This is a genomic window from Komagataeibacter saccharivorans (assembly GCF_003207825.1).
GTDB classification, from domain to species: Bacteria; Pseudomonadota; Alphaproteobacteria; order Acetobacterales; family Acetobacteraceae; genus Komagataeibacter; species Komagataeibacter saccharivorans.
The window spans coordinates 1-115,343 of the sequence record NZ_NKTY01000006.1 but is presented as its reverse complement, the minus strand read 5'-3'; the positions used below and the strand labels follow the sequence as shown (position 1 = coordinate 115,343).

Annotated in this window: 96 protein-coding genes and 1 tRNA gene (1 of these 97 running past the window's edge); 34 read left to right on the top strand and 63 right to left on the bottom strand. The window is 60.8% G+C overall.

The features are described 5' to 3' along the window. The 6 genes from CFR79_RS05870 to glmU all read right to left on the bottom strand — a co-directional run. On the bottom strand, positions 1 to 458 hold the 5' portion of the coding sequence (locus CFR79_RS05870; RefSeq protein WP_110547226.1) for a thiamine phosphate synthase. Its footprint begins 163 nt before the window's first position; 458 of the gene's 621 nt are visible here — the first part of the coding sequence; it begins with the start codon at positions 456 to 458; its stop codon lies beyond the left edge, outside the window. Further along, complete coding sequence (locus tag CFR79_RS05865; protein ID WP_110547225.1) at positions 455 to 1,225, bottom strand: thiazole synthase; 771 nt, start codon at positions 1,223 to 1,225, stop codon at positions 455 to 457. The genes CFR79_RS05870 and CFR79_RS05865 overlap by 4 nt, the downstream gene beginning before the upstream one ends. A 5-nt stretch (positions 1,226 to 1,230) precedes the next feature. Beyond that, on the bottom strand, positions 1,231 to 1,431 hold the full coding sequence (thiS, locus tag CFR79_RS05860) for a sulfur carrier protein ThiS (protein ID WP_110547260.1): 201 nt from the start codon (positions 1,429 to 1,431) through the stop codon (positions 1,231 to 1,233). 23 nt (positions 1,432 to 1,454) lie between these two features. Next, the gene (thiO, locus tag CFR79_RS05855) at positions 1,455 to 2,450 is read right to left on the bottom strand and encodes a glycine oxidase ThiO (protein WP_110547224.1); all 996 of its coding nucleotides are present in this window, start codon (positions 2,448 to 2,450) and stop codon (positions 1,455 to 1,457) included. Between the two features lie 65 nt (positions 2,451 to 2,515). Continuing rightward, the gene (glmS, locus tag CFR79_RS05850) at positions 2,516 to 4,339 is read right to left on the bottom strand and encodes a glutamine--fructose-6-phosphate transaminase (isomerizing) (RefSeq protein ID WP_110547223.1); all 1,824 of its coding nucleotides are present in this window, start codon (positions 4,337 to 4,339) and stop codon (positions 2,516 to 2,518) included. Beyond that, positions 4,339 to 5,706, bottom strand: coding sequence for a bifunctional UDP-N-acetylglucosamine diphosphorylase/glucosamine-1-phosphate N-acetyltransferase GlmU (gene glmU, locus CFR79_RS05845; RefSeq protein WP_110547222.1), 1,368 nt, complete (start codon positions 5,704 to 5,706; stop codon positions 4,339 to 4,341). The genes glmS and glmU overlap by 1 nt, the downstream gene beginning before the upstream one ends. Positions 5,707 to 5,823: 117 nt before the next feature. Between glmU and CFR79_RS05840 the strand changes: the two genes are divergently transcribed. Then, on the top strand, positions 5,824 to 6,501 hold the full coding sequence (locus CFR79_RS05840; protein WP_181417366.1) for an HAD hydrolase-like protein: 678 nt from the start codon (positions 5,824 to 5,826) through the stop codon (positions 6,499 to 6,501). A gap of 4 nt (positions 6,502 to 6,505) precedes the next feature. Here the strand turns inward: CFR79_RS05840 and gyrB are convergent, their stop codons facing one another. The 6 genes from gyrB to mutM form a co-directional block, all read right to left on the bottom strand. Continuing rightward, complete coding sequence (gene gyrB / locus CFR79_RS05835) at positions 6,506 to 9,052, bottom strand: DNA topoisomerase (ATP-hydrolyzing) subunit B (protein WP_102324334.1); 2,547 nt, start codon at positions 9,050 to 9,052, stop codon at positions 6,506 to 6,508. 12 nt (positions 9,053 to 9,064) lie between these two features. Further along, the gene (recF, locus tag CFR79_RS05830) at positions 9,065 to 10,189 is read right to left on the bottom strand and encodes a DNA replication/repair protein RecF (protein WP_110547221.1); all 1,125 of its coding nucleotides are present in this window, start codon (positions 10,187 to 10,189) and stop codon (positions 9,065 to 9,067) included. Positions 10,190 to 10,211: 22 nt separating this feature from the next. Next, complete coding sequence (dnaN, locus tag CFR79_RS05825; protein WP_110547220.1) at positions 10,212 to 11,336, bottom strand: DNA polymerase III subunit beta; 1,125 nt, start codon at positions 11,334 to 11,336, stop codon at positions 10,212 to 10,214. 113 nt (positions 11,337 to 11,449) lie between these two features. After that, the gene (dnaA, locus tag CFR79_RS05820; RefSeq protein WP_110547219.1) at positions 11,450 to 12,907 is read right to left on the bottom strand and encodes a chromosomal replication initiator protein DnaA; all 1,458 of its coding nucleotides are present in this window, start codon (positions 12,905 to 12,907) and stop codon (positions 11,450 to 11,452) included. 347 nt (positions 12,908 to 13,254) lie between these two features. After that, on the bottom strand, positions 13,255 to 13,524 hold the full coding sequence (rpsT, locus tag CFR79_RS05815; RefSeq protein WP_102324338.1) for a 30S ribosomal protein S20: 270 nt from the start codon (positions 13,522 to 13,524) through the stop codon (positions 13,255 to 13,257). 104 nt (positions 13,525 to 13,628) lie between these two features. After that, positions 13,629 to 14,510, bottom strand: a complete 882-nt coding sequence (mutM, locus tag CFR79_RS05810) for a bifunctional DNA-formamidopyrimidine glycosylase/DNA-(apurinic or apyrimidinic site) lyase (protein ID WP_110547218.1) — start codon at positions 14,508 to 14,510, stop codon at positions 13,629 to 13,631. Positions 14,511 to 14,539: 29 nt separating this feature from the next. On the opposite strand from mutM, the gene CFR79_RS05805 reads away from it, so the two are divergent. From CFR79_RS05805 to CFR79_RS05785, 5 genes are read left to right on the top strand one after another with little or no spacing between them, the layout of a single operon-like run. Continuing rightward, entirely contained in the window at positions 14,540 to 15,337 is a 798-nt protein-coding gene (locus CFR79_RS05805; RefSeq protein WP_102324340.1) for a class I SAM-dependent methyltransferase, read from the top strand. Further along, entirely contained in the window at positions 15,337 to 16,563 is a 1,227-nt protein-coding gene (gene coaBC / locus CFR79_RS05800; RefSeq protein ID WP_110547217.1) for a bifunctional phosphopantothenoylcysteine decarboxylase/phosphopantothenate--cysteine ligase CoaBC, read from the top strand. The genes CFR79_RS05805 and coaBC overlap by 1 nt, the downstream gene beginning before the upstream one ends. 12 nt (positions 16,564 to 16,575) lie before the next feature. Beyond that, positions 16,576 to 17,037: a dUTP diphosphatase gene (gene dut / locus CFR79_RS05795; RefSeq protein ID WP_102324342.1), complete on the top strand. Its 462-nt coding sequence runs from the start codon at positions 16,576 to 16,578 to the stop codon at positions 17,035 to 17,037. Next, positions 17,034 to 18,752 carry an ABC transporter permease gene (locus CFR79_RS05790; RefSeq protein ID WP_110547216.1) on the top strand — a complete coding sequence of 573 codons (1,719 nt, stop codon included), beginning with the start codon at positions 17,034 to 17,036 and terminating at the stop codon, positions 18,750 to 18,752. Before dut ends, CFR79_RS05790 begins: the two co-directional genes overlap by 4 nt. Positions 18,753 to 18,758: 6 nt before the next feature. Next, positions 18,759 to 20,111, top strand: coding sequence for an ABC transporter ATP-binding protein (locus tag CFR79_RS05785; RefSeq protein WP_102324344.1), 1,353 nt, complete (start codon positions 18,759 to 18,761; stop codon positions 20,109 to 20,111). A gap of 239 nt (positions 20,112 to 20,350) precedes the next feature. Here CFR79_RS05785 and msrA read toward each other — a convergent pair whose 3' ends face one another. The 4 genes from msrA to CFR79_RS05765 all read right to left on the bottom strand — a co-directional run bounded on the left by msrA (position 20,351) and on the right by CFR79_RS05765 (position 26,040). Then, positions 20,351 to 20,905, bottom strand: coding sequence for a peptide-methionine (S)-S-oxide reductase MsrA (msrA, locus tag CFR79_RS05780; protein ID WP_102324345.1), 555 nt, complete (start codon positions 20,903 to 20,905; stop codon positions 20,351 to 20,353). Between the two features lie 36 nt (positions 20,906 to 20,941). Continuing rightward, positions 20,942 to 23,635 carry a valine--tRNA ligase gene (locus CFR79_RS05775; protein ID WP_110547215.1) on the bottom strand — a complete coding sequence of 898 codons (2,694 nt, stop codon included), beginning with the start codon at positions 23,633 to 23,635 and terminating at the stop codon, positions 20,942 to 20,944. A 189-nt stretch (positions 23,636 to 23,824) separates the two neighbouring features. After that, positions 23,825 to 25,258, bottom strand: coding sequence for a TolC family outer membrane protein (locus CFR79_RS05770; protein ID WP_110547214.1), 1,434 nt, complete (start codon positions 25,256 to 25,258; stop codon positions 23,825 to 23,827). 95 nt (positions 25,259 to 25,353) lie between these two features. Beyond that, positions 25,354 to 26,040 (bottom strand): protein-L-isoaspartate O-methyltransferase family protein, encoded by a 687-nt coding sequence (locus tag CFR79_RS05765; protein ID WP_110547213.1) that lies wholly within the window; start codon positions 26,038 to 26,040, stop codon positions 25,354 to 25,356. Between the two features lie 179 nt (positions 26,041 to 26,219). Here CFR79_RS05765 and CFR79_RS05760 point away from each other — a divergent pair. From CFR79_RS05760 to CFR79_RS05750, 3 genes are all read left to right on the top strand, one after another. Further along, positions 26,220 to 26,293: transfer RNA gene (locus CFR79_RS05760), tRNA-Cys, on the top strand. Between the two features lie 187 nt (positions 26,294 to 26,480). Next, on the top strand, positions 26,481 to 26,966 hold the full coding sequence (locus CFR79_RS05755; protein WP_110547212.1) for a DUF523 domain-containing protein: 486 nt from the start codon (positions 26,481 to 26,483) through the stop codon (positions 26,964 to 26,966). A 396-nt stretch (positions 26,967 to 27,362) separates the two neighbouring features. Beyond that, positions 27,363 to 28,481, top strand: coding sequence for a serine hydrolase domain-containing protein (locus CFR79_RS05750; RefSeq protein WP_258373428.1), 1,119 nt, complete (start codon positions 27,363 to 27,365; stop codon positions 28,479 to 28,481). Positions 28,482 to 28,565: 84 nt separating this feature from the next. Here the strand turns inward: CFR79_RS05750 and CFR79_RS05745 are convergent, their stop codons facing one another. Together CFR79_RS05745 and gluP are read right to left on the bottom strand one after the other, a co-directional pair. Beyond that, positions 28,566 to 30,728 (bottom strand): beta-N-acetylhexosaminidase, encoded by a 2,163-nt coding sequence (locus CFR79_RS05745; RefSeq protein ID WP_110547257.1) that lies wholly within the window; start codon positions 30,726 to 30,728, stop codon positions 28,566 to 28,568. Positions 30,729 to 30,770: 42 nt separating this feature from the next. Continuing rightward, positions 30,771 to 32,039 (bottom strand): glucose/galactose MFS transporter, encoded by a 1,269-nt coding sequence (gluP, locus tag CFR79_RS05740; RefSeq protein WP_110547211.1) that lies wholly within the window; start codon positions 32,037 to 32,039, stop codon positions 30,771 to 30,773. Positions 32,040 to 32,232: 193 nt separating this feature from the next. Between gluP and CFR79_RS05735 the strand changes: the two genes are divergently transcribed. From CFR79_RS05735 to CFR79_RS05715, 5 genes are all read left to right on the top strand, one after another. Next, positions 32,233 to 33,585: an aminotransferase-like domain-containing protein gene (locus tag CFR79_RS05735; protein WP_110547210.1), complete on the top strand. Its 1,353-nt coding sequence runs from the start codon at positions 32,233 to 32,235 to the stop codon at positions 33,583 to 33,585. A gap of 85 nt (positions 33,586 to 33,670) precedes the next feature. Continuing rightward, on the top strand, positions 33,671 to 33,967 hold the full coding sequence (locus CFR79_RS05730; RefSeq protein WP_110547209.1) for a putative quinol monooxygenase: 297 nt from the start codon (positions 33,671 to 33,673) through the stop codon (positions 33,965 to 33,967). Next, complete coding sequence (locus CFR79_RS05725; RefSeq protein WP_110547208.1) at positions 33,942 to 35,129, top strand: arabinose transporter; 1,188 nt, start codon at positions 33,942 to 33,944, stop codon at positions 35,127 to 35,129. The genes CFR79_RS05730 and CFR79_RS05725 overlap by 26 nt, the downstream gene beginning before the upstream one ends. Before the next feature lies 1 nt (position 35,130). After that, entirely contained in the window at positions 35,131 to 36,360 is a 1,230-nt protein-coding gene (locus tag CFR79_RS05720) for a Tm-1-like ATP-binding domain-containing protein (protein WP_181417364.1), read from the top strand. Beyond that, the gene (locus CFR79_RS05715; protein WP_102324354.1) at positions 36,341 to 37,171 is read left to right on the top strand and encodes a phosphoenolpyruvate hydrolase family protein; all 831 of its coding nucleotides are present in this window, start codon (positions 36,341 to 36,343) and stop codon (positions 37,169 to 37,171) included. The genes CFR79_RS05720 and CFR79_RS05715 overlap by 20 nt, the downstream gene beginning before the upstream one ends. Before the next feature lie 226 nt (positions 37,172 to 37,397). Here the strand turns inward: CFR79_RS05715 and CFR79_RS05710 are convergent, their stop codons facing one another. Next, positions 37,398 to 38,168, bottom strand: coding sequence for a glucose 1-dehydrogenase (locus CFR79_RS05710; protein WP_110547206.1), 771 nt, complete (start codon positions 38,166 to 38,168; stop codon positions 37,398 to 37,400). Positions 38,169 to 38,909: 741 nt separating this feature from the next. Here CFR79_RS05710 and CFR79_RS05705 point away from each other — a divergent pair. Then, a complete protein-coding gene (locus CFR79_RS05705) occupies positions 38,910 to 39,602 on the top strand; it encodes a GntR family transcriptional regulator (RefSeq protein WP_102324796.1) in 693 nt (230 codons plus the stop codon). A gap of 140 nt (positions 39,603 to 39,742) precedes the next feature. After that, positions 39,743 to 43,393, top strand: a complete 3,651-nt coding sequence (gene putA / locus CFR79_RS05700) for a bifunctional proline dehydrogenase/L-glutamate gamma-semialdehyde dehydrogenase PutA (RefSeq protein WP_110547205.1) — start codon at positions 39,743 to 39,745, stop codon at positions 43,391 to 43,393. 291 nt (positions 43,394 to 43,684) lie between these two features. Here the strand turns inward: putA and CFR79_RS05695 are convergent, their stop codons facing one another. Next, positions 43,685 to 45,163 (bottom strand): mannose-1-phosphate guanylyltransferase/mannose-6-phosphate isomerase, encoded by a 1,479-nt coding sequence (locus CFR79_RS05695; protein ID WP_110547204.1) that lies wholly within the window; start codon positions 45,161 to 45,163, stop codon positions 43,685 to 43,687. A gap of 315 nt (positions 45,164 to 45,478) precedes the next feature. On the opposite strand from CFR79_RS05695, the gene CFR79_RS05690 reads away from it, so the two are divergent. Continuing rightward, the gene (locus CFR79_RS05690; protein WP_110547203.1) at positions 45,479 to 46,810 is read left to right on the top strand and encodes a UDP-glucose dehydrogenase family protein; all 1,332 of its coding nucleotides are present in this window, start codon (positions 45,479 to 45,481) and stop codon (positions 46,808 to 46,810) included. 40 nt (positions 46,811 to 46,850) lie between these two features. Here the strand turns inward: CFR79_RS05690 and CFR79_RS05685 are convergent, their stop codons facing one another. The 6 genes from CFR79_RS05685 to CFR79_RS05660 form a co-directional block, all read right to left on the bottom strand. Beyond that, a complete protein-coding gene (locus CFR79_RS05685) occupies positions 46,851 to 48,251 on the bottom strand; it encodes a sugar porter family MFS transporter (protein WP_110547202.1) in 1,401 nt (466 codons plus the stop codon). Between the two features lie 14 nt (positions 48,252 to 48,265). Further along, on the bottom strand, positions 48,266 to 49,414 hold the full coding sequence (locus tag CFR79_RS05680) for an L-dopachrome tautomerase-related protein (RefSeq protein ID WP_110547201.1): 1,149 nt from the start codon (positions 49,412 to 49,414) through the stop codon (positions 48,266 to 48,268). A 143-nt stretch (positions 49,415 to 49,557) separates the two neighbouring features. Continuing rightward, positions 49,558 to 51,027 (bottom strand): xylulokinase, encoded by a 1,470-nt coding sequence (xylB, locus tag CFR79_RS05675; RefSeq protein ID WP_110547200.1) that lies wholly within the window; start codon positions 51,025 to 51,027, stop codon positions 49,558 to 49,560. 453 nt (positions 51,028 to 51,480) lie between these two features. Continuing rightward, positions 51,481 to 52,632: an acetoin dehydrogenase dihydrolipoyllysine-residue acetyltransferase subunit gene (locus tag CFR79_RS05670; RefSeq protein WP_102324362.1), complete on the bottom strand. Its 1,152-nt coding sequence runs from the start codon at positions 52,630 to 52,632 to the stop codon at positions 51,481 to 51,483. A 1-nt stretch (position 52,633) separates the two neighbouring features. Continuing rightward, positions 52,634 to 53,662, bottom strand: a complete 1,029-nt coding sequence (locus tag CFR79_RS05665) for an alpha-ketoacid dehydrogenase subunit beta (RefSeq protein WP_102324363.1) — start codon at positions 53,660 to 53,662, stop codon at positions 52,634 to 52,636. Between the two features lie 32 nt (positions 53,663 to 53,694). Then, positions 53,695 to 54,660, bottom strand: coding sequence for a thiamine pyrophosphate-dependent dehydrogenase E1 component subunit alpha (locus tag CFR79_RS05660; protein WP_110547199.1), 966 nt, complete (start codon positions 54,658 to 54,660; stop codon positions 53,695 to 53,697). 220 nt (positions 54,661 to 54,880) lie between these two features. Here CFR79_RS05660 and CFR79_RS05655 point away from each other — a divergent pair, with 220 nt between their 5' ends. Next, the gene (locus CFR79_RS05655; protein ID WP_110547198.1) at positions 54,881 to 55,840 is read left to right on the top strand and encodes a helix-turn-helix domain-containing protein; all 960 of its coding nucleotides are present in this window, start codon (positions 54,881 to 54,883) and stop codon (positions 55,838 to 55,840) included. A gap of 48 nt (positions 55,841 to 55,888) precedes the next feature. Here CFR79_RS05655 and msrQ read toward each other — a convergent pair whose 3' ends face one another. From msrQ to CFR79_RS16005, 10 genes are all read right to left on the bottom strand, one after another. Then, on the bottom strand, positions 55,889 to 56,518 hold the full coding sequence (gene msrQ, locus CFR79_RS05650; RefSeq protein ID WP_110547197.1) for a protein-methionine-sulfoxide reductase heme-binding subunit MsrQ: 630 nt from the start codon (positions 56,516 to 56,518) through the stop codon (positions 55,889 to 55,891). A 2-nt stretch (positions 56,519 to 56,520) separates the two neighbouring features. After that, entirely contained in the window at positions 56,521 to 57,474 is a 954-nt protein-coding gene (msrP, locus tag CFR79_RS05645; RefSeq protein ID WP_110547196.1) for a protein-methionine-sulfoxide reductase catalytic subunit MsrP, read from the bottom strand. Between the two features lie 169 nt (positions 57,475 to 57,643). Continuing rightward, positions 57,644 to 58,423, bottom strand: a complete 780-nt coding sequence (locus CFR79_RS05640) for an SDR family oxidoreductase (RefSeq protein ID WP_110547195.1) — start codon at positions 58,421 to 58,423, stop codon at positions 57,644 to 57,646. A 2-nt stretch (positions 58,424 to 58,425) separates the two neighbouring features. Next, a complete protein-coding gene (locus CFR79_RS05635; RefSeq protein WP_110547194.1) occupies positions 58,426 to 59,658 on the bottom strand; it encodes a glutamine amidotransferase-related protein in 1,233 nt (410 codons plus the stop codon). 25 nt (positions 59,659 to 59,683) lie between these two features. Then, positions 59,684 to 60,604 (bottom strand): dihydrodipicolinate synthase family protein, encoded by a 921-nt coding sequence (locus CFR79_RS05630; protein WP_110547193.1) that lies wholly within the window; start codon positions 60,602 to 60,604, stop codon positions 59,684 to 59,686. Positions 60,605 to 60,648: 44 nt separating this feature from the next. Then, the gene (locus tag CFR79_RS05625; RefSeq protein WP_110547192.1) at positions 60,649 to 61,824 is read right to left on the bottom strand and encodes a M24 family metallopeptidase; all 1,176 of its coding nucleotides are present in this window, start codon (positions 61,822 to 61,824) and stop codon (positions 60,649 to 60,651) included. Further along, positions 61,821 to 62,945: a mandelate racemase/muconate lactonizing enzyme family protein gene (locus CFR79_RS05620; protein WP_110547191.1), complete on the bottom strand. Its 1,125-nt coding sequence runs from the start codon at positions 62,943 to 62,945 to the stop codon at positions 61,821 to 61,823. Before CFR79_RS05620 ends, CFR79_RS05625 begins: the two co-directional genes overlap by 4 nt. A gap of 5 nt (positions 62,946 to 62,950) precedes the next feature. Continuing rightward, on the bottom strand, positions 62,951 to 64,108 hold the full coding sequence (locus CFR79_RS05615; RefSeq protein ID WP_102324373.1) for a M20 family metallopeptidase: 1,158 nt from the start codon (positions 64,106 to 64,108) through the stop codon (positions 62,951 to 62,953). Positions 64,109 to 64,157: 49 nt separating this feature from the next. Beyond that, positions 64,158 to 64,919: an amino acid ABC transporter ATP-binding protein gene (locus CFR79_RS05610; protein ID WP_102324797.1), complete on the bottom strand. Its 762-nt coding sequence runs from the start codon at positions 64,917 to 64,919 to the stop codon at positions 64,158 to 64,160. Continuing rightward, positions 64,909 to 66,465 (bottom strand): ABC transporter permease subunit, encoded by a 1,557-nt coding sequence (locus CFR79_RS16005; protein ID WP_110547190.1) that lies wholly within the window; start codon positions 66,463 to 66,465, stop codon positions 64,909 to 64,911. The genes CFR79_RS05610 and CFR79_RS16005 overlap by 11 nt, the downstream gene beginning before the upstream one ends. 163 nt (positions 66,466 to 66,628) lie before the next feature. On the opposite strand from CFR79_RS16005, the gene CFR79_RS05600 reads away from it, so the two are divergent. The 3 genes from CFR79_RS05600 (at position 66,629) to CFR79_RS05590 (ending at position 70,024) form a co-directional block, all read left to right on the top strand. Next, entirely contained in the window at positions 66,629 to 67,585 is a 957-nt protein-coding gene (locus CFR79_RS05600; RefSeq protein ID WP_207918706.1) for a GntR family transcriptional regulator, read from the top strand. Between the two features lie 86 nt (positions 67,586 to 67,671). Further along, positions 67,672 to 68,880: a pyridoxal phosphate-dependent aminotransferase gene (locus tag CFR79_RS05595; protein ID WP_110547189.1), complete on the top strand. Its 1,209-nt coding sequence runs from the start codon at positions 67,672 to 67,674 to the stop codon at positions 68,878 to 68,880. 118 nt (positions 68,881 to 68,998) lie between these two features. Beyond that, complete coding sequence (locus CFR79_RS05590; RefSeq protein ID WP_110547188.1) at positions 68,999 to 70,024, top strand: multidrug resistance efflux transporter family protein; 1,026 nt, start codon at positions 68,999 to 69,001, stop codon at positions 70,022 to 70,024. Here the strand turns inward: CFR79_RS05590 and CFR79_RS05585 are convergent. Then, entirely contained in the window at positions 70,005 to 71,045 is a 1,041-nt protein-coding gene (locus CFR79_RS05585) for a trans-3-hydroxy-L-proline dehydratase (RefSeq protein ID WP_110547187.1), read from the bottom strand. The genes CFR79_RS05590 and CFR79_RS05585 overlap by 20 nt on opposite strands. Positions 71,046 to 71,405: 360 nt before the next feature. On the opposite strand from CFR79_RS05585, the gene CFR79_RS15785 reads away from it, so the two are divergent. Beyond that, positions 71,406 to 71,558 carry a hypothetical protein gene (locus CFR79_RS15785; protein ID WP_162900380.1) on the top strand — a complete coding sequence of 51 codons (153 nt, stop codon included), beginning with the start codon at positions 71,406 to 71,408 and terminating at the stop codon, positions 71,556 to 71,558. An 81-nt stretch (positions 71,559 to 71,639) separates the two neighbouring features. Here CFR79_RS15785 and CFR79_RS05580 read toward each other — a convergent pair whose 3' ends face one another. Further along, positions 71,640 to 72,473 carry a phytanoyl-CoA dioxygenase family protein gene (locus CFR79_RS05580; RefSeq protein ID WP_110547186.1) on the bottom strand — a complete coding sequence of 278 codons (834 nt, stop codon included), beginning with the start codon at positions 72,471 to 72,473 and terminating at the stop codon, positions 71,640 to 71,642. A gap of 163 nt (positions 72,474 to 72,636) precedes the next feature. Here CFR79_RS05580 and CFR79_RS05575 point away from each other — a divergent pair, with 163 nt between their 5' ends. Then, a complete protein-coding gene (locus CFR79_RS05575) occupies positions 72,637 to 73,263 on the top strand; it encodes a TetR/AcrR family transcriptional regulator (RefSeq protein WP_102324800.1) in 627 nt (208 codons plus the stop codon). 209 nt (positions 73,264 to 73,472) lie between these two features. Here the strand turns inward: CFR79_RS05575 and CFR79_RS05570 are convergent, their stop codons facing one another. The 18 genes from CFR79_RS05570 to CFR79_RS05485 all read right to left on the bottom strand — a co-directional run bounded on the left by CFR79_RS05570 (position 73,473) and on the right by CFR79_RS05485 (position 92,267). Next, positions 73,473 to 74,090, bottom strand: coding sequence for a YceI family protein (locus CFR79_RS05570; protein WP_110547185.1), 618 nt, complete (start codon positions 74,088 to 74,090; stop codon positions 73,473 to 73,475). A 208-nt stretch (positions 74,091 to 74,298) separates the two neighbouring features. Beyond that, positions 74,299 to 74,472 (bottom strand): DUF3309 family protein, encoded by a 174-nt coding sequence (locus tag CFR79_RS05565; protein ID WP_110547184.1) that lies wholly within the window; start codon positions 74,470 to 74,472, stop codon positions 74,299 to 74,301. 500 nt (positions 74,473 to 74,972) lie between these two features. Then, positions 74,973 to 75,143: a CsbD family protein gene (locus CFR79_RS05560; RefSeq protein ID WP_102324380.1), complete on the bottom strand. Its 171-nt coding sequence runs from the start codon at positions 75,141 to 75,143 to the stop codon at positions 74,973 to 74,975. A gap of 247 nt (positions 75,144 to 75,390) precedes the next feature. Beyond that, the gene (locus tag CFR79_RS05555) at positions 75,391 to 76,662 is read right to left on the bottom strand and encodes a glycerate kinase type-2 family protein (protein WP_110547183.1); all 1,272 of its coding nucleotides are present in this window, start codon (positions 76,660 to 76,662) and stop codon (positions 75,391 to 75,393) included. Positions 76,663 to 76,818: 156 nt separating this feature from the next. Further along, complete coding sequence (locus tag CFR79_RS05550; RefSeq protein ID WP_110547182.1) at positions 76,819 to 78,408, bottom strand: acyl CoA:acetate/3-ketoacid CoA transferase; 1,590 nt, start codon at positions 78,406 to 78,408, stop codon at positions 76,819 to 76,821. Positions 78,409 to 78,700: 292 nt separating this feature from the next. Beyond that, positions 78,701 to 79,393, bottom strand: coding sequence for a TetR/AcrR family transcriptional regulator (locus CFR79_RS05545; RefSeq protein ID WP_102324384.1), 693 nt, complete (start codon positions 79,391 to 79,393; stop codon positions 78,701 to 78,703). Positions 79,394 to 79,611: 218 nt separating this feature from the next. Beyond that, positions 79,612 to 80,646 carry a zinc-dependent alcohol dehydrogenase gene (locus CFR79_RS05540; protein ID WP_110547181.1) on the bottom strand — a complete coding sequence of 345 codons (1,035 nt, stop codon included), beginning with the start codon at positions 80,644 to 80,646 and terminating at the stop codon, positions 79,612 to 79,614. 18 nt (positions 80,647 to 80,664) lie between these two features. Beyond that, a complete protein-coding gene (locus tag CFR79_RS05535; RefSeq protein WP_216825284.1) occupies positions 80,665 to 81,591 on the bottom strand; it encodes an ABC transporter permease in 927 nt (308 codons plus the stop codon). Positions 81,592 to 81,617: 26 nt separating this feature from the next. Further along, the gene (locus CFR79_RS05530; RefSeq protein ID WP_110547180.1) at positions 81,618 to 83,123 is read right to left on the bottom strand and encodes a sugar ABC transporter ATP-binding protein; all 1,506 of its coding nucleotides are present in this window, start codon (positions 83,121 to 83,123) and stop codon (positions 81,618 to 81,620) included. A 6-nt stretch (positions 83,124 to 83,129) separates the two neighbouring features. After that, a complete protein-coding gene (locus CFR79_RS05525; RefSeq protein WP_220030235.1) occupies positions 83,130 to 84,077 on the bottom strand; it encodes an ABC transporter permease in 948 nt (315 codons plus the stop codon). 94 nt (positions 84,078 to 84,171) lie between these two features. Further along, positions 84,172 to 85,290: a sugar ABC transporter substrate-binding protein gene (locus CFR79_RS05520; RefSeq protein ID WP_110547178.1), complete on the bottom strand. Its 1,119-nt coding sequence runs from the start codon at positions 85,288 to 85,290 to the stop codon at positions 84,172 to 84,174. A 128-nt stretch (positions 85,291 to 85,418) separates the two neighbouring features. Beyond that, entirely contained in the window at positions 85,419 to 86,465 is a 1,047-nt protein-coding gene (locus tag CFR79_RS05515; RefSeq protein WP_102324389.1) for an aldo/keto reductase, read from the bottom strand. 173 nt (positions 86,466 to 86,638) lie between these two features. Continuing rightward, on the bottom strand, positions 86,639 to 87,568 hold the full coding sequence (locus CFR79_RS05510) for an FAD-binding protein (RefSeq protein ID WP_110547177.1): 930 nt from the start codon (positions 87,566 to 87,568) through the stop codon (positions 86,639 to 86,641). Further along, the gene (locus tag CFR79_RS05505) at positions 87,568 to 88,329 is read right to left on the bottom strand and encodes an electron transfer flavoprotein subunit beta/FixA family protein (RefSeq protein ID WP_110547176.1); all 762 of its coding nucleotides are present in this window, start codon (positions 88,327 to 88,329) and stop codon (positions 87,568 to 87,570) included. Before CFR79_RS05505 ends, CFR79_RS05510 begins: the two co-directional genes overlap by 1 nt. A 15-nt stretch (positions 88,330 to 88,344) precedes the next feature. Beyond that, the gene (locus CFR79_RS05500; protein ID WP_110547175.1) at positions 88,345 to 89,202 is read right to left on the bottom strand and encodes a sugar phosphate isomerase/epimerase family protein; all 858 of its coding nucleotides are present in this window, start codon (positions 89,200 to 89,202) and stop codon (positions 88,345 to 88,347) included. 1 nt (position 89,203) lies between these two features. Then, positions 89,204 to 90,352, bottom strand: a complete 1,149-nt coding sequence (locus CFR79_RS05495) for a dihydrodipicolinate synthase family protein (RefSeq protein WP_110547174.1) — start codon at positions 90,350 to 90,352, stop codon at positions 89,204 to 89,206. Positions 90,353 to 90,360: 8 nt separating this feature from the next. Then, positions 90,361 to 91,128: a 3-ketoacyl-ACP reductase gene (locus tag CFR79_RS05490; RefSeq protein ID WP_110547173.1), complete on the bottom strand. Its 768-nt coding sequence runs from the start codon at positions 91,126 to 91,128 to the stop codon at positions 90,361 to 90,363. After that, positions 91,125 to 92,267: an acyl-CoA dehydrogenase family protein gene (locus CFR79_RS05485; protein WP_110547172.1), complete on the bottom strand. Its 1,143-nt coding sequence runs from the start codon at positions 92,265 to 92,267 to the stop codon at positions 91,125 to 91,127. Before CFR79_RS05485 ends, CFR79_RS05490 begins: the two co-directional genes overlap by 4 nt. A gap of 696 nt (positions 92,268 to 92,963) precedes the next feature. Between CFR79_RS05485 and CFR79_RS05480 the strand changes: the two genes are divergently transcribed. The 3 genes from CFR79_RS05480 to CFR79_RS05470 all read left to right on the top strand — a co-directional run bounded on the left by CFR79_RS05480 (position 92,964) and on the right by CFR79_RS05470 (position 98,099). After that, complete coding sequence (locus tag CFR79_RS05480) at positions 92,964 to 94,463, top strand: aldehyde dehydrogenase family protein (RefSeq protein ID WP_102324396.1); 1,500 nt, start codon at positions 92,964 to 92,966, stop codon at positions 94,461 to 94,463. Further along, positions 94,460 to 96,055, top strand: coding sequence for a GMC family oxidoreductase (locus tag CFR79_RS05475; protein WP_102324397.1), 1,596 nt, complete (start codon positions 94,460 to 94,462; stop codon positions 96,053 to 96,055). The genes CFR79_RS05480 and CFR79_RS05475 overlap by 4 nt, the downstream gene beginning before the upstream one ends. A gap of 550 nt (positions 96,056 to 96,605) precedes the next feature. Next, positions 96,606 to 98,099, top strand: coding sequence for a carbohydrate porin (locus CFR79_RS05470; RefSeq protein ID WP_110547171.1), 1,494 nt, complete (start codon positions 96,606 to 96,608; stop codon positions 98,097 to 98,099). 373 nt (positions 98,100 to 98,472) lie between these two features. On the opposite strand, the gene CFR79_RS05465 is transcribed toward CFR79_RS05470, so the two are convergent. Further along, positions 98,473 to 100,902, bottom strand: a complete 2,430-nt coding sequence (locus tag CFR79_RS05465) for a TonB-dependent receptor plug domain-containing protein (RefSeq protein WP_102324801.1) — start codon at positions 100,900 to 100,902, stop codon at positions 98,473 to 98,475. Between the two features lie 394 nt (positions 100,903 to 101,296). On the opposite strand from CFR79_RS05465, the gene CFR79_RS05460 reads away from it, so the two are divergent. After that, positions 101,297 to 102,235 carry a LysR substrate-binding domain-containing protein gene (locus CFR79_RS05460; RefSeq protein WP_181417363.1) on the top strand — a complete coding sequence of 313 codons (939 nt, stop codon included), beginning with the start codon at positions 101,297 to 101,299 and terminating at the stop codon, positions 102,233 to 102,235. A 4-nt stretch (positions 102,236 to 102,239) separates the two neighbouring features. On the opposite strand, the gene CFR79_RS05455 is transcribed toward CFR79_RS05460, so the two are convergent. After that, the gene (locus CFR79_RS05455; protein ID WP_110547169.1) at positions 102,240 to 103,745 is read right to left on the bottom strand and encodes an aspartate ammonia-lyase; all 1,506 of its coding nucleotides are present in this window, start codon (positions 103,743 to 103,745) and stop codon (positions 102,240 to 102,242) included. 251 nt (positions 103,746 to 103,996) lie between these two features. On the opposite strand from CFR79_RS05455, the gene CFR79_RS05450 reads away from it, so the two are divergent. Further along, the gene (locus tag CFR79_RS05450; RefSeq protein ID WP_110547168.1) at positions 103,997 to 105,199 is read left to right on the top strand and encodes a pyridoxal phosphate-dependent aminotransferase; all 1,203 of its coding nucleotides are present in this window, start codon (positions 103,997 to 103,999) and stop codon (positions 105,197 to 105,199) included. 203 nt (positions 105,200 to 105,402) lie between these two features. Here CFR79_RS05450 and CFR79_RS05445 read toward each other — a convergent pair whose 3' ends face one another. From CFR79_RS05445 to CFR79_RS05430, 4 genes are read right to left on the bottom strand one after another with little or no spacing between them, the layout of a single operon-like run. Further along, positions 105,403 to 105,864, bottom strand: coding sequence for an acetyl-CoA carboxylase biotin carboxyl carrier protein (locus CFR79_RS05445; RefSeq protein ID WP_110547167.1), 462 nt, complete (start codon positions 105,862 to 105,864; stop codon positions 105,403 to 105,405). Further along, positions 105,861 to 107,228 carry an acetyl-CoA carboxylase biotin carboxylase subunit gene (gene accC / locus CFR79_RS05440; RefSeq protein ID WP_110547166.1) on the bottom strand — a complete coding sequence of 456 codons (1,368 nt, stop codon included), beginning with the start codon at positions 107,226 to 107,228 and terminating at the stop codon, positions 105,861 to 105,863. The genes CFR79_RS05445 and accC overlap by 4 nt, the downstream gene beginning before the upstream one ends. Beyond that, a complete protein-coding gene (locus CFR79_RS05435) occupies positions 107,225 to 107,677 on the bottom strand; it encodes an acetyl-CoA carboxylase biotin carboxyl carrier protein (RefSeq protein WP_110547165.1) in 453 nt (150 codons plus the stop codon). The genes accC and CFR79_RS05435 overlap by 4 nt, the downstream gene beginning before the upstream one ends. A 5-nt stretch (positions 107,678 to 107,682) precedes the next feature. Beyond that, the gene (locus CFR79_RS05430; protein ID WP_102324405.1) at positions 107,683 to 108,438 is read right to left on the bottom strand and encodes an SDR family oxidoreductase; all 756 of its coding nucleotides are present in this window, start codon (positions 108,436 to 108,438) and stop codon (positions 107,683 to 107,685) included. 404 nt (positions 108,439 to 108,842) lie between these two features. Here CFR79_RS05430 and pxpB point away from each other — a divergent pair, with 404 nt between their 5' ends. The 6 genes from pxpB (at position 108,843) to CFR79_RS05400 (ending at position 115,015) form a co-directional block, all read left to right on the top strand. Next, positions 108,843 to 109,475, top strand: a complete 633-nt coding sequence (pxpB, locus tag CFR79_RS05425) for a 5-oxoprolinase subunit PxpB (protein ID WP_110547256.1) — start codon at positions 108,843 to 108,845, stop codon at positions 109,473 to 109,475. After that, a complete protein-coding gene (locus CFR79_RS05420; RefSeq protein ID WP_110547164.1) occupies positions 109,472 to 110,482 on the top strand; it encodes a 5-oxoprolinase subunit C family protein in 1,011 nt (336 codons plus the stop codon). Before pxpB ends, CFR79_RS05420 begins: the two co-directional genes overlap by 4 nt. Then, a complete protein-coding gene (locus CFR79_RS05415) occupies positions 110,479 to 111,246 on the top strand; it encodes a LamB/YcsF family protein (RefSeq protein WP_102324407.1) in 768 nt (255 codons plus the stop codon). The genes CFR79_RS05420 and CFR79_RS05415 overlap by 4 nt, the downstream gene beginning before the upstream one ends. 171 nt (positions 111,247 to 111,417) lie before the next feature. After that, positions 111,418 to 112,266, top strand: a complete 849-nt coding sequence (locus CFR79_RS05410) for a DMT family transporter (protein WP_258373427.1) — start codon at positions 111,418 to 111,420, stop codon at positions 112,264 to 112,266. Between the two features lie 50 nt (positions 112,267 to 112,316). Beyond that, on the top strand, positions 112,317 to 113,531 hold the full coding sequence (locus tag CFR79_RS05405) for an IS256 family transposase (protein ID WP_110547163.1): 1,215 nt from the start codon (positions 112,317 to 112,319) through the stop codon (positions 113,529 to 113,531). A gap of 305 nt (positions 113,532 to 113,836) precedes the next feature. After that, positions 113,837 to 115,015, top strand: coding sequence for an MFS transporter (locus CFR79_RS05400; RefSeq protein ID WP_110547255.1), 1,179 nt, complete (start codon positions 113,837 to 113,839; stop codon positions 115,013 to 115,015). A gap of 68 nt (positions 115,016 to 115,083) precedes the next feature. Here the strand turns inward: CFR79_RS05400 and CFR79_RS05395 are convergent. Beyond that, positions 115,084 to 115,343: transposase (locus CFR79_RS05395; protein ID WP_146220115.1), on the bottom strand; the 260-nt coding region annotated here is incomplete at its 5' end.

The following is a 115,343-nucleotide window of genomic DNA, read 5'->3' as shown; positions in this document are numbered from 1 at the left end:
ATCGATCCGATGCGCTGTTTCCACGAGTTCAGCTTTGCCGTGCCCTGCGGTCCCCATGGCATTTTTTTCAGTCTGGTCGGCCATACCGGCCCCAACGCCACATAATCGGGCACCACGGAAAGCGCACGTTCCAGTTCCGCATCGCTGTGCGTGCTGACACCCAGCCGGATTCCAGCCGCACGGATGGCGGTCAGGTCGGCCGTGTCCAGATCTTCCTGACCCAGATGGATGTAATCCACCCCTTCCTCAATCGCGATGCGCCAGTAATCATTCACGACCAGACAGACGCCGTACTGACGCGCATGACCGATACCCGCACGGATTTCCCGGCGCAGGTCATCCATCGCCATATCCTTCAGCCGCAACTGGATCAGGCTGGCGCCCGCCTGCCCCAGACGCGCAACCCAGTCCGCCGTGTCCACCACCGGGTAGATCCGTGAGGGAAGCGGCATGCTCATAACACCGCCTGCCCGATGACGGGGGTGGAAGGCACCGCCATATCACGCTCTTCCATCGGATCGGCCAGATAGGCCATGCGCCCGGCTTCCACCGCCATGGCGAAGGCACGGGCCATCTGCGCCGGATCACCAGCCCTGGCGACCGCGGTATTGATCAGGACCGCGTCATATCCCAGTTCCATCGCCTGTGCCGCGTGGGAGGGCACGCCGATACCGGCATCGACCACCATCGGCACATCGGGAAAATGCGCCCGCAGCGCCCGCAGGCCGAACAGGTTGTTCAGTCCCTTGCCCGAACCGATGGGCGCGCCCCATGGCATCAGGACTTCGCATCCCGCGCGCAGCAGACGTTCCGCCCCCACCAGATCCTCGGTCATGTAGGGAAAGACGTTGAAGCCATCTTCCGTCAGAATACGCGCGGCCTCAACCAGTGCGAACATGTCTGGCTGCAGGGTGTCGGATTCGCCGATCACCTCCAGTTTGATCCAGTTCGTTCCGAATACCTCACGCGCCATCTGCGCGGTGGTTACGGCCTCACGGGCCGTATGACAGCCCGCCGTATTGGGCAGGACCGGCACGCCAAGGGCGCGGATCAGTTCCCAGAATGACTGCCCCGCCCGTGCGTGCGCCGCCTCCCGCCGCAGGGAAACCGTCACCACCCCCGCACCGGCGCGACGGACCGCATCCGTCAGGATTTCGGGCGATGGGTACTGCGCCGTGCCCAGCATGAGGCGCGACGCCAGTTCGGTGCCGTAGAAAAGGGTCATTGTCTTTATCCTCCCTGCATCGGGGCCAGGATTTCCACCCGCGCGCCTTCATGCAGGGGCATGGATGCCCGCCTGCCCGCCGCGACAAAGCTGCCATCAACCGCTGTCGCCACGCGGGCCGTGCTCTGATAGCCCAGTTCGTCCAGCAACGCCGCAAGCGTGGGCGCCCTTACGTCGTGGCGTTCGTCATTTACCAGAATCTGCATGTCCATCTCCTTTGCGGGAGGTATCACCCGTTACCGAACACGATATCGGCCGCATCGGCTGCCCGGACGGGTGAGAGCAGGAAACCGTGCCGGTACATTCCATTGATGTGGATATGCCGCCCTTCCCGCCTGACCGCAGGCATATTGTCGGGAAAGGACGGACGCAGGCCGGTGCCGGTTTCCAGTATTTCCGCTTCGCCAAAGGCGGGATGAAGGGCGTAGACCGCGCCCAGCATTTCCGCCATCGACCGCAGGGTCATGGGCCCCGCGTTTTCGCTTTCGATCATCGTGGCACCTACCATGTATACATGGTCAGCACGCGGCACGATATAAATGGGTATGCGCGGATGAAGCATGCGCACGGGACGGTGCAGCGTTACATCCGGGCAGCGCAGCAGCAGCATCTCGCCCCGGACACCGCGCATGTCCGCCATCTGGTCACGCGCGGCAATCCCCGTGCAGTCCACTACCCAGTCATATCCGCCTGTCCCGGCCGTCCGGGGCACGTCGAACGTGATCCGTCCCCCCAGATCAACAAGACGGGCCGCGAGCGCGGCCAGCGCATCACGCGGGTTCACATGGCCCTCACCGGCAAAGAACAGGCCCGTGGAAAAACGGTCCGCCAGATCGGGTTCCAGTTCCGTGATTCCCGCTTCACCAATGGTGGAAAAATGGGATGTCCGCCGCCCGAAACGCGCGACTTCGCGCACGTCACGCGCGGGCGCCAGAACAAGGGTGCCATTGCGCGTCACACCGGGCACATGCGCGTCCCACCAGTCGAGGGAGGAAAGGGACTGCTCCGTTACCTCCCGCGTGGCGGATTCAGCCTCGCACCATGGTGCCAGCATGCCCCCGGCGTACCACGACGCACCAGAACCGACACGGGCCCCGTGTTCATGCACATGAACCCGCGCGCCCCGTTCCGCCAGTGTTACGGCAGCAGTCAGCCCGGAAACCCCCGCCCCACGCACAAGGACAGACGGACCCGCCGCGGGGGAGAATGCCGTTTGTTCTGCCATGTGCCTGATGCCCCTGTTCAGATAGATCGTGTTCGCCGCACAGTGTGCCTGTTAAGCGTCTGTGTCTATTCAACAGTGACGGATTTCGCCAGGTTGCGCGGCTGGTCCACATCCGTGCCCCGCAGCAGTGCCACCTCATAGGCCAGTATCTGCACGGGAATGGTCTGCAGGATCGGGGCCACGAATTCATCAACCGTCGGAATCGCCACCACACATTCCGCAATATCGCGCAGGCGGGGCGCGCCCTCCATATCCGTAAACACCAGCAGGCGGCCACCACGGGCTTTGGCTTCCTGCAGGTTGGACAGGGTCTTGTCGAACAGCGGTCCCGAAGGCACCGTCGCCACGACCGGCACCGTGCTGTCGATCAGCGAGATGGGGCCATGCTTCATTTCGCCCGCCGCATAGGCTTCCGCATGGATATAGGAAATTTCCTTGAGCTTCAGCGCCCCCTCAAGGGCTACGGGGAACATTGCCCCCCGCCCCAGATAGAGGACATCGCGCGCTTCGGCCACGATGGCGGCCATGCGGCGGATTTCGTCATGCCGTTCGAACACTTCCGTCGCCTTGCTGGGCAGGTCGAGCAGGTGCGTGACCATGCTTTCTTCCTGTGTCGCATCCAGCAGTCCCCGTGCACGGCCAAGGGCAATGGTCAGGCAGGCCAGCACGGAAAGCTGCGCAGTAAAGGCCTTGGTGCTGGCGACCGAGATTTCAGGCCCGGCCACGGTGCCCAGTACGGCGTCGCTTTCCCGCGCCATGGTGCTCTGCTCAACATTCAGCACCGATACGATGTGCTGACCGGCGGCGCGCATGCCGCGCAGGGCGGCGAGCGTGTCCGCCGTCTCACCGGACTGGGAAATGAGCAGCCCGAGCCCACCCTGCGCCAGTGGCGGATTGCGGTAGCGCATCTCGCTCGCCACATCGATATCGACAGGCAGGCGGCCATACTGTTCGATCCAGTACCGTCCGATCATGCCTGCATAAAAAGCGGACCCGCAGGCCGTCACCACCGCGCGCGGCACGCTGGCAAGGTCGAAGGGCAGTTCGGGCATCACGACCCGGCGGGTCGCCGGGTCGATCAGGCGCTGCAGGGTCTGGCCGATCACGACCGGATGTTCGTGCAGTTCCTTTTCCATGTAATGCCGGTAGCCGTCCTTGCCCACGGCGGCTGCGATCAGCGCGGTCACCTTGATCGGGCGATCGACCTGATTGCCCGCCATGTCAAAGAACGTGGCCCCTTCGCGTGTGATCACCGCCCAGTCGCCATCATCCAGATAAGCGATGCGGCGGGTCAGCGGCGCGAGGGCGAGGCTGTCCGAACCAAGGAACATCTCGTTATCGCCAAAACCGACCACCAGCGGGGCGCCGTGGCGCGCGCCGATCACCATGCCATCGTGACCGGCGAAGATCATGGCCAGTGCGTAGGCCCCTTCGAGCCGTTTCAGGCAGGCATGCGCGGCCTCACGCGGGGAAAGGCCGCGCTGAAGGTGGTAGTCCACCAGTTGCGCAATGGTTTCGCTGTCGGTTTCGGTGGAGAAAACCTGACCTGCTTCTTCAAGCTCTCGGCGCAGTTCCTCGAAATTCTCGATAATGCCATTATGCACGACCGAAACCCGTTCCGTCCCGTGCGGGTGGGCATTGTTTTCCGTGGGCGCGCCATGGGTGGCCCAGCGCGTATGCCCGATACCTGTCACGCCGGGCAGCGGCATGCGTGCCAGCAGGGTCGCCAGATGGTCCAGCTTGCCCGCCGCGCGACGTCGTTCGACCAGCCCGTGTTCCAGTGTCGCGATGCCAGCGGAATCGTAACCACGATATTCCAGACGGCGCAGGGCATCAAAAATAACCGGCGTGGCCTGATTGCTGCCGACAACCCCTACTATGCCACACATCAGCCCTGTTCCTTCTTGTTCTTCAGTTTTTGACGGAATGCCTGCGCATATCCGTCCCTGTTGGACTGGCGGGCACGACCAAAGGCCATGGCCCCGTCAGGCACGTCCTGCGTGATCACGCTGCCTGCAGCCGTGATGACACCATCGCCCACCCTTACCGGGGCCACCAGCACCGAATCCGAGCCGATGAAGCTGTCGGCCCCGATTTCCGTCTGGTGCTTGAACACGCCATCATAATTGCAGGTAATGGTGCCCGCGCCGATATTGGCCCCACTACCCACCGTGGCGTTGCCCAGATAGGTCAGGTGACTGGCCTTGGCCCCGGCCCCCAGCGTCGTGGCCTTGATTTCCACAAAGTTGCCTACGCGCGCGCCCTCACCCACATCACTTCCGGGGCGCAGGCGGGCATAGGGGCCGATACTGGCGTCCGGACCGACAACAGCGCCTTCGACATGGGAAAAGGCATGGATTTCCGTGCCGCGCCGTATATGCACGCCGGGGCCGAACACCACATGCGGGTGGACAACCGTATCAGGTTCCAGCACCGTATCCACGCACAGAAAAACGGTATCGGGTGCAATCAGGGTCGTGCCTGCCGCCATGACCGCCTGACGCAGCCGGGCCTGCACGCAGGCTTCCGCCATGGCCAGTTCGGCGCGGGAATTGATGCCCCGCAACTCATCCTCGGGTGCTACGACAGCCCGCACGCGGCCTCCGTCGGCTACGGCGCACGCCACCACGTCGCCCAGATAATATTCGCCCTGTGCGTTGTCGTTGCGGATTTCAGACAGCCAGCGGCGGAAATCGCCCGCACTGGCGCACAGCACACCGGCGTTGCACAGGCCGATGGCACGTTCCTGCTCATTGGCATCAGCCCATTCCACAATGCTCGTGACCTGATCATCCTGCATGACGACACGGCCATACCGCCCCGGATCAGCCGGTTCCATGGCCAGAAGGGCCAGCGCCGTATCATCGCGCCGTTTGCGCTCCAGCAGCGCGCGCATCGTGCCTGACGTGATAAGCGGGTTATCACCATACAGCACCGCGACATCCCCGGTCCCGAATGCTTCTTCCGCCTGTCGTGCCGCATGGCCCGTGCCAAGCCGGTCATGCTGGACCACCACGGCATGAGGCGCGGCAAGGGCGGCCACATCCTCCATGCCGGGACCGACAACCACAACGATCCGGTCAAATACCTGCGCTGCGTTATCGATCAGGTAACGCAGCATGGGCTGCCCGGCCAGCGGATGCATGACCTTGGGCCGTTCCGATTTCATGCGCGTGCCCCGGCCCGCGGCGAGAATGACGGCTGTCGACATGGAAGAAGCCGGGGAGGATACTACGGTATCTGTCTGGGTATTCATGGCATTGTGCGCGTACTCCGCTGCTGACCGCCCTGTCAAACCCTTATCCGTGCGCGCTATCATCACTTAGAATTTCCGATTGCTACTTCAGCATTCCGACCGTCAGAGGAACCCATCATGACCGTCTCCCTGCCCCGTCTGGCCGTGTTCGATATGGATGGCACGCTGATCGACAGTCTTCCCGATCTAGCCGCCTGTGCCAACCGTCTCCTGTCGCATTACGGCCTGCGCCCCATAACCCCGGACCTTGTACGCCCCATGATCGGCGACGGGGTGACGGTACTTGTCGCCCGCCTGCTGGACCATGCAGGACCGGCTGCGGCCAGCATTGACCGGACGGAAGCCGTAACCCGCTACATGGCTGACTATACGCCCCATTCAACCGACCTGTCCCGCCCCTTTCCCGGCACGATCGGCATGCTGGAAGGGCTGCGCGATGCAGGCTGGCACATGGCCGTATGCACCAATAAACCCGTGGCCGCCGCACGGCATATCCTGAAGGTTCTGGATCTGGAGAACTGGTTCATCGCCGTTGGCGGTGGCGACAGCTTCAGCACCCGCAAGCCTGACCCGCGCCACCTGCTGGGCACCATAGAACTGGCCGATGGCAGCGCGCACCGTGCCATCATGACTGGCGATCATCATAACGACATCGCCACCGCCATCGGCGCGGATGTGCCAGCCATCTTCGCCCGCTGGGGCTATGGCCGCCCGGAAATGGAGGCGGGCGCCACGGTCGGGGCCGATTCCATTTCCGAAATCACGCATCTGGCGGGTGAACTGCTACCCACCTGACCGATCAGACATCGAGATTGGCGACCTTCAGCGCATTGCCAACAATAAAGTCCCGACGCGGCTCGACCACATCCCCCATAAGGGTGGAGAAAACCTGAGCCGCGTTTTCCACGTCGCCAACCCGGACCTGCAGCAGCGTGCGCATAGCGGGGTCGAGCGTGGTTTCCCACAACTGCTCGTCATTCATTTCACCCAGGCCCTTGAAGCGGTTGATCGACAGCCCCTTGCGCCCCTGCGCCAGAATCCGCTCATACAGCGAAGCCGGGCCGTTGAAGCTATGGGCGCTGCCATCCAGCAGCAGGTCCACCGGCCTGCCGAAATCGGCCAGCAGCCGCTCATGCCGTTCCGCCAGCCAGCGCACTTCCGCGCTGCGCAGGGCAAGGCTTTCGAGCCGGTAGACTTCTCCCACACCGCGCACGCTGCGCGCCATTTCCAGCCCGCTTTCGCTGGCGGCGATTTTCCAGCCCCGTTCGGCCGGCGGCGATACCGCATCCAGACGGGCCTGAAGATCGACAACGCGTTCCGGCACCGCCTGAATATCCGCGCGCAGCACACCGGCAATGGCCGCCTGCTCCAGTACCCATACCGGCACACGGGATGACAGGCGTGAAAGCGCACGGGTTACGTCGCGGATGAACAGTACGTCTGCGCGCATGGCGTCACCATCAACCGTACGGCCATCGGCATAACGCAGCGACGCATTGGCCAGCGCCTTGTCCAGCAGGTAGGATTCAAGGGCGGCATCGTCCTTCAGATACCGTTCGTCATTACCACGCTTGGCGCGGTACAGCGGCGGCTGGGCGATATAGAGATACCCGTTTTCGATCAGTTCCGGCATCTGACGGAAGAAGAAGGTCAGCAGCAGGGTACGGATATGGGAGCCGTCAACGTCAGCGTCAGTCATGATGACGATGCGGTGGTAGCGCAGTTTCTCGATCGAAAAACCACCATGTTCCACATCACCACGCCCGATGCCCGTGCCCAGCGCCGTAATCAGCGTGCCGATTTCAGCCGAACCCAGCATGCGGTCGAACCGCGCGCGCTCGACATTCAGGATCTTGCCCTTCAGCGGCAGAATCGCCTGAAAACGCCGGTCGCGTCCCTGCTTGGCAGTCCCACCGGCCGAGTCACCCTCGACGATGAACAGTTCGGAGCGTGAGGGATCGCGTTCCTGACAGTCCGCAAGCTTGCCCGGCAGAGATGAAATATCCAGCACCCCCTTGCGCCGGGTCAGTTCACGCGCACGGCGCGCGGCTTCACGCGCGGCAGCGGCATCCATCACCTTCGCCACGATGTGACGGGCTTCCTTGGGATGGGTTTCAAACCAGTGGGCGATCATGTCCGCCGCCGCAGCATGCACTACCGGCTGCACTTCGGAGGAGACCAGCTTGTCCTTGGTCTGGGACGAGAATTTGGGGTCCGGCACCTTGACCGACAGCACGGCGGTCAGCCCCTCGCGCATGTCCTCGCCATTCAGGGCGTGGCTGTCCTTCTTGCTGGCATTGGCTTCGGCATAGCGGCCCACCACGCGGGTCAGGGCCTGACGGAAACCGGCCAGATGGGAACCGCCATCACGCTGCGGAATGTTGTTTGTGAAGCACAGCATCGTTTCATGGAAACTGTCGTTCCATGTCAGGGCGAATTCAACCTTGATGCCGTTTTCCTCGTTCTGCAGGCTGCCGGTAATGGGGGGCTCGACAATCGCGTTCTTGCCCTGGTCCAGCCATTCGACAAAGGCGCACAGACCGCCTTCATAAAAGAAATTCTCTTCGCGCGCGGGGCTATGCCGTTCATCGCGCAGCACGATCCGCATGCCGGAATTGAGAAAAGCCAGTTCCCGCAGGCGTCTTTCAAGAATCGGGAATTCAAATTCGACCTTTGCAAAGGTCTCGGCACTGGGCTTGAACGTGACCTGCGTGCCGCGCGGCTCGGCGCTTTCGCCCACAACACGCAGCGCCTCATCGCGTTCGCCGCCACGGAAGCGGATCACATGTTCCTTGCCTTCACGCCAGATGCGCACTTCCATCCATTCGGACAGGGCATTCACCACGGCGGCGCCCACGCCATGCAGGCCACCCGACACCTTGTATGAATTCTGGTTGAACTTGCCACCGGCATGCAGCTTGGTCAGCACGACCTCGGCAGCGCTCACCCCTTCCTCGTGATGCATGTCAGTGGGAATGCCGCGTCCGTCATCACGCACGCTGACACTGCCATCGCCATTCAGCGTGACGGTGCAGCAGGTTGCGAAACCGGCCTGGGCCTCGTCCACGGCGTTGTCGATGATCTCGAACGCCATATGGTGCAGGCCGGAGCCGTCATCGGTATCGCCAATATACATGCCGGGGCGCTTTCGCACCGCATCCAGTCCCCGCAGAACCGAGATGGATGCCGCATCATAGTCAGCCGGGGGAACGATGCCGCCCTCGACCTCGACATCGGGTTTCTGATCGGGACTGGATTGATCGGACATGCCGGCAGATGCTCCACAGCGCATAACAATAAAATAACTGAACGCATTATAGCCCGAACCGGGTGACGGAACCAGCATTCCTCACCGGAATCATGCACCGTGAGCAAGATTACCTTCACCCGACGTTACGAATTCCGCAGTTTCACGCAACGGTGCGAATTGTTCAGGGTCCGTTCCCGTCAGCATGACGCCCGTATCCATCCGTTCAATGGCGCGAAACAGGGCAGACCGCCGCATATCGTCCAGATGTACCAGCGGTTCATCAAGCAGCAGCATCGGGGCCCGCCCCCGGCAGGCTGTCAGGGTCCGGGCATGCGACAGGACAATCCCCACCAGCAGCGCCTTCTGCTGGCCGGTGCTGGACAGATGCGCGGACCGCCCGGTCAGACGGTCAGCCATACGCAGATCGGTACGATGCGCACCGAAACGGCTGCCGCCCCGCTGGCGATCCAGTGCGCGTGCCTGCGCCATCTGCTCGGCCAGCCAGTCTTCCACCGCAAGGGCCGGCGAGACATCCAGCCGGGCGGCTATGGTGCAGTCGAGTTCCAGCAGGGCGGCGGGGAAACCGTCCTGCGTGGCCAGTTCATCGGCATTCAGCCGGGCGACCATATCGCTGCGCGCCGCAACGGCAGCAACAGCATGACGCGCCATGGTCCGCTCCAGCGCCGTCAGCCAGTCGGTATCCGCCGTGCGCTGCGCCAGCAGACGGTTACGCTGCACCATCGCCCGCTCATGGGCGGCGAGTTCACGGCCATGTCCGGGTTCAAGGGCCAGTACCAGACGGTCCAGAAAACGGCGACGACCGCCTGCCCCTTCCTGAAACAGGCGATCCATCTGCGGTGTCAGCCAGACGGCTGCAAAATGTTCGGAAAGGGCATCCCGGTTACGCTGGGCCTGTCCATCGATATGGAATACCCGGCGTTCGGGACGCAACGGGTCGGCTCCGGTCGCAAGCTGGACGGACAGGGCGTCATCCCCATCCATGCCCGCAACCTGCGCCACAACGCCCCACAGGGTTGCGCCATGGCGGGGCAGTTCATCCATCCGGGCGCCCCGCAGGCCACGCCCCGGCACCAGCAGCGACACCGCTTCAAGCAGGTTGGTCTTGCCGCTGCCATTCGGCCCGGTAACGACGGTAACCTGCCGTTCCGGCTGCCACGAAAGATGCCGGTAATTACGGAAATCCGTCAGCGCCAGCCGTGTTATCCAGGCCATGCGACCTGAAAACCGCGTGCGATCACACGCGCATCGGCATCAGCACATACAATGCGGACGGACTGTCCACATCACGCACGATGGTCGGCGCTGAACTGTCGGAAAAAGCGAATTCCACTTCCTTTTCCACCTGATCGGTAATGTCGTTCAGGTAGCGGGCCTGAAATCCGATCTCGATCGGGGCAGCGTCGTAGGAGACGTGGTTTTCATCCAGTTCTTCCGTCGCCGTGCCCTGATCCTGACTGGCGGCGGAAAGAGTAAGCAGGTTGGGCGTCATGCTCAGCTTGACCGGGCGCGAACGCTCCTGACTGATCGCGGCCACACGGGCCACGGCATCGGAAAAGATCTTCTTGCCCACACGCAGGATCTTGTCATTTCCGTGCGGAATCACGCGCTCATATTCCGGAAAGGTTCCGTCGATCAGCTTGGAAGTCAGGGTGATGCTGCCAATGGAGAACTGGATACGGGTATCGGACAGGGTCACGTCCACCTGCTCCGCCCCTTCATCAAGCAGCTTGCGCAGCTCCCCCACGGTCTTGCGCGGCACGATCACGCCCGGCATGCCCGCGCTGCCCGCAGGCAGGTCGGTTTCGACACGGGCCAGACGATGCCCGTCCGTGGCCACCGCGCGCAGCACCGGCCCCGCATCGCCTTCGGCCACATGCAGGAAAATACCGTTGAGGTAGTAGCGCGTCTCTTCCGTGGAAATGGCGAAACGGGTGCGGTCGATCAGACCACGCAGCACGGTGGCAGGAATACGGAATTCATGCGGCAGGCTGCCCGCCATCATGGACGGAAAATCGTCCACGCTCAGCACATTCAGGCTTGTCGCGAACCGCCCTGCCCGCAGGCCCAGCGGCGCATCGCCCCCGGCGTGATCCAGTTCGACCAGCGCACCATCGGGCAGCTTGCGCACAATTTCATACAGCACCGCGGCAGGCGCCGTAACAGCGCCATCACGCAGCGTTTCCGCCGCTACGCGCTCGACAACCGCGATTTCCATGTCGGTCGCCGTCAGGGTCATGGCGCCATCGACGACGTTGATCAGCACGTTCGCCAGAATGGGGATCGTATTGCGCTTCTCGGCAACGCTCTGGATATGGGCCAGTGCCTTGAGCAGCGTTACGCGGTCAGCCTTCAATTTCATCGGTACGATATCCTCCACACCCCGCTGCGTCCGCCCATACGAACATGCGGGGCCGACATATCTAGCAGGCGGGGGTTACAGCGGTAAAGGGGTGCGCGAACGGGAAATGCCCGTCAGCTTTCAAGCATGCGGCGCAGCAGTTCCACATCCTCGGCAAAGGCGGGGTCCTGTTCCATCAGTTCCGTCACGCGCGATACGGCGTGCATGACCGTGGTGTGGTCACGATTGCCGAACTTGCGGCCGATTTCGGGCAGGGAACGGCTGGTCAACTGCTTGGCCAGATACATCGCCACCTGACGCGGGCGCGCCACGGCCCGCGCCCTGCGGGCGGAAGACATGTCGGTCAGGCGGATATTCCAGTGTTCGGCCACCTTGCGCTGGATTTCCTCGATGGTGACGCGCCGGTCATGCGCCTTGAGGATGTCATGCAGCACATCCTGCGTCGCCTCCAGCGTGACGGGGCGACCAAACAGGTTGGCATGGGCGATCAGGCGGTTCAGCGCGCCTTCGAGCTCACGCACGTTGGACGTGATCTTGTGCGCAAGGAATTCCAGCACCTTGGCTGGCACCATGACGCCAGAGGCCGTGGCCTTGGCTTCCAGAATGGAAATACGCAGCTCAAACGTGGTGGCGTGGATATCCGCCACCATGCCACAGCCAAGACGCGTACGCAGCCTGTCCTCCAGCCCCGACAGGTCGGAGGGGGACTTGTCGGCGGAAACGACGATCTGCCGCCCGGCGTCAACCAGCGCATTGAAGGTATGGAAGAATTCTTCCTGCGTGTTGTCCTTGCCGATCAGGAACTGGAGATCGTCGATCATCAGCACATCGACCGAGCGCAACTGCTCCTTGAACTCCATCGTGGACTGGGAGCGGATGGCCGCGATGAAGCGGTACATGAACTTTTCAGCCGACATGTAGGCGACTGAAACCCGCCCCTCACGCAGTAGCTCGGCACCGATCGCATGCATGAGATGCGTCTTGCCCAGCCCGACGCCACCATACAGAAACAGCGGATTGAATCCGGGGCTGGAGGGCCGCTCGGCCACGCGGCGTGCGCAGGCGTAAGCAAACTCGTTCGGCTTGCCGACCACAAAGGTATCGAAGGTAAAGCGGGGGTCCAGCGGGGCGGCCAGATCGCTGCGGACCTCGGCCTGACGCGGTTCCTCGACCGGTGCGGGTGCTGCCGCCAGCGCTGGCGGCCTGGCATGCGCTACGGGAATATCCGGCGTGGGCGCGTCCTCGCCCACGGGCTCAGCCGGCGCGGCATCCGGTCGGGCGACCTGAAGTTCCACGCGACGGATGGCGGGCACTTCGGCATTCCACAGCGTGCCAAGACGGTCACCATACTGCCCGCGCACCCAGTCACGCAGGAATCGGGTGGGCAGGTAAAGGGTGATCTCGTCCTCATCCACCGGGCCGACCGTGATCTGGCGTAGCCACGTGCGGTATTCGACTTCACCGACTTCGACCTTCAGCCGTTCGCAGATGCGCGACCAGTGAATGGCGAGCACGCTTTTCTGTGCGTTGGCTTCCGCAACCGCGTCATAGCCTTCCAGTCCGCCCGTCATATCCGCTCCCGGCTACATAGGGCACGCGCAGCCAGCACCTGCCGCCCGTACCCCCGCTCATTCATACAGTCTGCAACGCCGTCAATCCCGCGCAAGGCGGCCAGTCGCACAGGATACGACCCACCACCCTGACCTGCTGGCCAAGATTACCGATGACGTTGAAATTATCCGCGTAAACTAGAGCAGGGAATCGGACGAAGCAACGGGAATCTGCCCCGGATTCGTCAAAACCCGATCACAGCGGGACGACATGAAAAACAAAAAAGGCCGCTATCACCACTAATGGCGATATACGACCTTCTTCATTACTTCCGTGATTCTTTCAGATGAAAGAAACCGGTCGTATTTTACGCCGCAGCAAGAGACTTGATGCGGGCGGACAGGCGGGAAATACGGCGGGCAACGGTGTTGGCATGCAGCACACCCTTGCCGACCGCACGCTGCAGTTCCGGCTGGGCTGCGCGCAGGGCAACAGCGGCGTCGTCCTTCTTGCCCGAAGCGATCGCCACTTCGACCTTCTTGACGAAGGTGCGCACGCGCGAAAGGCGGGCCGTGTTGCGGGCGTTGCGACGTTCGTTCTGACGGATGCGCTTACGCGCGGAAGCTGTATTGGCCATTGCTCTCAGTTCATCTGCATAAATCAGGTTACGGCGGTCCGCCACCCGATCGTTGCGGACATCCCATATCAGGCTGGCGATCTAGTCCACCCTGACGGCATTCGTCAAGACAAGTCTTTACCAAAATCGTTTTCATCAGCCTGCAGGCGCGGACAGAAGAAGGTGGACCGCCCGGACTGGGTGATCCGCACCACACCGTCACACCCCGGCGGACCGGGACACTCCGGGCATCCCGTCCCCTCACGCCCATAGACGCGCCAGGCATGCTGAAAATAACCCAGTTCCCCGTCCGGTTGCACATAATCACGCAGGCTTGACCCGCCAGCGGCGATCGCTTCTTCCAGCACGATGCGTATCTGGGTGACGAGGCTGGCATATTCCGCCTCACTTACATCCCCTGCCGCGCGTGCGGGATGGATGCGCGCCCGGAACAGGGCTTCGGATACATATATATTACCCAACCCCGCCACGACGCGCTGATCCAGCAGCAGGGCCTTGATGCTGCTGCGCCGCCCCCTGCCCTTCTGCGCAAGCCATGCGCCATCAAAGCGGTTGCCCAGCGGTTCCGGCCCCATGCCAGCCAGCAGACGATGGGTTTCCACCTTGTCCGCCGCGACCAGATCGACCATGCCGAACCGGCGCGGATCGACAAGCCCGCAACGCGCGCCCTCGCGTGTTTCGATAACCAGATGTTCATGCCGGGCGGGCGGGACCACGGGTTCATCCGCATCCGGGCGCGACAGCACGATGCGCCCCGACATGCCCAGATGCAGCAGCGCAACCATGCCGCCCGACAACGTTATGAGAATATATTTGCCACGCCGGGCGAATCCATCCACCCGCCGTCCCGACAGTGCTTTGGCCAGGCCGGGCGGAAATGGCCATCGCAGGCCGGTATGGTGCGTGCTGGCGTGGGAAATTGTGTGACCTTCAAGATGCACTCGCATCCCGCGCATCACAGTTTCGACTTCAGGGAGTTCCGGCATGGCCTCATCTGGGGTTATACCTGTGCATCATGACCGACAATAGCCAGCCATACCATCCCTCCCCTTCCGCAGGCCGTCCCGATGACCGCCACGCGGATACCACCGATTTCGGCTTCCGCGATGTGCCATTGCGGCAGAAGAAATCCCTCGTCCGCGATGTCTTTGACAGCGTTGCCTCCAAATACGACATCATGAACGACGTGATGTCGCTGGGCATCCATCGCGCGTGGAAGCGGATTTTCGTCAACGAACTCGCCCCCCACCCCGATCTGTCCCTGCTCGACCTGGCCGGGGGCACGGGCGATATCTCGTTCGGCTGGCTGCGCGGTGGCGGCGGTCCCGCCATCCTGTCCGACATCAATGTAAGCATGCTGACCGTTGGCCGTAACCGGGCGCTGGACCGTGGGCTGGTTTCGGGCCTCAACTTCCTTGCCGTCGATGCGGAAGCGATTCCGCTGGCTGACAACTCGGTTGACCGCGTGTCCATCGCCTTTGGCCTGCGCAACTGCACGGACAAGCTGCAGGTCCTGCGCGAGGCACGGCGCATCCTGCGACCGGGCGGGCGGTTCCTGTGCCTTGAATTCTCCCGCGTGCAGGTGGCGGCCTTCGCGCCGGTTTACGACGCATGGTCCTTCCATGTCCTGCCCCGCATGGGGGCGGCCATTGCGGGCGACCGCGAAAGCTACCAGTATCTGGCCGAAAGCATCCGCATGTTTCCCGATCAGGAAACGCTGGCGGACATGATGCGCGAAGCGGGGCTGGAACGCGTAAGCTACCAGAACCTTTCCGGTGGAATCGCGGCCATCCATTCCGGCTGGCGCATCTGATGACGGGGCGGGCGGATCGGTCTGTCCTGCTGATCGTATGCGGGGGAATCGCCGCCTACAAGGCGCTGGACCTGATCCGCAGGCTGGGTGAACAGGGCATACGCGTCCGCACGGTCCTGACGGAAGCGGGCGCGCGATTCGTCCCCCCCATGGCGCTGCAGGCCCTGAGCGGGGAACGTGTCTTCACCGACCTGTTCTCCCTGACCGATGAGAGCGAGATGGGACATATCGCCCTGTCCCGCGCCAGTGACCTGATCGTGGTCTGCCCCGCCACCGCCAACATGCTTGCCCGCATGGCCACGGGACAGGCCGACGATCTGGCCACCACCGTCCTCCTGGCCACCGACACACCCGTTCTGGTGGCACCGGCGATGAATGTGCGGATGTGGGGACACCCCGCCACGCAGGCCAATGCCGCCACGCTGCGGGCGCGCGGCGTGGAATTCGTGGGGCCTGACACAGGACGCATGGCCTGCAATGAAACCGGGCCGGGACGACTGGCGGAGCCTGACGCCATCCTTGCCGCCATCATGCACAGGCTGGATGGGGAACGCCCGCTGGCAGGTCGCAGGGCGCTTGTCACGGCAGGCCCCACGCATGAACCGGTTGACCCGGTGCGCTACCTCGCCAACCGTTCATCGGGCACGCAGGGCTATGCCATTGCGCGCCTGCTGGCGGAAGCGGGCGCGGATGTCACACTGGTCAGCGGGCCGACCACCCTGCCCGACCCGCCCGGCATGCATGTGATACGCATCGAGACGGCACGGGAAATGCTTGCGGCCTGCACCAGCGCCCTGCCATGCGACATTGCCGTATGCGCCGCCGCCGTGGCGGACTGGCACATTGCCGCCGCCACGCAGAAAATCAAGAAAACGGATGACGGCAGGCCGCCCGAACTCCGCCTCAGCCCCAATCCCGATATTCTGGCCACGCTCAGCCGGTCTGCATCCGCGCGTCCGCGTCTGGTCATCGGTTTCGCGGCGGAAACCGAACATGTCATTGCGCACGCCACCGCCAAGCGCCTGCGCAAGGGATGTGACTGGATCGTCGCCAATGATGTCAGTCCGGCCACCGGCATCATGGGCGGGACGGAAAACGAGGTGACACTGATCGACGCCAGCGGGGCCGAACACTGGCCCCGGCTGGACAAGACACAGGTCGCCCGCAGGCTGGTCGCGCGAATCGCCACATTCATGCATACACAACCTGAGACTGAAATTACCTGACGGACCCCTGCCATGAGTTTCTCCATCCAGCCCATCCGTGTCCGCCGCCTTGCCCATGCGCGGGACCTGCCGCTGCCTGCCTACGCGACCGATGGCGCGGCTGGCATGGACCTGCTGGCCGCCGTGATCGATCCGGTAACGGTCTGGGCGGGCGCACGCGCGCTGATCCCCACGGGCCTGTGCGTAGCATTGCCGCGTGGATACGAACTCCAGATCCGCCCGCGTTCCGGTCTGGCGCTGAAGCATGGCATTACCCTGCCCAATGCCCCCGGCACGATTGATGAGGATTACCGGGGCGAAATCGGCGTCATCATCCTCAACACCGGCAGCGAGCATTTCGTGGTCGAACGCGGCATGCGCATTGCACAGGCGGTACTGGCCCCCGTCGTGCGCGGCGAATGGGTCGAATATTCGGAACTGGAGGAAACGCAGCGCGGCGCAGGCGGATTTGGCAGTACGGGCACGGCAGGGTGACGGAAACCGGGCTGTCAGGGAACCTGCGCGTCCGCCCCAATATCGCGGACCTGCTCGGCCTGCTGGCGATCATGGCCGCGGCCGTTGTCATTGCCACGGCAGGGCGGCACATGCTGGTGCCCATTCCACCCAGTGAGGCCGGGACCATCCATCTCAGCCCCCTGTGGCTGCCTGCCTACGCAGTGCGGACGACGCTGCGCATGTTCGCAGCCCTTGGCGCATCGCTGGTCTTTACGTTTACCTACGCGGTGTGGGCCGCCAAGAGCAGGCGCGCGGGACAGGTGCTGATCCCGCTGCTGGATATCCTGCAATCGGTTCCGATCCTTGGCTTCCTTACCTTTACCGTCGTCTTTTTCCTTGGCCTGTTTCCGGGCCGGATGATGGGGGCGGAACTGGCCGCCATCTTCACCATCTTTACCAGTCAGGCATGGAACATGGCCTTTGCCATGTATCAGGCGCTGCGTACCGTGCCCCCTGATCTGGAAGAAGCGGCGCGCTGCTTCGGCCTGACCCCGTGGCAGCGCTTCTGGCGGCTGGAAGTGCCCTTCGCCATTCCTTCGCTTGTATGGAACACCATGATTTCCATGTCGGGCGGATGGTTCATGGTCGTCTATTCCGAAACGATCACCGTCGGCAACACGGACATCGCCCTGCCCGGCATAGGTTCCTATGTCGGCGTGGCGATCGAACAGCGCAATATCTGGGCCATTTTCTACGCCATCGTGGCGATGCTGGCCGTAATCCTTGCCTATGACCAGTTGCTGTTCCGTCCGCTGGTGGCATGGTCCGCCCGCTTCCAGACCGACGATGGCGCCACTGTCAGCGCCCCCGATCCATGGGTGCTGAGCCTGCTGCGCCGCACCCACCTGCTGCGCCAGATCTGCCTGCGCACGGGCGACATCGCGACACGCATCGGCTGGCTGGCGCTTGGCCGCCGGCCTTCCGCCCCGGTACGCCCGATCATTCCCTCCCGCGTTGTGGACGTGGCATGGATTGCGGCACTGATCGTGTTTGCCGTTACGGTAGGGGAGAAAACCTGGGTCTACGGCAGCGCACATTACACCCTGCGCCAGATCGCGCATGTCATCACGCTGGGCGGGTTCACGCTGCTGCGGGTTGCGATTACGGTTTTCATTGCGTCCCTGATCTGGGTGCCGCTTGGAATCTGGCTGGGACTGTCCCCCAACCGCGCCCGCAGGGCACAGATGGCCGCGCAGTTCATGGCGGCTTTCCCCGCCAACCTGTTCTTCCCGCTGGTGGTGGTCGGGATCGTGCACTGGCATCTCAACAGCAATATCTGGCTGACGCCCCTCATGCTGCTGGGCACGCAGTGGTATATCCTGTTCAATGTCGTGGCAGGCGCGTCATCCTATCCCGGTGACCTGCTGGAAGCGGCGCGGAACTTCCACGTAAAGGGCTGGCTGTGGTGGTGGCGCGTGATGCTGCCGGGCCTGACGCCTTTTTTCATAACCGGGGCGCTGACGGCTTCAGGCGGCGCATGGAATGCAGCAATCGCGACCGAGGTTGCAAGCTGGGGCGACACCACGCTCAGCGCGCAGGGGCTTGGGGCCTATATCGCCCATGCGACAGTCGCGGGCGCGACCGATCAGGTTGGACTGGGCATGGTGGTGATGGCCGCCTTCGTGCTGCTGCTCAATCGCGCCCTGTGGCGTCCGTTATCCAATTATGCCGCCCGGCATTTCACTTTTGACTGAGAGTATATGATGCAGCAGCCCCCCGCCCCCAACAGGCAGACGACAGGGACGGAGCTTGTCCGGATCATCGACTGCCGACAGGCTTACCACAAGGAAAGCTCGGCGGATCTTGTGGTTCTGGACGGGGTCAACCTGAGCATACGCAGTGGCGAAATCGTGGGGCTGCTGGGGCGTTCAGGTTCGGGCAAATCGACCCTTCTGCGCATCATCGCGGGCCTGCTGCCACCTACGGCAGGCGAAGTGATCTGGAAAGGCAGCAGGCTGACCGGCCCCGCGGATGGCATTTCCATGGTGTTCCAGTCCTTTGCGCTGTTCCCCTGGCTGACGGTGCAGAAAAATGTTGAACTGGGGCTGGAAGCACAGGGCGTTCCCCCGGCCGAGCGCCTGAAACTGGCGGAAGACGCCATCAGCCTGATCGGTCTGGGCGGGTATGAAAACGCCTACCCGAAGGAACTGTCCGGTGGCATGCGCCAGCGCGTGGGGCTTGCCCGTGCGCTGGTGGTCAAGCCGGACCTGCTGCTGATGGATGAACCGTTTTCCGCGCTGGATGTGCTTACGGCGGAAAACCTGCGTACGGATCTGGTGGAACTGTGGGCCGAAAAAAAGCTGCCCATCCAGTCGATCCTGCTCGTGACCCATAATATCGAGGAAGCGGTGCTGATGTGCGACCGTATCCTCATATTCTCCTCCAATCCGGGGCGGGTGGCGCATGAACTGCAGGTGCCTTTTGAGCATCCGCGTAACCGTGAAGATCTGGCCTTCCGCCAGTTTGTCGACCGTATCTACGCGCTCATGACCCGTCGCGCGCCCGTGGTGTCGGAAGCCGACATGACGGACCCAGACCTGAAACGCGTCCAGATTTCAGCCGATGCCGTCCCCCTGCCCCAACTGCCCATGAATACGCTTGTCGGCATGATGGAAACGCTGGCTGCGGACCCGCTGCATGGCCGCGCCGACCTGCCCCTGCTGGCCAGCCGGCTGCAACTGGAACTGGATGATCTTTTCCCGTTGGGTGAATCCCTGCAACTACTGGGTTTTGCGGAACTGGAGGACGGGGACATCCTGCTCACGCCCGAAGGCATGCGTTTTGTCCAGAGCGAGCATGACATCCGCAAGCATATCCTGTGGCACAACATGCTGCACAACATCCCCATGGTGCGGACCATCCGCGCCGTTCTGGACGAACGCCCCAACCATCGCGCCAGCGCCGAACGCTTCCGCGATGAACTGGAAGACAGCATGTCGCCCCCCTATGCCCGCCAGACATTGCAGACACTGATCGGCTGGGCGCGTTATGCGGAACTGTTCGATTTTGACGAAGAAGCCGACCAGCTTTTCCTTGATGATGAGGCCGAGTGACGGCATCGTAGCCATCACGCATCCGCTGGACCCTGTGCATGGACGGCAGCCGATCCCGCAATCGTGAAACGGCAACAGCCAGACTTACCTGTGCCCCGTATGGGGAACAGGTATCAGGTCAGGGAAAACCGGTGCGAGGATAACGGGGAATTGCCGCCCTCTGGTTGTCCCATAAAGAACGGCATGGGCCTTTTTCTGTGTGCGCAGCGCAAACAGGGGCGCCGATCCGTGCAGGATCCCTAGCTGGCGGCTGTCACCAGCCGGTCCCGGAACAGGCGGCGCATCTTGGCGATTTTGGGCGGGATGACCGCGCTACAGAAGGGATTGCCCGGATTACGCGCGAAGTAATCACGATGGTAATCCTCCGCAGGCCAGAAATGGGCCAGCGGCGCGATCTCGGTCACAATCGGGTTGGACCAGACGCCTGATTTGTCCATCTCGTCGCGAACGGCGAAAGCTGTCTTTTCCTGCTCCGCGCCCTGCCAGTAAATGGCGGAACGATATTGCGTACCCACATCGTTGCCCTGCCGGTTCAGCGTGGTGGGATCGTGCATGACAAAGAAAATACGCAGCAGATCGGCACAGGAAATTTCGGTGGGATCAAAGGTCACACGCACGACCTCCGCATGGCCGGTGCGCCCCGTGCAGACCTGTTCATATGTGGGATCAGGCGTTTCACCACCGGCATAACCCGGTTCGATGGCATGCACGCCGCGCAATTCCTTGAGCGGCGCTTCCACACACCAGAAGCAGCCCCCACCTATCACCAGTGTTTCCAATGCGAGAGCGGTCATCGTGCTTCCCTTTTCATCCAGGCCTTATGTCGTGGATCAGGCGATGCGGGCCAGCGCCGCCTGAAGGCGCAGGCGTTCGGCTTGGAACGTTTCAAGCCGTTCACGGTTTTCAGCCACGACTTCGGGCTTGGCGCGGGCGACGAAGTCGGCATTGCCCAGCTTGCGTTCGACCTTGACGATCTCACCATCCACCTTGGCACATTCCTTTTCCAGCCGCTGCCGTTCCTGCGACAGGTCGATAATCCCGGCCAGCGGAATGACGAGCGTTGCTTCATCAACCACAAGCTGCGCGGCACCCTGCGGCATTTCGCCTTCCAGTGGCAGCACTTCGGACACGCGGGCCATCCGACCGATCGCTTCCGCCCATTTACCGGTCCGTCCTACCGTGACCGGTGCGGCATCACGCAGCAGAACCGGCGCCAGACGTGACGGCGGCACGTTCATTTCCGACCGTACGGTACGGATGGCGGTAATGAAGCGGATCAGCCATTCCACCTCATCGCGTGCCTGCTGCGCTCCATCCAGATGTTCAGGCCGGGGCCACGGCGCGGTAATGAGCGAGCCTTCCGCCCCGAAACCGAAATGCTGCCACAACCGGTCGGTCATGAACGGCGTGACCGGCTGCAACAGGCGCAGGATGGTGCCCAGAACGTGGGCCGCCACGGCGCGCGTTTCAATCGCTTCGGCGGTATCCCCCGCAGCGAGGACCGGCTTGGCCAGTTCAAGGAACCAGTCACAGAAGCAGTTCCAGACGAAGCGGTAGCAGACACCGGCATATTCATCGAAGCGGAAGGATTCCAGCGCCTTTGTCGCATCGTCCGTGGCCTGCGCCAGTTCCGCCAGTATCCACCGGCCCAGCGGGGACTGCACGCTGGCGGGGCTGAACCCTTTGACCGGAGCGACGCCATTCATTTCGCAAAAACGCGCCGCATTCCAGATCTTGGTCATGAAGGAACGGTATTCCTCCACCCGCTTGCGTCCCAACTTCACATCGCGGCCAAGACCGGTCAGCGAGCAGATGCAAAAGCGCATGGCATCCGCGCCATAGGTGTCGATCAGTTCCAGCGGGTCAATGCCGTTGCCCTTGGACTTGGACATCTTCTGCCCACGCTCATCACGCACCAGACCGTGGATGAAGACCTTGCGGAAGGGAACGTCCTTCATGAAATGCAGGCCCATCATCATCATCCGCGCAACCCAGAAGAAGATGATGTCAAACCCGGTTACAAGCACGTCGGTCGGGTAATAGCGCGCCAGTTCCGGCGTCTGTTCCGGCCAGCCGAGGGTCGAGAACGGCCACAGCGCGGAGGAGAACCACGTGTCCAGCACATCGTCATCACGCGTAAGGTCGGTATCCTGACCGTAATGGGCACGGGCCTGCGTTGCCGCTTCGGCTTCGTCATGGGCGACGAATACATGTCCGTCCGGCCCGTACCATGCGGGGATGCGGTGGCCCCACCACAACTGACGGCTGATGCACCAGGGCTGGATATCACGCATCCATGCGTAAAAGGTGTTTTCCCACTGGCGCGGCACGAATTCGATCTTGCCGCTTTCGACCGCTTCAACCGCGGGACCGGCAAGGGTTCTGGCATCACAGTACCACTGCGTGGTCAGGCGCGGTTCGACCACCACGCCGCTGCGTTCGGCATGGGGAACCTGATTGGTGTGCGGCTCGATCTTTTCCAGCCATTCCAGCCGTTCCAGTTCGGCCACCATGACCTTGCGCGCCTCATCACGCGGCAGGCCAGCAAGGGTGCGTACGAATGCAGGGTCAGCCAGACCGTCTTCCGCGCGCAGTTCATCCCCGATTTCGGCCAGTGTGATGCACGCTTCTTCATCAAGGATGCTGGGCATGTCCAGCCCGTGGCGGCGACCGACCTCGAAATCGTTGAAGTCATGGGCAGGCGTGATCTTGACCGCGCCGCTGCCCTTGGTCGGATCGGAATGTTCATCCGCCACGATGGGAATACGCCGCCCCGTCAGCGGCAGGATGACGTTGCTGCCGATCAGGTCGGCAAAGCGCTCGTCCTCCGGATGGACGGCTACGGCCATGTCACCCAGCATGGTTTCGGGACGGGTGGTGGCGACGGTAATGGTGCGGCCCGGCTGCCCCTCCACGGGGTAGCGGATATACCACAGGCTGCCGCGTGTTTCGCGGTTGTCGACTTCCAGATCGGAGATGGCGGAACGGAAGGCCGGGTCCCAGTTGACCAGACGTCGGTCGCGATAGATCAGCCCCTCACGGTACAGGGTGACGAACACTTCCTTCACCGCGCTGGACAGGCCCTCATCCATGGTGAAGCGTTCACGCTCCCAGTCCAGCGAACCGCCAAGGCGACGTAATTGCGTGGTGATGCCGCCGCCGGACTGCGCCTTCCAGTCCCACACGCGCTCGACAAAGGCATCGCGTCCCATTTCCTGCCGCGATGTGCCTTCTTTCTGCAGCATCCGTTCCACCACAAGCTGGGTGGCGATACCCGCGTGATCGGTGCCGGGCTGCCACAGCACGTCGCGCCCCTGCATGCGGCGCCAGCGGATAAGCGTATCCTGCAGCGTCATGGTCAGGGCGTGACCGATATGCAGCGTGCCCGTAACGTTGGGTGGCGGGATCATGATGGTGTACGGCGATGCCGGACTGGTCGGCTGTGCGCCGAAGGCACCGCTGGCCTCCCACAGGGCATAGAGGGAAGTTTCTGTCCCAGCGGGGGAGAACGACTTGTCAAGCATCACGAAAAACCAGATCCACCATAATCAGACGCAAGGCAGGACACCGCGCCCGGCCAAGGGCAGATATACCCCAAACCCACGGGAAAGGAACGCCACCCGTGCAATCGTTTTGACATTTATGGATCACTTGCAGGGGTAACATGCGCGGGAAGCCGCGTTTCCACGCCACCCTTTCAGACCGGCGGAAGATCAGCGCCCCGGCTGGCCGGTTGCATAATCGCTGATACCCCACAGCCGGTCATGGACCGCGCGGTAGTAGGCACTTTCATCATATAGCGGCACGTCAAGGTTCAGGTCGCGCGCGGTCAGCCTGCCTATGGCCGCCGTAGTCTGGTAGGATGAGATGACAAGATTGCCGACGCTGCGCACCAGCGCGATCTGGGCCTGAAGCACGGTTTCCTGCTGCTGGAGCACGGCCAGCGTCGATGTCGTGCCGACAATGACCTGCCGCTGCATGCCGTGCAGGGCGACACTGTCGGCGGCCACGGCATCGCGGTTGCTTTCTATCGCCGCGCGGTTGGCCTGCATGCGCTGCCAGCTTGCCGCCGCAAGCTGGACCGCCGCGCGGCGGCTGACATCCACGGCCCGTGCTGCTTCCGCCGCCTGCTGCCGGGCCATGCGGACGGCGGCATACTCGCCCCCACCCTGATAAAGGGGCATGGCCGCACTGACCATGGCGTATTTGTCATTGGCCAGCGACCGGCCTTCATCCTGATTGATGGCATGCATATACGCGGCCTGCGCGCTGACATTGGGCATGAGGGCCGAAAAGGCCACGCCCACCGCATCTTTTTTGGCGGCTTCGTCAAACAGGGCCGCAATCACCTGCGGATTGTTCTGCACGGCCTGTGTCATGGCGTCCTGCTCGGCATGGATGGGCAGGACCAGCGGTTGTGGCGGGGTCAGGTCCGCAGCTGCATCACAGCCTACGACCTGCCGGAAGGTGGCACGATCTGCCTGCAACGTACCTTCTGCCAGTTGCCGTATCGCCCGGGCATTGGCAAGCGCGCCCTGCGCCTGCGCCACATCGGTATGGGTGAACTCCCCCCCACGGGCGCGCAGTTCGGTATCATGTAGCTGGGTGGCGTACACCTGCTCGTTATTGATGTCGATACTGAGTATCTGCTGGTCTTCCACCACATTGACGTAGGCACTGACCACATCGGCCAGCACCTGCTGTTCGGCGGCGATCAGGCGCGCACGTTCGGCCCTGACCGCATGGCGCGCCTTGTGCGTGGTGGCGGTGGTCTTGCCCCCGGTATACAGCGGCTGGGAAATGCTGACGCCGCCAGCATAACCCGGACTGTCATATTGCCGTGCATAACCATTTTCAGCCGATGTGCCCGCAAGCCGCATCACACCGGAATAATAGGACATGTTGGCGGTGCCGGTGATGGTGGGCCGCCATCCGCCCAGCGCCTGCGGTACCTGTTCATCCGTTGCGCGCAGCGTGGCGCGTTCCTGCCGCAGGACGGGGTTGGTCAGATATGCTGCCGCCAGCGCATCCTTCAGCGTGTGCGGTATCTCCTTCGCGCCGGTTCCGGGCTGGGGCTCACGCCCCAGCGCCGTGCCGCAACACAGAACAGCGGCACTGCCCGCACTGATGGCCCAGTTTCCCCGCATGCGCCCTCCTGCCCCGGCTGATACGATACGGGGCCAGACGCCCGCACATCGTCTCTAGCGGCAGGATGTTGCGCATGCGTTAACCGCGCTGCCGGTCAGAACACAAAAGCGGGAGCAGGTTCTAGTTCAGGCAACAGCGGCACGGCGGCATCGAACAGGGGCTGTGCAGCACTCCCCTGCGGGGTGCGGACAATGCGGCTGACCGTGGTGACGCCCGAATCCGGGCAGATGGGGGCAATGACCCGCCCCCCCTCCGCCAGTTGTTCCAGCAGGGCCGGGGGCACATGCCGGACCGCACCATCAATCACGATCAGGTCATACGGTGCGTTTTCCGCCATTCCCCTGACCAGCGGTCCCTCATGCCAGTGCACATCAGGCGCCCAGGTAAAGCACAGCGCCCTGCCGATATCCGCCAGCGTCCGGTCGGATTCGAGCGCCGTGACATCCAGCCCCTGCCCCATGGTGGACAGGAGCGCGGCCAGATACCCCGTTCCTGCCCCCACGACCAGAACGCGCTCCCCATGGCGTATTTCACACACCTGCAACATGCGTCCGGTTACGCGGGGCTCGGTCAGGTAGCGTTCATCCCCCAGCGGCAGGCAGCGATCGGCATAGGCAAAGGCCCGCAATGCGTCCGGCACGGCCTGTTCGCGCGGCAGGGCACGCATGGCGGCGACCACGTCCGGATTGCTGACCTGTGCCGGACGGATCTGGGCATCCACCATCCGCTGTCGGGCCGCGGCAAAATCAAGAGGCGCGTAATCGGGGTCTGTCTTGTCCATAACGGTTCCTTGAAACACGGTGCCGAACGCGGTCAGGATCGGCAGCCCGACCGGACGGGCAGATTTTTTTCCGGCTTTTTCCTATTTATGCGCCGGTTTTGCATAGAAACAACGGCAAGGCTGCACACAACGGCTTGACCTGAAGCACATTTCGGCAGATATAGCCCCCATGTCGCCGAGGTCTGGTGGCAGAATGGTGATGCAGCGGACTGCAAATCCGCGAATGTGGGTTCGATTCCCGCCCAGACCTCCAGCGACCCTTCAAGTCGTTGAAAATGAAATATTTTCCTCGACATTTTACCCCATAAAATACCCCCGGAAATTGTAGTCAGTGAATGTTCTGCATCATTATGCGGCACTCTCCTGCCTGCCTCTGGCGATTCCCCACCTGTATCATTTGTCCGGTTTCACCACGCCAAGTGATATGTAAAACTCGTGCCATGAAACCAAACCTGCTGATCAGCGGCTGCCTGTCCGGTCAGCCCGTAAGATACGATGGCGCGGCACGGCTGCTGGAGCATGCAAGTCTGACGCGCTGGCAGGCCGAAGGGCGGGTGATCGCTTTCTGCCCCGAAACGGCAGCCGGAATGCCCATTCCCAGACCCGCCGCCGAAATCGCCTGCGGCGGGGATGGCATTGCGGTACTCGACGGACATGATCACGTTTATGAAATAACGGGCCGCGACGTATCCGCGCAGTTTGTTGAGGGAGCCCATAAGACACTGGAGATGGCACGGCGGCACAACTGCGCGCTGGCCCTGCTGATGGATGGCAGCCCGTCCTGTGGCAGCAGCTTTATCTACGATGGCCAGTTTAGCGGCACGCGCCATGCGGGACAGGGCGTGACGACCGCGTTGCTGCAACGTCATGGCATTACCGTTTACGCGCCCGCACAGTTTTCCCTGCTTGAAGCGGCGATGGACTGATCTTTCCCCTTCCGTCCATCATACCCGTATCTGGCGGTATCACGCATAACGACGGCCACCAGTCGGCTAGTGCGAACACTGCATGCGCGGGTCGACGTAAAAGCCTGCCTGACTGCCGGATGGCCGTGAGACAGCCCTGATTTACCGCCATAAAAACCAGTCCCACCCATCCAGCGTGACCATTAAACCTGAGCATCCGGTCCGGGTCAGGCCGGGATGCGTCCCATCCTGCTCCCTTCACGCCTGCATGAAATGGATGGAGATTCCGGATGGTGCGGATTGGCATGCCGACGCTATCCTGTCCCGCATTCGCGCATCGGTTTTCCCGCAAGGATCTGGATCATGTCCCACCGCCCTGTCCATTCCCCCAGCCGACGCATGGCAATGGGTGTCGGCATGGGACTGGTCCTGTCCACATGCCTGCCGCGCAGGGCGCCGGCCCGAACGATGGACATGACAGCAGTGGACGATCGCCTGCGCCACGCAGTCAGCAGCCACGAAACGCCGGGCGTCGTCTGCGCCATCGGTCATGCCGGCCGTATTGTCCATAAGGCCGTGTATGGCCAGCGCGCCATAAGTCCGGCGCCCGAACCCATGACATGGGACACGGTGTTCGATATGGCATCGTTGACCAAGGCGCTCATTACCGCGCCCTGTATCATGCAGTTATGGGAAAAGGGGCAGATCGGTCTGGATACACCGGTCAGCACCTACCTGCCGGAATTCACGGCACAGGGTAAACAGGACATTACCGTCCGCCATCTCCTGACCCATTATTCCGGCCTGCCGCCGGACCTTGACCTGACCGAACACTGGCAGGGGCGCGCACAGGCCTACAGCCGCACCATGAACACCCGCCCCGACCAGCCCGCCGGGCAGAAATTCGTCTATAGCGACATCAATTACCTGACCCTTGGCTTTATGGTCGAAAAACTTACCGGCCAGTCGCTGGCGGCTTATGCCACCGGGCATATCCTGCGTCCGATGGGTCTATCCCATTCCTGTTTTCTGCCCGATGCCAGCCTCCGGTCGCGCATCGCCCCGACGCAGGTGGATGAAAATGGCCAGATGCTCCGCGGGATCGTGCATGACCCGACCACCCGCCGCATGGGTGGGATTGCGGGCCATGCGGGGCTTTTTTCCAATGCCGATGATATGTGCCGCTATGCGCAGGCGCTGCTCGACTGTCGCGCAGGACGTCATGGCACGTTCTTTCCCCTGCGACGCGATACCGTACTGCTCATGACCACGCCGCAGCAACCGGCTGGAAAAAGCGACCTGCGGGGGCTGGGATGGGATATCGACACCCATTATTCCAGCGCGCGGGGCGACCGTTTTCCCGTAGGGTCTTTCGGTCATACCGGCTTTACCGGCACGTCGTTATGGATAGATCCGCAAAGTGACAGCTACGTGCTGATCCTGACCAACCGCGTCCACCCCGATGGGCACGGCAATGTCATTTCCCTGCGCCGGGATGTGGCAACCGCTGCTGCCATCGCGCTGGATGCCGGTTAACGGCAGGTGCCTTCATGCCGCTGCTGTCCGTGTACCAATTATTGTCGCCTCCACGACTGCCTCCACCGCTTCTGAAAAACAGATTTAGCCTGCCCTGATTTCATGTACCTGCACTGCAGCCTGAACAAGCAGCGCGATGGCTGGCGCAATATCCTGCACCAGATCACCAGGCGGCTGCGCGCTGGCGCGCACCTTCAGTATGGACGCCGAGGCATCGGACTGGGTCCGGGCCTTTTCAAGGGCGTCCGTGGCCCCTGCCTGCCAGCCATCCCTCCCGCCATCCAGCGCATCAAGCCCGGCCTGCGCCAGTTGCGCCAGCAGGGCGGATGCAGGCAGGACTTCCCGCAGGGCAGGATCGATCCGGGCCAGACGCTGCAGGCGGATGTCATTCCCGCGCCAGTTTTCCAGCCGGACCCGCAGGCTGGCAGCCAGATCATGCTGGCCCGCGACATAAGCGCGCACATCACGTTCAAAAGCGGCGGCGGCAAAACTGTCCGGGGCGGCAATATCGGCGGCCCTGTCCTGCGGCGGGCGAACTGGCGTTGGTGTAATACGGCTGGGACCAAATACGTGATTATGGGCATAATTACGCACCGGACTGGTAACGGACAGCAGAACGGCAAAGGGTGTCGCATCATCGGGCGCCAGACGCAGCATCATGCGGTGGCTGTCGGTCGCGGCATGGTTGCCCAGTATCTCCAGTTCCGACTGCACGATGGGCAGGCGGACGGCAAGGCTGTTTTCATCGCGCACCGTGGCGGGCGACCAGAACCGCTCCGCCAGCGCGGCACAACGGGGCCACAGACGGGTATCGAGCATCTCCTCCGTCACGATTTCCGTCCATAACGGGGCTTCCGCCCCCATGACCAGACTATCCTGCGCCGGTGTCATGCGGGCGGCGGGATCAAGCGTGAAGGCATCCAGAAACGGGGCATGGGCCTGCGCCACCTGATCGGGCGGCAGGCCGTTTCCCTGCGGGTCGAGCGGATCAACACGGTAATGCTCCACCGCAGGCAGCAGCAGGTCCAGATAATACCCCGCTGACACCACGACCGGATGCCCGGCCGCCGTTGCCGCAGCGGTGTAGCGTGATCCGCGCCACGGCTCGATCACGATGCTGGCGGGCACGGGGGCGTCGATCAGTTCATCCCACCCCATCATGATCCTGCCGTCCCGGGCCAGCATTGACTGCACCCGCGCGGTAAAGGCCGCCTGCAGGGCAGCGGTGCTGGCATAACCATGCTGTTTCATGAAGGCGCTGATACGCGGGTTGCCCGTCCACTCATCGGGACGCACCTCATCACCGCCCACATGAAAATAGGCATCGGGAAACAGGCCGACCATTTCATGATACAGCCGGGAGAGGAAAACATAGGTCTGCGGATTGGACGGATCGATGGCCGCGCGGACAACCCGTTTGGGGTCCATAGGGGTCGTTATCGGCTGGGCCGCATATTCGGGATAGGCCTGCACCAGCGCGTAACTGTGCCCCGGCGTATCGAATTCCGGCACGATGCGGATGCCCCGGTCCGCCGCGTAGGAAACAAGGTCGCGCACCTGCTGGCGGGTATAATATTCCCCATGGGACGCCACCTGCTGCAGGCGTGGATAGAGCATGCTTTCCACGCGGAATCCCTGTCCATCCGAAAGATGGAGGTGCAGGACATTCAGCCTGGTCAGTTCCATCATGTCCAGTTGCCGCTCCAGCGCTGCGACCGACATGAAATGGCGGCTGACATCCACAAGAATGCCGCGCCATGCGAAACGTGGACTGTCATCAATCACGGCGGCATCGAGTACCGGACCGGCCTCCTGCCGCTCCACCAGTTGCAGCAGGGTACTCAGCCCACGCAGCACGCCAGCAGGGCCATCGGCCACCAGCGTCGCGCCGTCTGAACCGGTCCGCAGATGGTAATGTTCTTTCATATGGACGGACAGCAGCTCCGGATCAGCGGCCTGACACTGGATGCGTACCGTAAGCCCCGCCTGCTGCCCCGCCACGGCATCACGGGCGGAGAGCACCGCCAGACGCCGGGCAAAACGTTCCGCCGCACGATCCAGCATGGCGGAACGAACGCCCTGCCATTCAATCCGCACGCCACCCACAAGCGGGATGTTGCCGGGCGCGAGCTGCCATGAAACCGGCTGCGGCATAAGGGCCGGTGCGGCGCACGCGTGCCCCGCCATGCCCATCATCCCCATGGACAGCAGGAAAAAACCAGACCTGAAATGACGGAGAGGGAACATGGCGCATGTTTTCCAGAACGGCAGGGACAGCATGGTGCCTGATTATGACAGTACCCCCAAATCCGAACCCGACGTTCCGCCCCGGACACGTCGCCGCAGCAGCAGCGCATAGAGCAGGACAACACCATAAGAGCCCATGACAAGCCCGGCAAAGGCAGGCTTCAGCCCGACAATTCCGATCAGTAAAGCAAAAACCTGCGGCATGACCCCGCCGCCACAGAACGCCATGACCAGCAACATCGTGGCCTGAGACTGCCTGTGCCCCGCCAGATGCAGGACAAGGGGAAACAGGATCGGCATCATCATGGCATTGGCCAGCCCCAGCAGCGTCACGCACGCGACCGACCATACGCCATGCAGGAACGCGACCCCGAGGCAAAGCACCATGCCAAGCACGGCAGACAGCGCCAGATAGGCAAGCTGGCTGCACATGGCAGGCACAAGAACCGTACCCAGCAGATAACCACACAGCATGCCCGCCAGTGTGACGGAGGTCAGGAAACGGGTCTGCCCCAGCGATAACCCGACATGGCTGCCATAAAGACCAACCCCGTCACCCGCCAGGACCTCAACGCCCACATAGACGAACACCACCACGATCCCGGCCCACGCCAGCGCGCCCATACGTGGGGCAGGTCCCTCCCTTCGGGGCAGGGAAGCGGCTGCCGCATCGCGCAGACGGATATCAGGCAGCCCGACATGACGTAAGCCAAAAGCCACAACCAGCAGCACAACCGCCATGCAGCGATAGGGAACCACCACCGCATGAGCAAAAGCCGCCAGAACCGTCTCACGCGCCTGCGCGCTGCCCGCATCATGCAGACGGTCTGCAACCCCGCCGATATCACGTATAACCAGAATAGAAAATAATACAGGTGCGATAATACCGGATACCTTATTGGCAATCCCCATGATCGCAATACGGCGCGCCGCCTGCCCTGCGGTACCCAGCAGCGCGACGTAGGGATTGACCGTAACCTGCAGGAGCGTCAGCCCCGCCCCCAGAATGGACAGGCCACCCAATGCGCCGGGATACCATCGCCGCCCCACGCATTCGCCAAATACAAGCGTGCCTGCCGCCATGACCCCCAGTGCCATGGCAATCCCGTTACGCAGCCCGGTCCGCCGCGCCAGCCCCATGGCGGGGGCGGCGCAGAACAGGTAGGACAGGTAAAAGCACATCGGCACAAGAAAGGCCCCGACCGGCCCGAGGCCAAAGGCGACCTGCACGAATGTAATCAGCGGGCCGTTCAGCCATGTCACGAACCCGATAATGAAAAACAGGCCAGCCATAATGACCAGCGGTCTCATACCCTGAATCCTGCCGCCCGCTGCCTTATGTTGTTGGGCCAAGTTCCCTACCCCGCTTTCCTGTCGCGCGCTGCGCATCCGTAATGAAATCGTAACAGGATCAGCCGGAACCGGTAGCCATGAACCGCATATTCCGCCCCACCGCATGACCTGCTATGGCAGGCAGACCCGTAACAGGACAGGCAGAACGACCATGCGCCTGCGCTCCCCCTGGCATGCGCATCTTCCCGCAGGTGATACGCCCCCGGCTGAACGACTGGCCGATGCGCTGGCCGGTGACATACTGGCGGAAAAGCTGGATGCGGGGGACCGCCTGCCCGCGCACCGCGATCTGGCATGGCGGCTGGGCATCGGTATTGGCAGCGTCACGCGCGCCTATGCCATGCTGGAACGGCGTGGACTGGTGCGCAGCATACGCGGGCGGGGCACATTCGTCGCCTCCCGCCCCGGTGGCACGGGGCGGGTGCTGGACCTGTCGGCCAATATGCCGCCACCCATGTTCAGTGACAAAGCACTGACCCGCACGCTTTCCCGTCTGGCGCGAACGGTCGATCCGGCCCTGTTCAATGTCTATCCACCCGTCGCCGGTCATATCGAACACCGCCGCATCATGAGCCACTGGCTGGCGGAACTGGGCATGGACCTGTCGCCTGAGCGCCTGTTACTGGCCAGCGGCGCGCAGCAGGCGCTGGGCGTCGCACTGGCGGCGGCACGACCGGCATCAACCGCAATCCTGACCGAGGAACTGACCTATCCCGGCATGCTGACCCTGATCCGTCAGGGTGGACTTACCCCCCACGGCCTGCCAATGGACCGGCAGGGCCTGCTGCCCGATGGGCTTGAACGCGCATTGCACCGTCATGCCGCCGGCCGATGTCTCGTGTATGTCACCCCCACCATGCACAACCCGACCACGGCCACCATGGACCGGGCGCGCAGGCTGGCCATCGTTTCCCTGTGCCGCCGGTATGACGCCCTGATTATCGAAGATGATGTCTATGACTGCGCAAACGATCCCGACCTGCCACCGCTTGTGACACTGGCACCCGAACGGGTTTTTTACGTCAACAGCCTGTCCAAGACGCTTAGTCCGGGCCTGCGTATCGGCACGCTGGTTCCGCCTGCGGCATTTTTGAGTGCGGCGCGTGCGGCCCTGCTGAATTCATCGCTCATGATCGCACCGCTTTCCTACGCCATGATGGCGCAATGGATGCAGGACGGCACGGCAGCTTCCGTACGCCAGTCCCTGCGGGGGGAAGCGCAGCGGCGTCGTGATATTGCACTACGCATCATGGGGCCTTCTGTCGTGCCACCAGCTTATGACGCCTTTCATATATGGATGCCGTTGTGCAGGAAACGCAGCGAAGAACTGGAAGCCATGGCCGCGGAGGAGGATGTGCGCGTAACATCGCTACACCCCTTCATGGCGAACCCGGAAGGAGTGGATAACGCCGGGATACGTCTGTGTCTTGGCCCCACCGCCCTGCCCGACCTGACCGAGGCGCTACGCCGCGTGCATCGCCTGCGGACCGGCATGGGAGAATAGTGTCACGTGACACTTTCTTCGTGGAAGGAAAGTGTCACAGCATCCTATGCTGCCCGCAGACAGGGATTTCAGCCCGAGGATACTCATGACCGAGCAGCCCATTACGGTTATTGCCACCTTCCATATCCGTCCCGAACACGAAAAAGCGGCTCTGGACGCCATCCAGTGCTGCGTTGCCGCATCGCGGCACGAACAGGCCAACCTGTCCTACCAGTGCCACCGCGATGTCAGTAACCCGAACATCTTCGTATTCGTGGAACGCTGGCGCAGTCCCGAATCCCTGGCGGCACACGAAACCACGCCCCATTTCCGCGCCATGGCGCAGGTATTCGAAACCGCATTGTCCGAGCCGCCGCATGTGCGCATCACCCGTGAAATCTGATCCCGCCCCCCTGCGCCTTCTGGGGCGGCTTGCGGTAGCGCTGTTCCTTTCCTACATGGCCGTGGCACTCCCGCTGGCGGCCATACCCGTATCGATCCTGCACTGGCCGGGTTACGGCAACGGGCTGGCGGGACTGGCCGTGGGGATTGCGTTCTTTTCCACCATCCTCAGCCGCAATCATGCCGGTGTCCTTGCGGATACGAAGGGCGGCCGCCCATGCATGCGCACGGGGCTTGCCCTTTATGTCGCGGCCAGCCTGATCTGCGCGCTTTCCGGTCTGACAGCCCTGCCTGAAGCAGCACGTTACATCATCCTGCTGGCCGGCCGCCTGCTGCTCGGGATTGGTGAAAGCCTGACCATCGTGGGCATGCTGGGCTGGGGGATCGGGCTTATGGGCCAGCAGCGCGCGGGCCGCGTGCTGGCATGGACGGGGGCAGCCATGTATGGCGCCTTCGCGGTGGGGGGACCGATCGGGCTGGTCGTGTACGAACACTGGGGCATCGGTGCGCTTATGGTGCTTTCGGCGGCACTGCCGCTGATTGGTCTGGGGCTGGTGCAGGATGTTCCGGCCTGCGTTCCCCATGCAGGCGCGCGGCCATCGTTCTGGCGCATTCTGGGCACGATCCGCTGGCAGGGCATCGCCGTCGCCCTTCAGGGGGTCGGGTTCGCAGCACTGGGGGCCTTCCTGCCGCTGCGTTTCATTCATGCGCACTGGTCCTATGCCGGGTTCGGGCTGACCTGTTTCGGGCTGGCTTTTGTTGCCGGGCGCTTCGCCTGCGGGCATCTGCCGGACCGGATTGGCGGGCTGAAGGTGGCCCTGTTCTCGCTTATGGTCGAAGCGGCGGGGCAGTATCTGCTGTGGTACGCGCCTACCCCCCTTATTGCCTTTGCTGGCGCAGTGCTGACGGGCGCGGGATGTTCCATGGTCTTTCCCTCCCTTGGGGTGGAGGTCGTGCATCGGGTTGACCCCCATATGCGTGGCGCGGCACTGGGCGGCTTTTCCGCGTTTCAGGATCTGGCCTATGGCGCGACGGGACCGCTGGCTGGACTGCTGGCAGACCGGTTCGGGTATGACATTGTCTTCCTGCTGGGCGGGCTGTGCGCCACGGGCGGCGTGGCGATCGTGCTGGCCCAGATAAGCGCACGCCGTACGGATGCGTGATATGGATTCCGGCTGCGTCTATATCCTTGGCACCTGCGATACCAAGCATGCCGAACTGGACTATATCGCACGACTTCTGCGCGAAAGTGACGTGATACCCCGCATTGTCGATATCAGCACACGCGAGCACGCTGCCCCTGCTGATGTCAGCGCCCGGACCGTTGCAGGCTTTCATCCCGGTGGGCAGAAAGCCGTTTTTACCGGCGATCGCGGGCGTTCCATCGGGGCCATGGCGGAGGCGCTGCGCCTCTACCTTGGCGCGCGCACGGATATGCTGGGGGTGATCGCGATTGGCGGGTCCGGTGGTACGGCGCTGGTTGCGCCTGCCATGCAGGCACTCCCGCTCGGCCTACCCAAACTGATCGTCTCGACCATCGCATCGGGCAATACCGCGCCCTATGTGGGCGGGACGGATATTGCGATGCTGTATTCCGTAACGGATATGGAAGGGCTGAACCGCCTGTCACGCATCATCCTGTGCAATGCCGCGCATGCCATGGTCGGGATGGTGCGCATGAAGTGCGTGCCACAGCCAGATCCCCGCCCAGCCATCGGGCTGACCATGTTTGGCGTGACCACACCCTGCGTTGACCGGATCGTGCATCAATTGTCGCCGCAGTTTGACTGTCTGGTCTTTCACGCCACGGGCACGGGTGGTCGCGCCATGGAACGGCTGGCGGATGAAGGGATGATCCGTGGTTTTATGGATGTAACCCTGACCGAATACTGCGATCTGATCGCCGGTGGTATTTTCCCGTGCGATACGGACCGACTTGGCGCGGTCATCCGTACGAAGCGGCCCTATATCGGCAGTTGTGGCGGGCTGGACATGGTCAATTTCGGTGCACGGGCCACAGTGCCCGAATGTTACCGCGGGCGCATATTTGTCGAACATAATCCCCAGATCACCCTTATGCGCACAAATGCGGACGAATGCGCCGCAATGGGCCGGATGATCGGCCAGCAACTGAACCAGTGCATGGGAGAGGTCCGCTTTTTCTACCCCGAAGGCGGGTTTTCCATACTCGACCGTCCCGGCGCGCCCTTTTACGACCCAGAAGCCGATGAGGCTTTTTATGCCGCACTGGAGCACACCGTGCACCAGACCCCACAGCGCAGGCTGATCCGTCTTCCCCATGCGATCAACGACCCGGCCTTTGCCGACACGCTGGCGCATGCTTTTTCAGACATATTCAAGGAGAACCCAGATAATGCCCAGCATTCCCCGTAGTGAAATCCTGAAGAAATTCCGTGCCATGATTGCCGCACGCCAGCCCATTGTCGGCGGCGGTGCCGGGACCGGACTTTCCGCCAAATGCGAGGCCGCGGGCGGCATCGACCTGATCGTCATTTACAATTCCGGTCGCTACCGCATGGCGGGACGCGGTTCGCTGGCGGGCATTCTGGCCTATGGCAACGCCAACCAGATCGTTATGGAAATGGCGCGTGAGGTATTGCCGGTCGTGCCACATACCCCGGTACTTGCAGGCGTAAACGGCACCGATCCATTCGTGGATTTTGACGTGTTTCTGGACGATGTGAAGCGGGTGGGCTTTTCGGGCATCCAGAACTTTCCGACCGTTGGGCTGATTGACGGCAATTTCCGCAAGAACCTTGAAGAAACCGGAATGAGTTACAGCCTTGAGGTCGATGTCGTCGCCCGCGCCAACCGCAAGGACATGCTGACCACGCCTTACGTTTTCGATCCGGCGCAGGCGGTGGACATGGCAAAAGCGGGCGCGGATGTGCTGGTTGCCCATATGGGCCTGACCACGGGTGGCGCGATCGGGGCGGAAACGGCCTTCACGCTGGAAGATTCGATCGAACGGATCAACGCGATTACGGAAGCCGCGCGTGGCGTGCGCTCCGATATCATCATCCTTTGTCACGGCGGCCCGATCGCCATGCCCGCGGATGCGCAGAAAGTATTGTCAGCCTGCCCCGACTGTCATGGCTTCTACGGGGCATCGAGCATGGAGCGCCTGCCGGTTGAAACCGCCCTGACCGAACAGACCCGCAATTTCAAGGCAATGACGCGCTGATCGTCCTGCCTTCTTCACATTTTATGTTCCCGGTCACTGCTCCGACAGGATGGAGTGGCCGAAGGGACTCCTGGTCAGACAATTTGCTCCCGCACACCATTTGGCACCGGGTATTAGTATGCCGCAGGCTACCCCTTTCCATCGCAATGAAAGGAGCAGTCACACCGGGAACGTCACTGCCGAACGCCAGACGGAACGGCAAACCGGGGTCTGGCATGAACAGGGTTTACTGTGCCGTATAGCCGCCATCGATGACCAGTTCACTACCCGTCATGAACTTGGATTCATCGGATGCAAGGAACAGGATGCCATAGGCAATATCATCCGGTTCGCCCAGATGACCCAGCGGATGCAGGTCGATCAGTTTCTGCCGGGCTGCCACCTGATCGGGCGTGGCCGACGTGAAGCCCTGCACCATTGGTGTCCAGATATAGCCGGGATGGATGGAATTGACGCGGATCCTGTAACCCGCGCGCGCGCAGTGCAGCGCCGCCGATTTGGTAAACAGCCGCACGCCGCCCTTGCTGGCGTTATAGGCGGCAAGGGTCGGATCACCGATCAGCCCCTCGATGGAGGAAAGGTTGATGATGGAACCGGCGCCACGCGGCTTCATGGCTTCCACCGCATAACGGGTCCCCAGAAACACGCCGTCCAGATTGACCGACTGCACGCGCCGCCAGTCGGCCAGACTGGTTTCCTCGACCGAGCCATTATACAGGATACCGGCATTATTGACCGCGATATCCAGACCGCCGAACTTTGCGGTAATGGCTTCGATGGCTTTTTTCCAGTCCTCCTCCTGCGTGACATTCAGGGAAACGAACAGGGCCTCCCCCCCGGCGGCCTCGACCTCGGCCACGGCGGCATGCCCTTCTTCTTCCTTGAGGTCGGCGATAACGACCTTCGCACCTTCACGTGCCAGCAGCAGGGCCGTAGCCTTGCCAATACCAAGTGCGGCCCCTGTAACAAGCGCTACTTTTCCCGAGACGCGTCCCATGATGTTCTCCTGAATGAATATCCTTAAAATATAAGGATATTTCCGTAGGCGGTGCGAGAGGCTGGTCCTTCTCCCCTCCCCTGAACACGGAGTTGTGATGCTGTGTCAGCCCCTATCCCGCCGGTCGTGATATTGGCCTGCTTCTTACTTAAAGTATCGCCCACCGGTTAATGTCTTCGTTTACGGATTTCGTTTTTTCTTTGTTGGGTAAAGAGAAACTCACAAAATAACGGAAGCTTCGCCATGACACCCATTACAGCCACCAACCTGTTGTGGTCTGGTACATGGCCGGAAGCTCCTGCCGCAGACCGGCGCTGATGCCGACAGATAATAAACTGGCGCAAGCCCACCTGACACCGGGCCGTTCCATCCGATCCGACATTACCTGAGAAGTGCTGTCAGATTGGGCGGTACCAAAGCAAGCCGCCACCTGTTTTCCAGTCCATCATGCCAGAGTGACAGCGCACAGTTCGGTCATGCGGCCTCTCTTCAACAGAGTCATCATTCCCTTCTGGTGAAGCGGTTACCGACAGACGGCTGCGGCAAATCCTTTTGACGCTTTTCGCTGCATTCTATATAATATCTCTGCTTTCTTATATAATCCAGAGATGACTATTCAAACAACAGGTGGACAGTCTATTACACGCCGCGCCATCGACCACATGAACCCGTCACTTTCGGGTCCATGTTTTTCCTGACAGGGACGTGTTGATACAAACCCGCGCGAAAGGAAAAATGCGCATGCTGCCCTCTTCCATCTTTGAAACTGAAACCGGTCGTAAACGGGGGGCCGCATCCACAACCGTAGGAACCGCACTGCGCAACGCCATTCTGGGCGGCACGCTACCGGCGGGTCTGGCGCTGCCGCAATCAGAACTGGCTGAAGGGTTCGGGACCAGCATCATCCCCGTGCGTGAGGCGCTGAAACGGCTGGAAGCCGAAGGGCTGGTCACGTTCATGCCCAACCGGGGCGCCATGGTCACGGGCATGACGGAAGACGATATCATTGAATATTCCGAAATCCGTGCCTCGCTGGAAGAAATGGCCGCCCGCCATGCCGTAGGCCGCATGTCGCGCGTCGATCTGGCGCGGATCGAGGATGCTTACGAAGCCTTTGTAAACGGCACGAACGCCAACCCGACCCAGCACGGGCTGGGCGACCTGAACCGCGCCTTTCACAATGCGATCTATGCCGCGGCGCAGCGTCCGCGCCTGCTGGAAATGATTGATGACCTGCATGTGCGCCTGACCCGCTACATCCGCAGCCATCTTGAACTGGAAGGCCGCAAGGACCTGACGGATATCGAGCATGAAGCCATCATGCAGGCCTGCCGCAAGCGCGATGCGGAGGAAGTTGCCCGCCTGACCCGTCAGCATATCCTTGATGCTGCTGCCATTTCCGTGCGCGTGATCCGGGAGCGCAGGGAGGGCTAGAAACGCCCCGAAAGACCATCGACTCTACGCGATTTATGGGACTAAACGGCGCGCGAAACAGAATCGTATATTATCCTAGACAAATTATATCCTGTTGAGGCACTGTCTCCGGAACGCTGTTTCCTGGTGGAAGTACCCTCATGCTGCTTTTCAAAGATTTTGCTGGAAAAATCGCCGCCCCGTCACCGTTACGCCAACAGATAACCGAGGCGACCCGCCGGTCGGAGATCGAGTGCATCAATGCCCTGACCCCTGCCGCGACACTGAGCGACGCCGAAGCCCTGCGCACGACCAATCTCGCCACCACGCTGACGGAGGGGCTGCGCCGTAACCGCAATCCCGGCGGGGTCGAGGCGCTGGTGCAGGAATTCTCCCTTTCCTCCGCCGAGGGTGTGGCCCTCATGTGTCTGGCCGAAGCCCTGCTGCGTATTCCGGACAATGCGACACGCGATGCCCTGATCCGCGACAAGATCGGCACGGGTGACTGGCTGGCCCATATTTCCCGCGACCGCCCCCTTTTCACCAATGCCGCCGCATGGGGACTGCTGGTGACCGGTCGCCTGACCAGCCCCGGCGCACGGGAAAATGCGGGGCTGAGCGAGACGCTGCGCAAACTGGTGGCACGCAGTTCCGGTCCGCTGATCCGCAAGGCGGTGGATGTGGCCATGCGCCTTATGGGCGAACAGTTCGTGGTGGGCGAAACCATCGAATCCGCCCTGAAGAACAGCGAAAAGCTGGAAGAACAGGGCTTCCGCTATTCGTACGACATGCTGGGTGAAGCCGCGCTGACCGCGCATGATGCCGAACGCTACCGGCAGGATTACATCACCGCCATCCACGCCATCGGCAGGCGCGCGCGCGGCGCTGACGTCTATGAACGTCCCGGCATTTCCATCAAGCTGTCGGCCCTGCACCCCCGTTACAGCCGCGCGCAGCGTGACCGTGTCATGGCCGAACTGCTGCCCGTCGTTGTTGAACTGACGGTTCTGGCACGCCATTACGATATCGGCCTGAATATCGATGCGGAGGAAAGCGAGCGGCTGGAAATCTCGCTCGATCTGCTCGAAGCCCTGTGCCTTGAGCCCGCGCTGAAGGACTGGAACGGCATCGGCTTTGTCGTGCAGGCCTATGGTCGGCGCGCGCCCTTCGTTCTGGATTTCATTATCGATCTGGCCCGACGCACCGGACACCGCATCATGGTGCGACTGGTCAAGGGCGCCTACTGGGACAGTGAAATAAAGAAAGCCCAGATAGACGGGATGCCTGATTTCCCGGTCTATACGCGCAAGGTTCACACCGATATCAGCTACATTGCCTGCGCGCGCAAACTGCTGGGCGCGCGTGACGCCATCTTCCCGCAGTTCGCCACCCATAATGCCCGCTCCCTTGCCACCATTTACACGCTGGCGGGCGAGGACTTCCAAACCGGATCGTATGAATTCCAGTGCCTGCACGGCATGGGCGAACCGCTTTACAAGGAAGTTGTCGGCCCGCAGAAGCTGAACCGTCCCACGCGCATCTACGCCCCGGTCGGCACGCATGAGACATTGCTGGCATACCTTGTGCGCCGCCTGCTGGAAAACGGCGCGAACTCGTCCTTCGTCAACCAGATCGGGGATGAAAACATACCCGTCTCGCAACTGGTTGCCGACCCGATGACCATCGCCCGCAGTTACGTGCCCTATGGCGGCCCCAACCCCGCCATTGCCGCGCCGCCGGATATGTTCGCGCCCGAACGCCGCAACTCCGCCGGTCTGGACCTGACGGATGAAAATGCGCTGGCGGCCCTGGGCCGCGGGCTTGACGCCTCCCCCGCCGAATGGACAGCCACCCCGATGCTGGCCACCCCCGTCACACCGGGCACGCCGCACGATGTCACCAATCCCGCCGACCGGCGCGAGCGTGTCGGCCAGTGGACACCGGCGGATGCCACGGTCATTCCCGGCGTTATGGAAGATGCGGTCAGGGGGGCCGCGACATGGGCCGCGCAGCCGCCCGCCAGCCGCGCCGAAAAGCTGGAACGTGCCGCCGACCTTATGGAAGGGCGGCAGGACGCGCTGCTGGGCCTGATCGTGCGTGAAGCGGGCAAGTCCTTTCCCAACGCCCTTGCCGAAATCCGCGAGGCCGTGGACTTCCTGCGCTATTACGCCGCGCAGATCCGTGCGGACTTCGATAATGCCACCCATATCCCGCTAGGGCCGGTGGCGTGTATCAGCCCATGGAACTTCCCGCTGGCCATCTTTACGGGTCAGGTTGCGGCGGCACTGGCCGCCGGTAACAGCGTAATCGCCAAACCGGCGGAGGAAACGCCACTGGTCGCGGCACAGGCCGTTGCCATCCTGCACGAAGCCGGGGTGCCTGCTGACGCGCTGCAACTGCTGCCCGGTGCGGGAGATGTCGGTGCGGCACTGGTGCAGGCCGCACAGGTGGCGGGTGTCATGTTTACCGGTTCAACCACGGTGGCGCAGTCCATCAACCGCCAGCTTGTCAGCCGCCGCGGCCATACAGGACAGCCTGTACCGCTGGTTGCCGAAACCGGTGGCCAGAACGCAATGATCGTCGATTCCTCCGCCCTGGCGGAACAGGTGGTGGTGGATGTCATCGCCTCCGCCTTTGACAGCGCGGGGCAGCGCTGTTCGGCACTGCGCATCCTGTGCGTGCAGCATGAATGTGCCGATCACCTGCTGCGCATGCTGCGTGGGGCGATGCGTGAACTCAGCCTTGGCAACACCGCACGACTGGCGACCGATATCGGCCCCGTCATTACCACTGAAGCCGCGCAGGGCATCCAGACCCATATCCAGCGGCTGAAAGACCGGGGCGCGCCCGTCTATTCCCTGCCGCTGCCCGATGCCTGTGCCCATGGCAGCTTTGTCGCGCCAACCCTGATTGAAATTGATTCCATTTCCGATCTGGGGGCGGAGGTTTTTGGTCCGGTTCTGCATGTGCTGCGTTATCGCAGTCAGGAACTCGATACCGTCATCGATGCGATCAACGGGCTGGGATATGGCCTGACGGGTGGCGTGCATACCCGTATCGAAACTACCGTGCAGCAGGTCGCGCGCCGACTGGATGTAGGCAACCTGTATGTCAACCGCAATACGATCGGCGCTGTCGTTGGCGTGCAGCCCTTCGGCGGGCGGGGCCTGTCAGGCACAGGGCCCAAGGCCGGGGGACCGCTGATCCTGCGCCGCCTGCTGGCCGCATTCCCGCTGCGCGATGGCCTGTCGTGCATGAACGGAGGAACAACGCCCGCCATCATGGAACGGTGGCATGCATGGCTGATGGGTAACGGGTACAGCCATATTGGCCATCGGGTTGCGGAAATGGCTAAAAAACCGCTCCCCGGCGCACATATGACCATGCCCGGCCCGGTAGGCGAGGAAAACGTCTACAGCTTCAGGCCACGTGGCCATGTGCTGTGCGTGGGCGATGTGCGCGAGCATCTGGTGCTGCTGGCTTCGCTCGCCCTTTCATGCGGCAATACGGCGTTTGTATATGGGCCTGCCGAAGCAACCGCCTGGCTGGCGGAACTTCCCCCGGAACTGGCGCCGCATATCCGCAAGGTCAGCGACCTTCAGGAACTGGCCTGCCCGGTGGTGATGTCAGTGCAGGATGATGCGCTATTCCGCCACGTAACCGAAACGCTGGCCAAGGGGAGCGGCATGATAGCATCCACCTTCCTGATTGACCCGGACATCCTGCACCGGGAGTTCCTGATCGAGGAACACAGCACCAGCACCAACACGGCTGCGGCAGGCGGCAACGCCACCCTGATGGCAATCGGCTAAAGCCTGCCCCGTTATGGGCGGGAAATTTTCCCCGCCCATAACGGTTTTCCCCATCCGGGCATGACAGGACGAAACAGTGCCGCAACTGGACAGGCCAGTCTGTCCTGCCCGATCACACAGCCTGACCAGCACCGGCATCACGCAATCATGCGGCATGGGACCGGTTCTGACAGAAGCCTGTCCCAAAACATGGACAGGACCGCATGATCCATGCGCGGGGACGTAAACGAGATAATAATTCCCTATCCGTCACCAGCAACATTCCGTCACACTGCCACCGCACAACTGTTTTTACTGGCGACCGTAAGTATCCTCGAACCGCACGATATCATCTTCCCCCAGATAGGGACCGGACTGAACCTCGATCAATGCAAGGGGGATGCGACCGGGATTTTCCAGCCTGTGTATGCAGCCCAGTGGCAGGTACACGCTCTCGTTTTCCTGCAACATCAGTTTTTCATCATTGCGTGTGACGATGGCGGTGCCACTGACCACAACCCAGTGCTCCGCACGGTGGAAATGCTTCTGGAGCGAGAGCTTCTGCCCCGGATGCACCACGATCCGCTTGACCTGAAACCGTTCGCCCTGAATCAGCCCCTCATAAAATCCCCAGGGGCGGTAGCAGCGGTTGTGAATTTCCGCTTCGGCCCGATTTGCGATTTTAAGCCGGGCGACAAGGGCCGATACATCCTGTGCATAATCACGATGGATCGCCAGAACCGCATCCGTCGTCACGACCAGCACGACATCCGTAAGCCCCGCCACGGCCGTCAACCTGCCTTCGCTGCGCACATAGCAGTTGTGGGACTGTTCCAGAACCACATCGCCCACCGTGACATTCCCCTGCGCATCCTTGTCCCCAAGTTCCCACAGGGCATTCCAGTTCCCGACATCGGACCACCCCAGATCGGCAGGTATGACAACGGCCCGGTCCGTATGTTCCATGACTGCGTAATCAATGCTGACATTGGGGCATTGCAGGAAGGATGCCGTCTCCAGACGCCGGAATGTCAGATCGCGTTCGCTATTGGCCAGCGCGCTGCGCACTGTATCGAGCACCTGTGGCGCATGTTTTTCCAGTTCGGACAGCATGACCGATGCAGGGGCCAGGAACATGCCTGAATTCCACAAATACCCCCCTTCATGCAGCATTTCCGTCGCCCGCAGCCGGTCAGGCTTTTCAGTAAAGCGTGCGACGTGAAACACGCCGTCTTCCACCCTGTCGGGATGAAGCGGCACCCCGGTGCGGATATAGCCATAGCCTGTTTCCGGCACATCGGGCTTCATGCCGAAGGTTACGATGTAGCCTTCCCGCGCGACACTGGCGGCCTTTTCCAAAATGGCAGGCAGGCGGTCAGGATAACGGAAGGCGGCATCGGCGGCCATGATCCACAAAAGGGTATCGGGATCACTTTCCCCCGCTAGCAGGGCTGCTGCCGCAACGGCGGCGGCGGTATTGCGGGCGACGGGTTCAAGGATGATGCGCCCGTCCTCGCACCCGTTTTCACGCAACTGTTCCGCCACCAGAAAGCGGTGCGCCTGATTGCAGACCACAATGGGGGCAACGAAGGCATCGCCCGTGGCGCGTTGCAGCGTTTCACCAATCATGGTCTGTCTGGATGCCAGCGCCCAGAACTGCTTGGGGTGACTGGCGCGGGAGACGGGCCAGAGCCGTGTGCCTGTCCCGCCCGACAGGATGACGGGGGTAATGGTCCGGCTGTTGTGTTCGGGTGGGGGTACGGTTACATCCGCTGCGGTCATAAATGTCATTGATCGTTACTCCGTCCTGCGTGCTTCATGCTGTCCATGTCCGACGCTTCGGAAAGGAGACGGAACCGATCATGCCGGACATTCATATTGCGCAACGCAAGCAGGAGAAATTTCTTTGCCTCGAATAACGCGCCCGGACACATTTTTTTCCTGATTGCTGGCCAGTGTCGTACTGGCGTGACACCTGCGGGGCCGGCAGCCCCCGTTTCCCTATTACTTTTTGTTTCCTTCAGACTGCTTTGAAATTGCTAGATGCGATCCAGTTCGGGGCAACGGGTTCCGGGCGGAACGATGGAGGTCCAGTTGCGAATTGCTATGATCGGTGGGGGCTATGTTGGACTGGTCTCCGGTACGTGTTTCGCCGAATTCGGCACGGATGTCGCCATTGTTGAAACCAACCCCGATCGCCTGTCCGCCCTGCGCGAAGGGCGTATTCCAATCTACGAACCCGGCCTTGACCGTCTTGTCGCGGAAAACGTCACGGCGGGACGCCTGACCTTTGGCGATGACATGGCCGCCGCCATAAGGGGCGCGGATGCGGTGTTCCTGGCCGTAGGCACCCCTTCACGCCGGGGGGATGGGCAGGCCGACACCAGTTACGTCTATGCCGCGGTGGAACAGATTGCCCGCGTGGCGGAGGGCTATACGGTCATTGTCACCAAATCGACCGTGCCGGTGGGCACCGGGCGCGAGATTGCGCGCATAGTCCGCGCGACACGCCCCGATCTGGATTTTGATGTTGCATCCAATCCCGAATTCCTGCGCGAAGGGAACGCGATTGCGGATTTCATGCGCCCCGATCGCGTCATTATCGGCACCGATCAGTCCAAGTCCGGTGGCACGCAACGCGCGCAGGATATCCTGCGCAAGCTTTACCGCCCGCTCTACCTGCTGGAAACGCCCATGGTGTTTACCGGGCTGGAAACGGCGGAACTGATCAAATATTCGGCCAATTCCTTCCTTGCGATGAAGATTACCTTCATCAACGAAATCGCTGACCTGTGCGAGAAGGTCGGCGCGGATGTCATCGACGTTGCGCGTTCCATCGGGCTGGACGGGCGCATCGGCAAGAAATTCCTGCATCCCAGCCCCGGCTTTGGCGGCTCATGCTTCCCCAAGGATACGCGCGCGCTAACTGCCATCGGGCGCAATGCAGGCTCCCCCGTGCGGCTGATCGAGACGACCGTGGCCGTGAATGAGGCGCGCATGCAGGCCATGGCGCAGCGGATCATCGCCTTTGCCGGGGGAGATGTCAGCGGCCTTACGATCGGCGTGCTGGGACTGACCTTCAAGCCGGAAACGGATGACATGCGCGAAGCCGCATCCATCACCATCCTCGACCAGCTTGACCGGGCGGGCGCCCATATCCGCGCGTTCGACCCCGCAGGCATGCAGACGGCCCGTACGGTCCTGCCGCAATCCGTTATCTATTGCAGCGATGCGGTGGAAGTGGCGGAGGGGGCCGATATCGTGGTCGTGCTGACGGAATGGAACGAATTCCGCTCCCTTTCCCCCTACAAGCTGAAAAACCGGATGAAGGGCCGCAAGATTGCAGACCTGCGCAATATCTGGGACCCGCAGGCCATCAGGGAAGCTGGCTTCGACTATATCTCCCTCGGGCGGCCCGATACCGGGCGGCAGCCGTAATGTAACCAGCGCGACAGGCGCGGTAAACGCGCCTGTCGCCCTATGCCTCCACAGGTCCGGCAGTGCCGCCACTGTCGGGCAGATCGTAAAAGGTGCCGCCCTTCAGCGCGGTCTCGATCTGCTCGAGCGAATGGCCGCGCGTTTCGGGCACGTAGCGCAGGACGAATACGAAGGCGGCCAGATTGATGGCGGCATACATCCAGAACGTGCCCGCCGCCCCCAGCGCCTGCACCAGTGACAGCGTGGTAAGGGAAATGAGCAGATCCGCCGTCCAGTGCGTCGCGGCCACAAGGCTCATCCCCTTGCTGCGGCACGACAGGGGATAGACCTCCGCGCCGACAAGCCAGATGGCCACTGACAGGCTACCGACATTGAATATGGCGTAGCACACGACCGCCGCCGCCGTAATCCAGGTATTGATGCCCTGCGTGGAGCCGATGGCAAACATCGTCCCCAGCACCATGAGCGAGATGACAGCCCCCGGTATAAGCCGTAGCAGCAGCCTGCGCCGCCCCCACGCATCCACCGCCCAGCTACCGAAGGCAGTGGAGACGACCATGGCGACGCCAATGGCGATGGACGTGAGCAGCGCCGTATTCTGGCCAAAGCCCACGCCCGCGAAAATGGTGGGTGCGTAATACAGCACGGCATTGATGCCGCTGATCTGGCAGAACAGCGCCACCCCCACCGATGCCACCACCGCAGGCCGCACCCATGGCTGCGCAAGGGCTGACCACGGGGCCTGCTCATCATGCATGGCGATGATGGTATCGAGTTCCCGGCGCGCGGCCTGCGGGTCGCGCCGCAGGCGTTGCAGGACCTCGAACGCGCTTTCCAGATTGCCCTTCATGGCAAGCCAGCGCGGACTGCGCGGCAGGACGGACATGCCCACAAACAGGATTACCGCCGGTATGATGCCAAGGCCGAACATGAGCCGCCATGACTGGTTGCGGCACAGATACCCCGCGATGAAGGAGGCCAGAATGCCGGATACGACAGCAAGCTGGAACAGGACCACCATCTGGCCGCGTTTTTCACGCGGGGCGATTTCGGCAATATAGACTGGCACGATCTGCGAACACATGCCCACCGCCAGCCCGAGGATGAAGCGCGCGCAGACCAGAACCGCCGCCCCCGGCGAGAGGGCGGCGACCAGCGTGCCCACGATAAACACCAGTGCTGCAAACATGATCATGTAGCGCCGCCCCAGCCGGTCCGACAGCGGGGCCGCGACAAGACACCCCCCCAGCGCCCCCGCCACGATGGCGGATGTCACGACCTGCTGGCCCAGCGTGCCCAACGCAAAATCAGGCGTGATCTGAAGCAGGGCGGCGGAGATGATGCCCGTATCATACCCGAACAGCAGACCACCCGTCGCCGCGACGCCCGCGATCAGATTTACAATACCGGAACCGGAAACCGTCTGCCTGTCCTGCGCCATCAATCCATGTTCTTTCAGTTTGCCGATACGGGCTGTTTCAGGGGAATACGCACGACCAGCCACGGGCGTTCCTGCATGTCGTGGCCATCGTGGAATACGGGCAGTCGGCCCCACTGGCCTACGGTCAGCCACAGGGCATTGTCCTTTATGGTCAGCCCGTCGGGCGCAATCAGGCGCGGGTCGTGTGCGATAACGGACAGATCGCCATTCGCCGCGCGACGCAGCACCGCATGGCGTTCGATATCCGTCAGGTACAAGCTGTTATCCGGCCCGGTGGCCATGCCATCGACCACGGAATCTTCCCCTTCATCACGCACCGCATGTTCCAGTTGCGTGGCGGATACGGCCGGATCGGCCAGCATGGCGGTGGGCGCGCTGTACAGCCTGCGGCTGGACAGGGGCTGCCAGTACAGCGTACGTGAATCCGTACTCAACGCCACGCCGTCGATACCCCCCTGTCCCATGGCCGGATGCGCCATGTCGTAGCGGATCATGTGTCCGTCCAGTTCCATGGCGAAACCCGTCTCGGCACGGGTCGAAGGGGCATTTTCCAGCACGCGCCGCGCATAGCCGGTCGCCAGATCGATTACGATGATCGCGGGATGGTCCATAAGCGAGGTATCGCTGACATAGGCCGTGCCCTGCGGGCCATGCGTCATGTCCACGCGCACGTCATTGACATGGCTGTCCGCTCGCGTTGCACCACTGCCCAGCGGGATCGTGGCCACAATCTGCCCCGTGCGGCCATCCAGCCCGATCAGCGTGGGCGCGGGCGGCTGTTTCTGCCCCGCCACCGTGCCTTCGTCCACAATCCACAACCGGCCTGTCGCATCCACTGTCATGCCGAGGGGGGAGACGAAATGCGCCTGGGCCGCCGCATCGGGAAAGGGGACGGCCTTACCATCACGCAGCACACCCAGACGCGGGCCCTTATGATCAGCCGCACTACGTGGAAAGGACAGCACGATCCGCCCGTCAGGCAGGGTGGCGATGCCCGATGGCTGCATATCGGCAAAACGCGCGACAACGGTGATATTGCCCGATGGCGCCGCCCCATGGTCCACACTGTCCGCCGCGTAAGCACCCACGGGGGCCAGAAGCGCCAGCATGGCGGCAATCCGGAACCGCCGCTGAAAACCCTTGGGGAAGAAGTCTTTTCTCATGATGTCATACCTGTTTACGTATTCCTGCCCATAAGGTTTTCCATGATCAGGGCGGCCATGCCAGTGTTTAGCCGGGCGATGGATGGTGAAGGATGCGTTTCCATCGTTCCCCTACCGTGACATCTTGCCAGCAATATGACGGTTCAGGCCGTGCGGACCGTCATGGCCGAACGGATGCAGGGGTAGAGCGCACGGTAGCGCGCAAGTGCGCGCGCATACGCCCCCGCAAGATCGGCATCGGGATGTAAGGTTTCCTTGCGCTGCTGTGGCAGGCATACGGCTTCCACCGCTTCGCCCGTTACGGCGATCCGCGCGAGACGGGCCGCGCCAAAGGCGCCGCCCTGTTCCCCATGCGCCAGCCGGTGCAGTGACAGACCGGTCACGCTGGCCAGAATGGAGACCCATGTCCTGCTGCCCGACCCGCCGCCGATCACATCGGCTTCGTGCAGGACCGACCCGGCATCGGCCAGCACGTCCACGACATCCCGGAACGAGAACGCAACCCCTTCCAGCACAGCCTGTGTCATGTCGGCGCGCGTGGTGCCATGGGACAGACCCGCAAAAATACCCCGAATGTCGCCATCGTTGTGCGGCGTACGTTCCCCGGACAGATAGGGCAGGAAAATGACGGGGGACGGACGGGTAATCCGATCCGGCAGTTCAGCCAGAAGCGCGGCTTCCCCCATGCCGGTGGTCCGCGCCCACCACGCCAGCGAGGACGCGGCGGAAAGCGTGACGCCCATCTGATGCCACATATCCGGCACGGCATGGCAGAAAGCGTGGATGCCGCCTTGCGGATGCGGACGGAAACGGTCCGTCGTCACCCATGCCACACCGGAGGTCCCCAGCGACAGGAAGGACGAACCGGCACGCACAGCCCCCAGTCCCACCGCACCGGCGGCATTGTCCCCCGCACTTCCCGCCAGAACGGGGCGGGTAGTCATGCCCCACCGTCGCGCCAGTCCGGCATCCAGCACGCCTGCGCGCGCCGTGCCTTCAACCAGCGCGGGCATGGCGTCGCGCGTAAGATCGGTCGCGACCAGCGCCCCATCCGACCAGCAGCGGTTGCCGACATCGAGCCACAGGGAACCCGATGCGTCGGACATGTCCTCGATCATCTCGCCGGTCATGCGGTAACGCAGCCATGCCTTGGGCAGCAGGACGTGCCGGGTGGCGACGAAGATATCGGGCTCGTTCTGCGCCACCCATATCAGTTTAGGGGCTGTAAAGCCGGGCATGGCCATGTTTCCGCAGACCTGTCTGGACTGCGCAAACCGGTGTTCGAACGTGGCGCATTGCGCTGCCGCACGCACATCGTTCCACAGGATGCACGGACGCAGCACATTACCGTCACGCCCCAGCAGAACGGCCCCATGCTGTTGACCGGACAGGCCAATACCCTTTACCGCCGCCATTTCGCGCGGACAGGAGGCGGCAAGGGCATCCATTGCCGCCAGCAGGGCAGTCCACCAGTCCTCCGGCGCCTGTTCATTCCAGCCGGGATGGGGGGATGAGACACGTAACGGATGCGTATGGCTGCCTTTAACCTGCTGGTCGCCATCGACCAGAACAGCTTTCAGGGCAGAAGTACCCAGATCAATTCCGACAAACATTATTATTCCCGTGCCTTAACTGGCATGCCAGCGTAGCTATTATTGTTTTGCCGCGTCTTTATGCCGAGCAGTGAAGGCATAGGACCTGACGCATGGCCAGTCCGGCGCGCGCACCTTGTAGTGAGGTGAAGCGCCGGAAATTTCTTCTCGACAGCACATGCAACGCATGGTGATGGGACAGTAAAAGGACTTCCATGCACAAAACAACGCCACCCAGCGGGATGGGTTAAACTATCCATCCGGTAAAAAACATTTTATTGCCCAATCATGACTTAATATATCAGGACCAATACGCTCCATCGGGAACCGGCATGAGTGTCTGCTGACCATGGCGGCACATAAGATTTACGTCTCCGCGCTACACGCAAAAAGACATGGTCCCAACAGAAAAGGGAGAGGCCACGCCCCTCCCCCTCATCTGGTATGGTTGAAGTAATGAAGGCTTCCCGCCCCTTACGATGCGGTCTTTTCCAGACTGGCATCCTTCATACATGTCGTGACCAGTCCGTTAAGTGTATCCGCGGCTTCCAACTGCGGCATATGCCCGATATCGGGCAGGATGTGGCGCACGATACCGGCGGGCAGTCCCTCCGACTGGGCTACAGGCAGGATTTCGTCTTCCTGACCCCATACAAGCGTTACCGGAATCCTTGTGGCCTCCAGAACCGGTCGCAGGTCATCACCCTGCCTGCCATTGGGGAAGCAGGCGGCCGAGACCTTGCGCAGGGCTGCTTCCGCACCATCAAGGCGCTTGTAGCGCAGCACATCATCCGCCATGCGGCGGCCGATCAGGGTCTTGTCATGCACAAGGTATTTCAGCACGTCCTGCAGGGTGCGGACACGATCAGCCTCGATAAAGCCCGTGATGAAATCCATGTTGATCTGCGGCCCCAGACCGGCGGGTGCGATCAGGGTAAGCGAGGCAACGCTTTGCGGTGCGACATGCGCCAGTGTCAGCGCAATGCCACCGCCGAGGGAATGCCCCATCACATGCACGCGCGTCAGCCCGAGTTCGGCCAGCAACTGGACCGTGACCTCCGCAAAAAAGGCCAGCGTGCCCGGTCCCACATCCTTTGATGACCCACCATGCCCCGGCAGGTCGAAGGCGATGACCCGCCGCCCCTGCGCCAGTGCTGCCTGATTGAGCATCCAGTTCTTCAGGTCGCCGCCAAAACCGTGGATCAGCAGGAGGGGTATTTCATCCCCCTCCCCCCGGTCATGCACGCGCAGGGTATGGCCGCCCACGGTCAGCGTGGTGGGTTCATCCGTCTTCGCATCCGCGCCCTGATCGGTCGAGGACGCAGCGAAATCCGCCTGAAAACGGGTGATGAACGCATCAATATCCGCGTCTGTTACCGCCGCATCCGCCACGACACCGATCAGCGCGCCAACGGGCAGCATCTCGCCATTGCTGGCGACCTGCCGCCGCAGCCTGCCGGTCACGGGGCTTTCGAAGGTATTGGTGATCTTGCTGGTTTCGATATCAACCAGTTCATCGCCGGTCTTTATGTCCGAATCAGGGGAAACCATCCAACCGGCAATCTTGCCCTCCGTCATGGCAAGGCCGAATTTGGGCATGGTAATGGGGGTGATGTCCTGCGTCATGTCAGACTTTCTCCACTACACGATGTTTCATGGTGGCGGTCACCGCCGCCTCGATCTTTTCCACACTGGGCAGGTACAGCGTTTCCAGCACGGTGGCGAAGGGGACCGGCGTATGCGGCGGTACCACGCGGCGGATGGGCGCGCGCAGGGTATCGAATGCCTCTTCCGCCACCAAGGCTGCAATATCGGTCGCCATGTTGCAGCGCGGGCTGGATTCATCAACGATAACCAGACGCCCCGTCTCCGCCACTGATTCCAGTATTGTTTCACCATCCAGCGGCGATGTGGTGCGCGGGTCGATGACCGTACAGCTTATGCCCTTTTTTTCCAGCCGGTCAGCGGCCTGATTGGCGTAGCCCACCATGCGGCCAAAGGCGACGATGGTGACATCGGTTCCCTCGCGCGTCAGGTTCGCCTCGCCCAGCGGGATGGTATAGGCCTCGTCCGGCACGTCCTCCTCATCGTCATACATCACCTTGTTTTCAAGGAAGATGACGGGATCATCGTCCCGGATGGCTGAAATCAGCAGGCCCTTGGCCTCATAAGGGGAGGACGGGATCACCACCTTCAGCCCCGGAATATGGGTAAATAGGGGGTACAGCGCCTGACTGTGCTGGGCGGCGGCATTGAAACCCGCGCCGTACATGGCGCGGATGACAAGCGGGGTGCGCGCCTTGCCGCCAAACATGTACCGGAACTTGGCGGCCTGGTTCATGATCTGGTCAAGGCAGCAGCCGACAAAATCGACAAACATCAGTTCCGCCACCGGGCGCAGGCCGGTTACGGCGGCCCCGGCGGCGGCACCGATATAGGATGCCTCGGTAATCGGGGTGTCGAGCACGCGGCTGTCCCCGAACTCTTCCAGCAGTCCCCTGGTCACGCCCAGCACGCCGCCCCACGCATCCTTTATGCCGGCGGACCCGCCCCGGCCACCAGCCACGTCCTCGCCCATCAGGACCACTGTCGGGTCACGACGCATTTCCTGCCGCAGGGCCTCGTTAATGGCCTGACGAAAGCTTTTTTTGCTCATTATGTGTTTCTTTCGTAGCTGGAGGGACCGGATCAGTACCGCACGTACACATCGGCCAGCAGGTCGGGCGACTGCGGCAGCGGATCGCTTTTGGCTTTCCTTACGGCGGCCTCGATCTCGTCTGCGACGGCTGTATCGATTTCATCAAGTGCGCTGACCTCGAACAGGGCCGCCTCCGTCACGCGCTGGCGGAACAGTTTCAGACAGTCATGGTCGCGTCGGGCCTCGGCCACTTCATCTGGTGCGCGATAGGTCATCGCATCGCCTTCAAAATGACCATACCAGCGGGCCAGGTGGACATGCAGCATGACCGGCCCGTTCCCGCCGCGCGCATGGGCGATGGCCTCCCCCGCGGCCTGATGGACGGCAAAATAGTCCGAACCATCACACTCCATATACGGCATGCCAAAAGCCGCCGCCCGCGCCTGCTGGGTGCCCGCGCAGGCATAGGAAGCACCCGTCGCCTCCCCGTAGCCATTGTCTTCCACCACGAATACGGCTGGCAGTTTCCACACCGTAGCCAGATTGAGGCTTTCGAGGGTCGATCCTTCGTTGGATGCGCCATCACCATAAAATGCGACCGCCACCCCGCCATTGCGCAGGGTCTTGTGCGACAGGGCGGCCCCGCAGATCAGCGGCGGTCCACCCCCCACGATCCCGTTTGCCCCCAGCATGCCGCAGGTCAGGTCGGCAATATGCATCGACCCGCCCTTGCCCCGGCATACGCCGGTGCTGCGACCATAAATTTCGGCCATCATGCCGCTGACTTCAACACCCTTGGCTATGCAGTGGCCATGGCCGCGATGGGTGCTGGCGATGGTGTCCTTATCCGTCAGATTGGCGCACACGCCCACGGCGGAGGCTTCCTCACCACAATACAGGTGCACGAAGCCGGGAATTTCGCCGGTTGCGAATTCTACATGCAGGCGCTCTTCAAACATGCGGATCGTGCGCATGGCCCGGTAGGAGCGCAGCAGCGTTTCACGCGCTATTTGCATGGGTATTTCCCTTGTTCTTTTCAGGACCCGCCAGACAGGAACGCACACATGCGGGCGGGCACGACGCCAGCACACACCCGGACACGACGCACGGGCAAGGATACCCGCCCCCGTTTCACACCCATGTGACGGGCATGGTCCAAAGTGTCGCGAAACCGCGACACCTCGCCGCGTGTTTAGCCGCCACCTCAACCACATCGTTCTGGCGCAAAGAAACCGCATGCTGAACCGTTCCCGCGTCGTCTCACCCGTTTCATCGGCTCCTGCCGCGCTGCATGCGGGGCTGGACGCTTCGTGGCGGCGATGTCAGCACGACTACGGTCTTGACCCGGCTTCCCCCACCCTGCCCGATGTGCTGTCCGGCGCGGAACTGCGCCAGTGCAGCCAGCAGGTGGGGCGACTGCTGCATTTCGCCGGACCTGAAATGGACCGCCTGCACGGTCTGCTGGAACCGGGGGGCTATACCGTCATGCTGTCCAACGCATCGGGCGTGGTCGTGATGCATCGCGCGGAACGTTCGATCCAGCGCGGCTGCCGCCGGTGGCACCTGTGGCCGGGCGCCATATGGAACGAACGCAGCGTGGGAACGAACGGCATTGGCACCTGCCTTGCGGAACAGCGCGGCACAAGCGTGCATCGTAACCAGCACTGGCGCAGCGGGCTGCACGGGCTGACCTGTATCGCCATGCCCGTTTATGACGCATCCGGTCGTCTGGCGGGTGCCCTCAACGCCAGTGCTTTCCATGTCACGGCAGAAAACAGCACAATGAATGCACTGGTCAGCAGCAGCCTGCTACAGGCTGCACGCCAGATTGAACAGGCCTGTTTCATGGATGTCTACCGCAACCATGCCATCATGCTGCTGGGCATGGCGGATGCGACGTCCACGCCGATGCTGGCGCTGGATCAGGACCGCCGGGTCGTGGGAGCCACCCATGCCGCGCGCCAGCATATGGGCATAGCGACGGCGCAGGAAATCCACATGTGCCTGTTGGACAATGCGACAGGCCCCGTGACGGCCGCCCCGCTGCGCGAAGCACAGATCATGGCCATTGATACGGCGCTGGCCTGCGCGCGCGGCAAGGTTGCCGTGGCCGCGCGCATGCTGGGGATCAGCCGCTCGACGCTGCACCGCAAGATCCGCAACCTTGCGGGCACGCCCAGCGCAAAACGGGCCTGAAAGACAGCGGACAATTCCGCTCATCCACAATAAACCGGTTACTTCCCTTCATGGGACACGACGCATGCGCTTACGCCACAAATCCGGCACCCGCCATAAAACCAGCATCCCCAGTATTGCCGCATAACCAATGCTGGTGGCGTTATACGTCTTGAACGCCATAAGGAAATGCACGGCCACCAGCAGGGCGACGCCATACACAAGGCGGTGCAGTCGGCCCCACTGTCGCCCCAGCCTGCGCATGGACCAGTTAGTGGATGTCGCCGCCAGCAGCGACAGAAGAACAAAGGCCACAAACCCGAGCAAAAGGAAGGGGCGGTGTGTAATATCCTGCACCAGCACGCCCAGATTACCCTGCTGGTCCAGTATGACATAGGTCCCCACATGCAGGCACGCATACGCAAAAACCAGCAGCCCCAGCATGCGCCGGTAACGCAGCAGGCTGTAACCCGCAAGCACACGCAGCGGCGTTACAAGCAGGGTCAGGACAAGAAAACGCACCGCCCACAACCCAAGCCAGCGTTCAAATACATTGACCGGGTCCGGACCAAGCCGATCCTGCGCACCGTACCAGAAATACACGGCGGCAGGCAGCAGGCCGAGCAGTGCGATAATCCACACCTCTCCCCGCCAGGGTACGACCACATGATTACGGCCCGACCGGATAATACGCGGCATGGTCAGTAACTGGTCCGCAGGTCCATACCGGCATACATACTGGCCACCTGTTCGCCATACCCGTTGAACATGAGGGTTTTCTTGCGTCCCCCGCCAAAAAATCCCCCTGCCCCGATCACCCGTTCCGATGACTGGCTCCAGCGTGGATGATCGACTTCGGGGTTAACATTGGCATAGAAGCCGTATTCATCCGGGCTCATCCGGTTCCATGTCGTCGGGGGCATGTCGGCCACCAGACGGATGCGGGTAATCGACTTGATCCCCTTGAAACCGTATTTCCATGGCACGACCAGCCGCACGGGCGCACCGTTCTGGTTTGGCAGCATTTCCCCATACAGCCCCACGGCAAGGATGGTCAGCGGGTTCATCGCCTCATCCAGTCGCAATCCTTCGACATAGGGCCACGACAATGAATCCAGCCCCGATCTCTGGCCGGGCATCTGGTCCGGTCTGACAACGGATTCAAACGACACGTAACGGGCATTCCCCAGCGGTTCCGCCTGCCGGAGCAGTTCCGACAACGCAAACCCGTCCCATGGTATGACCATGGACCATGCCTCGACACAGCGCATGCGGTAGAGACGTTCCTCCATCGGCATGCTGGCGATCAACTGGTCCAGATCCCATACACGGGGATGGGCGACCAGACCTTCTACCGAAAGTGTCCACGGACGCGGCTGGAATGCGGCGGAATAGGTTGCCGGATCGCTTTTATCCAGACCGAATTCATAAAAATTGTTGTAATGCGTCACATCAGTCAGCGGCGTGGGCTTTTCCGTCGCCTGAAACGGGCCGGGACGAGTATGCAGCCCGGCCCCATAGGCGTGTGATGCACGCCCTGCCCCCCATTCCGCTGCCGTGACGGCGGCACCGGCAAGCATCTGCCGTCGTCCCAGCCATACGGAACGCGGCGTGATTTCACCCGGTGACGGGCGCGGATAGGACCAGCGGGCCATGACAGGCATTCTCCACAGCTATTTATCAACAGCCATAACGCGGCTGGCCCGATCCCGATGCGCGCCGGTATCCGGGCCGCCATGATAGCCTGAAAAGACCCGCAGACGAAAAAGCCGGGCCATGCGTATCATGGCCCGGCCTTTACCGGTCGTAAAACCGCGCGCTGTTCTATGTGCTGCGGATCATGCCGCCATCGACACGGACCATTCCACCGGTCATGTACGACGCCCGCGCGCTGGCCAGAAAGGCCACGGCATCGGCAAATTCTTCCGGTCGGCCATAACGCTGCATGGGAATTGTCGCGCGGGAGGCTGCTGCTATGTCTTCGACCGGTTTACCGGTACGCCTTGATGCGGCGGCGTCAAGCTGGTCAACGCGGGTGGTATGGATACGCCCCGGCACCACGGAATTGACCGTAATGCCCTGTGCCGCCACTTCCGCCGCCAGGGTCTTGGCCCAGCCGATCACGGCCATGCGCAATGTATTGGAAATCCCCAGATTGGGGATGGGCTGTACCACACCGGATGAGACGATATTGATGATCCGCCCCCAGCCACGCGCCCGCATGCCCGGCAGGACCGCCTGCGCCATGCGCATCGGCACGCCCACCATGCTGTCGAACTGCGCGCGCCATACTTCGGGGGCGACATCGGCGATCGGACCGGGCGGCGGCCCCCCGCCATTGACGACCAGAATATCCACGCCAGCCTGATCCAGCCCGTCCATCAGCGCCGCACACTGCACGGCATCCGAAAAATCGACCACACGGGCATCCGCCTCGCCGCCTTCATCACGGATGCTGGCGCATGCCGCTTCCAGCCGGGCCGGGTCCCGCCCGGTCAGGATAACCCGTGCGCCCTCACGCGCCAGCGCCTGTGCGCTGGCCAGTCCCAGTCCCTGACTGGAGCCCATGACAAGGGCCAGACGCCCTGAAATACCCAGATCCATTTCTACCGTTCTTTCCTGTTTTCCGCTTCTGCACGCCCGTCGCGCCGCGTCAGGGCCGCGCGCAGGAATGCAACACATAAGGGATGGGGACTGCCGGGGATGGAGGACAGTTCAGGATGGCCCTGCATGCCCATGTAGAAGGGGTGTGAAGGAACCTCGATCCCTTCGACCACGTCCGCATCATCATTCCATGCCCCGACCCGCAGTCCGGCGGCGGCAAGTCCCGGCAATAACCGGGTATTGAGGACATAACGGTGGTTGCTGCGAACGCATGCCGCCCCATCCACCAGCATTGCCCCCAGCACCGTATCCGGGACCGGGGAAAGTTTACCCGTGCCCAGACGGTAATGCGGATGGGGGATGAAACTGTGTACTCCCGCAGCCCCGCCCGCGATTTCCGCCATGGTGGCATCGGGCAGCCCCGCGCGCGACCGGGCAAAGGCGGTTACCATGGTCTGCATGCCCAGACACTGGCCCATGACGGGCACGCCACTTTCCAGCGCGACGGTGGCGGCCCGAACCTGCCCGCGCGCACCGGGAACCGCCGCGCCACCGGGCAGCAGCATGCCATCAAAATCCGTCAGGGCTGTGTAACAGGGATCATCGTCAGCGGCTGCCGGGTCCACAAACGTCACATCCACCCCGATCCCCAGCGCATCGGCCGCGTCCCCCAATGCGGCCAGCGCACCGGGATAGACCTCGTGATGCGTGACCGGCCTGCCGATCAGCACCACACTGACCCGTCCGGCTTCCGCTCCCCCTGCATCATGCGTTTCGGGCAGGAACCTGCCAAAACCATCGCGGACCGCGTGGGCGACAACGGTTCCATCCCCATCATCCCGGCACATCAGCACGGCACCATCCTGATACGCGCTGACCCTGCGCAGCCCGACTGCTGCGCCACGGCGCAACAGATCGGTGACGAAGCCCGTACCCGCATCCAGCAGTCCGTCCAGCGGCACCACGACATCGTCCGTGGCTGCCGCCGCAACAATCTGCGCGGGGGTCGCAATGACATCCACCTGCCGCCCCGTCAGCCTTTCGGCATGCAGCAGGCCACTGGCTACGCGGTCGGGGCCGGTACCCACATGCTGGCAGGCATCAGGATCACGGACCTCATCCAGCCTTACCGGCCCATGCATGACCCGCGCGCCGCATTGCGCGGCAACAATACCCGCCGCCGCGCCATACAGCCCCGGTCGTCCCGTGTCGTGCCGCACCACAATCAGCGCCATGTCCGTCTGCCCTCCGCCGCCGGGTTCAAGCCAGCGTAAAGCCCGCGCGCGGGTCTGCCGCGATCGTGCGCATCACTTCCGCCACGGCAGCTTTCTGCCCCGCATCCAGATCCAGCAGCGGACGACGCACGGAACCACCATCGAACCCGCGCAGCGCCATCGCGGCCTTGACCGTCTGCGGCTGTCCCATGCCGCGCGCCAGGGCACGGTAGCTGTACCACAGCCTGTGCAGGTCGCGCGATTCATGCGCGCGCCCTTCCTGTATCGCACGGAAGCTGGCCAGAACCAGTTCAGGCAGCGCGCATGAATTGGTTGTGCTGATACCATCGAAGCCGTTCATCATCGGCCCGTGAAAAGCGAGGTCGGATGCACAGAACAGCCTGATCCGACCCGACAGCGTATTGGCGATACGGTCAATCGCACCGACCGACAGATCGCCCTGCTTCAGTGCGACAATCCCCTCGACTTCCGCCAGTTGTTCGATCAGCGCGGGGGAAAGCGTGATGCCGATGCCCGGCGCGTTGTAGATGATCGTGCCGGTGCGCGACAGGGGCGCGATTTCGCGGAAAAAGGCGAGTATCTGCGCATCGGTGATTTCGGACACATAGGGCGCCATCACCATCGGCACGCCGCCCAGTTCACCGGCAAGTATGCTCAGGTCGCGCGTGACACGCGGATCGGAATCCGCGCTGCACAGCATGACCGGCGCGCGCGTGCCCACAACATCCATGACGTGCCGGAACAGACCCGCCCGTTCATCCGGCGACATGACAGGAAATTCGCCATAGGTGCCGCCGATCAGCGCACCATCGTAACCCAGCCCCAGCACACGTTCGATGCTGCGCGCGATCCCGGCCAGATCAATGGACCCGTCCGCGCCGAAGGGTGTTACCGTGATGTTGAATATGCCGTGCAGACGGGCGCGGCTCTCATCAATATTTTTCATGTTTTCTTCAGTATCTTCTATGTTTCAGGGGCGGTAAGGCGCGATCATGCCGGGACGGCATGCAGCGCGCGGTCGATCGTGCCCAGCACGCGACAGCCCGTTTCGGTCACGACAATGCTTTCGCTTACGCCCACGGTAAAACGCCCGTACAGCCGCAGCGCGGGCGGCAGGTGGAAGGTCATGCCGGGACGCAGTTCGGTTGTCTCACCTTCATTCAGGCTCAGGATCGCGCCTTCGCCCCAGTCGGGTGCGAAGGAAATGCCGATGCTGTAGCCCAGCCGCTTGCGGAAACTGTCGGTATAGCCGGCGGCATCGATAATGCGCTGACAGACCCGGTGCGGTTCCTGACAGGTGACACCGGGACGGATCGCATCGAGGGAGGCGGCGAGCGCATCCTGACAGACCTTCATCATGTCCACCGCTTCGGGCAGGGGCGTGCCGATCCATGCCGAACGCATGAGGGCTGCGTGATAGCGGTCATGACACGCCGCCATTTCCAGAAAAGCGGGATCACCCGCCACCATCATCCGCCGCCGCCATGTCCCGTGCGGCACCCCGCTGCGCGGACCGGAGGAAACAAGCGGCTCCATCCCAACATATTCCGACCCGGCGGCAATGGCCGATCCCATCATGGCCGCGACCATGTCGTTCTCGCTCGCCCCGGCGCGCACGCTGGCCAGTCCCGCGCGCATGCCCGCATCGACATAGGTGGCGGCACGGGCAATCTTTTCGACCTCCAGCGGCGATTTGATGGCACGCTGGCTTTCGACAATACCGGCTGCGTCATGAACCGTGCCGAGCTGGCTGCACAGGGCCTCGTACGCAGCAGGGGAGAGAAACCAGCCATTCTTGTCCACGCCGATACGCCGCGTGGCGTAGCCGCGTTCACGGATGACCTCAGCCAGAAGCTTCATCGGGCTCTGCCCATCCTGATAGATGCGGGCATCTGACTGGTAGGTATTGGCAATGAAATTGAAATATTCCAGTTGCCGGATAATGAATACCGGATCACCGTCTACCGGCAGCAAAAGGCACTGGAAGGTATAATATCCCGGTGTCTGCTGACCGGTCAGGTAATAGATGTTTTCCGGCCCGGTCACGACCAGCACGTCGATGCCAGCCTTTTCCATCGCCGCACGCGTCCGTGCGACGCGACCATCATATTCGGCGCGGGGGAAGGTTGCTTCCTGCCCCTGCACCACGCCTGCGATTGCGTTCATGCTACCATGTACTCCGTTACAAGGGTTGTTCCCGTGGGGTTGAAATCCACACCCCATCCGGCCCGCGCCGATACACGGGCCATCCCCGCGCCATAGGTCACGCCCGTTGCGGGATCATTGGACAATCCATCCGCGCCATAGAGTTCGGCATGGTCCGGCGCGGTGGCGGCGGCGACATGCAGCACCGCTGCCGTGCCGATACCCCCTTCGTTCATCTGTCCGGTCATGAACCCGACATGCTCCGCCCGTAAGCGTCGCACCGCCGCCATGACCGGCGCGACACCACCGAATTTCAGCAGTTTCAGATGCGCCATGACCGTGCGGGGCAGATCGATGATCCGCTCCACATCGGCTGGTGACGCCATGCTTTCATCCAGCATGATGGCAACGGGACTTGTACGTGCGACCCGGTCCAGCATGGCCCAGTCGCCCGGCGCCACGGGCTGTTCGACATAGGACAGGTCATATGTCGCCAGCCGGTCCAGCATGCGGCGCGCATGGTCTTCCTCCCACACGCCATTGGCATCGGCTGCGATATGCACGTCCCGGCCAAATCGCGCGCGCAGGGCGGCAATCCGTGTGATGTCATCATCCGCATCAGCACCCAGCCGCACTTTCAGATCCCGAAAGCCGCGCGCTACATACGCTTCGGCACGGGCAAGGAAGACATCCATGGGGGTGAGGAACAGCGTCTGGTTTGTCGCATGGGCGATTTCATCGCCTCCCGGCCCATTCGCATTGCCCGGCATGGCGGGGGCCAGCATGCGGGCCACCGGCACGCCGCGCGCCTTTGCCGCCCAGTCATGCAGCAGGGTATCAAGCAGCATGCGCACGGGTGCGATCTGCCCCTGCCCCGCCCCGCTTTCAAGCAGTGCGTCAGCACCCGCCGCCCAGTCGATCGTGGGCAGCATGGCCACTGCTGCGCGCATGATCGTGTCAGGTTCATAGCCGTTGAGATAGGCGCAGTTTATCCGCACCTCCCCCACCACGGGCGCACCATGGGGCGTATCCACAAGCAGGTATAGCGTATCCAGCCCGGCCACCGGACCAGAGGACGCGGTATGCACTGACGCCGCCGGATCGGCATATGTCAGCATGGCGCGATGCAGCGTGACACGCATGACAGTCAGACGGGCATCAGGGCGATGACCATATCGCGGTAAATGCAGGCGGCCACCGGCAGGTCGGCTTCGGGCACGTATTCATCGGCCTTGTGCGCCACACTCAGCACACCTGGCCCGATCACTACGCCAGCCGCCCCGGCATTACAGAAATGCACCAGATCGCACGCGCCCTGAAAACCGAAGGGACCGGGCTCCGCGACACCATTGGCACGACAGACCGCAAGCCCCTGCTGCACGATCACATGGTCCGCCGGTGTTTCAACCGCACCGCCGGTCGTGGGACGGAATTCAACAATTTCGGCCCGCACGCCTGCCTGTGCGTTGGCGCGCGCCAGCAGGCTGGCAATCTGCGCCTTGACGGCTTCTTCATCTTCGCCCGGAACCATGCGGCGGTCCAGCAACAGGTCGCAGCCCTGCGGCACGACATTATCCGCATGGCCACCGCTTGCGCGCGTGATCGTAAGGCTTGCAGCCCCCACCAGCGGATGGTCGATATGACGGACAACATCCGCATGTTCGGCAGCAACCATGTTCACCAGCGCGGCGGCGCGATAGATCGCGTTATCCCCCAGATCTGGCGTGCCGGAATGGGCCGGTGTGCCATGCACGCGCACCAGCGGGCGCAGGCTGCCCTTATGCGCGGCATAGGTTGTGTTCGATGTGGGTTCGCCCACGATAACGTAATCAATATGCGGGGCGGTGGTGACATAACGCCGTGCGCCCACGCTCGCCACTTCCTCATCCGCCACGAATACAAGCAGCAGCGTGCCACGCCATTCCGCCCTGTCCGCCGCGAGCATGCGGCCCGCTTCCATCATGCAGACCAGCGAGCCCTTGCAGTCACTTGACCCGCGACCGTACAGCCGCCCGCCCTCCTCCGTCATGGTGAAGGGATCGTGCTGCCAGCCCGTTCCCGCCGGGACGACATCCATATGGGTATTGAGCGCGAATACCGGACCGGGTCCGTTGTCCAGACGGGCTTCGATATTGACGCGACCGGGCTCATATTCATCCCGCGTGATGACAAAACCAAGCGGCTCCAGGCAGGCAGCAACGTAATCGGCCACCTGCGCCTCATGCCCCGGCGGGTTTTCGCTGGGCATGGCGATCAGCGCGGCAAGATCGCGCTTCATCCGGTCCAGGTCTGGGGTCTGCTTCATCTGTATTCCATCCAGATCATTCAGTAACGAAGGAAAGGGGCGGGACGGATCAGTCCATCACCCGTTCAAGAAAACGCCGGGCCCGCACGCTGCACCGTCCGGCGAAGAAGTCGGCGCCAGGTGTTTCCTCCACCACCTGTCCGGCCTGCATGAATACGATCTGGTCCGCGACACGGCGGGCAAAACCCATTTCGTGGGTTACGACCACGCTGGCCATGCCTTCCGCCGCAAGGTCGGACATGACTGTCAGCACCTCGCCGGTCATTTCCGGGTCCAGCGCGGAAGTCGGTTCGTCGTACAGCATCAGCCGCGGCTGCATCGCCAGCGCGCGCGCGATCGCGGCGCGCTGCTGCTGGCCACCCGACAGACCGGATGGCAGGGCATCGGCCCGGTGCGGCAGGTGCACCTTTTCCAGCATGGCCATGGCAAGATCGCGCGCCTGATTACGCGACAGGCCGCGCACGCGCATCGGCGCCAGCATGATGTTTTCCAGTACGGTCATATGATCGAACAGCTCGAAATTCTGGAACACCATGCCAATGTCGCGTCGCACGCCCGGCGCATCCACGCCCGGCGCCATGATGTCACGCCCGTCGAACAGGATGCGCCCGCTATCGGCCGGGGCCAGCAGGTTGATGCAGCGCAGCAGCGTGGACTTGCCCGCACCCGAAGGGCCAAGCAGGACCGCCGTCTGCCCACGTGGCAGGGTAAAGGCGCAGTCATCAAGCAGCACCGCATCACCGACCCTGCGGCAGATACCGCTGACTTCAAGGATCGGGGTCTGTGGGGACGCCAGGGTTTCAACGGGCATCGCCAGTACTCCCCACCATCCGGCCAAGACGTGCCAGCAGCGTGCCGCCCGTAGCCCGCACCGCCGGGTCCAACCTGCGTTCAAGGACCGCCTGCCCCAGCATGAACAGGGTTGTCAGCGCCAGATAATACAGACCTGCGGCGGACAGGGCCTCAAGATACCGGAAGCTGGCGGATGCAGCCTGATTGGCGACCAGCAGCAGGTCTTCCACCGCAATCACGGACACCAGCGCACTGGTCTTGAGCATACCGATCGCCTGATTACCCAGCATGGGCACGATCACACGGAATGCCTGCGGGGCGACGATATGCCGCATGACCCCCACGGGTGTCAGGCCCAGCGCCAGCCCTGCCGTGCGCTGTCCGGGCCGGATGGCGCGCAGTCCGGCGCGGATGATTTCGGCCATGTAGGCCCCTTCGTTCAGCGAAAGCGCCAGCACGGCGGACAGCAGCGCCGAAAGCCGCAGGCCGAAACCCGGCAGTACGTTATAGACAAACACGATCTGCAACAGCACGGGCGTGCCACGGAACAGCCACAGATACAGCGCCACCACTACCTGCGCCACGCGCAGGCGCGACGACTGCATAAGGGCGGCACCCAGCCCGATCACACAGCCCGCCGCCAGCGACAGGATGGTAACCAGCAATGTCATGAGGGCTGCTTCAAAAAACAGCCATGATGCGAAATACCCCCAGCACGCCGCCAGCCCCCGCCATAGGCCGCCACGACGCACCTGTCCCTGTGCCGCGGTATCGACCTGTTCCGCAGGCGGCAGGTCCCACCGGCGCACCAGCGCATCGAACGTGCCATCCGCCTGCACCGCGTGCAGGGCACCGGCCAGCATATCGCGCATGGCCGTATCGCCCCTGCGCACGGCAAAGCCGATCCACGCATCCGTGCCGAAAGGGCGTCCCGCCACGGCGTAGACACCGGGCATGTCGTGCATGAGCGTGACCGCGCCGTAAACGGAATCGAACGCCGCATCCACCCGCCCGGCGCGCAGGTTCATGGCCGTATCCTGCCCCGTGGGGAAACTGAGCACGTCCAGCGCGGGCCGTCCCGCCGCGCGACACCGGGCGGAGGCGTCGCGTGCGTTGTCATCCTCGATCCCGCCAAGGGTAACGGCGACCTGCCGCCCACACAGGCTGAGATCATTGCCCGTAATGCCACCGGGCCGGGCGGCGGAGACCATGACCACGTTCGCAACCTGAAGATAGGGCACGAAATCGACCGCCCGCGCACGTTCGGGACTGATATACATGGCCGAATTGATAAAATCGACACGGCCGCCCTGTAGTGCCGGGATCAGCCCGTCAAACTGCATGTTCACCGTTACCGGGCGCAGGTGCAGCCGCGCGGCCATGGCGGCGGCAAGGTCTATATCAAATCCCGTCACCTGACCGTCACGCACGAATTCAAAAGGCGTGAAGGTCGCAGCCGTGGCCGAAGTCAATGCACCCGGCGTAGCCAGCGTGGGCATCGCCCGCGCTGCGCCATGCCACAGGGGCAGTATGGATATCGCGGCAAGGATGGCGTTGCGGATCATGCGGCCCCTGTCGTGCGGCGGACACCGCCACCGGAACGGTGCGCGGCAATATTGTCCTGTTACGTTTCAATAATACAAATTCTTCCGCATTCCATGTCAAGCACGAAACATTCCGATTTCGCATTATTCCATGGCCAGATCGACATATGATGATGAAGTTTGTATGATCGCCCACCATCAGCACGATTTCATCAGGACACGCATGGTCCGCCGCCCGACCCAAAAACGTTATCTTCTGGCCAACCAGATCCTCGACATCATCCGCGAAGGCCGCTTTGAGCCGGGACATCACCTGCGCGAACAGCAGCTTGCGGATCTGCTTGGCATCTCGCGTTCGCCCATCCGCACGGCGCTGGCGCTGCTGGCCGAACGCGGCATTATCGAGGCGCGTCGCAATCAGGGGTATTTCCTGCGGGCCAACGCGGGCGAGATCCAGCATGTGGACATTTCCGTCCCTTCCACCCCCGAACAGGACCTGTATTCCGAGATCGTGCAGGAACGCCTTAACGGCGACCTGCCGGAATCCTTTACGCAAAGCAGCATAAGCCGCCGCTATGACGTGGACCGCGCCCTGCTGCAGCGCACGCTGCTGCGGCTGGTGGATGACGGGCTGCTCAGGCGCAATCAGGGACGCGGCTGGACCTTCCTGCCCACGCTGGATACCGGCGTGGCCTTACAGAACAGCTACGAATTCCGCCGCATGTTCGAACCTGCCAGCATGATGGGCGAACATTTCCGTATCGATCCGGGGGCGCTGGAACACTGCCGTATCCAGCATATCTACCTTGAATCGCACCCCGACATATCGCGGGTCAGCGCGGTGCAGATATTCGATACCGATGCGCAGTTTCATGAAATGATCGCACGCTTCACGCATAACGCCTTCATTGTACAGACCATGCAACAGCATAACCGGCTGCGACGGCTGCTGGAGTTCGGGGGCTATGTCAATCGCCGCCGTGTACGCGACTGGTGCCGTGAACATCTACGCATAATGGATGCACTCTCCAACGGTCGTAACGAGGACGCATCCACGATGATGGCGGAGCATCTTGGCCGTGCCTATGAGGCCGCAAAGGCCATGGCGCGCGGAGCCCGAAAGGAACGCCCGCAAGATTGATCTTTGTGTGATGTTCTGTACAATATTGGAGCACGCCGCGCATCAGGATGCGGCGCGTCCCCCGATATGGAAGGAATATCCACGCCATGGCACCCTCCGGCAGGCTGGCCCCACGCATGGGCATGATTGGCGCATCGCCCACCGCCGCCATTTCCGACACGGTACGCACCCTCGCGGCGTCCGGTGTCACGGTTGACAATCTGGGCGAAGGTGAACTGGATTTCGAGACCCCCGCCCCCATTGCCGAAGCAGGCATCGCCGCCATCCGTGCGGGCCTGACCAAATATACCGCCGTGGCGGGCACCACCGGGCTGAAGGATGCGATCCGGGCGTATTTTCGCCAGCGCAACGGGCTGGATTTCGCACAGAATGAAGTCATCGCATCCTGCGGGGCGAAACAGATCATATTCAATGCTTTCCTCGCCACGCTGGACGCGGGTGATGAGGTGATTGTCCCCACACCGTGCTGGGTCTCGTATCCCGACATGATCCGCCTTGCTGGCGGTACGCCGGTTCTGGTTCCCTGCCATGCCAGCAATAGCTGGAAACTGGCGCCTGAAGACCTGGCGGCGGCGATTACGCCACGTACCCGCTGGGTCATCCTCAATTCCCCCAACAACCCCACCGGCGCGGTCTATCCGGCGGCGGAACTGGGTGCGCTGTGCGATGTCATTGCCCCGCATGACAACGTGATGATCATGGCCGACGATATTTATGAAGCCATTGTTTTTGATACGACATTCGCCACCCCGGCGGCGCTGCGTCCGGCACTGGCCTCACGTATCCTGACCATTAACGGCGTATCCAAAAGCTTTTCCATGACCGGGTGGCGGCTGGGTTATGCCGGGGGGCCGTCATGGCTGATCGCGGCACTTGATACGCTACAGTCCCAGAGCACATCCAACCCCAGTTCCATAAGCCAGGATGCGGCCCGTGCGGCACTGTCTGGCGGGGTTGGCTTTCTGGATGAATGGCTGCCGATCCTGCGCACGCGGCGCGCCATCGTGATGGATATGGTCCGTACCACGCCCGGTCTCGATGCCGTGCTGCCGGAAGGGGCGTTTTATGTCTTCGCGGATGTAAGCGGCTGCCTGAACCGGACCACGCCATCGGGGCAGGTGCTGCGTACCGATGTCGATTTCGCAACCTATATGCTGGAAGCCGCGCGCGTGGCGCTGGTGCCCGGTTCAGCCTTTCGCGCACCGGGACATGTGCGCATTGCCTTCGGTGTGGATACGGACGTGCTGGCCGCCTGCTGCGCCCGGATGCACACAGCCTGCATGGCGCTGCAATAACGTTACGGGTGCATGGGTGTATTGCACCGATATCGTAATGACCATACGGGATGGCGCGACTAATATTCCGCGCCATCCCGTCCCGGTCCGGGCCCCTTCCCGAAAGTCATGCGCCGTCATGCCTGCTACCGCCGTTCCCCTCCCTTCCGCGTGTGCTCCTGCCCCCACCGCGCCCTCCCTTGTGCGGGTCATGATGCTGGGGATTGCGGCGGGGGGCCTGTTTTCGCTGACCTTCATCCTCAACCGTCTCATGAGCATGGAGGGTGGACACTGGGCATGGAGTGCCGCGCTACGTTATCTTGATACCGCCATCCTGCTGACGGCATGGCTGCTGGTGCGGCGTGGCCCTGCCTTCATAAGCCGTGTATTCGCCCTTTATCGTGCGCGGCCCATCGTGTGGCTGCTGGCGGGCGGCAGCGGGTATGGCGTTACCTATTCCTATTTCTGCTACGCGGCGGCGCATACGCCTGCGTGGATGCTTTCAACCACATGGCAGTTGACCATTCTGGCCAGCCCCATCGTCATGCTGGCATTTGGCGCGCGGGTGCCGCTACGCGGGGTCGTGTCGCTTGCGGTCATTGCTGCGGGCGTCATGATCGTCAATGCGACGCGCGTGCAGGATGGCGCCAGCATGGGGCAGGTCGTGGCGGGAATACTGCCGGTTATCGTAGCCGCCTTTACCTACCCGCTGGGCAACCAGATGCTCAGTCATGCGCGCCATGACCGGAACCTGCCAGGGGGCGATATTCTGGCCGACCCGGCAGTAAGCGTATTGCTACTGACGCTGGGGGCATTGCCGGTCTTTGCCGCCGTGGTGCTGGGCAGCGCCCCGCCGCCACCCACCGCGGGTCAGATACTCGATACCGCACTGGTCGCGCTGGTGGCGGGATGCGGTGGGATGACACTATTCATCTACGCACGGAACATGTCATCCGACCCGATGCGCATTGCAGCCGTTGACGCCACGCAGGCCAGTGAAATGTTCTTTGCACTGGCCGGTGATACCCTGTTTCTGGGCGCGCCGCTGCCCGGCGCAATGGCGTGGACGGGCATTGCCGCCGTGCTGTGTGGGCTGATCGCCTTTACCGTACAGGGACAGGCGAAGCAGGTTCTGGATACCGATGCTACATATCCGGAGCCATGACCGGCCATGTATCGCTCAGCCGGTAGCCTGCCGGATACGGGTCCGTGGGGTCCAGCATCAACTGCTGCGTGCCGGTAATCCATGCGCTGCCTGAAATAACGGGAATGATTGCATCGGTATCGCCCACGCGTGCGGTGGCGTCGATATGGCAGTCGAATTCCGAACCGATGATCGAACGCGCGACATAGCGGTCTCCCACCGCCATTTCACCCCGCGCATGCAGCACCGCCATCCGGGCGGAACATGCAGTGCCGGTAGGTGAGCGATCAATCTTGCCCGGCCGGATCGCCACCACATGCGGGGCGGTGCGGACACCATCGCACAGTTCAACCGGCGTGGTGAACAGGCAGAATGATATATGCGTCCAGTCGGGATTGTCGGGATGATGAAAGCCAGACTGCCGGTTGGCAGCGGCGGTAATGCGCATGCCCAGTTCCGCGAGCGTCCGCGCTGAATCCGGCCCCAGATCCAGCCCCAGTGCCGCAGCATCCACGATGACGAAGCTGTCACCACCATAGGCGGTATCGACCTTCAGCGTGCCCAGTCCCGGCACATCCAGCAGGACATCCAGACGGGCGGCAAAAGACGGGACATTGCGCACGCTTATCCGTTCGGCCCGGCCATCACGGCAGGTCGCGGTCACATCGATCACTCCGCCCGGTGCCTCCAGCGCCATGCGGGTTTCGGGTTCGACCATCGGTATGATGCCCGTTTCCAGCAGGACGGTGGAAACGCAGATCGAATTCGAACCAGACATGGGGGGCGTGTCAGCGGGTTCCATGATGATCCAGCCCATCTGCGCACGGGGATCGCGTGGCGGGACCAGCAGGTTGACATGACGGAACACGCCGCCGCGTGGTTCGTTCAGCACGAAGTTACGCAGTGTCTCATCCTGCGCAATGAAGCGCGACTGTGCCCATAACGTATCGCCGGGTGGCGGGGCGACACCACCCACAATCACATCTCCCACCTCCCCCGCCGCATGACAGGTTACGATATGGACAAGCTTCTTACTGCGCATGATGAATTCCGTTCAGTTTTAAAAAACGTACAGAGAAGCGCATCGGCTGGGGGCAAGAGCATACTGACGGCTACTTTTACTATCCCATGCCCCCTTCAAATGCGGATGTTCATGGCTTCATGATAAAGCATATTATTTCTTAAACGAAATGTTACCGCATTTTTGGCAGGGTCGATGCCCTCCCATGAATTTTCTGTCCTGACCGGCGTAAAACCGGATCACCCAGCCATGCGTCCCCCACATTACCCGTACCACCGCCCATGCAGCAGGAACGTATTGTCCATCACGTCTGGCCACCCATGTCTGCACCATGCAGGCATGACGTCAACGCAATGTCCGCGAACGTGAATGGAGGCCACAATGCGTCCGATTCCCCTGTCCACACATCGCCACTCGCCCCTTTACTGGCCAATGCTTATTGCCGCAGCCCTTATGCTGGTGGCGTTATACGTCATGGCCCTGATGTCCGGTCAGGCCCTGCCGCCCGATGCGGGGCTATATCTGCTGCCGTGAGCAGGCGGCCATCCCGTAGGGGGCGGGCTTTACAACCGGGGAAACTGTTGTTCCCCTGCATAAAAAGCCCGCCGTGAACGCTCAGGGTGCAGGACTACGCTGTGCTGCCTGACCTGTTCGCGCTTTATCGCGATAGTCCCCCCATACCATTTCCAGCGCCGCCATGGATTGTGCATCAAGATCAGTGCGCGGTTCAGGGTCACGGTCCCAATGCCCGTAGGAGTCACTACCACAGACCGGCATCGCCGTACGGCGGCCAAGGGTGGAGCGGACGTGAGCGGGCATATAGAAAAATGCCACCCCTACACGTCGGTCATCCGACAGGTTCGGGCCTGAACCATGGGCCGTACGTTCATGATGGATAGAGAACTGGCCGGGTTCGAGTGGCATTTCCACGGCCTGCGCTTCGTCAATATCGCGCAGTGATTGCCCGCGTGAAAGCAGATTGGCAGCGTCGTACGTTTCATCATGCACCCGGTCGGGACCAAGATGGCTGCCGGGCAGCACCTTCAGGCAGCCGCTGCGTGAGTCAGCACGTGACAGGGCGACCCAGACCGTTACTTCCTCATGCGGGTCCAGGCCATAATAGGCCGAATCCTGATGCCATGAGACAAAGCGCGGATCATGTGCGTTCTTGGCAAAACACGATGCACCAAACAGCAGCACATCCGGCCCCAGCAGCGACCGGACCGCCGCCACGATGGCGGGATTGCGCGCCATGTCGCACAGCCAGGGAAAGGCAAGATGCGCCTTGATCTTGAGGCGCGCGTTCATTTCCTCGCCCGTCTGGCGTTCATAGGCTTCAAGGCGGGCACGGTAATGCCGGGCCTGATTGGGGCAAAAAGCCTGAAGCGGGGAAAGGTATCCATGCGTACGGAAAAACGCGACCTGCTGCGGAGTCAATGCCATGGACATGACAGTTTTCCTATTTCGATACTTTTTGTATCGTAAGTAGACCTGTCGTTCATTGTCAATTATAAAGTGAAAGGGACTTAATCAGGATTAAGAGACGCATATAGTAAAATAACTTGCTCATTTTCGTCATGCCGGGCAGTGAATGCTCAAGGAGACGCGCAATATGGACCCATCCCTCCCTGCTCTGGAACGCACTGACCATTCCCATACCCGCGCGGGCCGACCGCGCGACCGTGCCGCGCGCGCGGCGATCCTGCAGGCTGCCAACGCCCTGCTTGAAGAAAACGGGATAGCCGGTTTCGGGATGGAGGCCGTGGCCGCCCGCGCCGGTGTCGGCAAGAGTACGATCTATCGCTGGTGGCCCAGCAAGGGCGCGCTGGCGATGGCGGGTTTCCTTGCCGCGACGGAACCCAAGATCAGCTACCCAAAGGATGGTGACAGCGCGCTGGATGCCCTGCGCCGGCAGTTACTGCGCGTGGCGGAGGTCTATGCCGGACCAACGGGGCGCGTTATGGCCGCCATCCTTGCCGAAGGACAGCGTGACCCGCATACCATTACGGCATTTGTGGAAGGATATGCCCGTCCCCGCCGGGACGAGGCCCGCACCATATTGCAGGCCGCCATCACACAGGGCGAACTGCGCCCGGATCTGGACCCGGAGGTGGTGCTTGATGCGTTATACGGTCCGATTTATTACCGCATGCTGGTGCCGGTTGGCCCGCTTGATATAAAGTGGATGGATACGCTGGTACAGACGGTGCTGGATGGCATCGCCTTACCCCGCCTGTAAAAGATTGTTTGAAAAGAAATCTTTAATAAAAAGCAGGAAAGTTTTGGGGCACCGCCTTGTTTCAAAAAGGCGGCGTCTTCCGCAGCTTTTTTAAAAAAGCCTCACCAAAAACTTTCATGCGATTACGAAAAGGGTCTTATGGACCGATCCTTTTGTTCCTGCGCCTGATCTGTTCCCGCCGGCATGCTGCATGCGGGAACAGCAGCGTGTCAGCCCTGCTTTTCAAAGGCACCGTTGATAAACAGGCGCACTTCGTCGCTAACATACGGAACGTACATTTTTACGCCAAAATCGCTCCGTTTTATTGTCGCCGTAGCCTCGAAACCGGCCGTATATTTCTTGTCCATCGCATTCACGCCCGCCCCGATGAAGTGGATTTTCAGGGTCTCGGGTCGCGTCACGCCATGCAGGGTCAGATCCCCTTCTACCGTCGCGTCACCGGCTCCCGTTACCTGAACACTGCGGGAAACAAAGGTGGCATTCGGGAATTTGGTCGCGTCAAACCACTGATCGCCCTTCAGTTCTTCCGTAAGGCGGGAACTGGTGGTCTGGACTGATGCAAGGGGAATGGTGACCGACAGTTTCGATGCGGAAGGCGCGTGGGCGTTCAGGTCAAGTGTGCCGGAAACCTGTGAAAACACGCCCCCATAATTGGTAAAACCGAAATGCAGAACGGAAAAACCGACCTGTGTATGGGCGGCTTCAACATCGTAATGCCCGGACTGCACCTGTGCCGGATTGGTCACGACCTGCGCCGCAACAGGCCGGACGCAGGCAAGAGCGATACCAACCGCTGCGAGGGGCAGGAACAGGGGGTTATATTTCATAAAAACTCTCCGGAAAGGAACGGGATATACTGGCAATCAGAAGACAGAAAACAGGACGGAAGATTTTCATGATTTCTTCCGTCCGTTCCCGGCTACAGTCCTGCCGTCATCCGTGCATACCGGGATAACCAACTGACATGAACAACAAGCATGGAAACGCACCATTTCCATTTCTTATATATCCGTCAGTTTCCCTACCCCGGCCCGGCTATACCCTGCTGACACCGCCAAGCCCCCCGAACAGCCATAGCAGCAGCAGGATCAGGACAACGAGACCAAGAACACCCCCAAGTCCCGCACCGCCATAGCGATCATGCGCATAATACCCCCCACCGCCACCAAGCAGCAGAATCACCACAATGATGATAAGAATTGTACTCATCGCTTTACTCCGTTAGGTCTCAACCCTCGCATCGGAGCCGGTCGTAAACCTCGCATGTCAGAAGCGCGACAGAGCCGTATCGCTGCATTGGGTCGGTTACGAATGTCTGAATCTGGAAAGGGTATTCAGCACCCTGCTGTTGCAAGCATGGTGCGCTGTCTGCCTGTTCTGCAGGAAACCGGATGGGATGGTCCTGCTACCTTATGCACAAGGCAGGCAATCCTGTGGGGCAAGGTATTTATACAGGCATCATATCGCCCGAAACATGGATCGCGGAAACGGTGATGCCATCCTGCATCCGGATATCCGTCATGCCACGGACAGGGGTGCATGCCCTATGATTTTTCAGATCTGTACAGGACATGCACGATACACCGTTCACAAACGGACCCGATTATACTGCGAGCCTGTTATTATTCTGTTTTTTATTGCAGGGCGGACCGAATACCGACTGCCAGCAGCCGTGATACCCGGTCGCCCTGTAACAGACCCGAGCGGTATTATTCCTTCACTTTATCCTTCACGCCGCCAACGGCGTTCTGGACCTTGCCTGCGGCCTTTTCGCCCTTGCCTTCGGCAGTCATTTTTGTATCGCCGAGGACCTTGCCCGCGGCTTCCTTGATGGCGCCCTTGGCCTGCTTTGCCATGCCTGCCATACGATCCTTGTCCATGTCACTACTCCTTGTGTCGATGATCCTGTGCCGCAGCAGAACGGACAATATTTGCCGTTCCGCACGACGCGCGATCAAACACAACAATCATTAAAAATAGCCAAACAGGCCGCTCCAGAACCTCTTTGCAGGCCCTGGGACCATCAGTTTAACGCCGGATGCCAGCGTTCGTTGCATAACGCCCCGATCACGCACCCTGTCGGTCCCGAGCTTTAAGGAAGCCGACAGCATGACGCCCGGCAGGGCATCACATCGGATGCCGTGCAATCAGAATGGCCCGGAAGTCATTTACATTCGTCCCCGTCGGGCCGGTTACAAACAGGTCCCCCAACGCGGAAAAAGCCGTCCATGCGTCATTGCGTCGTAACAGGGACGCCGGGTCCATCCCGCGCTGATAAAGCCGGGTGGCCGTAAACGTATCGACGAAAGCCCCGGCATTATCCTCGCTCCCGTCAATGCCATCCGTATCGGCTGCCAGCGCATGGATGCCTTCCACGCCACTGATGCCGATTGCAAGGGACAGGGCAAATTCGCTGTTTCGTCCTCCCTTCCCATGTCCTTTGAGGGTGACCGTTGTCTCCCCACCGGAAAGAAGCAGGACAGGGCGGGGAAAGGGCCGGTTGCGCTGCACGATTTCGCGGGCGATCGCTGCATGAACCTGTGCAACGTCACGTGCCTCACCTTCCACGGAGTCAGACAGGATGGCAGCCGGTATGCCCTCGCGCTCCGCAGTCCGTGCCGCAGCTTCCAGCGACAGGGAGGCCGAGGCAATGACATGCACCGTATTGCGCTGAAAGCGGGGGTCGTCGGGGCTGGGAGCTTGGGCTGTTGCCGTATTGAGAGAGTGCATGATTGCAGGGGGTAGCGTCATGCCGTAGCGCCTGACTGCGGCCAGCGCATCCTGCACGCCCGCCGCATCCGGCACTGTTGGCCCTGATGCCACCAGTGCGGGATCGTCCCCCGGAATATCGGATACAACAAGACTGACAACCTGCGCAGGCCATGCCGCAGCCGCCAGCCTGCCCCCCTTGATGCGGGAAACCTGCTTGCGGATCATGTTCATGACGGAAATCGGGGCACCTGAGGCCAGCAGGATTTCGTTAAGGGCAATTTCATCCTGCAGGCTCAATCCCGCCGCCGGGGCTGGCAGCAATGCCGAACCGCCACCGCAGACAAGGGCGATCACCAGATCGTCCGCCTCCAGCCCCTGAACAGCCGCAAACAGCAGGCCCGTCGCATCCAGTCCCGCCTGATCGGGAACCGGATGCCCGGCCTCGACAACACGGATGCGTCTGCACGGGATGCCATAACCATACCGTGTCACCACAACGCCAGACAGGGGACCATCCCATAAACGTTCCAGCGCATGGGCAAGCTGGGCTACGCCCTTGCCCGCCCCCACGACAACCGTTTTCCCTTTGGGGCGCGGAGGAAGAAACGGACCCAGCACAATTTCAGGATCTGCCGCCGCGACTGCGGCCCTGAAAAGACGCGTCAGAAACGCGCGTTCACCCGCCATGGCGATCAACTCTCCTTAGAGGCTGTTTGCAAAGTCTGTCAGGAAATATCCGGAAAGCATAAGGACGTTTTTGGTGAAGATTTATTTTCAAACAATATTTTGGCCGTCCCTGCCCCGCCATATGCGTGACATATGACGGAACAGGCAGGCGTGACCCTATGCCGCCACGCGGGAACCCTGCGGCGCGATTTTGCCATCGGGCTGGAACAGCGCTGCATCCATCACGCGGAGCGACGGGGAAACCAGCAGCGGCGCTTCCGCCTGATCGAGCACCTGCGTCTGCAGGTCCACGCCCGGCGCGATTTCCGTTACCATCAACCCGTCCGGAGTCAGTTGCATGACGCAGCGTTCCGTTACGTACAGTACCTGCTGCCCCTGCGCGATGGCGCGCGGGCCGGAGAAGGAAACCTGTTCAAGCTGGTTGACGATTTTGGCAATTTTTCCTTCGCGCGTAATCACCAGCCTGCCATCCACAATGTCGAATTTGGCCCCGGCATTGAAATACCCGGAAAAAACGATCCTGCGGGCGCGGGAAGTAATATCGACAAACCCGCCCGAACCCGCCGTTACATGCGGGCGCGCCGACAGTCGGGACACATTGACCGATCCGTTGCCATCAATCTGGAGAAAGGACAGAAGCGACAGATCAAAACCGCCCGCCTGAAAATAGGTGAACTGATGCGGCGATGCGACAAATGCTTCGGCATTGGAGGAGCAGCCAAATTTGAAATCAAGAAGCGGAATGCCACCGACCGCCCCCTGCTCGATCACCCATGTCACCTCGCCATGGCGTCCTTCTTCCAGCAGGATGCGCGGAACGTTGGCCGATATGCCAAAACCTATATTCACCGCCCATCCGGGTTGCAGTTCCCGTGCGACACGGCGCGCGATCACCTTGGCCGCATCGAACGGAGGCAGTGCAAAACTGTCCAGTGGCCGGAATACTTCACCCGATATGGCGGGGTCATACGGGGTGGCGGTAGTCTGCAACTGGTTGGGCGCTTCCACAACGTAATCCACCAGAATACCGGGCACGCGCACATCATGGGGGCGAAGCGTGCCCGCCTGCGCGACCTGCCGCACCTGCGCGATTACGATGCCGCCACTATTATGCGCCGCCAGCGCCAGTTCCATCGCGCCAAGATAGGCCCCTTCATTCTCGAATGTCAGGTTGCCGCGCTCATCGGCCGTACTGGCGCGGATAATGGCCACATCAGGCCGGATGGCGGGGAAATACAGCCATTCCTCCCCCTGGAATTCCACCTTGCTGACAAGGGGTCTGTCCCGTGCGGCCTCATTCATGGCGCAGCCTTCCTGCGCGGGATCAACAAAGGTATCCAACCCCACCTTTGTCAGCACGCCGGGGCGCATGGCCGCCCCTTCGCGCAGGATGTCGAATATGATGCCGCTTGGCACGTTATAGGCCGCAATTTCATTACGGCCCAGCATCTGGCGGATCAGCGGTGGTTCCGCCGAGGACGGGCCTGACGGATAGGATCCACCGATAATGGTGGAAATCAGCCCCGGCTGCGCCAGATGATCCACGCCGCGCGTGCCGAACATATCGCCTGCGGCAATGGGGTGGATTGTGGTGATGTTGCGTGGCGCGCCTTCGGTACGGAACCGCTCCCCAATGGCGGCCAGAACCGCATCGGGACAGCACAGGCCGCTGGACGAATTTACGGCGACGATCGCGCCATCACGGATCAACGCGGCAACGTCCGCGGCGCTTTTTGTTTTTGACATACCGGAACCTCTTTTACCACATGTAACTATCTGGTTATTTATATATTCGGTTTGACCCGATCAAGGACAATCCCAAAGGTGGGATGATGTCCCACGCGCATGTGAAGTCAGTATTAAAGTGCTATCGCCACCAGCCGACTACGCGCCCTGTCGGCACGACGCGCGCCGTAAACGGACAACGCGTTATGAAAGTTTACATGCCCTGTCTGCACAGCCCCTGACAGCAGGAGACCTGTGGTGCGCGCCTGTCGAATCAGGCGGCGTGAACCAGTATGCCGTTTTTGCAGGCGGTTTATTTGCATACAGTACGGATAATCGTTTCAATATTGAATTCCAGCCGTTTGCGCAGCAGGTCCGGCGCCATGAAATCACAGTCGAAAATAATGGAACCCGTAAATCGGTTCGTAATATAATAATACCCGACAGCTGCGATCGTTATATTCAATTGCATGGCGTCGATGCCACGGCGGAATATGCCTGCCTTCACCCCGCGCGCCAGCAGGGATTCGACCATGTCCAGCCGGTTGCGGCTGATGACCGGCAGCACTTCCGATGCCTGAAGGTGTACGGCCTTCTGCAGGTTTTCATTATTCACCAGCGTCAGGAATTCCGGGTTTTCCAGATAGTATTTCCATGTAAAGCGGACAAGGGTTTCAAGCGCTTCCTTCGGGTCCAGATGATCCAGTTTCAGGGACTGTTCCGCAATGCATATATCGGCATAGGCATCTTCCAGCACCCGTTCAAACAGGGCTTCCTTGCTGCCGAAATAATGGTAGATCATGCGTTTGTTGGCTTCGGCCCGCTCGGCAATGATATCAACCCGCGCGCCAGCCAGACCACTCATGGCGAATTCCTTCTTGGCGGCGGCCAGAATGCGTTTCTGCGTTGCCTCCGCATCCCTGGCGCGCGGTGCCCGTGTGGGGGAGCCGGAATTCTTCTTTTCATGCAACCCGGACTGTCTGGCTACATTCGATACTTTCGGCATGGTATCCCCTTAAACTGACAGTGGGTCGATTGCGGCGACCGGGTATGCAACCGGACGGCGCCCCCTGTACCCCATTCGCACCATAAGTAACAAGGCATTTACCCATGCGGAAACCGTTCACCGCATCATGCCAGATCATCATGAGACCGGAACAGATGGAGACTTTGCCGCCGGACATCCGATAACAGTCGTCTGGTTTCCAGCCTGCTGATCCCCCGTTACACTGGCGGCGCGATCTGGACTTTCAGTATCTCCGGCCTGTCCTTCAGCGTATCGAATGCGGACTGGATCTGCTCCAGCGGGACTACCGCCTGCGTAAAGGGTTCAACCATAAATCGACCATGCTGCAACAGGGTCAGGGCATCGTGCATGTCCTGTCCCATGCCGGCAACGGAACCTTTGATCGAGGTTTCCTTCAGGATCATGTCGAGTATCCCTAGCGCAATGGTATCATCGGGACCGGTAATGCCAAAGGCCGCGACATGCCCACCGGGGCGGATCAGATCGAACGCGCGGGCATAAAGGGCTGGCAGGCCGATGCTTTCTATCACCACATCCGCACCGCGCCCGCCTGTATGCGCCCTGACGGTATCGACTACCCGGTCCGGGTTGGTAATCACCACATCGGCTCCCGCGCGGGCAGCCAGCCGTGCGCGTTCGGGCGAGAGTTCAACGGCAATGACCGGGGCCGCGCCGACAAGCCGCATCATCTGGATATGCAGGTTACCGACAGGTCCCGCCCCCAGCACGACAACAGATTGCCCGAAACCCACACCGGCCTTGCGCGCGGCCCGGACCACGCAGGCCACGGGTTCCGTCAGGGCCAGCACCTCCGCCGGGGTGTCCTCCGATGCGGGAATGATCTGCCGCCCGGGGACCGAAACATATTGCGCGAACCCGCCATCACGGTGAATGCCGATCTGGCGCATTTCAGGGCAGTTCAGGATTTCATTGCGGCGACAGAAGTAGCAGTGACCGCAGCCGATATTGATATCCGCCACCACCCTTTGCCCCACATGCAGACCGCTGACACGGCCGCCTATGCGGGCGAGCGTTCCGGTAAACTCGTGCCCCGGAATGAACGGCAGCCTGTCGGCCACGTAATGGCCCTGGAATATATGCACATCAGTCCCACATATCCCGCAGCGATCCACCTTCACCAGTACATCATCCGGTCCGGTTTCGGGTATGGGCACATCGCGTACCTCGAAATGTCCGGGGGTTACCAGCACGGCTGCCTGCATGGTCTCCATTATCATTCTCCTCGCCGCTTATTTTACGATCCGCATTTTTGAACGGTCTATTGTTGTTGCGATGGCGATGATCAGGACCAGACCAAAGAAAATCTGCTGCCCCGTCGCGGGAATACTGAAATACAGCATGCTGGCGCGCACAACCGCGACAATCATGGTTCCCACCAGCGTATTGAGCACACCGCCCACGCCGCCGGTCAGCGGCGTGCCGCCCACCAGAACGGCAACGATTGCGGGCAGCAGGAACCCTTCGGCCAGTGTGGGCGAACCACCTGACAGCCTGACTGAAAAAACCAGCCCCGCAATGGCTGCGAACATGCCCGACAGGGCGAAAGCAAGGATCTTGTAGCGTTCCACCCTGATGCCCGAAGCCACCACGACCGGCTCCCCCGCCCCGATGGCCTTGAAGGTCCGGCCCGGCACCATACGGGTCTGGATGAACCATGCCACTGCCACGATCAGCAGCGCCAGCACCAGTTCATGCGGAATACCAGCAGTCTGGCCCACCATCCAGCCGAATGCGTGCCTGCGCTGGGCCGTATCCATATGCAGCGCCTGCTGGCCGGATGTGTACTGCCCGACAGACAGCGCAATCCCCCCCACAGCCAGTGTCGAGATGAAGGAGGGCACCTTCAGCCGTGTCGTCACCACCCCGGAAACCGCGCCGAATACAAGCCCCACGGCAATAACCAGCAGACCGGCCGCCACCCCGCAGGACGGCAGCGCGATCGTTGTCAGGACCGTCGCCATGTTCGCGATGGACTGGGAAGACAGGTCTATGCTGCCGATATAGATCACCAGCGTCATGCCCACCGCCATGATGAGCAGCGGCACGACATCGGATGCCAGACTGACCAGGTTTTCGGGGCTGAGGAAGGTGATGTCCTTCATCCCCACCAGTACCAGCAGACTGACCAGCGTGATCCACGGGAAATGACGCCGCATCCTTTCGGTCAGCGTCAGATCACCGCTTACACCATGTACTGGATGAGGTCGTAGAGTGAAGGCTTTGCGCCCGGCTGACAGTTGAACCATTTCCTGATCTCTCCGTCCTTGATGACCGCGATGGTGTGACTGAGGCCGATTGCCTCCTCCAGCGTATCCGCAACCAGAATGATCCCCACGCCATCGGCTGACATATCGCGGATCATTCCATAGACATCTTCCTTCGCCCCGATATCGAGGCCCCGCGTGGGATGGTCGAGCATGATGATTTCCGAACCACCGCTGCGCCATTTCGCCAGCACGACTTTCTGCTGGTTACCGCCCGACAGGTTGCCGCAATCGGCCAGTTCGGATGGCACCTTGATGGACAGTTTATGTATCCACTCCCGCGCCAGCGCCCGCTCCGCCGCGATATCGAGAACCCCGCCACGGGAATAGTTCCGCATCTGCGACAGCGTCATGTTTTCATATACGTTCATGCCGCCCGCGATCCCCTCGACCTTACGCTCGCGCGGGATGTAGCCTATTCCATGGGCGACACTGCGCGATGGGCTGAACGTATGTACCGGCTCGCCCCGGATGCGCAGCGTGCCTTTTTCGGGCTTCTGCATGCCGAATATCGTGCGCAGGATCGGCTCACGCCCCGATCCTTCCACGCCCACAAGGGCCAGCACCTCACCCGCATGCAGCTTCAGGGAAACATCATTCCCGCGCCCCGTGATCGTGACATGGTCCAGTTCAAGCAGCACCCTGTCCGGATCATACGGGCGCTGCCGGTCCTCGCGGTAATATTCGCTGTTTATGTCGCGCCCGACCATTTTCTTCTGGATATCGCCAATCTCCGCCCCCCTTGCACTCATGACATCAACCACCACGCCGTCTTTCAGCACGTAGATGCGATCCGAAAGGGCAATGATTTCATCGAGCCTGTGTGAGACGAATATGAACGACGCACGCCTGCGCAGCGCCCGCACCACAGTGAACAGAAGGTCGATCTCCTCACGCGACAGCACGGATGTCGGTTCATCCAGCAGGATGACCAGCTTGCCCTCCACACGCTCCTCCAGCGCAAGAACCTTGGCCAGTTCGACAAGCTGGCGCTGTGCGAAGGTCAGGTGATCGGTAATGGTCGCGGGATCAATGTCCAGCTTGACCTTCGCCAGTTGCCTGCGCGCCGCTGCGGCCATCTTTTTCCAGTTGATCGCGCCAAAGCGGACAAAGGGCTTTTCAAAACCCAGAAAGATGTTTTCCATGACCGTCAGGTTCGGAATCAGGGACTGTTCCTGATACACCATGCCCACGCCCATTTTCATCGCATCGCGGGGGCTGCGGAAATGCACGGCGTTTCCGTCAACAAGGACGGTGCCGCCATCATGCTGGACCGCGCCGTATATCACTTTCATCAGGGTGGACTTGCCCGCCCCGTTTTCCCCCACCAGGCCGATGATCTCCCCATCCTCAATGCGGAAATCCACGCCCTTGAGCACATGCACGCCCATATAGCGTTTTTCGACATTCTGCAGTTCGAACATGGCACCCTACTTTACAAATGAAAGGGAACGCCGGTCGGTGGACAGGTAAACCGCAGCAATAACCAGCAGTCCAAGAACACCGTCCTGAAAGTAATCAGCCAGACCGATCACCACCATTCCATTGGCGATGACATTCACGATCAGCACGCCCACCAGCGTATTCCACACACCGCCCGCGCCACCACGCAACGCGGTTCCACCCACCACGACGGATGTAATGGACATGAACATGAAGTTGCGTCCGGTCTCGGTCTCGGCAATGCCAAGCCGCGCCACGGCGAAGATGGCGCCAAGCGCGTAGAACACCCCTGCGAGCACGAAACCGATAATCCGCAACCGCCCGACATTCAGCCCCGATGCGCGCGCAAGATCCTCCCCCCCGCCCACGGCGTAGAAGTTGCGACCGGTGGTGGTGTTATCCTGAATGAACCATGCCACCAGCAGGCAGGCCAGCGCCGCATAGGCCATAAGCGGAAAGCCGCCCACGCGCACCGTCAGCAGGGAACGGAACACCGGATCGTCAATCAGTATCCGGTCACCGCCGGTAATCAGCAGTGACAGCCCGATCCCCACAAAACCCAGCGAAAGGCTGGCCATGAATGACGGTATCCTGAGCTGTACGTGCACTGCGCCATTGATCGCCCCCAGCACGGCCCCGACAAGCAGCGCACCGGGAATGGCCACCCATCCCCATCCTGCAATCGACCCGCCAAGTGCGTTGAGGATCAGCGCGAACAGCACCGCGCAGACGGCGATGGTCCCCTCCATCGACAGATCGATGGAGCCCATGAGGATGACAAAGGTCACCCCTGTCGCAACCATCAGTGCAGGAGAGGAAGAAATGGCAATACGGGCAAAATTGCGTAACGACAGGAAATTGGGATTAACCAGTGTAAAAAACAGGCATAATCCCACAAGCACGAGAAGCGGCACCCATTTCCTGAGTCTGTCCATGGCCAGGAACCTGTTCATCGATCCAGCCTTTTTTTTCAGCAGAAAGGTAAAACCCCGTAACCGGGCAGTAATTCCCCGATACAGCCGGTCATGTTCATATGGTCTTGCCGTACTGTATCTGCCCCCTGGTCATGGACCAGAAGTTCTTCCAGTCATACTGGGGGTTGGTGTCGATATATTTTGCCTTGAAGTCCTGTGCGTCCTTTGTGGTGACCAGCGTGGTCGGCCCATAGAATTCACGATGTTCATGCGGCTCGGCAGAGGGTTTGAAGGCACCGGTGGCCGCGTAATAGGCAAGTGACGCCGTAATCCCCCCCGCCCAGTAGGGATTGGTGAAAACCGTGGCCAGTATCTTCCCTTTGGTCACCAGTTCGACCGCCTGCGGGTTGCCGTCATACGATACGACCGGCATGTCCTCGATCCCTTCGGCCCGCAACGCCTCGATCACGCCATAGGCCATGGTATCGCTGGCGCAGTGCACGCCCTTGATCGCATCGCCATAGCGGGTGAGGAAGCCGGACATGACCTGATTGGCTTTCTGCGTATCCCAGTCGGCGGCCTGCACGGCAAGAAGCTGGATATTGGGATAGGCCTTCAGGGCGTTACGGAAACCCGCAAGACGCTCGATCGCCGGATTGTTGGATGCAATACCACCCAGATGCACGACCCCGCCCTTGCCCCCCATGGCATCGAACAGCACGCGCGCGGTCTGTTCCGATGGACCGATATCGGACCATGTCATGTGCGATACATAATTATCGCCAAAATCCCATGGATGCAGGTCATCGGTCTTGTTCCATATTGTGGAAACATAGGCACCGGCCCTGCTTACGGCCTCGACCACCGGGCGGCAGTTGGGCATGTCGTTCGGGTCCGCCGCAAGTGCCAGACTGCTGCCATAGCGTGCAAGCAGCGACTGGATATCCGCCAGCGACTTTTCACTGGAGCCCCCGTTTATCAGGTTGATCAACGCGCTTTCCGGCAGGCCAAGACTGCGGAAAAAGGCATTGCCACCCGAAACGATGGCGTTCCAGTACGGATTTGTCCGGTCCCGGTAACTCCATGCAATCTTGGGGCTGGGGGTAACCGCGCGTGCCCCGGTCGGCCTGAGTGCGGTAGCCGCCGCCGCGCCGCACAGGCCATAGGCCGAAAGCAGCAGCAGGTTGCGGCGGTTGAGCGTCTGCTGCTCGATATAATCCTTGATGAACGACATATCTGTCTCCGGGACGCCTGTTATGGGTAATGCCGTTATGTTCCGGCATGTTTACGACATTCCGACGTTCTTGTTATCGAACCGGGATTGCTGTTTTCAGAAAGGGCCCGCGCACCCGCCGGGAACTGTCAGGCAAAATTGGGGGCAAGGTCGCGCCCGTATTGCGGAACAGGCGCATCATCGCGCAACAGACCGCGTTTTTTCAGTTCGCCCCAGAACGCGGCGGGAATGGGGTGACGGAACCATTTAAGGTTTTCTTCCAGTTGCGCGACATTGCGCGTACCCGCGCAGAATGTCGGGATGGCGGGGTGGGCCACCACAAACTGCAGGGCGGCGGCTGGAAGCGGGACATTATATTCGCGGCAGACGGCCTCGATCCGCGCGACACGCTGCATGATGGCGTCAGGTGCCGGGGCATAATTATACTTTGCCCCCGCAACCGCGCCGGTTGCCAGAATGCCGGAATTGAAGCCCCCGCCGACCACGACCGCCACACCCTGCTTTTCACACAGGGGCAGGAACTGATCCAGCGCCTCCTGTTCCAGCAATGTGTAGCGTCCGGCCAGAAGGCAGCAGTCAAAATCATGCTGGCGGATGGCGTCGTAACAGACTTCCCATTCATTCACCCCCACGCCAATCGCACTGACAGCCCCCTCCCGGCGCAACCGTTCCAGCGCGCGCCAGCATCCATCCATGGCCTGCCTGAATATTTCGGGCTGGCTGTCCCCGTGAGTGAAACGGTCAATGTCGTGGATGAAAAGGATATCGATCCGTTCCAGCGCAAGACGTTGCAGCGAATCTTCAAACGCACGCATCGTGCCGTCATAACTGTAGTCGAATTCCATGGTGTTGGGTGCCGCGTTGGCCCAAGGTGTAAAATCGATGTCCGAGCGCCTCCCCGCATGCAGGACGCGCCCGACCTTGGAGGCCACCACGAAGTCATCGCGCTTTTTCCAGCGCAATGCCTGCCCCAGCCGGAGTTCCGCCAGCCCATGACCATACATGGGCGCCGTATCGTAGAAACGGATACCGGCATCCCATGCGTGCTGTATCATGTCCCCGGCAACGGCTTCATCCACTTCCCGCATGAAATTGCCAAGTGGCGCCGTTCCGAAAGCAAACGCGGTTACATCAATATTACTTCTGCCGAATTTTCGTTTTTCATCAGGGTTCATAGCCTGTCATCCTGTTCTTGCGCCGCGTCATTCCCGCGCGGCTTGTTTTTCTGGACGGCCGTCATTCCTGTATAAACCCCGCACCCCATGCTTACGTTTCATGCGTGCGGCAAGATGTTCTTAATTATTTCGTATATTTTACCTCCCTCCAAGTATACCGGTTGCAATCCGTCCTACAGCTTTGCCGTCAGTTCAGGCACAACCGTAAAAAGGTCACCCACCAGCGCGTAATCGGCAATCCTGAATATGGGTGCGTCCGCATCCTTGTTGATGGCGACAATGACCCGGGAATCCTTCATGCCTGCAAGGTGCTGGATCGCGCCCGAGATTCCCACCGCGAGATAGAGATCTGGCGCCACAACCTTGCCTGTCTGCCCTACCTGCCAGTCATTGGGCGCGTAGCCCAGATCCACCGCTGCACGGCTTGCACCGACGGCTGCGCCCATCCGGTCGGCAAGCCTGACAATGGTTTCAAAATGCTCCTTCGATCCGACACCACGTCCGCCCGACACAACCACACGGGCCGCCGTCAGTTCCGGCCGTTCGGAAATCACCGCCATGTCTTCCACCCATGATGACAGCACTGGGTCGGCAACCGGCGGGACCGTTTCAACCGGCGCGGGTTCACCCTGTCCCACAGCCTGGAAGACAGATGTTCTTATGGTCAGAACCCTGATCGGATCGGTGGACGTTACGGTCTGTATGGCGTTGCCAGCATAAACGGGGCGATCGAATGTTTCGGCATCCCGAATGGCTGTAACGTCGGTTATCACCATCACATCCAGCAGGGCGGCGACACGCGGCAGGATATTTTTGGAAAACGCGGTGGAGGCTGCAGCAATATGCGTGTAGTCGGGCGCAAGCGAGACAACAAGCGCTGCAGCAGGTTCCGCCAGCCCATGGGCCAGTGCGTCATCCTGCGCCACCAATACGCGCGCAACACCATTCAGGCGGGACGCTTCCTGCGCTGCGGTTGCGCCATCCCCCGCCATAATCAGCACATCAACCCGCGTATCAAGGGACGCCAGCGCGGACAGCGCCCTTGCAACCGCGTCGGTCGCCAGATGTCCATTATGGACTTCGCCAAGCAGCAGAACAGACATCAGATGACCCCCGCTTCGTTTTTCAGCCTGTCTATCAGTTCATCGACCGATGCCACGCGTGCGCCAGCATTCCGCTGGGGCGGTTCCATCGTGCGTGTTGCCCTGAGCCGGGGCGTGATATCGATACCAAGGCTTGCAAGTGTGCGCTCGTCGAGAGGTTTTTTCTTTGCTTTCATGATGTTGGGCAAGGAAACATAGCGTGGTTCGTTCAGGCGCAGATCAGCCGTTACGACTGCGGGCAACCTGACACGGATGGTCTGCAGCCCGCCATCCACCTCACGCGTGACAAGCACACTGCCTTCCGTCACCTCGATACGGGATGCAAAGGTCGCCTGACCCCATCCCAGCAGCCCGGCAAGCATCTGCCCGGTCGCATTCATGTCGTTATCAATGGCCTGCTTGCCCGCCAGAATCAGGTCCGGACGTTCCTGTTCAGCGATGGTGGCAAGTATCTTTGCCACCGCAAGCGGTTCGATATCCTGATTCACATCCGCTGTCGCATCAATCAGGATGGCCCGGTCAGCCCCCATTGCCAGTGCGGTGCGCAGTATGTCCTTCGCCTGTGGCACACCGATGGAGACCACGACAATTTCGGATGCGATCCCCTTTTCCTTCAGCCGGACCGCTTCTTCCACCGCAATTTCGTCAAAGGGGTTGATGGACATTTTCACGTTTGACAGATCAACACCCGATCCGTCCGTTTTGACACGGACCTTTACGTTGTAATCAATCACGCGCTTTACAGGGACGAGAATTTTCATGGTTCCCTCTGAAGTTCAGCACACCGTGCGGAAGCGTTCGACCATTATGTCGAGAACCTCCGCCGGATCGCGCTTCCACCAGTTGTTTGCCGAAAAGATTTCCACTTCACACGGACCGTCATACCCGGCCCCCTCAACGCTGGCGCGGATCGCCCTTATATCGGCGACACCATCGCCCATCATGCCACGATCCAGCAGAACATCCGTCGTATGGGGCAGCCAGTCACACAGATGAAACCCGAAGACACGTTCTCCCGCCCGCGCAAGCTGGCGCGCAAGGTCGGTATCCCACCAGACATGATAGATATCGATCGCAACGCCCACATTATCAGCATTGATAAGATCACATATGTCCAGCGCATCGCGTGTCGTGACAAGACAGGACCGGTCGCCACCATAGACAGGATGCAGCGGCTCCAGCGCCAGCCGGACATTAGCCCCGGCGGCGTATGAAGCGGCGGCGGCCACGTAACGTGTCACGGTTTCCAGGCTGCGGGTTACGCCTTTCGTGCCCACCTGCACGCCGCCGGTCACGATGGTCAGCACATCGGCCCCCAGTTCGGCGGTCTGGTCTATCGCCCTGCGAAAATCGTCGGCTACCTCCTCCGGCTGTTGTGAAGCAAGGGGACCGACCAGAAACGGTGCCCGGCACAGCCCCACCACGCGGATGCCCGCAGCCCGTGCGTAGGCTCCCACCGCTGCGGCCCGCCCCTCAATTTCCCTGCGCCAGAATACGATGCCGCCGATGCCGCGTGCGGCACAGGCATCCACAGTTCGTTCGGGCGACCAGCCTGCCCCGCCCCCCGCGACATTATGGCCCAGTGTTGCGGTATTCAGGGCAAGGGCTGAGTGATCGCGCTGGAAATCACGCATGTCATGCCCCGTAAAGCGCCAGAAGGGTTTTCATGCGGCTTATGGCCAGTTCCGGTTCACGCAGCAGACCGCAGCCATCCGCCAGCCGGAATATTCCGGAAAAATATGGCAGCGGTCGCATGGCCTGCGCGCCGTTGAGCATAATGAAATGTTCCTGAAAGCCATTCAGCCACGCAAGAAAAACCACGCCTGTCTTGTAATACTGGGTGGGTGCCCGAAATATCATCCGGGCCAGCGGCACGGTGGGATCAAGTATCGCACGAAACGCCGTGATGTCCCCTTCCCCCAGCCTGTTTACGGCATGGGCGGCGGCAACGGCCAGCGGGTCAAAGATACCCAGAAGGGCATGACTGAACCCCTGCGCATCCCCCTGTATGAGTTCGGGGTAGTTGAAGTCATCGCCGGTATACATCCGCACGCCCGCAGGCAGGCGGCGACGCAGGAGGATTTCCTTTTCCTTGTCCAGAAGGGATATCTTGATCCCGTCTATGCGGGGCCTGTTTTCCTCAATAATGGCCAGCACCGTTTCCAGCGCGGTAGTGAAGTCATCAGCGCCCCAGTATCCCTTCAGCGCAGGGTCAAACATTTCACCCAGCCAGTGCAGGATGACGGGCTGATCGCATGCAGCCAGCACGGTGCGATAAACCCGCTGATAGTCCTGCGGCGTTTTCGCAACCTGCACGAGGGCACGGCTGGCCATAAGGATGATACGCCCGCCGACCGTCTGAATGGCTTCGGCCTGTTCAAGATAGGCATCTTCCACCTGATCGATGGACGTGACATCGCGCGGATCAAGCTGGTCGGTACCGCAGCCATTGCCCACCAGCGCATCGGGCAGATCGGCCTTTGTGCGGCGGATCAGTTCGAGGGAACGCGACCAGTCCAGTCCCATGCCGCGCTGCGCGGTATCCATCGCCTCCGCAATGCCTAGCCCCATTCCGGCGAGGTAGTGGCGGAAAGCAAGCGTCCTGTCCCAGTCTATCGCGGCCTGCCCTGACGGGTCAGTGGCGGCAAAGGGATCAGCCACCACATGCGCTGCCGAATAGACAACGCGTACCGGATCGGGGGGCAGGACAGTATGGGGAAGCGGTTTGCCGGTCAGGAAGTAATCCTCCTTCCGGCCGGTCTCGTCAGGGAGTGCGATTTTCATGGCTGTTCTCAAAAACGGGGCACAAGCATTCCGGCATCCGCCGAAATGACCTGCCCGGTCGTGTAGGGAAGCCTGCCACTGGCCAGGGTCGCGATAATGGCACCCATATCATCGGGCGTACCCACGCGCGGAAACAGTGTCAGGCCGTCGCGCGCACGCTGGCGATACATCTCGATCACCGGGGCGGTCATATCGGTCGCGATCAGGCCGGGCTGCACGTCATAGACGGCAATGTTTTCAGGACCCAGCCGGACCGCCAGCGCCTTGGACACCATGGCCGCAGCAGCCTTTGATGCACAGTATTCCGATCGCTGCACCGCAACGGCCATGGCATTGGACGATGTGACATTGACAATGGAATGGAACAGGTCCGCATCGCGTTGGCGTGCCAGCAGGCGACGCGCAAAAGCCTGCGACAGAAAGAACAGTGCGCGGGCATTGACCCCCACGCAACGGTCCCAGCTTGCTTCGGTCACATCAAGCAGATCACCCCGTTGCAGCACGCCGACACCGGCATTGTTGACCAGCGTGGTCAGTGGTCCAAGCCGGTCTTCTATCAATGCAAGACTGGCTGCGTGTACGCTGACATCACTTACGTCAAATGCCGCCGCCATCACCGGCGCGCCCAGCGCCTGCATATGCCCTATCGCCGCGTGCAGTTCCTCATCTTCCACCGGGCCATTGATGGCCACCGCAAAACCGGCCTGCGCCAGCGCCTGTGCCGCGGCAAGGCCGATCCCGCGCGTGGACCCGGTTACGAGCGCCACCTGTCTCATGCGCGGGCACCTTTTTTCAGCAGTTCACGCGCAATGATCATACGCTGGATCTGGTTGGTGCCTTCATAGATCTGCGTGATCTTGGCATCACGATAAAGGCGTTCCACCTCGAAGCCACGAATGTAGCCCGAACCACCAAATACCTGCACGGCATCGGCCGTCCGCGCCACCGCCATGTCACCCGCGAAACACTTGGCCATGGAGCAGGCACGCGTGGCATCAAGCCCCCGATCGATCTTGACCGCCGCCGAATGCACCAGCAGACGCGCGGCTTCAATATCTTTCGCCATATCCGCCAGCAGCCACTGCACGCCCTGAAATTCGGATATCTGCCTGCCGAACTGTTTGCGCGTGCCCGCATAATCCACGGCGGCTTCCAGCCCCGCCTGCGCGATACCGACCGCCAGCGCGGCTATGCCCACCCGTCCCTTGTCCAGCACGCTCATCATCATGTGGAAACCACGCCCGGCCTGACCCAGCAGGGCATCGGGGCCAAGGCGCACATCGGTAAAATTGAGGCCGCCGACCTGACTGGCCCGCTGCCCCATCTTGTGCTCCTTCGGTCCCCGCTCGACCCCCCGGTCATGCAGATCGACAATGAAGATCGACATGCCGCGATTTCCGGCTTCCTTGTCCGTCCGCGCCAGCACAAAACCGGTATCGGCTACCGGGGCATTATGAATCCACAGCTTGCCCCCGTTCAGGACCCAGCCGTCCCCGTCCTTTTGTGCCGTTGTGCGGATACCGGAGACATCGGTGCCCGCTTCCGCTTCGGTAATGCAGTACGCCACCTTACGCTGCATGCCGATGACTTCAGGCAGCATGGCCTGCTGCACTTCCGTTCCGTGGCGGACCAGCAATGTGGAAATAAGTTCAACCAGTCCGCACTGATCCGCGACACTGGCGTAACCACGCGACAGTTCCTCCATCACCACGGCATAGGTCAGCGTATCGAATCCGGGGCCGCCCAGTTCTTCCGGAACGCCGATTCCGAACAGTCCAATCTTCGCCATTTCTTCATAGATTTCAGAAGGGAAGCATTCTTCACGGTCCAGCGTCTCGGCTGCGGGGCGGATGACCTCATCCGCAAAGGCCCGGGCCGTGTCGCGCACCTGTTCCTGAGTCTCGTTCAGATACATTCCGGCAATTCCTGCTCTTATATGAACTAACTGGTTACATACATTTTTCACTTGAGAAGAGCAAGGACAAAGAAAGACGGATATTTTCAATGTTCTTTTATTTTTCAGGAATTATGGTCACGGACGCGTGTATTTACAGTACAGGACTTTTGCAAAACCGCATGATTTCCGCAGCTTCGTATCCCGATCTCGAAACGGTCTGCTGCATGGATGCTGGCGGATACGCCCCCTGTTTTTCTTTGCCCCTGCATATATCACAGAAATATGAGTTAACCGTGCGGGCACGACGCTCTATCACATACGTAACCAGATGGTGCGTCTGGGTGATGTCATTCCAAAAATAAGTGCCGTCGTAAAAAAATCAGACAGGCATAAATTAAAAATACAGGACATCGACCAATGGGTAATTTCCATAACCTGCCTGCTGTTCCGCGCAAGTCCAGAACTGTTCAGGGGGCTGTCCCGCAAATCGGGACCGGACGTATTAACGTCACAGCGTAATTTCCGCCTGAACCTGAAACAGTAGCGCGTTACCCATACTGTTACATGATTTATTTCATGAAACGACTGTATTTTTATTTCGTTCCTTAGGTTTCGGTATCCGTCGAACCGCTGAAAGGCACGTCCTTTTCAGACGGTCGGTTACCCATCCGCCATGACGACGAACGGCGGGTCAGAATCACGGAGAGGCAGTCAATGCACGAGATGACACACGGGGTGGCGTTACCGGAAACCCCGCGCGAATTCGGTTTCTTTATCAATGGCGAATGGCGCAGGGGCCGGGAACTGTTTGAACGCAATTCCCCCAGTCATGATGTGCCGGTAACGCGTACGTCCCGCTGCACACCTGATGATGTGAACGACGCCGTCGCAGCCGCCCGGCAGGCATTTGAAGACCGCCGCTGGGCGGGCCTGCCCGGTGGTGCGCGCGCAGCAGTACTTTTGCGCGCGGCAGAAGGCATCCGCCAGCGTCGCGAGGAAATCGCCACATGGGAAGTGCTGGAAAACGGCAAGCCCATCAGTCAGGCCCGTGGCGAAATTGATCACTGCATCGCCTGTTTCGAGACCGCAGCCGGTGCCGCGCGGCTTCTGCATGGCGAAAGCTTCAACAATCTGGGCGATGGCCTGTTTGGCATGGTGCTGCGCGAACCCGTAGGCGTCGTTGGCCTCATCACGCCGTGGAACTTCCCTTTCCTGATCCTGTGTGAACGCGTGCCGTTTATTCTGGCATCCGGCTGCACACTGGTGGTCAAACCTGCCGAGGTTACGAGTGCGACGACACTGATCCTTGCGGATATTCTTGCCGATGCGGGCATTCCCGCAGGTGTCTATAATGTCGTGACCGGTACGGGGCGCAGTATTGGTCAGACGCTGACGGAACATCCCGACGTGGACATGCTATCCTTCACCGGCTCGACCGCCGTGGGGCGTTCATGCGTGCATGCTTCAGCCGACAGCAACCTCAAGAAGCTCGGGCTTGAACTGGGTGGGAAAAACCCCATCATCGTGTTCGCCGATGCCAATCTGGAAGATGCGGCGGATGGTGCGGCATTCGGCATAAGCTTCAATACAGGGCAGTGCTGCGTTTCCTCCAGCCGTCTGATCGTGGAACGCTCGGTCGCTGACAGGTTTGAACGAATTCTGGCCGAAAAGATGAAGAAGATCCGTGTTGGCGACCCGTTCGACCCGCAAACACAGGTGGGCGCCATCACCACGGCAGGCCAGAACGAAACCATCCTGAAATACATCGCTGCGGGCAAATCCGAAGGCGCCAGGGTACTGGTTGGCGGCGAGGCGCTGCAATGCGGGCATGGGCGTTATATCGAACCTACGCTGTTTTCGGGCGTGACCCCTTCCATGACCATTGCGCGCGAAGAAATATTCGGGCCTGTCCTGTCTTCCTTCCATTTCGATACGCTGGAAGAAGCCATAGCGATCGCGAATGACACGGTCTACGGACTGGCCGCATCGGTGTGGTCCAAGAACATCGATCAGGCGCTGAGTGTAACGCGGCGCGTACGGGCCGGGCGTTTCTGGGTCAACACCATCATGGCCGGTGGCCCTGAAACACCGACGGGTGGTTTCAAACAGTCAGGATGGGGCCGGGAAACGGGTCTTCTGGGTGTGGAGGAATACACACAGGCCAAATCCGTCCATATCGAAATTGGCGACCGTTCGCACTGGATTGCATCATGAACCAGGGTTTTGATTACATCATTATTGGTGGCGGTTCGGCCGGATGTGTTCTGGCGGCACACCTGTCGGAAAATCCCAGTGCGCGTGTATGTCTTCTGGAAGCAGGGAAGCGTGATACCAATCCCCTCATCCACATGCCGATCGGCTTTGCCAAAATGACGACCGGCCCGCTGACATGGGGGCTGATGACCACACCGCAGAAACACGCCAACAACCGCCAGATACCCTATGTTCAGGCCAAGGTGCTGGGCGGTGGGTCTTCAATCAATGCCGAGGTCTATACCCGTGGCCACCCTTCCGATTACGACCGCTGGGTCGAGGAAGGTGCCGAAGGCTGGGGGTTCCGGGATATCCAGAAATACCTGCTGCGTTCCGAAGGCAATACGATGCTTGCCGGTCCGTGGCACGGTACGGATGGCCCGCTTGGCGTATCCAACCTGTCCACACCCAGCCCGGTCAGCCGCGCTTTCGTGCAGAGCTGTCAGGAGATGGGAATACCCTACAACCCCGATTTCAACGGCCCCGTACAGGAAGGGGCCGGTATCTACCAGATGACGATCCGCAACAACCGCCGCTGTTCAACCGCGCAGGGTTATCTGCGCCCGGCCCTGAAGCGCAGCAACCTGCATGTCGTTACCGGCGCGCAGGTCCTGCGTATCGTGTTCAGTGGTTCCCGCGCGACGGGCGTGGAATACGCGGTGCGGGGTGACAGGCATATTGTGCAGGCGGATCAGGAAGTCATCGTCACATCCGGCGCGATTGGCACGCCCAAACTGCTGATGCTGTCCGGCATTGGTCCGGGGGAACATCTACGGCAGCACAATATCCGCGTGGTGCGTGATCTGCCGGGGGTGGGACAGAATCTGCAGGATCATTTCGGCATTGATATTGTCGCTGAACTGAAAAGGCACGACAGTTTCAACAAATACAACCAAATGCACTGGATGTTCTGGGCAGGACTACAATATGCCATGTTCAATTCCGGACCGGTAACATCCAACGTGGTTGAAGCTGGTGCCTTCTGGTATGCGGACCGGAATGCTCCCTGCCCCGACCTGCAATTCCATTTCCTTGCCGGCGCCGGGGCAGAGGCCGGTGTCAGTTCCGTATCCAAAGGCACATCCGGCATTACGCTGAACAGTTATACGCTGCGCCCGAAATCACGCGGCACGGTGAAACTGCAATCATCCGACCCTGCCGATGCGCCTGTTGTTGACCCGAATTTCCTTGCCGATCCCGATGACCTGCGTATTTCATGTGAAGGCGTGAAGATCAGCCTTGATATATTCAGGCAGCATTCACTAAGTAAATATATCCAGAAAATAAATTTCTTCGATGCAAACACTGAAACGCCAGAGACGTTTCAGGCTTATGCACGACAGCACGGGCGGACATCGTATCACCCGACCTGCACGTGCAAGATGGGACGGGATACCATGTCCGTTGTTGACCCGGAGTTACGCATTCATGGTCTGGATGGCATCCGTATCTGTGACAGTTCGGTCATGCCTTCCCTTATCGGGTCCAACACAAATGCGCCGACAGTTATGATTGCGGAGCGCGCTGCGGATCTTATCCGTGGCAATGCCTGACGGTCTTATACCACTTTAGAAACTACTTCCGTTATTACTTACGCAGCAGGCATCGACAAAATAAAATACGGTCGACGCCGCTAAAAATAAAACCGTTTTCATTTTAAATATAGATGGAACTGAAAAAGGTTCCACCCCTTAATTAAATAACAAAATTTCCGTAACTGAATTCCGGGGCAGGCCATCTGCATTACTGTATGCGCCGCCCTTGCAACTTTCGGCATCTCCCGTCTCGCCTAAATCCCTATCCCACAGAAAAACAATAATGGTGGAGATAAAAATGGCATACCAGATGCGCCAGATATACCCGGAAAACGAATGGAAATTCCGTTTCCCTAAAACTGTCGGGGACAGTCCCCCTTTTCGAAAGTTTATACAGGGAACGTGCCTTCCCCCGGAACAACTGCGATCCAGCCATAAGGCTGCCTGTCCAAGAACGGAGAAATGGGCCAATACTGACAACCCCGTCCTTGCAAAAACTGTCCTGAACAGAATTTTTGTTACAGGTCGGTGTGTCGGAATAACGGGACTGATCTGCTCCGGCATATCAATGTTTATCGGGTGCTCCCACAATGCCCATGCGCAGGTCACGCCGGTCAATATTTCCGAAACAGGAACGAGTGCAACGGTTTCGGTGGATGCTCGCCGTAAAAATTACGCCCCCAACCCGACAAAAACCATCCAGCCCGCCCCCGTACGCACCGTCGTGCCCCACGACACGACACCGATTGTCACCCTTCCTTCCGATACGACGGAACACAGTTTTTTCCCTACCAGTTTCCATGACTGGCTGACACAGGACACGATGACCGGTAACTGGGCCGGCTGGCGCACACATCTGAATGACAAGGGCATAACCATTACCGGACACTATTTTCAGGATAGTGCCGGCAACCCCACGGGCGGCAAGTCCAAGGACGTACGGTATGCCCATGAAGTCGGGATCAATGTCGATTTCAACCTCAAGAAACTGACGGGATACCAGCTCGGCCTGTTCCATTTCACGGTCACATCCCGCGCGGGCAAGGGCCTTGGGGCAACGCTTCCGGCCCTGGACAGCCCACAGGAAATCTATGGTTCACCGACCGTGCGGCTGACACTGCTGGCATGGGAAATGCCATGGAACCGCTACGTGGCCACAAATGTGGGTGAAATCAATGCTGAAACGGATTTTGAAACCTGGTCGATCTACTGGGGCATGAACAACTACTGTCAGTTCCAGAGCAACGCAATCTGCGGTATGCCCCAGTCAATCGCTTTCAACTCCGGCTACAGCTACTATCCCACCGCCCATCCCGGTGCATGGGTCAAGTTTTACCCGGCGGGCAACAATCATTATTCCATTCAGTTCGGCGTCTATTCGGTCGATCCGACAATCGCCAATACCCATAATGGCTGGAAAATGAACCTGCATGGCGCGACAGGAACCTTCCTGCCGTTCCAGTTGGTATGGCACCGGGGCGGCAAGGACGATTATTCCGGCCCGCTTCAGACCAACGTCAAGGTTGGTGGTTACTGGGACACGTCGGAAGTCAAGGATGTGTATTCCCATCTGGGAACCTTCGGGATTGCATCCCAGTATCTTGCTGCGGCCCCTGTCGCCAACGTCCGTGGCCGTTTTGGCGGATGGTTCCAGTTTGACCGGATGCTGGAACGTGACAGAAAAGATGCCAAACGGGGGACATCGTTTTTTGCCTCCTTCACATGGGGCGATCCAAGGACATCCGTTGCACCCTATTTTGTGGACGCGGGCATAACGCGTAAGGGAACGTTCTGGAACCGTCCCAATGACACGGTCAGCTTTGGCATGAAGATGCTCTGGGTCAATCCGAAACTGACAAACTGGGTGCGGGAACTACAGGGTACTGGCGTAACCGATGTGTACAAGCCATCCGGCGAACCCGCGATTGAACTGAACTATGGATGGCGTCCCACGCCATGGCTCCTGATCAGGCCGGGTGCCCAGTATATCTGGAGCACAGGTGGCAATAACCGGTATAAAAATCCACTGGTTCTGGATTTTGAAACGGGTATTACGCTGTAATCAGAATACAGTCACCGGATGTTTTTTATCTGACGCAGGCCCAGTCTCCGGTATCTGAAAACGGTTCCCGTCATCACGGCTGATTATTTTTTGTATCGTTTGCTGCCCTATCAACGGATGTGGCGTGGTCCCCGGCATCGGATACTGATTTCAGCATGCCGGTCCATCCTATCAGCATCGGGAATAGTTACCGAAATAATCGAAAGGGTGCAAAGCCATCCATATCGCAGGCAGGCCATAAAATATGAAATCCCCGTACCATGAAAAATGGCTACGGGGACTACAGGCGGCCTGTCAGTCTATCGGCGTCATACCGACATTCTGGCCCTCCAGCCCGGACGCATGCAATCGCAAGGCCGGAGGGGAATGTTGTTTAGAAATCCAGAGATGTCTTGACGTAATACATCCCGCCACTGAAGCCATAAGGCGAATAGGAAGGATATTTGGTCAGCCCCTGCTGGGTGTTGGAAATGGTCCTGGAGACACGGGTCGGGTATTTATTGCCCAGATTGTTTGCCCCAACACCGATGGTCCATTTGGGCATGACCTTGTAGTCAACTTCCAGATTGGTGATGAAGGCCGGGTTCTGTTCAAACGGCACCCCACCCGGACCGGTCGGCGCGGCCATGTAAATGATGGAACCATACCGCATTTCCTGTGCGAATACCGACCATTTACCGTACTGCCAGTTAATGCTGATCTGTTCGCGGTTCTTGGGCGCTGAATGCAGTACCATTTCCTTGGTATATTCATTCACCAGGTTATTCTTGGCAGACCGGATCTCGTTATCCGAGAAGTTGATCCCCATGGCGAACCGGAATTTACCATAACGGCTTGTGCGCAGCGTATAATCGGCGTTCAGGTCGCCGCCGAATGTCTGCGTGTTATACAGGTTGGCGTAATAGGAAAGGGATGTCGCGCTTTCCAGATTGGCGGCCTTCAGCAGGTTCATCAGGGTCGTGTCGTTTGTATTGACACTGTAGGACTGGGTGCTGCCAAGCCGGTCGTTGATGGCGATGTAATACAGGTTACCCGTGATATGGAAATCATCAACCGGCGTCGCATCGACACCGATCGTGTAGCTGCGGGAATACTCGCCCTTCATGTTACCGGAACCCAGATATTTGGCGATCGCACTGTTCGCCGGAACCTGATCGACCGTATATCCCGGATAAGGCGCAGAATAGAAATAGGACATTTCGCCAAGCGTGGGCGGACGGTAACCGGTATTGATATTCGCCCGGATGGCCCAGCGTTTGTTGAAGTTGTACCGCGTGCCTACCGATCCCGTTTCAACAGTCGCCAGGTTGTTGTAGCTGGCGACACGACCGCCCAGTGTCCATTCCCACTTCTTGGTTACGTAGAAGTCGAGATTGGCAAAACCTTCGTACACATCACGGTTCTGATTGGTTACGGCCATCGGCACGTTACCCGGATGGTCGGTAGCGCCCAGCCCTTCCCATGACGCGGTTTCACCCTGCGTCATCTGGAATGTATCGTGACGGTATTCAGCGCCAAATTTCAGGTTGATGTCCCTGGGTAGCAGGCCCGTCCTGAAGGAACGCGACCCGCGCAGACCCGTTGTCAGTTCCGACGAAATGGACGAACCATCATAGAAGGAAGTCTGGGTGCTGCCCGGCAGCGAGACGTTTTCAGAATCCTTCGTGCCATACTGCTGCGCATCACGGCCGTAGGTGACATAGGCGTCCCACGCAAAACCGAACTTGCGGGTGCGGATGCCATTGTCCGTCTCGAAGTCGTACTGATCCATGGTGATGTAGGGCTGGTCGCCATTCGGATACAGGGATGTATTGATCCAGCTATCCGTATCGGCCGCGCTACGATAGGTTTCGGGCACATTGGCGCGACGGTGCGAGAAGGTGGACGTGCTGTAGACACTGAACCCGTGACCCAGCGGCACGGACATGTTCTCACTCAGGGTCTCAAGCGTGGACTTGGGAATACCCAGCCCGCGCTGGACGTTGCGGTTTGCGGTTTCGTTACGGGAATCACTGAACAGGGTGCCGTAGAAATCCCCGCCGCGCGTCGTCGGCAACTGATGGGTCACCTGCGCTGCCAGATCCAGATAGCCGCCCTTGTGCCCAAGCGCCATGGCGTAGTTGGCGGAACCGTCCAGCCCCTGTCCGTCGCCCGCGTAATAGCCGCTGTTTTTGAAATTGATGCTGCCACCATGCGTATCGCGCTTCAGCACGATGTTGACGGCGCCCGCAATCGCATCCTGCCCATACAGCGCCGAAGCCCCTTCCGTAATGACTTCGATATGGTCGATCGCGGTAATGGGGATAAGCGAGATGTCGGCAGGTTCACTGCCCCAGTTGGTGCCGGAGTTGGAATTGAAGTTGGCCCCGATATGGCGGCGATGGCCGTTGATCAGGATCAGGGTGTCATCAGGCGACTGGCCACGCAACTGCATTGTCTGCACAAAGGAACTTGCGCCACCACCGGGCAGGGCTGCGGTTGTGATAGCGGGATTGGCCTGCGCCAGCGCGGACAGCACATTGCTCTGACCGGTTTTCAGAAGTTCCGCACCCGTTACAACCGTCACCTGCGTCGTGCTGTGACGCGCCGTGCCGGGGGAGAACACGGAGTTGGTCGAATGGCCGCCGACATGGATGATTTCCGGATTGGCCGAAGCGCGCACCGACGACGTGACGGTATGGGACGGGGACGGCTGTACCTTCTTTTTGGCATCCGTCCTGTAGTGCTTTTCAGGTGCAGCGGAAGGTGCGGTAGCGGCCTCGCCGATGGCTGGTACGAATGTGCCCAAAGCCACCCCAGCCACCAAATATAACTTCCGTTTTGACAGGCCTACCATTGCATCCCCCCTGAATACCGCCGGACGTTCCGTAACGACTATGTGCAAGGATATGATGCGTGTCCGTTATGATTTGGCGTCATATGGATTCTTAATATCTTGCCTTCCCATACGCCGCGCAATTGTTCGAACAAGACTATATAATTGAAAATATGTGTCTTTTTTATTTCATATATTTTTTCGTTCTGGAATCGAAAGAATCTGCCGGAAATCTGCCCTCCGTGCCGGGCGGCGACTAACCACCGGGAATGATGTTAAATTTTCGAAACGTAGGAGCATACCCCGTTCAGTTCGTTGACTGATCGAATAAATATGCCTATTATCAATGTGATAAAGCCACTTACGTATAATGGAGTTCCAGTTGGATATACGGCGACTGCAGGCTTTTGTGAAAATAATCGATCTGGGCAGCATTTCACGCGCTGCGGACCTGCTGAACATCGCCCAGCCTGCGCTGAGCCAGCAACTGGCAACGCTTGAGAATGTTTTCAAGCAGAAGCTGGTCATCCGAAGCAAAAGCGGTGTTACGCCGACAACAGCAGGCTCGGAACTCTACCGTCATGCACAGACACTAACCAAGCAGTTCGATCGCGCCATGGTCGAAATCAGTCAGGGCGCCGGGCCACTTGTGGGCAAGGTATCGGTCGGGCTGTCCCCCTACAGCGCAGGATCGACACTGTCTGTCGAACTGCTGCGGCTGGTGCGCGAACGGCTGCCGAACATTACGCTGCATCTGACCGAAAGTTTTGATGATATATACAGCGAACTGATCATGACGGGCCGCCTGGACATGGCCGTCATCCACGGTGCGGGACCGATCAAGGGCGTGGTCTTCACCCCCCTGATGAAGGAGGAGTTCTTCCTCCTCGCACCGCAGGCACTGGAATTTCCGCAAGATGAAACAGGCGCGGTGCAACTGGCCGATATTGCCGACATCCCCCTGCTGCTGCCGCCCAAACATAACTTCGTACGCAAAAGCGTCGATATGGCCTTCATGCGCAAGCAGCTTGAACCGCGGATTGTCGCGGAAATAGAGGCGCTGATTACCCTGCAGGGCGCCATTATCGAAGGCATCGGCAGCACCATCCTGCCATGGTCGGTCGCAAGCCGCATTGTCGTGCCCGAAAAGTCCCGCATCTATCCGCTGCGCAACCCCGTCATACAGGAAGATGTATCGCTGTGCATTCCCGAAATCATTCCTGAAACGGAAGCATCGGTCGCGGTGCGGGAACTGCTGATCGATCTGGCCAAAACGATGGCTGCGTCCCGGAACTGGCCGGGCACGCAGGCATCGACATGATGGGCTAGCCTGCTTCCCTGCCGATGTTGGGCCGTGTCAGCGCATCAGGCCGCAGGAGTTCGGCCAGCCTGTCGGAAGATAGCAGGTTTTCCTCAATAATAAGGTCCGTAACCTTCCGGTTTTCGACAAGGGCACGCCTGGCGACTGCCGAGCAGGTATCATATCCCAGCACGGGGACGAGGGCTGTAATAATGCCGATATTCAGTTCGGACAGATACTGACACCGGCTGCCATCTGCCGAAATCCCGCTGACGCACCGTGTCGTCAGGGTATCGACAGCCGCACGCAGGATTTTCAGGGACGAAAACAGGCAGTAGCCGATCATCGGCTCAAACGGATTAAGCTGCAGCTGCCCGCCATCCGCGCACATGGTGATGGTCAGGTCATGCCCGGCGACAAGATAGGCTACCTGATTGACGGCCTCCGGTATGACCGGATTGACCTTGCCCGGCATGATGGAAGAACCCGCCTGTACCGGCGGCAAAACAATTTCGCCCAGTCCTGCCCGCGGCCCGCTGGACAGCAGGCGCAGATCGCTGGCGATTTTGGAAAGTTTCAGGGCCAGCCGTTTCAAGACACCGGAAAACAGGACAAAAGCCCCGACATCGGATGTCGCCTCGATCAGGTCCGGCGCACTGACCATTGGTCGCCCACTCAACCCGCGCAGTTCCGCCATGACGGCATGCGCGTAACGGGGATCAGTGTTCAGCCCCGTTCCGATGGCTGTGCCGCCCAGATTGACCTGCTCAAACGCAGTGGCATGCTGCTTCAGGCTCCTGATTTCCGTCTGTATCGTGGTACGGAACGCATGGAATTCCTGCCCCAATGTCATGGGAACCGCATCGCGCAACTGCGTGCGCCCGACCTTGAGTATCTCACTGAAAGCCTGCGCTTTAGCGTCAAAAGCGTTTTCCAGCCGTGCGAGTGAAGCCAGCAATGGCTCCACTGCCAGCAGCATCCCCAGCCTGAGCGCGGTCGGATACACATCGTTGGTGGACTGCGCCATGTTCACATGGTCATTGGGGTGAATGAGCGCGTATGTGCCCGGCTTTTCCCCCATCAACCCAAGAGCTACGTTCGCTATCACCTCGTTGGCGTTCATGTTGGTGGATGTGCCTGCCCCACCCTGCATGGCATCCACCACAAACTGATCGCAGTAACGGGTGTCACGCAGGATCGCGTTGCAGGCGGCATCAATGGCGTTTGCCCGCCCGGCATCCAGATAGCCCAGCGTATGGTTGGCGCGCGCTGCTGCCTGCTTGACCGTAACCAGCCCCTGAACCAGTTCGCCAAACGTCCCGATGGGCGTACCGCTTATGGGAAAATTCTCCAGCGCGCGCATGGTATGAATGCCCCACAACGCACCGGCCGGGATCTCGGCTGCGCCAAGCAGGTCGCGTTCAATGCGGCTGGCGGGACGCGCGCCCCCTACCCCGACCGGCGCTGTCTTCACTTCCGTTGGGGAAGGAAGATCGGCAGGGTTCGCCGTATCAGGAAGCATATCGGTCATTTCAGTCTATCCGGGGCTAAAATAATGCCAGAACGATACTGGCTGACGTAACGGAATGGCACCATCGGCATGGTTGTGCGCCACTCTCCTTCGTCCCGGAAGCCTATGGTGGCCGATGCACCGTGACCCCATAGGATTGTTATATGGGGCCAGACAATTTTCGGCGGTATCTAATGGCAGTCGAAACGATTTACGGTGTGTCCCAATATACACGCCTGCCTTCTTACATATGCTGATTGGAGAGATGGTTAATGCCCGGCTTTGCAGATCGACTGAATGGAATAGGGATTTCGGCCTCTGCCGCCATGACGGACAAGGCCACCGCCCTTAAGGCGGAGGGGCTGAAAATTGTCAGCCTGTCGTCGGGGGAGCCGGATTTCCCGACCCCGACCCATGTAGTGGACGCCGCCATTGCGGCGGCGCGTGGTGGCGATACCAAATACCCGCCGCAGGATGGCAAGCCAGCCCTGAAACGGGCTGTTCAGGGCAAATTCCAGCGCGAAAATCATCTTGATTACGCACTGGATGAAATTCTGGTGGCCAATGGCGCGAAGCAGATCATTTATGACGCGATGATGGCGACCATCAATCCGGGCGATGAGGTGGTGCTGCCCACCCCTTACTGGATCAGCTATGCCGATATCGCCCGTCTGGGCGGGGCCAGTATCGTGCAGGTACCCTGCCTTGCCGCCAATAACTTCAAGCTGTCGGCAGCGGATCTGGATGCAGCCATCACGCCCAGGACCAAGTGGCTGGTGCTGAACTTCCCCAGCAACCCGACCGGGGCCTGCTGCCCGCGCAAGGACATGGAAGAAATTGCCGCCGTTCTGCTCAAGCACCCCCATGTCTGGATCCTGACGGACGATATTTACGAACATCTCATCTACGATGACTTCCAGTTCTGCACGCTGGCCGAAGTTGAACCACGCCTGAAGGACCGTGTGCTGACGGTCAACGGCGTTTCCAAAAGCTATGCCATGACCGGCTGGCGCGTCGGTTTCTGCGGTGGGCCGCGCAACCTGATCGCAGCCATGAACAACATGCAGGGTCAGTCCACCAGCGGCATCAACACCATTGCGCAGGCGGCCGCCGTCGCAGCCCTTGAAGGCCCGCAGGATTTCCTCAAGGAGCGTGCGGCAGAATATCAGGCACGCCGTGATCTTGTTGTCAGCCTGCTTAACGCCATTCCCGGCATCCAGTGCCACACCCCGCAGGGTGCGTTCTACGTCTATCCGGACATCAGCGCATGCATCGGCAAGACCTCCGCCGAAGGGCGCCATATCGGTAACGATACCGACTTTGTCATGGCGCTGCTGGAAGAACAGCAGGTGGCGTCGGTTCAGGGTGCCGCATACGGCATGAGCCCCTTCTTCCGCATCTCCTATGCAACAGATACCGCAACGCTGCGCGAAGGCTGCCGCCGGATCGCCGCGTTCGTATCGGGCCTGAAGTAAGAAGGCATTCAAAATAGCCTGTCGCCGCCTTTTTTTCGAAAGGGCAGCGACAGAACTTCCTTTTTATTCCAGAAGTTTTCCTGATCGGTGTCGCCCAAACACCGATCAGGAAAACAGAAAGCCGGGGCCACCATCATGGCAGCCCCGGCTTTTCTTTATCTGCTTCCAGACACAGGGCGAGAAAGCCCTGCACCGGTCTGTCTTTAACTGGGGCGGATTGTCATGATTTCCGCGCCATAGCCCAGCAATGCACCGGGCGTGGCCACAATTTCCACAACCTCGCCATCAACGGGCGCCCTGACGGGAACCTGCAGGGTATCCAGTGTCAGCAGGGCAACAACATCATCCCGCCTTACCATGCTCCCCACCGGGGCGAAGGCTCCGTCACCCATCGGACGGTCAAGACAGAGGTGGCCAAAATACGGTGCGCTGACCGCGACCGTGCCCACTTCTGCTACGGGTTCGGCAGGGCAGGCAGGAACGGATGAAATTTCAGCAGTGTCGGCGGCAGCCTGCGCTACCCTGATACGCAGCCTTGTTCCCGTATCATTGGACAGTTCCAGGGATTCCAGACCGGCCTCGGACAGCCACGTCGCAATCTGGCTGATTTCTTCGGGTTCCGGAAGAGTATTGAAGTCAGAAAGCAGTTCTGACGGATTGCTCATGATGCCGTCCTTTCCGCAAGCCACCGTTCAAGGTAGTGAATATCCACCCCGCCTTCGTGAAAATGTGGATCGGCCAGCAGATCCTGATGCAGGGCGATATTGGTCGATACGCCTTCCACCCGCATTTCCGCCAGCGCCACCCGCAGCCGCGCAATGGCCTCGTCACGCGATCCACCATGGCTTATGACCTTGCCAATCAGCGAGTCATAATAAGGCGGCACCGTATAGCCGCTGACAACATGCGTATCGACCCGCACACCGGGACCACCGGGCAGATCCCAGCGCGTAATGGTGCCGGGCGACGGGATGAAGGTGAACGGGTCCTCGGCATTCAGCCTGCATTCGATGGCGTGGCCACGCTGCTGGATATCTTCCTGCCGGATCGCCAGCGCTTCGCCCTGCGCGATGCGGAGTTGGGCCGCCACGATATCGATACCCGTCGTCTCCTCCGTAATCGGGTGTTCGACCTGCACGCGGGTATTCATTTCGATAAACGCAAAAACGCCATCTTCATACAGGAACTCGAACGTACCGGCCCCACGATAACCGATCCGGCGGCATGCCTGGGCACAGCGTTCGCCAATTTCAGCAATGACATCGGGTGCTATGCCCGGCGGGGGCGCTTCTTCCAGCACCTTCTGGTGACGGCGCTGAAGCGAACAGTCACGCGCACCCAGCCAGAGCGCCGTCCCGTGCGTGTCGCACAGGACCTGTATCTCGATATGGCGCGGCTTCTGCATGAAGCGCTCCAGATACAGGGTCGGGTTGCCAAATGCCTGCTGGGCTTCCTTGGCCGTCAGCGTGACCGCCTGGGTCAGGTCGGCAGCATCCGTCACAACGCGCATGCCGCGCCCACCGCCACCGCCCGAAGCCTTGACGATGACCGGGAACCCGACATCACGCGCGACCGCGTGTACTTCCTCCATGGAAGCAGGCAGCGGTCCATCAGAACCCGGCACGCATGGCACACCGGCATCACGCATGGCGCGCTTGGCCGTGATCTTGTCGCCCATCATCCGTATGGATGCGCCGGTCGGACCAATGAAGGTCAGGCCAGCCGCTTCGACGGCATCGGCAAAATCGGCATTTTCCGACAGGAAGCCGTAACCGGGATGAATGGCCGTGGCCCCCGTCATCCGCGCGGCCAGCAGAAGCCCGTCGGGGTCAAGATAGCTGCGCGCGGCAGATGCGGGACCAATGCACAGGGCGATATCAGCCTCACGCACATGGCGGCTTTCCGCATCGGCATCCGAATGGACCGCGACCGTTTCAAGCCCGAGCTGGCGGCATGCACGCTGAATACGAAGGGCGATTTCGCCACGATTGGCGATCAGGACCCGTTTGAAACGCGGAGTATCATTCATGCCAGACGAAACAGGGGGGTCCCTGCCTCCACTTCCGTACCGTCTTCGACAAGGATCGCGGCAATCTGGCCGGCCTGTGTCGATTTGACCGCGTTGAACACCTTCATGGCCTCCACCAGTCCGACTTCCTGACCGGGTTTCACCTCCTGCCCCACCGTTACATAAGGCGGTGCGCCCGGTGCGGGGGAGAGGTGAAGAACACCGTAGGACGGCGCAGCAATCACCCGCTCCTGCACCGGTTCGGGCATGGGTGCGGACTGTGGGCGGGGTGATGCGCCCGCGCCTGCGTCCACCGGTCGTGTTGCGGGTGCGCGGACGGCGGCAGCCGTTACCGGCTGCGCCGCACCACGGGTAATGCGGATTTTCCGCCCCCCCTCCTCGGCTTCAAGCTCCGCGATGGGGGCATGGGCCAGAAGGTCTATCAGGCGCTTGATCTGGGCGATGTCCACAGACGTTACGCCGGGTCTGCCGACTTCTTGGCAAAGTTCAGGCCACCCACGACCTGCATGGTCGGCAGCACTTCCATGAAGCTCACATTCATGCGCTGCGGGGCGAGAACGGCAAAGGCCACGGAATTGGCGATATCTTCCGGCAGCAGGGATTCATATTCATCGAAGAAACGCTTCTTCGCTTCTTCCATATTACCGATCAGGCGACCAAAGACTTCGGTTTCCACGCGGGCGGGCGAAACCTCGGTCACACGCACATGACGCCCATACAGGTCGCAGCGCAACTGCTGCGACAGCGAATGCACGCCCGCCTTGGTGGCATGATAGACGGTGTTCCCCCCAGCGAAGGCATAATGACCGGCAATCGAGCTGATATTGACAATATGCCCGCGATCACGCGCGATCATGCCCGGCACGACCAGACGGGTCAGTTGCAGGACGGCACGCAGGTTCACATCCACCAGCGCGTCAATGTCATCAACCGTGGTATTGGTGATGTTACCCGTGCGCGACTGTCCGGCATTGTTTACCAGAACATCGACCTCGATCTCGTTCATCAGGGCTTCGATACCGGCCACATCGGATACGCTGAGGGCATGAGGAATGCAGCCGGTCTCTTCCGCCAGCTGCGCCAGCCGCTTCGCGTCACGCGCGAGGGCATGCACCTCGATCCCGGCTTCGCTCAGCCGCCGGACGATTGCGGCACCAATACCAGAGGATGCGCCTGTGACGAGAGCGGTACGATACGGCTGATTGCTCATGGTAATGAAACCCGATCCTGCAACAGTGAAAAAAAATACGGCCCGACCCATACTGAAAAAATCGGGCGCTGAGTATTATTTCACGGTAGCGGAGGCACAATTCAGGTGCCAAGAGCAGTTCGTTCTTACGCCATAACATAATACGATACCAGCGATTACCGCCTTGACCTATAAGATTATCCGATAGCCTCACAGCCATAATTGGTCTGGATATCGTTACTGAAACGACCATACTTCGGCACAGGCCCCGGATGCCGCGAATCCTTTATCGTTACGGTTGTGGTCTTAACGCCCGGTCGTACCTTCCCAAGGTGTGAGCAGCACTGTTCCAAGGACTGTGTATTTTGAACACGGATTTAACGCGCGAAACCAAGCGCAGTGCAGGCATTGCCCCCACCATCAGCATGATCGGCACGCGCGCCATGCTGTTCGAAGCCCCCGGCGAATTCACCATGGCGCAGCAGCGCCGGATATGGGCGCTGATGGAAGCGGCACAAGCCCGGCCAGACGTGCAGGAACTGATCCCCGGCGTCACCAACCTCATGCTGGTGTTTTCCCAGCCGCCGGAACAGCCACAGGCGGTGGCCGACTGGCTGCGCCATGCGTGGGAAACATTGCCCGAACGCCATATTGAAGGCCGCCTGTTTGAAATCGGCGTCCGCTATGGCGGCGCGCTGGGGGAAGATCTGGCTGCCGTAGCAGCCCATGCCGGCCTATCCGCGCAGGACGTGATTTCCATCCATCACGGTAGCGAATACACGGTATGCGCCATCGGCAGCGCGCCCGGTTTTGGCTATCTGCATGGGCTGGACCCACGCATTGCCACGCCGCGCAAGGCCGTGCCATCGCTCAGGATGCTGGCCGGGACGGTTACCATTGGCGGCGCGCAGGCAGGCATTTCCGCGCTGACGGGGCCGAATGGCTGGAATTCCATCGGCTATACCGAAATCTGCCAGTTCGATCCGCACCGCACGCCCCCTGCCCTGTTCGCGATCGGCGATCGCATCCGCTTTTATCCGGAAAGCATAGAACTGTGATTACGATCCTTGAAACATCAGCACTGAACACGGTGCAGGATCTGGGCCGACCGGGCTACCGCAACCTTGGCGTTGGTTCATCCGGGGTCATGGACCCCGTGGCGCTGCAGGTCGGCAATATCCTGCTGGCAAACCAGCCCGGCGATGCCTGTATTGAACTTCAGACCTATCCGTTCGTCCTGCGGTTCGAAACCGCCACCAGCTTTACCGTCACGGGTATTGACGCGGATATCACACTGGATGGCCGCCCCGTCCTGCCATGGTCCGTTGAAACGGCGGCAGCGGGTCAGGTCGTGCGGGTTGGACCGCCCCGAAAAGGCGCGCGCGGTTATGTCTGCGTTGCCGGCGGGATTGACGTGCCCGTGGTGCTGGGATCACGCAGCACCCAGCTACGGGGCGGATTTGGCGGGATGGACGGTCGGCCGCTTGAAGCGGGCGATACGCTCACGATCGCAGCCGATAGTACTCTCGTATCCGGGTATGGTGCCTGTCCTCCCTCCGCCATTATGGATGATTTAGGGGACAGTTCCGACGGGCGCGTCATCAACCTGCGCGCCATTCCCGCCACCGATTATGCCCTTTTCACACCCGAATCCCATGAACGGCTGTGGACGGCCGAGTGGCGCATCACGCCACAGAGCAATCGCGTCGGATACCGCCTGAGCGGTGAGGCGCTGCGGTTGCACCACCCGATCGAACTGCGTTCATACGGTATTGTTCCCGGCATCGTGCAGGTTCCGCCTGCGGGCGAACCCATTGTGCAGCTTGCCGATGCCAATACGGCGGGTGGGTATCCCCGTATCGCCACGGTCATCGAAGCAGACCTGTGGCGACTGGGGCAGGCGCGCATCGGCGCACGCATCCGCTTCCATGAGTGCAGCCATCAGCAGGGCGTAGCCGCCATGGATCCGATCCGGTCCTATCTGGATAACCTGCGCATGATGGTGACCCACTATCGCAAATCCGCCCAGCGCCGCAATGGCGCCAAGTCCGGAGACAAGGCATGAAGATCGATCTCAATTCCGATATGGGCGAAGGCTTCGGGCGCTGGCGCATAGCTGATGATGACGGCCTGATGGATACCGTCACATCGGCAAACATCGCCTGCGGCTTTCATGCGGGTGACTATGCGATAATGGATCGCACCGTGCGGCTTGCGAAGGAAAAAGGGGTTGGCATCGGCGCCCATCCCGGACTGCCGGACCTGATCGGATTTGGACGACGGGCAATGGCCGTATCCGATGCGGATATGGAAGCCATGATGACCTACCAGATCGGGGCGCTACAGGGCATTGCCGCGCGCCACGGCCATCGCGTGACTCATGTCAGCTACCATGCCGCTTTTGGCAACATGGCCAATGCGGATGAAGGTCTGGCATTGCGGCTCACACGCGCCATCGCGGCGCTGGATCGGGATCTGACCGTCTTTTGCATGTCCGGCCAACTGACCGAACGCGCGGCGGAAAAGGCCGGGTTACGCGCCCAGACGCTGTTTCTGGCCGATCGTGCCTATACCACAGCAGGCACGCTGGTCCCCCGCGGCCAGCCCGGCGCCGTCATTCACGACCTTGATGCAGTCCGCGCCCGCGTGCGCCAGTTTCTGGAAGATGCATCCGTCACGACCATTGACGGGGCACGCCTGCCGGTGAAGGCGCAGTCCATTCTGGTGCATAGCGACACGCCCGGCTCCCTGGAACTTGCGCGCGCGATCCGGGCGGAAATCGAAGCCAGTGGCGGCGTCATGACCCCGGCGCACCAGATCAGGGACTGATCCCGGCCTCCACCCATAAGAATTCCTTATTACGACGAAACAAACTGCTATGACCCGGAATGCGCATGCTGCGTTACGTTAACGTAACATGAAAAGAAAAAGGGCTGTTGCGACTATTGATCCTGCATGCGGCGCATCCGCGACCATGTCGTGCATCGAGGTACGAATAAAATGAAGCATGACCTGAAACGCGGTGCGTTACTTCTTGCATCGGCGACTTTTTTTACAGCCGCCCTCAATGCCCTGCAGAAGCTGACGGGATCAGACCTGCCAGCCCTTGAAATCATCTTCTTCCGCAATCTGTTTTCGCTGCCGTTTGTCCTCATGATAGCAGCGCGCACCACGATAGTACTGAAAACCCATCACTTCGGCGGTCATCTGCTACGCTCCGTGGTGGGACTTATCAGCATGATCATGGTGGTGGTCACCGTAACGCGGCTGCCGCTGGCGGAACAGCAGGTGCTTTCCTATACGCAACCCCTGTTTCTGGTCCTGCTGTCCATTCCGCTGCTGCACGAAAGACCGTCACTACAGCGCTGGATTGCGGTTTCAATCGGGTTTTCGGGCGTTATTGTCGTAGCCCTTGGCAAGGGGCTGCTGCATGGCAGCGCAACATCCGTGCCCAACTGGGCCTATGCCGTGGCCCTGGCCCAGGGCGCGGTGGGCGCATTGACGACCATGCAGATCCGGCAGCTTTCCGCAACGGAGGCCAGCACCACGATCGCCCTGTGGCAGGCAATCCTGATGACGGCCATGACCGCACTTCCCCTGCCCTTCATCTGGACGACACCATCGCTGACCGCTGCCGCATGTCTTGTCGCCGTCGGAGCCTTTGCTGGCATTGCGCAGGTGTTGCAGACGGAAGCCTTTGCCTCCGCTCAGGTGTCGGCCATCGGTCCCTTTGCCTATTCGGGCCTGCTCTGGGCCGCACTGATCGGATGGTTCGGGTTTGGTGAGGTGCCGGGCGCTGCCATGGTGCTGGGTGGACTGCTGATCATCGGGTCAGGTGAGAGTGTCTGATCTTCTGTGTATGAATGATCTGGTTCATGCTTGACCGAAAGGAAGCATGAATGACCATCTCGATGGAACTGCTGGACGAATTGCTGACGGGCGTGGAGCGTCCTGAAGACCTGCTTGGAGACGCCGGGCTGCTGAAGGAGCTGAAAATTCGGCTCATGGAGCGTATGCTGGGTGGGGAGCTGACCGCGCATCTGGGCTATGAGGAAGGCAAGGCTGCCCCGCCGGGCCAGTCGAACCGGCGGAATGGCTCCACGACCAAGGTGCTGAAGGGCCAGGACGGCGCATTTCCAATGACGGTGCCGCGCGACCGCGACAGCAGCTTCGAGCCGGAGCTTGTAAAGAAGGGCCAGACCCGGATCGACGGGATCGACGACAAGATCATCGGTCTCTATGCCGCTGGTCTGACTGTCCGGGACATCCAGACCCATCTGCTTGATCTTTATGGCCTGAAGGTCTCTCCCGACCTGATCAGCCGCGTCACCGATGCCGTTCTGGACGAGGTCCGGGAATGGCAAGGCCGGGCGCTGGATCGGATGTATCCCATCGTGATCTTCGATGCCCTTCGGGTAAAGATCCGCGATGCTGACAGCCGGACTGTTAAAAACAAGGCCGTTTACGTTGCCCTCGGTGTCACCCGCGAGGGGGTGCGCGAGGTTCTGGGGCTCTGGATCGCCGAGAATGAGGGGGCCAAATTCTGGCTTTCGGTGATGAACGAGTTGAAGAACCGGGGTATCCAGGACATCCTGATCACGGTCGTGGACGGGCTGAAAGGCTTCCCCGAGGCCATCGCCGCCGCCTTTCCCGAGGCAATGGTTCAGACCTGCATTGTCCACCTGGTCCGCCACAGCCTGAACTTCTGCTCATGGAAGGACCGCAAGGCCGTGGCTGCCGACCTGCGCCGGATCTACGGGGCCGCGACCGCTGACATGGCGGCGGCCGAGCTTGATGAATTCGAGGAGAAATGGGCCGAGAAATACGCTTCGATCGCCCCGGCATGGCGCCGGGCATGGGCCGAGGTGATCCCGTTTTTTGCCTTCGATCCGGCGATCCGCAAGATCATATATACCACGAACGCCATCGAGAGCCTGAACCGGGTCATCCGCAAATCGATCAGGACGCGCGGTTCGTTCCCCACCGACGATGCCGCAACGAAACTGATCTACCTGGCGATCCGCAGCTTCGAGAAAGATGGCCGCAATGTTCGGGAATGGTTTGCAGCCCGCAACCAGTTCGCCATAATGTTCGGCGAGCGCTTCGCCGCTTGAGTATCTGAAAACGCATGGGCCAGGCCAGATACACAGACTTCAGGACACTCCCGGTCAGGTGTCTGGATGCTCCGTCATGACCGCCCCGCAAAACGCCCCGCCGTGGTTGCCGGAACGATGGACACGGCTTCGGGCACGCAACCGTAACGGCACACAGGCCTGCACCATGACTGGTCGCCTTTTTTCTTGAATCCACGGTACTTCTTCAGGAGTCCTACAGCGTGACAACAGGTGAATCCGCCATCGGCACACGAAGCAGGCATACCATTCCTTCCCGCTATGTGTTCTTCTTCCTCGTGTTCCTCATGTATGTCATTAGCTATGGTGACCGTGCAGCGCTTTCCATTGCGCTGCCGACAATGGGAAAAGAGTTTTCACTGACACCCGTGCAGATGGGCTGGGTTTCATCCAGTTTCCTGTGGTCGTATTTCCTGCTCAACCTACCTTCAACCATTGTGCTGGACATGGTGGGTGGCCGCCTTGTCGGCAGCCTTGCGGTAGGGCTGTGGTCATTTGCCATGCTGCTGGGCGGCATGGTGCAGAACATTTCCCAGTTCCTGCTGACCCGCGTCCTTCTGGGCGTGGGTGAGGCTCCGACCTTCGGTGTCGGGGCTACGGTCGTCCGTAACTGGGCACTGCCAAAGGAACGTGGCTCCGTCATGACCGTGCTGCTGACGGGAATGCAACTGGGCCTTGCAGGCGGTACGATTGCCGGGGCCTACCTCATTACCCTGTTCGGCTGGCGTTTCGAATTCATGGCCCTTGGCTGCATCGGCATCCTGTGGGCCATTGTATGGTGGCTGGTTTATCGCAACCCAACAGAAAAAACCGTTACAGCACGCAGAGCGCCGGTCTCGATCCCGGAAATAAGAAGCCTGTTCCGGTCATCTTCGTTCCTCGGCATACTTGCCGTGCAGTGCACCCAGAATTATCTCAACTTTCTGGTCATGTCATGGATGCCGCTCTATCTCATTCATGAACTGCACATCGATACGACCGGAACCGGCACACGGACCGCTTTATGCTATCTTGTCGCTGCATTCGGCGCGGTCATCATTGGCCGGATATTTGAACATGTTGTTTTCCGCCGTGGCATCTACCCGCCGCGCAGGCGTTATATTGTCGCGACCTGCCTTGCCGGGGCCGCGACAATCGGACTGCTGCCCCATTTCCATACCATGGCCCCGATCCTTGTCGTGCTTTCCGTCTCTCTGGCCTGCCTGATTGCGGCTAATGGCGCCAATACAGCACTACTGACGGATCTGGTGGAAGATGGACAGAAAATCGGCACGATAACGGGTGTCACGCTCACATGCAGCAACTCCCTCGGATTACTTGCCCCCATTCTAACCGGATACATCGTATTCTATACCGGCAGCTTCGACATGGCCTGGTACATGTGTGCGGCAGCACTGGTCTGTGCGGCACTGCTGTCCGTTCTTCTTGTCCGTTCCCCCATAAAGATGGATCGGCGTGGCGGCTGATCCGTTTCATCCTGTCCTGCAACAGGCAGATCCCAAACATTTCCTCCTTAGATGTTTACGGCGTGTCGTCAGTTAAGCAGGATGATGATTGAGGCGAACTGCACGGCTGCAAGGAAGGTCGATTTCAGTTTATCGTAGCGGGTTGCGATAGCGCGAAACTGCTTGAGTTTATTGAAGAACCTCTCAACAAGGTTCCGTTCGCGGTAGAGAGAAAAATCAGTTTTCCGTCGTGTCGTTCTGTTGCGTTTTGGCGGGATGACCGGGGTAATCCCGCGCTGTATCAGCCGATCGATCAACCTGTCCGCGTCATACGCCCTGTCAGCAAGGA

Bases quoted from the DNA above. Each gene is read 5' to 3' on its own strand.
- CFR79_RS05865 (WP_110547225.1), bottom strand. From the start codon at position 1,225: ATGACCCTTTTCTACGGCACCGAACTGGCGTCGCGCCTCATGCTGGGC.
- thiS (WP_110547260.1), bottom strand. From the start codon at position 1,431: ATGCAGATTCTGGTAAATGACGAACGCCACGACGTAAGGGCGCCCACG.
- thiO (WP_110547224.1), bottom strand. From the start codon at position 2,450: ATGGCAGAACAAACGGCATTCTCCCCCGCGGCGGGTCCGTCTGTCCTT.
- glmS (WP_110547223.1), bottom strand. From the start codon at position 4,339: ATGTGTGGCATAGTAGGGGTTGTCGGCAGCAATCAGGCCACGCCGGTT.
- glmU (WP_110547222.1), bottom strand. From the start codon at position 5,706: ATGAATACCCAGACAGATACCGTAGTATCCTCCCCGGCTTCTTCCATG.
- CFR79_RS05840 (WP_181417366.1), top strand. From the start codon at position 5,824: ATGACCGTCTCCCTGCCCCGTCTGGCCGTGTTCGATATGGATGGCACG.
- gyrB (WP_102324334.1), bottom strand. From the start codon at position 9,052: ATGCTGGTTCCGTCACCCGGTTCGGGCTATAATGCGTTCAGTTATTTT.
- recF (WP_110547221.1), bottom strand. From the start codon at position 10,189: ATGGCCTGGATAACACGGCTGGCGCTGACGGATTTCCGTAATTACCGG.
- dnaN (WP_110547220.1), bottom strand. From the start codon at position 11,336: ATGAAATTGAAGGCTGACCGCGTAACGCTGCTCAAGGCACTGGCCCAT.
- dnaA (WP_110547219.1), bottom strand. From the start codon at position 12,907: ATGACGGGCGGACTGGAAGGCTATGACGCGGTTGCGGAAGCCAACGCA.
- rpsT (WP_102324338.1), bottom strand. From the start codon at position 13,524: ATGGCCAATACAGCTTCCGCGCGTAAGCGCATCCGTCAGAACGAACGT.
- mutM (WP_110547218.1), bottom strand. From the start codon at position 14,510: ATGCCGGAACTCCCTGAAGTCGAAACTGTGATGCGCGGGATGCGAGTG.
- CFR79_RS05805 (WP_102324340.1), top strand. From the start codon at position 14,540: ATGACCGACAATAGCCAGCCATACCATCCCTCCCCTTCCGCAGGCCGT.
- coaBC (WP_110547217.1), top strand. From the start codon at position 15,337: ATGACGGGGCGGGCGGATCGGTCTGTCCTGCTGATCGTATGCGGGGGA.
- dut (WP_102324342.1), top strand. From the start codon at position 16,576: ATGAGTTTCTCCATCCAGCCCATCCGTGTCCGCCGCCTTGCCCATGCG.
- CFR79_RS05785 (WP_102324344.1), top strand. From the start codon at position 18,759: ATGATGCAGCAGCCCCCCGCCCCCAACAGGCAGACGACAGGGACGGAG.
- msrA (WP_102324345.1), bottom strand. From the start codon at position 20,905: ATGACCGCTCTCGCATTGGAAACACTGGTGATAGGTGGGGGCTGCTTC.
- CFR79_RS05775 (WP_110547215.1), bottom strand. From the start codon at position 23,635: ATGCTTGACAAGTCGTTCTCCCCCGCTGGGACAGAAACTTCCCTCTAT.
- CFR79_RS05770 (WP_110547214.1), bottom strand. From the start codon at position 25,258: ATGCGGGGAAACTGGGCCATCAGTGCGGGCAGTGCCGCTGTTCTGTGT.
- CFR79_RS05765 (WP_110547213.1), bottom strand. From the start codon at position 26,040: ATGGACAAGACAGACCCCGATTACGCGCCTCTTGATTTTGCCGCGGCC.
- CFR79_RS05755 (WP_110547212.1), top strand. From the start codon at position 26,481: ATGAAACCAAACCTGCTGATCAGCGGCTGCCTGTCCGGTCAGCCCGTA.
- CFR79_RS05750 (WP_258373428.1), top strand. From the start codon at position 27,363: ATGGGACTGGTCCTGTCCACATGCCTGCCGCGCAGGGCGCCGGCCCGA.
- CFR79_RS05745 (WP_110547257.1), bottom strand. From the start codon at position 30,728: ATGTTCCCTCTCCGTCATTTCAGGTCTGGTTTTTTCCTGCTGTCCATG.
- gluP (WP_110547211.1), bottom strand. From the start codon at position 32,039: ATGAGACCGCTGGTCATTATGGCTGGCCTGTTTTTCATTATCGGGTTC.
- CFR79_RS05735 (WP_110547210.1), top strand. From the start codon at position 32,233: ATGCGCCTGCGCTCCCCCTGGCATGCGCATCTTCCCGCAGGTGATACG.
- CFR79_RS05730 (WP_110547209.1), top strand. From the start codon at position 33,671: ATGACCGAGCAGCCCATTACGGTTATTGCCACCTTCCATATCCGTCCC.
- CFR79_RS05725 (WP_110547208.1), top strand. From the start codon at position 33,942: ATGTGCGCATCACCCGTGAAATCTGATCCCGCCCCCCTGCGCCTTCTG.
- CFR79_RS05720 (WP_181417364.1), top strand. From the start codon at position 35,131: ATGGATTCCGGCTGCGTCTATATCCTTGGCACCTGCGATACCAAGCAT.
- CFR79_RS05715 (WP_102324354.1), top strand. From the start codon at position 36,341: ATGCCCAGCATTCCCCGTAGTGAAATCCTGAAGAAATTCCGTGCCATG.
- CFR79_RS05710 (WP_110547206.1), bottom strand. From the start codon at position 38,168: ATGGGACGCGTCTCGGGAAAAGTAGCGCTTGTTACAGGGGCCGCACTT.
- CFR79_RS05705 (WP_102324796.1), top strand. From the start codon at position 38,910: ATGCTGCCCTCTTCCATCTTTGAAACTGAAACCGGTCGTAAACGGGGG.
- putA (WP_110547205.1), top strand. From the start codon at position 39,743: ATGCTGCTTTTCAAAGATTTTGCTGGAAAAATCGCCGCCCCGTCACCG.
- CFR79_RS05695 (WP_110547204.1), bottom strand. From the start codon at position 45,163: ATGACATTTATGACCGCAGCGGATGTAACCGTACCCCCACCCGAACAC.
- CFR79_RS05690 (WP_110547203.1), top strand. From the start codon at position 45,479: ATGATCGGTGGGGGCTATGTTGGACTGGTCTCCGGTACGTGTTTCGCC.
- CFR79_RS05685 (WP_110547202.1), bottom strand. From the start codon at position 48,251: ATGGCGCAGGACAGGCAGACGGTTTCCGGTTCCGGTATTGTAAATCTG.
- CFR79_RS05680 (WP_110547201.1), bottom strand. From the start codon at position 49,414: ATGAGAAAAGACTTCTTCCCCAAGGGTTTTCAGCGGCGGTTCCGGATT.
- xylB (WP_110547200.1), bottom strand. From the start codon at position 51,027: ATGTTTGTCGGAATTGATCTGGGTACTTCTGCCCTGAAAGCTGTTCTG.
- CFR79_RS05670 (WP_102324362.1), bottom strand. From the start codon at position 52,632: ATGACGCAGGACATCACCCCCATTACCATGCCCAAATTCGGCCTTGCC.
- CFR79_RS05665 (WP_102324363.1), bottom strand. From the start codon at position 53,662: ATGAGCAAAAAAAGCTTTCGTCAGGCCATTAACGAGGCCCTGCGGCAG.
- CFR79_RS05660 (WP_110547199.1), bottom strand. From the start codon at position 54,660: ATGCAAATAGCGCGTGAAACGCTGCTGCGCTCCTACCGGGCCATGCGC.
- CFR79_RS05655 (WP_110547198.1), top strand. From the start codon at position 54,881: ATGCTGAACCGTTCCCGCGTCGTCTCACCCGTTTCATCGGCTCCTGCC.
- msrQ (WP_110547197.1), bottom strand. From the start codon at position 56,518: ATGCCGCGTATTATCCGGTCGGGCCGTAATCATGTGGTCGTACCCTGG.
- msrP (WP_110547196.1), bottom strand. From the start codon at position 57,474: ATGGCCCGCTGGTCCTATCCGCGCCCGTCACCGGGTGAAATCACGCCG.
- CFR79_RS05640 (WP_110547195.1), bottom strand. From the start codon at position 58,423: ATGGATCTGGGTATTTCAGGGCGTCTGGCCCTTGTCATGGGCTCCAGT.
- CFR79_RS05635 (WP_110547194.1), bottom strand. From the start codon at position 59,658: ATGGCGCTGATTGTGGTGCGGCACGACACGGGACGACCGGGGCTGTAT.
- CFR79_RS05630 (WP_110547193.1), bottom strand. From the start codon at position 60,604: ATGAAAAATATTGATGAGAGCCGCGCCCGTCTGCACGGCATATTCAAC.
- CFR79_RS05625 (WP_110547192.1), bottom strand. From the start codon at position 61,824: ATGAACGCAATCGCAGGCGTGGTGCAGGGGCAGGAAGCAACCTTCCCC.
- CFR79_RS05620 (WP_110547191.1), bottom strand. From the start codon at position 62,945: ATGCGTGTCACGCTGCATCGCGCCATGCTGACATATGCCGATCCGGCG.
- CFR79_RS05615 (WP_102324373.1), bottom strand. From the start codon at position 64,108: ATGAAGCAGACCCCAGACCTGGACCGGATGAAGCGCGATCTTGCCGCG.
- CFR79_RS05610 (WP_102324797.1), bottom strand. From the start codon at position 64,919: ATGCCCGTTGAAACCCTGGCGTCCCCACAGACCCCGATCCTTGAAGTC.
- CFR79_RS16005 (WP_110547190.1), bottom strand. From the start codon at position 66,465: ATGATCCGCAACGCCATCCTTGCCGCGATATCCATACTGCCCCTGTGG.
- CFR79_RS05600 (WP_207918706.1), top strand. From the start codon at position 66,629: ATGATCGCCCACCATCAGCACGATTTCATCAGGACACGCATGGTCCGC.
- CFR79_RS05595 (WP_110547189.1), top strand. From the start codon at position 67,672: ATGGCACCCTCCGGCAGGCTGGCCCCACGCATGGGCATGATTGGCGCA.
- CFR79_RS05590 (WP_110547188.1), top strand. From the start codon at position 68,999: ATGCCTGCTACCGCCGTTCCCCTCCCTTCCGCGTGTGCTCCTGCCCCC.
- CFR79_RS05585 (WP_110547187.1), bottom strand. From the start codon at position 71,045: ATGCGCAGTAAGAAGCTTGTCCATATCGTAACCTGTCATGCGGCGGGG.
- CFR79_RS15785 (WP_162900380.1), top strand. From the start codon at position 71,406: ATGCGTCCGATTCCCCTGTCCACACATCGCCACTCGCCCCTTTACTGG.
- CFR79_RS05580 (WP_110547186.1), bottom strand. From the start codon at position 72,473: ATGTCCATGGCATTGACTCCGCAGCAGGTCGCGTTTTTCCGTACGCAT.
- CFR79_RS05575 (WP_102324800.1), top strand. From the start codon at position 72,637: ATGGACCCATCCCTCCCTGCTCTGGAACGCACTGACCATTCCCATACC.
- CFR79_RS05570 (WP_110547185.1), bottom strand. From the start codon at position 74,090: ATGAAATATAACCCCCTGTTCCTGCCCCTCGCAGCGGTTGGTATCGCT.
- CFR79_RS05565 (WP_110547184.1), bottom strand. From the start codon at position 74,472: ATGAGTACAATTCTTATCATCATTGTGGTGATTCTGCTGCTTGGTGGC.
- CFR79_RS05560 (WP_102324380.1), bottom strand. From the start codon at position 75,143: ATGGACAAGGATCGTATGGCAGGCATGGCAAAGCAGGCCAAGGGCGCC.
- CFR79_RS05555 (WP_110547183.1), bottom strand. From the start codon at position 76,662: ATGGCGGGTGAACGCGCGTTTCTGACGCGTCTTTTCAGGGCCGCAGTC.
- CFR79_RS05550 (WP_110547182.1), bottom strand. From the start codon at position 78,408: ATGTCAAAAACAAAAAGCGCCGCGGACGTTGCCGCGTTGATCCGTGAT.
- CFR79_RS05545 (WP_102324384.1), bottom strand. From the start codon at position 79,393: ATGCCGAAAGTATCGAATGTAGCCAGACAGTCCGGGTTGCATGAAAAG.
- CFR79_RS05540 (WP_110547181.1), bottom strand. From the start codon at position 80,646: ATGGAGACCATGCAGGCAGCCGTGCTGGTAACCCCCGGACATTTCGAG.
- CFR79_RS05535 (WP_216825284.1), bottom strand. From the start codon at position 81,591: ATGCGGCGTCATTTCCCGTGGATCACGCTGGTCAGTCTGCTGGTACTG.
- CFR79_RS05530 (WP_110547180.1), bottom strand. From the start codon at position 83,123: ATGTTCGAACTGCAGAATGTCGAAAAACGCTATATGGGCGTGCATGTG.
- CFR79_RS05525 (WP_220030235.1), bottom strand. From the start codon at position 84,077: ATGGACAGACTCAGGAAATGGGTGCCGCTTCTCGTGCTTGTGGGATTA.
- CFR79_RS05520 (WP_110547178.1), bottom strand. From the start codon at position 85,290: ATGTCGTTCATCAAGGATTATATCGAGCAGCAGACGCTCAACCGCCGC.
- CFR79_RS05515 (WP_102324389.1), bottom strand. From the start codon at position 86,465: ATGAACCCTGATGAAAAACGAAAATTCGGCAGAAGTAATATTGATGTA.
- CFR79_RS05510 (WP_110547177.1), bottom strand. From the start codon at position 87,568: ATGTCTGTTCTGCTGCTTGGCGAAGTCCATAATGGACATCTGGCGACC.
- CFR79_RS05505 (WP_110547176.1), bottom strand. From the start codon at position 88,329: ATGAAAATTCTCGTCCCTGTAAAGCGCGTGATTGATTACAACGTAAAG.
- CFR79_RS05500 (WP_110547175.1), bottom strand. From the start codon at position 89,202: ATGCGTGATTTCCAGCGCGATCACTCAGCCCTTGCCCTGAATACCGCA.
- CFR79_RS05495 (WP_110547174.1), bottom strand. From the start codon at position 90,352: ATGAAAATCGCACTCCCTGACGAGACCGGCCGGAAGGAGGATTACTTC.
- CFR79_RS05490 (WP_110547173.1), bottom strand. From the start codon at position 91,128: ATGAGACAGGTGGCGCTCGTAACCGGGTCCACGCGCGGGATCGGCCTT.
- CFR79_RS05485 (WP_110547172.1), bottom strand. From the start codon at position 92,267: ATGTATCTGAACGAGACTCAGGAACAGGTGCGCGACACGGCCCGGGCC.
- CFR79_RS05480 (WP_102324396.1), top strand. From the start codon at position 92,964: ATGCACGAGATGACACACGGGGTGGCGTTACCGGAAACCCCGCGCGAA.
- CFR79_RS05475 (WP_102324397.1), top strand. From the start codon at position 94,460: ATGAACCAGGGTTTTGATTACATCATTATTGGTGGCGGTTCGGCCGGA.
- CFR79_RS05470 (WP_110547171.1), top strand. From the start codon at position 96,606: ATGTTTATCGGGTGCTCCCACAATGCCCATGCGCAGGTCACGCCGGTC.
- CFR79_RS05455 (WP_110547169.1), bottom strand. From the start codon at position 103,745: ATGACCGATATGCTTCCTGATACGGCGAACCCTGCCGATCTTCCTTCC.
- CFR79_RS05450 (WP_110547168.1), top strand. From the start codon at position 103,997: ATGCCCGGCTTTGCAGATCGACTGAATGGAATAGGGATTTCGGCCTCT.
- CFR79_RS05445 (WP_110547167.1), bottom strand. From the start codon at position 105,864: ATGAGCAATCCGTCAGAACTGCTTTCTGACTTCAATACTCTTCCGGAA.
- accC (WP_110547166.1), bottom strand. From the start codon at position 107,228: ATGAATGATACTCCGCGTTTCAAACGGGTCCTGATCGCCAATCGTGGC.
- CFR79_RS05430 (WP_102324405.1), bottom strand. From the start codon at position 108,438: ATGAGCAATCAGCCGTATCGTACCGCTCTCGTCACAGGCGCATCCTCT.
- pxpB (WP_110547256.1), top strand. From the start codon at position 108,843: ATGATCGGCACGCGCGCCATGCTGTTCGAAGCCCCCGGCGAATTCACC.
- CFR79_RS05415 (WP_102324407.1), top strand. From the start codon at position 110,479: ATGAAGATCGATCTCAATTCCGATATGGGCGAAGGCTTCGGGCGCTGG.
- CFR79_RS05410 (WP_258373427.1), top strand. From the start codon at position 111,418: ATGAAGCATGACCTGAAACGCGGTGCGTTACTTCTTGCATCGGCGACT.
- CFR79_RS05405 (WP_110547163.1), top strand. From the start codon at position 112,317: ATGACCATCTCGATGGAACTGCTGGACGAATTGCTGACGGGCGTGGAG.
- CFR79_RS05400 (WP_110547255.1), top strand. From the start codon at position 113,837: ATGTATGTCATTAGCTATGGTGACCGTGCAGCGCTTTCCATTGCGCTG.